Origin of the sequence: Oerskovia enterophila (assembly GCF_044748475.1) — a bacterium.
In the GTDB taxonomy this organism is placed as follows: Bacteria; Actinomycetota; Actinomycetes; order Actinomycetales; family Cellulomonadaceae; genus Oerskovia; species Oerskovia enterophila.
In genome coordinates this window covers 1-115,343 of record NZ_JBIVFZ010000005.1, presented here as the reverse complement: position 1 = coordinate 115,343, position 115,343 = coordinate 1, and the positions used below count along the sequence as shown (strand labels likewise).

The 115,343-nt window shown below is 70.2% G+C and carries 95 protein-coding genes, 3 tRNA genes and 1 riboswitch (1 of these 99 running past the window's edge); of the genes, 56 read left to right on the top strand and 42 right to left on the bottom strand.

The annotated features are described in order from the left end of the window. The 3 genes from ACIPWA_RS16605 to ACIPWA_RS16595 all read left to right on the top strand — a co-directional run. Positions 1–1,216 carry the 3' portion of a sensor histidine kinase gene (locus ACIPWA_RS16605; protein WP_400291686.1) on the top strand. The gene continues 224 nt to the left of window position 1, outside the view, so only the last 1,216 of its 1,440 coding nucleotides appear in the window; its start codon lies off the left edge, out of view; the stop codon is at positions 1,214–1,216. Continuing rightward, positions 1,213–1,890 (top strand): response regulator transcription factor, encoded by a 678-nt coding sequence (locus ACIPWA_RS16600; RefSeq protein WP_354510406.1) that lies wholly within the window; start codon positions 1,213–1,215, stop codon positions 1,888–1,890. The genes ACIPWA_RS16605 and ACIPWA_RS16600 overlap by 4 nt, the downstream gene beginning before the upstream one ends. A 696-nt stretch (positions 1,891–2,586) precedes the next feature. Continuing rightward, complete coding sequence (locus tag ACIPWA_RS16595) at positions 2,587–3,009, top strand: hypothetical protein (protein ID WP_354510404.1); 423 nt, start codon at positions 2,587–2,589, stop codon at positions 3,007–3,009. A 99-nt stretch (positions 3,010–3,108) separates the two neighbouring features. Here ACIPWA_RS16595 and dnaB read toward each other — a convergent pair whose 3' ends face one another. After that, entirely contained in the window at positions 3,109–4,485 is a 1,377-nt protein-coding gene (gene dnaB, locus ACIPWA_RS16590; protein WP_354510369.1) for a replicative DNA helicase, read from the bottom strand. 486 nt (positions 4,486–4,971) lie between these two features. Here dnaB and ACIPWA_RS16585 point away from each other — a divergent pair, with 486 nt between their 5' ends. Next, positions 4,972–6,324 carry an MATE family efflux transporter gene (locus ACIPWA_RS16585; RefSeq protein ID WP_068625528.1) on the top strand — a complete coding sequence of 451 codons (1,353 nt, stop codon included), beginning with the start codon at positions 4,972–4,974 and terminating at the stop codon, positions 6,322–6,324. A gap of 112 nt (positions 6,325–6,436) precedes the next feature. Here the strand turns inward: ACIPWA_RS16585 and rplI are convergent, their stop codons facing one another. From rplI to ACIPWA_RS16560, 5 genes are all read right to left on the bottom strand, one after another. After that, positions 6,437–6,886, bottom strand: coding sequence for a 50S ribosomal protein L9 (rplI, locus tag ACIPWA_RS16580; RefSeq protein WP_056654042.1), 450 nt, complete (start codon positions 6,884–6,886; stop codon positions 6,437–6,439). A 17-nt stretch (positions 6,887–6,903) separates the two neighbouring features. Beyond that, positions 6,904–7,140 carry a 30S ribosomal protein S18 gene (rpsR, locus tag ACIPWA_RS16575; RefSeq protein ID WP_030152654.1) on the bottom strand — a complete coding sequence of 79 codons (237 nt, stop codon included), beginning with the start codon at positions 7,138–7,140 and terminating at the stop codon, positions 6,904–6,906. Between the two features lie 97 nt (positions 7,141–7,237). Further along, positions 7,238–7,777 carry a single-stranded DNA-binding protein gene (locus ACIPWA_RS16570; protein ID WP_056765068.1) on the bottom strand — a complete coding sequence of 180 codons (540 nt, stop codon included), beginning with the start codon at positions 7,775–7,777 and terminating at the stop codon, positions 7,238–7,240. Positions 7,778–7,925: 148 nt separating this feature from the next. Beyond that, positions 7,926–8,216 carry a 30S ribosomal protein S6 gene (gene rpsF, locus ACIPWA_RS16565; protein ID WP_056654034.1) on the bottom strand — a complete coding sequence of 97 codons (291 nt, stop codon included), beginning with the start codon at positions 8,214–8,216 and terminating at the stop codon, positions 7,926–7,928. A gap of 171 nt (positions 8,217–8,387) precedes the next feature. Beyond that, complete coding sequence (locus ACIPWA_RS16560) at positions 8,388–10,826, bottom strand: transglycosylase domain-containing protein (RefSeq protein WP_400291685.1); 2,439 nt, start codon at positions 10,824–10,826, stop codon at positions 8,388–8,390. 332 nt (positions 10,827–11,158) lie between these two features. On the opposite strand from ACIPWA_RS16560, the gene ACIPWA_RS16555 reads away from it, so the two are divergent. From ACIPWA_RS16555 to ACIPWA_RS16540, 4 genes are all read left to right on the top strand, one after another. Next, positions 11,159–11,767, top strand: a complete 609-nt coding sequence (locus tag ACIPWA_RS16555; RefSeq protein WP_056654029.1) for a PadR family transcriptional regulator — start codon at positions 11,159–11,161, stop codon at positions 11,765–11,767. Positions 11,768–11,819: 52 nt separating this feature from the next. Further along, the gene (locus ACIPWA_RS16550; RefSeq protein ID WP_056654026.1) at positions 11,820–12,911 is read left to right on the top strand and encodes an inositol-3-phosphate synthase; all 1,092 of its coding nucleotides are present in this window, start codon (positions 11,820–11,822) and stop codon (positions 12,909–12,911) included. 448 nt (positions 12,912–13,359) lie between these two features. Continuing rightward, positions 13,360–14,682: an MFS transporter gene (locus ACIPWA_RS16545; RefSeq protein WP_056654024.1), complete on the top strand. Its 1,323-nt coding sequence runs from the start codon at positions 13,360–13,362 to the stop codon at positions 14,680–14,682. A gap of 277 nt (positions 14,683–14,959) precedes the next feature. Then, positions 14,960–16,495, top strand: a complete 1,536-nt coding sequence (locus ACIPWA_RS16540) for an MDR family MFS transporter (protein WP_400291684.1) — start codon at positions 14,960–14,962, stop codon at positions 16,493–16,495. 170 nt (positions 16,496–16,665) lie between these two features. On the opposite strand, the gene ACIPWA_RS16535 is transcribed toward ACIPWA_RS16540, so the two are convergent. Further along, positions 16,666–18,144: a CCA tRNA nucleotidyltransferase gene (locus ACIPWA_RS16535; protein ID WP_400291683.1), complete on the bottom strand. Its 1,479-nt coding sequence runs from the start codon at positions 18,142–18,144 to the stop codon at positions 16,666–16,668. A gap of 123 nt (positions 18,145–18,267) precedes the next feature. Here ACIPWA_RS16535 and ACIPWA_RS16530 point away from each other — a divergent pair, with 123 nt between their 5' ends. The 8 genes from ACIPWA_RS16530 to ACIPWA_RS16495 all read left to right on the top strand — a co-directional run bounded on the left by ACIPWA_RS16530 (position 18,268) and on the right by ACIPWA_RS16495 (position 29,283). After that, entirely contained in the window at positions 18,268–18,927 is a 660-nt protein-coding gene (locus ACIPWA_RS16530) for an NUDIX hydrolase (protein ID WP_400291682.1), read from the top strand. After that, on the top strand, positions 18,924–21,236 hold the full coding sequence (locus ACIPWA_RS16525) for a DUF6049 family protein (RefSeq protein ID WP_400291681.1): 2,313 nt from the start codon (positions 18,924–18,926) through the stop codon (positions 21,234–21,236). The genes ACIPWA_RS16530 and ACIPWA_RS16525 overlap by 4 nt, the downstream gene beginning before the upstream one ends. Further along, entirely contained in the window at positions 21,233–23,089 is a 1,857-nt protein-coding gene (gene murJ, locus ACIPWA_RS16520) for a murein biosynthesis integral membrane protein MurJ (protein WP_400291680.1), read from the top strand. Before ACIPWA_RS16525 ends, murJ begins: the two co-directional genes overlap by 4 nt. Before the next feature lie 59 nt (positions 23,090–23,148). Further along, positions 23,149–25,056: a protein kinase family protein gene (locus ACIPWA_RS16515; protein ID WP_400291679.1), complete on the top strand. Its 1,908-nt coding sequence runs from the start codon at positions 23,149–23,151 to the stop codon at positions 25,054–25,056. Between the two features lie 136 nt (positions 25,057–25,192). Continuing rightward, a complete protein-coding gene (gene trxB / locus ACIPWA_RS16510) occupies positions 25,193–26,239 on the top strand; it encodes a thioredoxin-disulfide reductase (protein ID WP_400291678.1) in 1,047 nt (348 codons plus the stop codon). Continuing rightward, the gene (gene trxA / locus ACIPWA_RS16505; protein ID WP_068625535.1) at positions 26,236–26,562 is read left to right on the top strand and encodes a thioredoxin; all 327 of its coding nucleotides are present in this window, start codon (positions 26,236–26,238) and stop codon (positions 26,560–26,562) included. The genes trxB and trxA overlap by 4 nt, the downstream gene beginning before the upstream one ends. A gap of 286 nt (positions 26,563–26,848) precedes the next feature. After that, positions 26,849–28,180 (top strand): aminotransferase-like domain-containing protein, encoded by a 1,332-nt coding sequence (locus ACIPWA_RS16500; protein WP_400291677.1) that lies wholly within the window; start codon positions 26,849–26,851, stop codon positions 28,178–28,180. Positions 28,181–28,332: 152 nt separating this feature from the next. Continuing rightward, positions 28,333–29,283: a D-alanine--D-alanine ligase family protein gene (locus ACIPWA_RS16495; RefSeq protein ID WP_400291795.1), complete on the top strand. Its 951-nt coding sequence runs from the start codon at positions 28,333–28,335 to the stop codon at positions 29,281–29,283. A gap of 101 nt (positions 29,284–29,384) precedes the next feature. On the opposite strand, the gene ACIPWA_RS16490 is transcribed toward ACIPWA_RS16495, so the two are convergent. The 8 genes from ACIPWA_RS16490 to rpmH all read right to left on the bottom strand — a co-directional run bounded on the left by ACIPWA_RS16490 (position 29,385) and on the right by rpmH (position 35,795). After that, positions 29,385–30,608, bottom strand: coding sequence for a ParB/RepB/Spo0J family partition protein (locus tag ACIPWA_RS16490; RefSeq protein WP_400291676.1), 1,224 nt, complete (start codon positions 30,606–30,608; stop codon positions 29,385–29,387). After that, on the bottom strand, positions 30,605–31,768 hold the full coding sequence (locus ACIPWA_RS16485) for a ParA family protein (RefSeq protein WP_400291675.1): 1,164 nt from the start codon (positions 31,766–31,768) through the stop codon (positions 30,605–30,607). Before ACIPWA_RS16485 ends, ACIPWA_RS16490 begins: the two co-directional genes overlap by 4 nt. 204 nt (positions 31,769–31,972) lie before the next feature. Beyond that, positions 31,973–32,647 (bottom strand): 16S rRNA (guanine(527)-N(7))-methyltransferase RsmG, encoded by a 675-nt coding sequence (gene rsmG / locus ACIPWA_RS16480; protein WP_400291674.1) that lies wholly within the window; start codon positions 32,645–32,647, stop codon positions 31,973–31,975. A 609-nt stretch (positions 32,648–33,256) separates the two neighbouring features. Next, a complete protein-coding gene (locus tag ACIPWA_RS16475; protein WP_400291673.1) occupies positions 33,257–33,778 on the bottom strand; it encodes a Jag family protein in 522 nt (173 codons plus the stop codon). A 70-nt stretch (positions 33,779–33,848) separates the two neighbouring features. Beyond that, positions 33,849–34,913: a membrane protein insertase YidC gene (yidC, locus tag ACIPWA_RS16470; RefSeq protein WP_400291672.1), complete on the bottom strand. Its 1,065-nt coding sequence runs from the start codon at positions 34,911–34,913 to the stop codon at positions 33,849–33,851. Positions 34,914–34,971: 58 nt separating this feature from the next. Next, complete coding sequence (yidD, locus tag ACIPWA_RS16465) at positions 34,972–35,289, bottom strand: membrane protein insertion efficiency factor YidD (protein WP_400291671.1); 318 nt, start codon at positions 35,287–35,289, stop codon at positions 34,972–34,974. Continuing rightward, positions 35,286–35,651, bottom strand: coding sequence for a ribonuclease P protein component (gene rnpA / locus ACIPWA_RS16460; RefSeq protein ID WP_082608662.1), 366 nt, complete (start codon positions 35,649–35,651; stop codon positions 35,286–35,288). The genes yidD and rnpA overlap by 4 nt, the downstream gene beginning before the upstream one ends. Positions 35,652–35,657: 6 nt before the next feature. Then, positions 35,658–35,795: a 50S ribosomal protein L34 gene (gene rpmH, locus ACIPWA_RS16455; RefSeq protein ID WP_010849920.1), complete on the bottom strand. Its 138-nt coding sequence runs from the start codon at positions 35,793–35,795 to the stop codon at positions 35,658–35,660. Between the two features lie 491 nt (positions 35,796–36,286). On the opposite strand from rpmH, the gene dnaA reads away from it, so the two are divergent. The 11 genes from dnaA to ACIPWA_RS16400 all read left to right on the top strand — a co-directional run bounded on the left by dnaA (position 36,287) and on the right by ACIPWA_RS16400 (position 49,843). Beyond that, positions 36,287–37,711, top strand: a complete 1,425-nt coding sequence (dnaA, locus tag ACIPWA_RS16450; protein ID WP_056648091.1) for a chromosomal replication initiator protein DnaA — start codon at positions 36,287–36,289, stop codon at positions 37,709–37,711. Between the two features lie 1,317 nt (positions 37,712–39,028). After that, positions 39,029–40,159, top strand: coding sequence for a DNA polymerase III subunit beta (dnaN, locus tag ACIPWA_RS16445; RefSeq protein ID WP_056648090.1), 1,131 nt, complete (start codon positions 39,029–39,031; stop codon positions 40,157–40,159). A 49-nt stretch (positions 40,160–40,208) separates the two neighbouring features. Next, positions 40,209–41,111 (top strand): phosphogluconate dehydrogenase (NAD(+)-dependent, decarboxylating), encoded by a 903-nt coding sequence (gnd, locus tag ACIPWA_RS16440; protein WP_400291670.1) that lies wholly within the window; start codon positions 40,209–40,211, stop codon positions 41,109–41,111. A gap of 179 nt (positions 41,112–41,290) precedes the next feature. Next, the gene (gene recF / locus ACIPWA_RS16435) at positions 41,291–42,505 is read left to right on the top strand and encodes a DNA replication/repair protein RecF (RefSeq protein ID WP_400291669.1); all 1,215 of its coding nucleotides are present in this window, start codon (positions 41,291–41,293) and stop codon (positions 42,503–42,505) included. After that, positions 42,498–43,091 carry a DciA family protein gene (locus ACIPWA_RS16430; protein WP_400291668.1) on the top strand — a complete coding sequence of 198 codons (594 nt, stop codon included), beginning with the start codon at positions 42,498–42,500 and terminating at the stop codon, positions 43,089–43,091. The genes recF and ACIPWA_RS16430 overlap by 8 nt, the downstream gene beginning before the upstream one ends. Positions 43,092–43,436: 345 nt before the next feature. Continuing rightward, entirely contained in the window at positions 43,437–45,476 is a 2,040-nt protein-coding gene (gene gyrB, locus ACIPWA_RS16425) for a DNA topoisomerase (ATP-hydrolyzing) subunit B (protein WP_225220065.1), read from the top strand. 196 nt (positions 45,477–45,672) lie between these two features. After that, on the top strand, positions 45,673–48,357 hold the full coding sequence (gene gyrA / locus ACIPWA_RS16420; protein WP_082608660.1) for a DNA gyrase subunit A: 2,685 nt from the start codon (positions 45,673–45,675) through the stop codon (positions 48,355–48,357). Beyond that, positions 48,354–49,388, top strand: a complete 1,035-nt coding sequence (locus ACIPWA_RS16415) for a DUF3566 domain-containing protein (protein WP_400291667.1) — start codon at positions 48,354–48,356, stop codon at positions 49,386–49,388. Before gyrA ends, ACIPWA_RS16415 begins: the two co-directional genes overlap by 4 nt. Positions 49,389–49,515: 127 nt before the next feature. After that, positions 49,516–49,589, top strand: a tRNA-Ile gene (locus tag ACIPWA_RS16410). Between the two features lie 30 nt (positions 49,590–49,619). Continuing rightward, on the top strand, positions 49,620–49,739 hold the full coding sequence (locus tag ACIPWA_RS16405) for a DLW-39 family protein (protein WP_210410998.1): 120 nt from the start codon (positions 49,620–49,622) through the stop codon (positions 49,737–49,739). A 31-nt stretch (positions 49,740–49,770) separates the two neighbouring features. Continuing rightward, a tRNA-Ala gene (locus tag ACIPWA_RS16400) sits at positions 49,771–49,843 on the top strand. Positions 49,844–49,989: 146 nt separating this feature from the next. Here ACIPWA_RS16400 and ACIPWA_RS16395 read toward each other — a convergent pair. Continuing rightward, a complete protein-coding gene (locus ACIPWA_RS16395; RefSeq protein WP_068625542.1) occupies positions 49,990–50,976 on the bottom strand; it encodes a hypothetical protein in 987 nt (328 codons plus the stop codon). Between the two features lie 150 nt (positions 50,977–51,126). On the opposite strand from ACIPWA_RS16395, the gene ACIPWA_RS16390 reads away from it, so the two are divergent. Further along, positions 51,127–51,666 (top strand): peptidylprolyl isomerase, encoded by a 540-nt coding sequence (locus ACIPWA_RS16390; protein WP_056648078.1) that lies wholly within the window; start codon positions 51,127–51,129, stop codon positions 51,664–51,666. Positions 51,667–51,830: 164 nt separating this feature from the next. Next, positions 51,831–52,547 carry a rhomboid family intramembrane serine protease gene (locus ACIPWA_RS16385; protein WP_400291666.1) on the top strand — a complete coding sequence of 239 codons (717 nt, stop codon included), beginning with the start codon at positions 51,831–51,833 and terminating at the stop codon, positions 52,545–52,547. Positions 52,548–52,761: 214 nt separating this feature from the next. Here ACIPWA_RS16385 and ACIPWA_RS16380 read toward each other — a convergent pair whose 3' ends face one another. Beyond that, the gene (locus tag ACIPWA_RS16380; RefSeq protein WP_400291665.1) at positions 52,762–53,016 is read right to left on the bottom strand and encodes a cell division protein CrgA; all 255 of its coding nucleotides are present in this window, start codon (positions 53,014–53,016) and stop codon (positions 52,762–52,764) included. A gap of 183 nt (positions 53,017–53,199) precedes the next feature. On the opposite strand from ACIPWA_RS16380, the gene ACIPWA_RS16375 reads away from it, so the two are divergent. Next, a complete protein-coding gene (locus ACIPWA_RS16375) occupies positions 53,200–54,036 on the top strand; it encodes a DUF881 domain-containing protein (protein WP_400291794.1) in 837 nt (278 codons plus the stop codon). A 215-nt stretch (positions 54,037–54,251) separates the two neighbouring features. Next, positions 54,252–54,899 carry an aminodeoxychorismate/anthranilate synthase component II gene (locus tag ACIPWA_RS16370; RefSeq protein ID WP_400291664.1) on the top strand — a complete coding sequence of 216 codons (648 nt, stop codon included), beginning with the start codon at positions 54,252–54,254 and terminating at the stop codon, positions 54,897–54,899. A gap of 86 nt (positions 54,900–54,985) precedes the next feature. Here ACIPWA_RS16370 and pknB read toward each other — a convergent pair whose 3' ends face one another. From pknB to ACIPWA_RS16335, 7 genes are read right to left on the bottom strand one after another with little or no spacing between them, the layout of a single operon-like run. Next, positions 54,986–57,061 (bottom strand): Stk1 family PASTA domain-containing Ser/Thr kinase, encoded by a 2,076-nt coding sequence (gene pknB / locus ACIPWA_RS16365; protein ID WP_400291663.1) that lies wholly within the window; start codon positions 57,059–57,061, stop codon positions 54,986–54,988. Continuing rightward, a complete protein-coding gene (locus tag ACIPWA_RS16360) occupies positions 57,062–58,780 on the bottom strand; it encodes a serine/threonine-protein kinase (RefSeq protein ID WP_400291662.1) in 1,719 nt (572 codons plus the stop codon). Continuing rightward, entirely contained in the window at positions 58,777–60,240 is a 1,464-nt protein-coding gene (locus tag ACIPWA_RS16355; protein ID WP_400291661.1) for a peptidoglycan D,D-transpeptidase FtsI family protein, read from the bottom strand. The genes ACIPWA_RS16360 and ACIPWA_RS16355 overlap by 4 nt, the downstream gene beginning before the upstream one ends. Further along, positions 60,237–61,844, bottom strand: a complete 1,608-nt coding sequence (locus tag ACIPWA_RS16350) for an FtsW/RodA/SpoVE family cell cycle protein (RefSeq protein WP_400291660.1) — start codon at positions 61,842–61,844, stop codon at positions 60,237–60,239. The genes ACIPWA_RS16355 and ACIPWA_RS16350 overlap by 4 nt, the downstream gene beginning before the upstream one ends. Then, complete coding sequence (locus ACIPWA_RS16345; protein ID WP_400291659.1) at positions 61,844–63,247, bottom strand: PP2C family protein-serine/threonine phosphatase; 1,404 nt, start codon at positions 63,245–63,247, stop codon at positions 61,844–61,846. The genes ACIPWA_RS16350 and ACIPWA_RS16345 overlap by 1 nt, the downstream gene beginning before the upstream one ends. Positions 63,248–63,253: 6 nt before the next feature. Then, positions 63,254–63,778, bottom strand: a complete 525-nt coding sequence (locus tag ACIPWA_RS16340; protein WP_056648060.1) for an FHA domain-containing protein FhaB/FipA — start codon at positions 63,776–63,778, stop codon at positions 63,254–63,256. Positions 63,779–63,788: 10 nt separating this feature from the next. Then, positions 63,789–64,493: an FhaA domain-containing protein gene (locus ACIPWA_RS16335; protein ID WP_056648059.1), complete on the bottom strand. Its 705-nt coding sequence runs from the start codon at positions 64,491–64,493 to the stop codon at positions 63,789–63,791. A 292-nt stretch (positions 64,494–64,785) separates the two neighbouring features. Here ACIPWA_RS16335 and ACIPWA_RS16330 point away from each other — a divergent pair. After that, a tRNA-Leu gene (locus tag ACIPWA_RS16330) sits at positions 64,786–64,868 on the top strand. Between the two features lie 248 nt (positions 64,869–65,116). Here the strand turns inward: ACIPWA_RS16330 and ACIPWA_RS16325 are convergent. From ACIPWA_RS16325 to ACIPWA_RS16295, 7 genes are all read right to left on the bottom strand, one after another. Further along, the gene (locus ACIPWA_RS16325) at positions 65,117–66,739 is read right to left on the bottom strand and encodes a hypothetical protein (protein ID WP_400291658.1); all 1,623 of its coding nucleotides are present in this window, start codon (positions 66,737–66,739) and stop codon (positions 65,117–65,119) included. After that, positions 66,736–67,509, bottom strand: coding sequence for a site-specific integrase (locus ACIPWA_RS16320; RefSeq protein ID WP_400291657.1), 774 nt, complete (start codon positions 67,507–67,509; stop codon positions 66,736–66,738). The genes ACIPWA_RS16325 and ACIPWA_RS16320 overlap by 4 nt, the downstream gene beginning before the upstream one ends. Positions 67,510–67,846: 337 nt before the next feature. After that, positions 67,847–67,990, bottom strand: a complete 144-nt coding sequence (locus tag ACIPWA_RS16315) for a hypothetical protein (protein WP_400291656.1) — start codon at positions 67,988–67,990, stop codon at positions 67,847–67,849. A gap of 380 nt (positions 67,991–68,370) precedes the next feature. Beyond that, positions 68,371–69,567, bottom strand: coding sequence for a hypothetical protein (locus tag ACIPWA_RS16310; protein WP_400291655.1), 1,197 nt, complete (start codon positions 69,565–69,567; stop codon positions 68,371–68,373). 928 nt (positions 69,568–70,495) lie between these two features. Then, a complete protein-coding gene (locus ACIPWA_RS16305) occupies positions 70,496–71,581 on the bottom strand; it encodes a UvrD-helicase domain-containing protein (protein ID WP_400291654.1) in 1,086 nt (361 codons plus the stop codon). Next, positions 71,578–73,188 carry an ATP-dependent nuclease gene (locus ACIPWA_RS16300; RefSeq protein WP_400291653.1) on the bottom strand — a complete coding sequence of 537 codons (1,611 nt, stop codon included), beginning with the start codon at positions 73,186–73,188 and terminating at the stop codon, positions 71,578–71,580. Before ACIPWA_RS16300 ends, ACIPWA_RS16305 begins: the two co-directional genes overlap by 4 nt. 289 nt (positions 73,189–73,477) lie before the next feature. Beyond that, complete coding sequence (locus ACIPWA_RS16295; protein ID WP_157257432.1) at positions 73,478–74,116, bottom strand: hypothetical protein; 639 nt, start codon at positions 74,114–74,116, stop codon at positions 73,478–73,480. 91 nt (positions 74,117–74,207) lie between these two features. Here ACIPWA_RS16295 and ACIPWA_RS16290 point away from each other — a divergent pair, with 91 nt between their 5' ends. From ACIPWA_RS16290 to idi, 4 genes are all read left to right on the top strand, one after another. Next, entirely contained in the window at positions 74,208–74,579 is a 372-nt protein-coding gene (locus tag ACIPWA_RS16290) for a PadR family transcriptional regulator (protein WP_400291652.1), read from the top strand. Further along, on the top strand, positions 74,579–75,931 hold the full coding sequence (locus tag ACIPWA_RS16285) for a permease prefix domain 1-containing protein (RefSeq protein WP_400291651.1): 1,353 nt from the start codon (positions 74,579–74,581) through the stop codon (positions 75,929–75,931). The genes ACIPWA_RS16290 and ACIPWA_RS16285 overlap by 1 nt, the downstream gene beginning before the upstream one ends. 109 nt (positions 75,932–76,040) lie before the next feature. Then, a complete protein-coding gene (locus ACIPWA_RS16280) occupies positions 76,041–77,015 on the top strand; it encodes a squalene cyclase (RefSeq protein WP_400291650.1) in 975 nt (324 codons plus the stop codon). 161 nt (positions 77,016–77,176) lie between these two features. Beyond that, entirely contained in the window at positions 77,177–77,776 is a 600-nt protein-coding gene (gene idi / locus ACIPWA_RS16275; protein ID WP_068626673.1) for an isopentenyl-diphosphate Delta-isomerase, read from the top strand. A gap of 69 nt (positions 77,777–77,845) precedes the next feature. Here the strand turns inward: idi and ACIPWA_RS16270 are convergent, their stop codons facing one another. After that, positions 77,846–78,601, bottom strand: coding sequence for a hypothetical protein (locus ACIPWA_RS16270; protein WP_400291649.1), 756 nt, complete (start codon positions 78,599–78,601; stop codon positions 77,846–77,848). Positions 78,602–78,740: 139 nt separating this feature from the next. Here ACIPWA_RS16270 and ACIPWA_RS16265 point away from each other — a divergent pair, with 139 nt between their 5' ends. Beyond that, positions 78,741–79,562 carry a methyltransferase domain-containing protein gene (locus tag ACIPWA_RS16265; protein ID WP_400291648.1) on the top strand — a complete coding sequence of 274 codons (822 nt, stop codon included), beginning with the start codon at positions 78,741–78,743 and terminating at the stop codon, positions 79,560–79,562. 392 nt (positions 79,563–79,954) lie between these two features. On the opposite strand, the gene ACIPWA_RS16260 is transcribed toward ACIPWA_RS16265, so the two are convergent. Together ACIPWA_RS16260 and ACIPWA_RS16255 are read right to left on the bottom strand one after the other, a co-directional pair. After that, the gene (locus ACIPWA_RS16260) at positions 79,955–81,694 is read right to left on the bottom strand and encodes a DHA2 family efflux MFS transporter permease subunit (protein ID WP_400291647.1); all 1,740 of its coding nucleotides are present in this window, start codon (positions 81,692–81,694) and stop codon (positions 79,955–79,957) included. Between the two features lie 48 nt (positions 81,695–81,742). Further along, on the bottom strand, positions 81,743–82,654 hold the full coding sequence (locus tag ACIPWA_RS16255) for an SDR family oxidoreductase (protein WP_068709467.1): 912 nt from the start codon (positions 82,652–82,654) through the stop codon (positions 81,743–81,745). Positions 82,655–82,823: 169 nt separating this feature from the next. On the opposite strand from ACIPWA_RS16255, the gene ACIPWA_RS16250 reads away from it, so the two are divergent. Further along, on the top strand, positions 82,824–83,327 hold the full coding sequence (locus ACIPWA_RS16250; protein WP_400291793.1) for a low molecular weight protein-tyrosine-phosphatase: 504 nt from the start codon (positions 82,824–82,826) through the stop codon (positions 83,325–83,327). Here ACIPWA_RS16250 and ACIPWA_RS16245 read toward each other — a convergent pair. After that, positions 83,318–84,493 carry an alpha/beta hydrolase gene (locus ACIPWA_RS16245; protein WP_068709465.1) on the bottom strand — a complete coding sequence of 392 codons (1,176 nt, stop codon included), beginning with the start codon at positions 84,491–84,493 and terminating at the stop codon, positions 83,318–83,320. The genes ACIPWA_RS16250 and ACIPWA_RS16245 overlap by 10 nt on opposite strands. Positions 84,494–84,543: 50 nt before the next feature. After that, positions 84,544–85,197 (bottom strand): DnaJ family domain-containing protein, encoded by a 654-nt coding sequence (locus ACIPWA_RS16240; protein ID WP_400291646.1) that lies wholly within the window; start codon positions 85,195–85,197, stop codon positions 84,544–84,546. Positions 85,198–85,452: 255 nt separating this feature from the next. Between ACIPWA_RS16240 and ACIPWA_RS16235 the strand changes: the two genes are divergently transcribed. Further along, on the top strand, positions 85,453–87,738 hold the full coding sequence (locus tag ACIPWA_RS16235) for a SpoIIE family protein phosphatase (protein WP_400291645.1): 2,286 nt from the start codon (positions 85,453–85,455) through the stop codon (positions 87,736–87,738). A gap of 60 nt (positions 87,739–87,798) precedes the next feature. Here ACIPWA_RS16235 and ACIPWA_RS16230 read toward each other — a convergent pair whose 3' ends face one another. Continuing rightward, positions 87,799–88,269: an ATP-binding protein gene (locus ACIPWA_RS16230; protein WP_400291644.1), complete on the bottom strand. Its 471-nt coding sequence runs from the start codon at positions 88,267–88,269 to the stop codon at positions 87,799–87,801. Positions 88,270–88,366: 97 nt separating this feature from the next. Beyond that, entirely contained in the window at positions 88,367–88,678 is a 312-nt protein-coding gene (locus ACIPWA_RS16225; protein ID WP_400291643.1) for an STAS domain-containing protein, read from the bottom strand. 173 nt (positions 88,679–88,851) lie between these two features. Here ACIPWA_RS16225 and ACIPWA_RS16220 point away from each other — a divergent pair, with 173 nt between their 5' ends. Continuing rightward, positions 88,852–90,045: an aminotransferase class I/II-fold pyridoxal phosphate-dependent enzyme gene (locus tag ACIPWA_RS16220; protein ID WP_400291642.1), complete on the top strand. Its 1,194-nt coding sequence runs from the start codon at positions 88,852–88,854 to the stop codon at positions 90,043–90,045. A gap of 210 nt (positions 90,046–90,255) precedes the next feature. On the opposite strand, the gene ACIPWA_RS16215 is transcribed toward ACIPWA_RS16220, so the two are convergent. Further along, the gene (locus tag ACIPWA_RS16215) at positions 90,256–90,597 is read right to left on the bottom strand and encodes a CBU_0592 family membrane protein (protein WP_400291641.1); all 342 of its coding nucleotides are present in this window, start codon (positions 90,595–90,597) and stop codon (positions 90,256–90,258) included. A 195-nt stretch (positions 90,598–90,792) separates the two neighbouring features. Between ACIPWA_RS16215 and ACIPWA_RS16210 the strand changes: the two genes are divergently transcribed. Further along, complete coding sequence (locus ACIPWA_RS16210) at positions 90,793–91,698, top strand: LysR family transcriptional regulator (RefSeq protein ID WP_056648030.1); 906 nt, start codon at positions 90,793–90,795, stop codon at positions 91,696–91,698. Between the two features lie 39 nt (positions 91,699–91,737). Here the strand turns inward: ACIPWA_RS16210 and ACIPWA_RS16205 are convergent, their stop codons facing one another. Beyond that, on the bottom strand, positions 91,738–91,941 hold the full coding sequence (locus tag ACIPWA_RS16205) for a hypothetical protein (RefSeq protein ID WP_068626690.1): 204 nt from the start codon (positions 91,939–91,941) through the stop codon (positions 91,738–91,740). A 202-nt stretch (positions 91,942–92,143) separates the two neighbouring features. On the opposite strand from ACIPWA_RS16205, the gene ACIPWA_RS16200 reads away from it, so the two are divergent. From ACIPWA_RS16200 to ACIPWA_RS16170, 7 genes are all read left to right on the top strand, one after another. After that, on the top strand, positions 92,144–94,165 hold the full coding sequence (locus ACIPWA_RS16200; protein WP_400291640.1) for a carboxypeptidase regulatory-like domain-containing protein: 2,022 nt from the start codon (positions 92,144–92,146) through the stop codon (positions 94,163–94,165). A 59-nt stretch (positions 94,166–94,224) separates the two neighbouring features. Then, positions 94,225–95,727, top strand: a complete 1,503-nt coding sequence (locus ACIPWA_RS16195) for a lactate/malate family dehydrogenase (protein ID WP_400291639.1) — start codon at positions 94,225–94,227, stop codon at positions 95,725–95,727. A gap of 37 nt (positions 95,728–95,764) precedes the next feature. Continuing rightward, positions 95,765–95,865: riboswitch (glycine riboswitch) on the top strand. A gap of 209 nt (positions 95,866–96,074) precedes the next feature. Continuing rightward, a complete protein-coding gene (gcvP, locus tag ACIPWA_RS16190) occupies positions 96,075–98,975 on the top strand; it encodes an aminomethyl-transferring glycine dehydrogenase (protein WP_400291638.1) in 2,901 nt (966 codons plus the stop codon). 134 nt (positions 98,976–99,109) lie between these two features. Continuing rightward, a complete protein-coding gene (gene gcvT, locus ACIPWA_RS16185; RefSeq protein WP_400291637.1) occupies positions 99,110–100,282 on the top strand; it encodes a glycine cleavage system aminomethyltransferase GcvT in 1,173 nt (390 codons plus the stop codon). Positions 100,283–100,368: 86 nt separating this feature from the next. Beyond that, positions 100,369–100,740 (top strand): glycine cleavage system protein GcvH, encoded by a 372-nt coding sequence (gene gcvH / locus ACIPWA_RS16180; RefSeq protein ID WP_068706866.1) that lies wholly within the window; start codon positions 100,369–100,371, stop codon positions 100,738–100,740. Positions 100,741–101,196: 456 nt separating this feature from the next. Continuing rightward, complete coding sequence (locus ACIPWA_RS16175; RefSeq protein ID WP_068626700.1) at positions 101,197–101,439, top strand: helix-turn-helix domain-containing protein; 243 nt, start codon at positions 101,197–101,199, stop codon at positions 101,437–101,439. 151 nt (positions 101,440–101,590) lie between these two features. Then, positions 101,591–102,019 carry a (deoxy)nucleoside triphosphate pyrophosphohydrolase gene (locus ACIPWA_RS16170; protein ID WP_056648005.1) on the top strand — a complete coding sequence of 143 codons (429 nt, stop codon included), beginning with the start codon at positions 101,591–101,593 and terminating at the stop codon, positions 102,017–102,019. Here ACIPWA_RS16170 and ACIPWA_RS16165 read toward each other — a convergent pair. Both ACIPWA_RS16165 and ACIPWA_RS16160 read right to left on the bottom strand, forming a co-directional pair. After that, positions 101,988–102,572, bottom strand: coding sequence for a P-loop NTPase family protein (locus tag ACIPWA_RS16165; RefSeq protein ID WP_400291636.1), 585 nt, complete (start codon positions 102,570–102,572; stop codon positions 101,988–101,990). The two genes, ACIPWA_RS16170 and ACIPWA_RS16165, sit on opposite strands and share 32 nt — an antisense overlap. A gap of 30 nt (positions 102,573–102,602) precedes the next feature. Continuing rightward, the gene (locus ACIPWA_RS16160) at positions 102,603–103,751 is read right to left on the bottom strand and encodes a PrsW family glutamic-type intramembrane protease (RefSeq protein WP_400291635.1); all 1,149 of its coding nucleotides are present in this window, start codon (positions 103,749–103,751) and stop codon (positions 102,603–102,605) included. A gap of 231 nt (positions 103,752–103,982) precedes the next feature. Between ACIPWA_RS16160 and ACIPWA_RS16155 the strand changes: the two genes are divergently transcribed. The 8 genes from ACIPWA_RS16155 to ACIPWA_RS16120 all read left to right on the top strand — a co-directional run. After that, entirely contained in the window at positions 103,983–105,302 is a 1,320-nt protein-coding gene (locus tag ACIPWA_RS16155) for a sensor histidine kinase (RefSeq protein ID WP_400291634.1), read from the top strand. Further along, positions 105,299–105,964 (top strand): response regulator transcription factor, encoded by a 666-nt coding sequence (locus tag ACIPWA_RS16150; RefSeq protein ID WP_056647997.1) that lies wholly within the window; start codon positions 105,299–105,301, stop codon positions 105,962–105,964. The genes ACIPWA_RS16155 and ACIPWA_RS16150 overlap by 4 nt, the downstream gene beginning before the upstream one ends. Before the next feature lie 458 nt (positions 105,965–106,422). Then, positions 106,423–109,827: a PQQ-dependent sugar dehydrogenase gene (locus ACIPWA_RS16145; RefSeq protein WP_400291633.1), complete on the top strand. Its 3,405-nt coding sequence runs from the start codon at positions 106,423–106,425 to the stop codon at positions 109,825–109,827. Positions 109,828–109,886: 59 nt separating this feature from the next. Then, positions 109,887–110,891 carry a TIM barrel protein gene (locus ACIPWA_RS16140; protein ID WP_068626708.1) on the top strand — a complete coding sequence of 335 codons (1,005 nt, stop codon included), beginning with the start codon at positions 109,887–109,889 and terminating at the stop codon, positions 110,889–110,891. Between the two features lie 26 nt (positions 110,892–110,917). Continuing rightward, positions 110,918–112,186: a hypothetical protein gene (locus ACIPWA_RS16135; protein ID WP_400291632.1), complete on the top strand. Its 1,269-nt coding sequence runs from the start codon at positions 110,918–110,920 to the stop codon at positions 112,184–112,186. Between the two features lie 184 nt (positions 112,187–112,370). Next, a complete protein-coding gene (locus ACIPWA_RS16130; RefSeq protein WP_400291631.1) occupies positions 112,371–113,660 on the top strand; it encodes a DUF916 domain-containing protein in 1,290 nt (429 codons plus the stop codon). Between the two features lie 470 nt (positions 113,661–114,130). Continuing rightward, positions 114,131–114,709, top strand: coding sequence for a hypothetical protein (locus ACIPWA_RS16125; RefSeq protein WP_400291630.1), 579 nt, complete (start codon positions 114,131–114,133; stop codon positions 114,707–114,709). A 14-nt stretch (positions 114,710–114,723) separates the two neighbouring features. After that, a partial coding sequence (locus tag ACIPWA_RS16120) for a glycosyltransferase family 2 protein (RefSeq protein ID WP_400291629.1) occupies positions 114,724–115,343 on the top strand: 620 nt, incomplete at its 3' end.

Below are 115,343 nucleotides of genomic sequence, written 5' to 3'. Positions count from 1 at the left end.
AGCCGCGACCCGCCTGGTCTCGGCCGTCTGGTGGGCAGGATCCGTCGTGGGGGCCGTGCTCCTGACGGCACGGCGGGGGTCGCCGCTGGTCGTCACAGGCGCGCTCACGGTCGTTGCCCTCGGCTCGCTCGCCACCGCGGGAGTGCTGGGCGTCCTCGGGGCGTGCCTCGGGTGCGCTCTCTTCACCGTTGCGGCCACGCGCACGCCACGCACGACCTGGGTCACGTGCACGACCGTCTTCCTCGTCGTTACGGTCGCGCTCTGGCACTGGCAGGACATCGGCCTCGCCGAGATCCTCCTGTGGAGCGATCGTCTGCCATCGCTCGACGAGCCCACCCGACAGCTCCCCGCGCCCCCGTTCTCCGCCGGGCGCCGGACGTTCTCGGTACTCCTCCTCCTCGGGCTCCTGCTGCTGGGCGTCGCAACCGGCACACTGGCGCGCGCCAGGCGCCAGCACGCACACGACCTCGTCGACCGCTACGCGGCGATAGCGCGCGAGCGCGACCAGAGCGCCGCCCTCGCGCGTGCCGCCGAACGGGCACGGATTGCCCGAGAGATGCACGACGTCGTCGCGCACAGCGTGTCGGTCATGGTCGCCCTGTCCGACGGAGCCGGGGCCGCCCTCGACCGAGCCCCCGACCGCTCGCGCGAGGCGCTGCGCGAGCTCTCCCGGACGGGGCGGGAAGCGCTGTCCGACATGCAGGGCGTCCTCGGCGCGCTCGACCCCGGCGAGAACGCCGACGCGGGGACGGGTGGATCCGCGGAGCCGGTCGGGGCCGACCTCGCGACGATCGTCGAACGCTTCCGGGCCGCCGGCATCCCGGTGCGTGCACACGGCCTCGACGTCGACCTCCCCCAGGACACCACACTGCGACTGGCCGTCGCCCGGGTCGTGACCGAAGCGCTGACCAACGTGCTCCGGCACGCTCCCGGCACCCCACGCGCCGAGGTCGCCGTGCGACGCGGCCCGTCGGGACTCGAGGTCGAGGTGCTCGACGACGGCGGTACCCGCCCAGGGACCGGTGGCGGATCCGGGCGGGGCATCCTCGGCATGCGCGAACGCGCCGCGCTCCTCGACGGTCACGTCGAGGCCGGCCCCCGACCCGGTGGAGGATGGCGCGTGCACGTCCTCCTGCCGGCCGAGGACCGACGCCCAACGCCGGACCAGGGCCCGAGGTCCGGCAGGACCGAAGGATCGAACGGAGCACAGGGATGACGACGGTACTGCTCGTGGACGACCAGGCGCTCCTGCGCCTCGGATTCCGCCTCGTGATCGAGTCCGAGCCCGACCTCGAGGTCGTCGGCGAAGCCTCCGACGGCCAGGTCGCGATCGCCCAGACCGCGGCCCTGGCCCCGGACGTCGTGGTGATGGACATCCGCATGCCGGGCATGGACGGCATCGAGGCCACTCGGCGCATCGTCGCGGAACACCCCGCGACACGGGTGCTCGTGCTGACCACGTTCGACGTCGACGAGTATGCGTTCGCGGCGCTGCGCTCGGGAGCCAGCGGCTTCCTGCTCAAGAACGCACTGCCCGAGGAGCTCGTCGGCGCGATCCGCACCGTGGCGGCGGGCAGTTCGATCGTCGCCCCGCGGATCGTGCGGCGCCTGCTCGACCTCTTCGCCCCCCACCTGCCCACGGGCGAGACCGTCCCCTCGCCCGCTGACGACCTGAACCCGTCGCTGAGCACGCTCACCCCCCGCGAGCTCGACGTCCTGCGGTACGTCGCGGAGGGATTGTCCAACGCCGAGATCGCCGAGCGACTGGTCCTCTCGGCGACCACGATCAAGACCCACGTCGGGAACATGCTCGCCAAGCTCGGCGTCCGCGACCGCGTGCAGGCCGTGATCGTCGCCTACGAGAGCGGCCTCGTCGGACAGGGGCGCTAGCCCGTCCCCCAGGTCCTGCGCTCGCACTACATCCCTGGGCCGTCGGCGCACACCTCCTCAGCCTCTTGGTGACCTCTACCGCCACCATCACGTTGGCAATGCCCCCAGCCCGCGCGTGCGCCAGCACTACACCTGGCGGCCCCGGCGACGGCTATACAAGATGGACGGAAGAACGTACAAACCAGGCTGCATCTCGACACAACCGTCGAGGGCAGGCGCTGAGTGTTCAAACACGCCTGGCTACTTCGTCTGGCGAGCGGCGCGGCTCGGAAGCCTCACAAACGAGTTCTCGGGGTTCCAAGTCTCGGTGCCGTCGACCTCGCCGTAGCTGGCCATGCAGTCCCGGGGACGGTCCCCAGACCTTCCACGATTCGACCAGGGAGATTTCCCCTGCCGTAGCTGCCTCGACGTGAGCGACCAAGTCTTCATCCTCGGCAGCGAAGAGCAGATGAAGCCGCAGCCGATCGTGCGTTGTCAGGTATACCCACGAGATCCCGGCTTCAAGCAGCCGATTGACCTCCACACACCGTCTTCCCGCATCTCCGGCTCCGAACGCCAACAGCCTGACTGCGCCGGGGTACCCGCGCCAGGGGTGCGCTCTCGGGCGGCTGTGCTGGTTGTGACGTGCGTGGGGCATCATCAGACGGTGACTATCGGAGCCTTCGGCCGTGTATGTCCGTCGCACATCGGGCGGACATGGTGATGCTGTCCTTGTTCGCTGTGGTCCTCGGCATGCTCGCCCTGGTGGCAGGACTGGTCATGGTGGTGGTCGTCGGCGGGCGGATCGCCCGCGCCGATCCCGTGGCGCGCGTCCCGGTCAGGGCGTCCCTGCTCGGCGCGCGAAAGACGAGCTTGTGGACGATGGAGTGGCACGTCGAATACCCCGCGCCGAACGGAGCACCTCTGCGGGCCGAGGTTCGGTCCCTCGTGTGGACGCCAGCGGACCTCGTGTTCTCCTTCCGGGTGTGGGTGAATCCCACGGTCCCCGCCGATGTCGCCGCTACCCCGCGTGGCTATCGGCGGCAGGTCGACGGCCTCGTGCTTGGCACCGGGATCGCGCTCGCCGTAGTCGGCGGGCTCGTCGCCGTGATCGCCATGCTGATCGCCGCAGTAGCGTGATCTCATCACTGCTTGCCAACCCGTTGCAGAGCTTGAGCCATGCAGCTGAGGTGGAGGATCGTGCAGTCTAGGCTGCACGTCGACAACAACAGCAGCGGGCTAGACCTGCATGTCCACGAATCGCGCGTAGTGCCCCTGGAACGCCACGGTGATCGTGTCGGTCGGGCCGTTACGGTGCTTGGCCACGATCAGGTCTGCCTCGCCGGCTCGCGGGGACTCCTTCTCGTACGCGTCCTCACGGTGCAGCAGGATGACCATGTCGGCGTCCTGCTCGATCGAGCCCGATTCGCGCAGATCCGACATCGCAGGCTTCTTGTCCGTACGCTGCTCAGCGCCACGGTTCAGCTGCGAGATCGCGATGACCGGCACCTCGAGCTCCTTCGCGAGGAGCTTGAGCGCACGGGAGAACTCCGAGACCTCCTGCTGGCGGGACTCGACGCGCTTGCCCGACGTCATGAGCTGGAGGTAGTCGATCACGACGAGCTTGAGGTCGTGCTTCTGCTTGAGCCGGCGGCACTTGGCGCGGATCTCCATGAGCGACATGTTGGGCGAGTCGTCGATGAACAGCGGCGCCTCGGAGATCTTGCCCATGGTGCCGGCGAGCTTCTGCCAGTCGTCCTCACCCATGGAGCCGTTGCGCATCTTCTGCAGGTGGATGCGTGCCTCCGCGGCCAACAGACGCATCGTGATCTCGTTGCGGCTCATCTCGAGCGAGAACACGACGGACGTCATGTTGTGCTTGATCGATGCCGACCTGACGATGTCGATTCCCAGCGTGCTCTTCCCGATCGCCGGACGTGCCGCGATCACGATCATCTGCCCGGGGTGCAGCCCGTTGGTCAGCCGGTCGAGGTCGGCGAAGCCCGTCGGCACCCCGACCATGCCCTCGCCGCGGTGCCCTGCGGCCTCGATCTCGTCGACCGTCCCGCCGATGACCTCGCCCAGCACGATGTAGTCCTCGGCCGTGCGGCGCTCGGTGACCGCGTAGACCTCGGCCTGCGCGTTGTTGACCACGTCGTCGACGTCGCCGCCGTCGGTCGCGTAGCCCAGCTGGACGATCCTGGTCCCGGCCTCGACGAGGCGTCGCAGCACGGCGCGCTCGCGCACGATGCGCGCGTAGTAGCCCGCGTTCGCGGCCGTGGGGACCATGGCCATGAGGTCGTGGATGTAAGGCGCGCCACCGATCCTGCCCAGCTCGCCGCGGCGCGTGAGCTCGGCGACGACCGTGATGGCGTCCGCGGGCTCACCGCGTCCGTAGAGGTCGATGACGACGTCGTAGATCGACTCGTGCGCAGGCTTGTAGAAGTCGGTGCCGCGGATCTGCTCGATCACGTCCGCGATGGCGTCCTTGGACAGCAGCATGCCTCCGAGCACGCTCTGCTCGGCGGCGATGTCCTGCGGCGGGGTGCGGTCGAACCCGGGACCGCCGCTGCCTGCGGGCGGTCCAAAGCTCGACTCGAGCTCGTCGATCGACATGCGGGCCCCTCACTCCCCCGGCACGGCCGGGTATCGTCCTGCGTCGCACGTCTGTTCTACTCCGGCCCACCGACACGCCTGCGCCCGCATCGTCGAGGGGTATCGCTGGTGGTGCACCGTCGACCGTTCGGAAGGCCCGAGCATGCGCGACTCAGCGACACTAGATCGCGCTCCCACAGCCCGCAAACGGCCCTGTTCACAGAGGTGTGGACAGCCTGTGGACAGAGGCCCCCATGCTGTTCACAGGCTTGTGGACAACCATGTGGACAAGTGACCAGTTTTCCCCTGTACAGCCCTGGGAGCAGCCAGTTCACTAGGCTCAGCCATGTGGACGAAGAAATTTCCGGCAACACGCCGCCGACACGCCAGCCCTCCCCCGGTCAGGGCGAGGACACCGGTCGTTCACCCCGTTCATCCGAGCACCGCCCCCAGGACACCCGGGAGGCATCGGCCGCCGCGCAGTCACCTGGTTCGTCCACAGGGCCTGTGGAGACACCCGCCGGGTCCCCGCCCCAGCCTCCCAGCCGTCGCCTCATCGACAAGCAGATCCTGGCCCTCGCGGTCCCGGCCCTGGGGGCGCTCGTCGCGGAGCCGATCTTCGTGCTCGTGGACAGCGCCGTCGTCGGGCACCTGGGGACCGCACAGCTCGCCGGGCTCTCCCTCGCGTCCACGGTCCTCCTGACCCTCGTCGGCCTGTGCGTGTTCCTCGCGTACGCGACCACCGCGGCCGTGGCCCGGCGCATCGGCGCGGGGCACCGGCGCGAGGCGCTCCAGTCCGGCATCGACGGCATGTGGCTCGCGCTCGGGCTGGGCCTCGTGCTCGCCGCCGCCCTGTGGTTCGGCGGCGGCTGGGCGATCGGCGCGATGGGCGGCACGGGCGAGGTCGCGCACCACGCCCTGGTGTACCTGCGGTGGTCGGGCCTGGGCCTGCCCGGCATGCTCGTCGTCCTGGCGTCCACGGGCGTGCTGCGCGGACTCCAGGACACCCGCACGCCCCTCTACGTCGCCGCCGGGGGCGCGACGTTCAACGCGATCCTCAACGTCGTGCTCGTGTACGGCGTGGGCCTCGGCATCGCCGGCTCGGGGATCGGGACCGCCGTCGCCCAGCTGACCATGGGCGCGGTGCTCGGCGTCGTCGTCGTGCGCGGTGCCCGACGCGAGGGCGCCTCGCTCCGCCCCGCCGCAGGAGGTATCTGGTCCAACGCGCGCGCGGGTGCGCCGCTGTTCGTCCGCACGCTCTCGCTGCGCCTCGCGATCCTCCTGACGGTCTTCGTCGCGACGGGCCTGGGCGAGGTCACGCTCGCCGGCTACCAGGTGGTCGCGTCGGTGTGGGGTCTCGCGGCGTTCGCGCTCGACGCCCTCGCGATCGCGGCGCAGGCCCTGGTGGGGCACGGCCTGGGCGCCGGGGACCGGTCGCACGTGCGCTCGGTCCTGCGCCGCACGCTCCAGTGGGGCGTCGCGGCAGGGGCGCTGCTCGGTCTGGTCATGGCCGTGGGCGGCTGGTGGTTCGCGCTGTTCTTCACGTCCGACCCCGACGTCCGCACCGCCGTCGCGCTCGGCATGGCCGTGTGCGGGTTGCTGCTGCCCATGGCGGGGTGGGTGTTCGTCCTCGACGGGGTGCTCATCGGGGCCGGGGACGGCCGCTACCTCGCGTGGGCCGGCATGGTCACGTTCGTCGTGTACGTGCCGTTCGCGCTGGCGGTCCGTGAGCTCGCGCCCGACGGCGCCGCGGGCCTCGCGTGGCTGTGGGCGGCCTTCGCAGGGGTCTTCATGGCGGCGCGCGCACTCACCACGGGCCTCAGGGCGCGCGGCGACCGGTGGATGGTCACGGGGGCCTGAGGAGGCCTGCCTCGGGAACGCCGACGGCCCGGCCCCCTCCGCAGAGGGGACCGGGCCGTCGGGTGAGATCTCCGATCCATCCATCCCTCACGGGACAGGGGCGATCAGTCGATCAGGCAGCCACCACGTTGACCGCGATGTTCGCCGAGACCTCGGCGTGCAGGCGGATGGTGACCGTGTACGAACCGGTCGACTTGATCGGCTGGCCGATCTCGATCTTGCGCTTGTCGACGGACGGGCCGCCGACGGCCTTGACGGCCTCGGCGATGTCACCGGTGGTGACAGCGCCGAACAGACGGCCGCCCTGGCCCGCCTTGGCCTTCACGACGACAGGCTTCGACTGCAGCGAGTCGCGCGTCGCCTTGGCCTCGTCGAGCGTCGCGATCTCGCGAGCCTTGCGTGCCTTGCGGATCGCAGAGATCTGCGACTCGGCACCCTTGGACCACCCGGTCGCCAGACCACGGGGCACGAGGAAGTTACGGGCGTACCCGTCCTTGACCTCGACCACGTCGCCGGGCTCGCCCAGGCCGGTGACCTCGTGGGTCAGAATGAGCTTTGCCATGTTCTATCCCCTCTCGATCAGCGTGCGGACGACGAGTACGGCAGGAGTGCCATCTCGCGGGCGTTCTTGACGGCACGTGCGATCTGGCGCTGCTCCTGGACGGAGACGCCGGTCACGCGACGGGCACGGATCTTCCCGCGGTCGGAGATGAACTTCCGCAGCAGGGTCGTGTCCTTGTAGTCGACCGACTCGATCTTCGCCGACTTCAGGGGGTTGGACTTCTTCTTGGGCTTGCGCACCACTGGCTTCGCCATGGTGTTGCTCCTTCACAAGGTGCTATCCCCGGCCGGGGCGAGTGCCGTCGTCGGGCACCTGCCCTGCCGGGAAGGGTTTGTCTGGGGTGAGCGGTGACTAGAAGGGGGGCTCGTCCGAGAACGAGGCACCACCCGACGACGCGGGGCCAGCCGTGGCCCACGGGTCGTCGTTGCTCTGCTGGCCACCGCCGGAAGCGCTGAATCCGCCGCCGCCGCTCGAAGCGCCGCCGCCGCCGAAACCGCCGCCACCACCGAAGTTGCCGCCACCCGAGCGCTGGGCCCGGGTGACCTTCGCGGAGGCGTACTTCAGGGAAGGACCGATCTCCTCCACCTGCAGCTCGACGACCGTGCGCTTCTCCCCCTCGCGGGTCTCGTACGAACGCTGGACCAGACGGCCCTGAACGATGACGCGCATGCCCTTGGTCAAGGACTCGGCGACGTTCTCCGCGGCCTCGCGCCAGATCGAGCAGCGCATGAACAGCGTGTCGCCGTCCTTCCACTCGTTGCTCTGGCGGTCGAAGGTGCGCGGCGTGGACGCCACGGTGAAGTTGGCGACGGCAGCCCCCGCAGGGGTGAAGCGAAGCTCCGGGTCCCCGGTCAGGTTCCCGACCACCGTGATGACGGTTTCACCAGCCATGCCAGCTCCTCATTGTTCGTTACGTATCGAAGACTCTTCGAAGGGGATGACCCCCGTCCGCGGACATCCCACCACGTGCCACTGACGCTGTCCTGGGGACGCGCAGCGCACCGGAGGTGCCACGAGGGAAGTCAGAAGTGCGGGGTGATCAGCGAGCGTCGGTGCGCAGGACCTTCGTGCGCAGGACGACCTCGTTGAGGCCGAGCTGACGGTCCAGCTCCTTGGCCGTGTCCGACGTCGCGGTGAAGTCGACGACGGCGTAGATGCCCTCGGACTTCTTGTTGATCTCGAAGGACAGGCGGCGACGGCCCCAGATGTCCACCTTGTCGACAGTGCCACCGTCGGTCTTGATGACCGTCAGGTACTTGTCGAGCGACGGAGCAACGGTGCGCTCCTCGATCTCGGGGTCGAGGATGATCATCAATTCGTACTGACGCATGCGGTTAACCCACCTCCTGCGGACTCAGCGGTCACGGTATCTCCGTGACAGGAGGGTTGTGCGTCGCTGTGAGGTCACCGTGCTGATGGCAGCACAGATCGAGACACAGCAAGTTCCCAAGGTACCCGGTCGGGACCGGGCTCGGGAAATCTGTGGGGGTGACGTCGGTCGCTACCCGCCGTTGTTGCCGTTGCCGTTGCCGTTCCCGTTGCCGCTGCCGCTGCCCGGGTTCCCGCCACCTTCCGGTGGCGTGGTCGGCGGCGGGGTGCTGGGTTCGGGTTCAGGGTCGGGCTTGGGCTTGGGGTCCGGTCCCTTGGACAGGACGACCGTGACGGTCTTGCCCGTCTCGACCTGCTGGCCGGATCCGCCGACCCTGAGCACCACGCCGGGGGCGACGTCGGCCGAGTACTCCTCGGTGAACGAGACCTTGAGCCCCAGGCCCTCGAGCACGGCCTTGGCATCCGCCTTGGACCTCCCGGTGAGGTCGGTCGGGACCGTCACGGTGGTCGGCGCGACCGGCTCCTCCGGCTCGACCGGCTCCTCGATCGCGGGCTCCGTGGGCTCCTCGGTCGGCGTCGGGGACGGCTTGACCTTCTTCATCGTGTACTCGGGGAAGTCCTGGACCTCGGCGTACTGAGGCAGCGCGAGGACGCCCTCCATGTAGGACGTCCAGGCGTCGACCGGCCAGGTTCCACCCGTGATCGACTTCCTGTACTCACCGAACGGAGAGATCTGCTCCTGGACCTTGGTCTCCTTGTTGTCCTGGTAGAGCCCGACGATGGTCGCCAGCTGCGGGACGTACCCCGCGAACCAGGCGGACTTGTTGTCGTTCGACGTACCGGTCTTGCCGGCGACAGGACGGTCCAACGCCCTGGCCTTCGCGCCCGAACCGTCCTTCGCCTCGACGACCTGCGTCATGGCGTAGGTCGCCGCCGCCATGACGTCCGCGTCGAAGACGCGCACGTTGCGACCCGGCACGTCGTAGGTCTCCGCGCCGGAGCCGAGCCGCTTGACCGACTGGACCACGTGCGGCGTGGACTCGAACCCTTGTGCTGCGAACGTCGCGTACGCGTGCGCGACGTCGATCGGGTGGACCGACGCGGTACCCAGCACGTTCGACGGGACGGCCTTGAGGTCCATGGTGTCCGCGGGGATCCCGGCCTTGACTGCCGCGTCGACAGTCGCCTGCGGGCCGACCTCCATGTTGAGCGCCGCGTACACCGAGTTGACGGAGTGTGCCGTCGCCGTTGCCAGGTCGACCTTGCCGTAGTCGTAGTAGCCGAAGTTCTTGACGCCCTGCCCCTCCTCGTAGAAGCCCGGCACCTCGACGTCGTTGTTCCCGTCGAACGTCTCCGAGAGATCGATGCCCTGCTCGAGGGCGGCGACGAGCGTGAACGGCTTGAACGTCGAGCCGGCCTGCGCGACGCCGCGGGTCGCGGAGTTGAACGGCTGCTCGACGAAGTCCTTGCCGCCGTAGATGGCCTTGACCGCGCCGTCGGCGGGATCGATCGAGACGATGGACGGCTCGAGCCACTGGGAGGCACCACGGTCGCCCTCCCGCGGGATGCTCTCGGCGGTCGCGACGGCGAGGTCCTGCATCGACTTGTCGATCGTGGTGACGATCGTGAAGCCCTTGGTGTCGAGCACGCCGTCGCCGTAGTCCCCGGCCTCGAGCTCACGCCTCACCAGGTCCAGGAGGTAGCCGGCCTGCCCACCCTTGGAGTTGGTCGCGACCTTCTCCTTGATGTCGGCCGGGAAGACCGCCTCGGCCTTCTCCGCCGCCGTGATGTGCCCGTCCTTGGCCATCCGGTTGATCACACGCTGCCACTTCTCCTGCGTGATGTCGGGGTTGTTGGCCGGGTCGTAGACCGTCGGGTTGGGGATGATCGCGGTGATCATCGCCGCCTGCGAGATCGTGAGGTCCTTGGCCGAGACACCGAAGTACGCCTGCGCGGCGGCCTCGATCCCGTGCGCCCCGCGGCCGAAGTAGATCGTGTTGAGGTAGTTCCCGAGGATCTCCTCCTTGGGCTGCTCCTGCGTGAGCCGCAGCGCGAGCATCGCCTCCCGGAACTTCCCCACGTAGTCGGAGACCGTCGCGCCGGCGTAGTAGCGCTCCGCGTACTGCTGGGTGATGGTCGAGGCGCCCTGGGTGCTCCCGCCCTTGAGGTTGTTCACCATCGCGCGAGCGATGCCCTTGAGGTCGATCCCCGAGTTCGTCCAGAACGAGCTGTCCTCGGACGCGACCACGGAGTTGCCGACGTAGTCCGGGAGCGTGGCGTAGTCGACGATGACACGGTTCTCCTCCTGGAAGGTCCCGATCTCCGTGACGCCGTCGGCGTAGTACACCGTGGTCTTCTGGTTCTGCACCGCATAGGCGGGGTCCTTGGGGACCGAGGTCGTCGCGTAGGCGGCGATGACGATGCCGGCAACGAGCGCGGTCCCTGTGAGGAAGGTCCCGAGCAGCACGCGCCAGGACGGCAGCCAGCGACGGAAGCTCTTGACGTGGGAACGGGGGTAGTTGAAGAAGCGGCGCTTGCGCGCCGAGGTGCCCGTGCGCGCCGTGCTGCCCGCACGCGCCGTGCCCTTCGTCTGCCTCGCGGAGCTCGCCACGGTTCACCTTCCTCTGGGGGTCTGTACCGGTCAGGACCTGTTCCGCGCCGCCGCCCGGGAGAGGGCGCGCCAGGCGCAGAGCATGCATCAGACCACCCTGAACAATAGGGCGTCCTCCCGTGAGGACAAGGCCCTCCGGGGCCTGGTCCGCCATTGTTTCGCCACAGCCACGCCGCAGGTCCCCCAGTCCTTCACATCTGCTCGAGGGCGTGACATATTGCGCGGTACCGCGAATACACCTAACCTGTCGATGTATCGACTCGATACATCGAGTAGTCGAACCACGCCAGATCCGCCCTCCGCGGTGACAGCCGGACCGAGGAGGAGGTGTCATGGCACGCAGCCGTTCCGACGTGCTGGAGACCGCGATCCTCGGCCTCCTGAACGAGTCCCCGCTCCACGGGTACGAGCTCCGCAAGCGGCTCAACCTGCTGCTCGGGTCGTTCCGGGCGTTCTCCTACGGTTCGCTCTATCCGGCGCTCAAGGCGATGGTCACGCACGGCTACATCGTCGGCACCGAGTCCCCCACCACCCCTCCCCACGCGTTGTCGGGCAAGCGGGCACGCATCGTGTACCAGCTGACCGCCGAGGGCAAGGAACGTCTTCAGACGGTCCTCGCGACCTCGGGACCGGCGGCCTGGGAGGACGAGAGCTTCGACGTCCGGTTCGCGTTCTTCGCGCAGACCGACGCCGAGACCCGGCTCCGCATCCTCGAGGGTCGGCGCAGCCGGCTCACCGAGAGGTTGGAGTCGGTCAAGGAGTCCGCCGCGCGCACACGTGAGCGGCTGGACGAATACACCCTCGAGCTGCAGCGTCACGGCCTGGAACAGGTCGAGCGTGAGGTTCGGTGGCTCGACGGACTGATCACGACCGAGCGCGACCGTCGTCGCACCCGGCCGTCGAGCGGCCCTGAGAACCGTCACGGGCAAGACAACCACTAACTACGAAGCCGTCGGCGCGCAGCGCCCCCGGCACTGACAGCAAGGAGCGAGGATGTCCTCCATCCGCGTCGCCATCGTTGGCGTCGGAAACTGCGCATCTTCCCTGGTCCAGGGCGTGCACTACTACCGCGATGCTGACCCGAGCAGCACCGTGCCCGGACTGATGCACGTGCAGTTCGGTGACTACCACGTGTCCGACCTGGAGTTCGTCGCCGCTTTCGACGTCGACGCCAAGAAGGTCGGCTTCGACCTCTCGGAGGCCATCCACGCCTCGGAGAACAACACCATCAAGATCGCCGACGTCCCGCCGCTGGGCGTGCCCGTCCAGCGCGGTGTCACGAACGACGGTCTCGGCAAGTACTACCGCGAGACCATCGAGGAGTCGGACGCCGAGCCGGTCGACATCGTCGCCGCGCTCAAGGAGTCGGGCGCCGACGTGCTCGTCTGCTACCTGCCCGTCGGTTCGGAGATCGCCGCGAAGTACTACGCGCAGTGCGCGATCGACGCGGGTGTCGCGTTCGTCAACGCCCTGCCGGTCTTCATCGCGTCGGACCCCGAGTGGGCTGCGAAGTTCGAGGCCGCGGGCGTCCCGATCGTGGGCGACGACATCAAGTCGCAGGTCGGCGCGACCATCACGCACCGCGTGCTCGCGAAGCTCTTCGAGGACCGCGGCGTGGTCCTGGACCGCACGTACCAGCTGAACGTCGGTGGAAACATGGACTTCAAGAACATGCTGGAGCGCACGCGCCTCGAGTCCAAGAAGATCTCGAAGACGCAGGCCGTGACGTCGAACCTCGAGGGTCCCCTCGGTGGCAAGACCGAGGACCGCAACGTCCACATCGGCCCGTCGGACTACGTCGCGTGGCTCGACGACCGCAAGTGGGCGTACGTCCGCCTCGAGGGTCGCGCGTTCGGCGAGGTGCCCCTGAACCTGGAGTACAAGCTCGAGGTCTGGGACTCCCCCAACTCGGCCGGCATCATCATCGACGCCGTCCGCGCTGCGAAGATCGCCAAGGACCGTGGCGTCGGTGGCCCGATCCTCTCGGCGTCGACGTACTTCATGAAGTCCCCGCCGGTCCAGATGGAGGACACGAAGGGCCGTGCGGCTCTGGAGGCCTTCATCTCCGGCGAGAACGAGCGCTGATCCGTAGCGAGCTTGCGAGTGCAGGACCAGCGCGACCAGAAGTACCTGCGCTGATCCGTAGCGAGCCCGCGAGCGCAGGACCAGCGCGACCAGAAGTACCTGCGCTGATCCGTAGCGAGCCCGCGAGCGCAGGACCAGCGCGACCAGGAGTACCTGCGCTGATCCGTAGCACCCGCCGAGTTGTCAGAACCAGCCCGGGCGATACCCCGTCCTGCTTCTGACGACCGAGCGAAGAGGGTCCGGAACCTGAGGGTTCCGGACCCTCTTCGCATGCCCGACGGCGGAGCGCACCACCCCGTTCGGCCCCGGCAACCCGCCGGCTGAGTTGTCAGAACCAGCCCGGGCTATACCCCGCCCTGCTTCTGACACCCCCCGAGCCTCGGGGGGAGGCCCGCCGTCGGGCCGTCCCGGGGCGAGGTCCGCTCCCACCACCGCATACCCTGAACCGGTGGGTGTGATCTCGGAACTCGGCGTCCTGCTTCGGCTGCGCGACTTCAGGAAGCTCTTCGCCGTCCGGCTGGTCAGCCAGGCGGGCGACGGCATGTTCCAGGTCGGGTTGGCGTCGCTCCTCTTCTTCTCCCCGGAGTCCCAGGGCACGGCGGCGTCGATCGCCGCGGCGTTCGCGGTGATGCTGGCCCCGTTCACGATCGTGGGGCCGTTCGCGGGGGTCTTCCTGGACCGGTGGAGCCGGCGCCAGGTGCTGGTGTGGGGCAACGCGGTGCGCGTGGTCCTGACGGCGGCCACGGCGGTCCTCATGCTGACGTCGGGCGTGACGCCGTGGATCTACGTCCTCGCGCTCGCGACGCTCTCGGTCAACCGGTTCCTGCTCGCGGGCCTGTCGGCGGGCCTGCCGCGGGTGGTCGACGGCCCGCTGTTGCTCACGGCGAACTCCCTGACCCCGTCCCTCGGTGCCGCGGCGGCCTTCGTCGGCGGGGGCATCGGTTTCCTGCTGAGCCTGTTGTTCGAGCCGGGTCGTGTGAAGGACTCGGTCGCGCTGATGTGCGCGGCGCTCGTGTTCGGGGCGGCGTCGGCGCTCGCGCTGCGCATGTCGCGCGGGCTGCTGGGGCCGGACGAGCCGGCGGAGGCCGCGATCACGACCGAGATCGCGAAGGTCGCGCGCGGCCTCGCGGACGGCGCGCGCTATCTCGCAGCGCGGCGCACGCCGGGTCAGGCCCTCATGGTCATGGCGACGCACCGCTTCCTGTACGGGGTCACGTTCATCGCGTCGATCCTCATCTCGCGCAACCTGCTGTCGGACCCGGGCAACGCGAACGCGGGGCTCGCGACGTTCGCGACGGTCGTCGGGCTCACGGGGGTGGGTGGCGCGCTCGCCGTCGTGCTGACCCCGACCCTGTCCCGCTACACGGGGCCGCACCTGTGGATCGCGCTCATGCTGGGCCTGGCCTCGGCGAGCCAGCTCCTGCTCGTCACGACGCCGTCGCGCACGGTCGTGTACGCGGGGGCGCTGCTGCTGGGGCTCGCTGCGCAGGCGACCAAGATCGCGGTGGACACGATCGTCCAGCGTGACACCGCGGACGCCTTCCGGGGCCGGGCCTTCGCGTTCTACGACGTCCTGTACAACGCGGCGTTCGTGGGGGCGGCAGCCCTGGCCGCGTTCACGCTCCCGGACACGGGCTACTCGCGTCCGGTCTTCGTGGTCCTCGCGCTCGCGTACGCGGCAGCGGCGGTGGTCTTCGGCCGGTTCGGAGCACGCCGCCCGGCGGAGCCCGACGGCGCCGCGCACCTCCCGCGCGCGGCCGTCGGCGAGTAGCGCGTGGGGTGAGGTCGCTCACCCCGGATCCCTGCCCGCGCGGACGCGTGCCGTGAGACCGGCGCGTTGCCGGGCCTCGCGACCCGGTCGGCGTCGTCGTCGGAGGACGACCGATGAGTCCTGCCCGGAAAAGGAGTCGTCAGGGTCGCGGGGAATAACTCAGGATGGTTGAGCGTCGTTTCTCGTAGGGCGTACGACTTCTCGACCCGACGCTCCCCACCTCCCTCGCTGGGCTCCCCCGGGCCGCGCGGGCGCGCACCGACCCCACAGGAGAGCCATGCAGGTACCTCAGAGCACCGCCCCGTCCTTACCCACCTCCGACAAGCTCTCGCGCGAGAACTTCCTCGTGATCGCGCTGCTGCTCGTCTCGGCGTCGGTCGTCATCCTCAACGAGACGACCATGGGCGTCGCCTTGCCGCACCTCATGGCGGAGATGCACATCTCCGCGACCACGGGCCAGTGGCTCACGACGGCCTTCATGCTCACCATGGCGATCGTCATCCCCGCGACCGGCTTCCTGCTGCAGCGCCTGGGGACCCGCGGCGCGTTCCTGCTCGCCATGTCGCTGTTCAGCACGGGCACGGCCCTCGCGGCGTTCGCACCCGGCTTCGGCTGGCTGCTCGGCGCGCGCGTGGTGCAGGCCTCGGGCACCGCGATCATGATGCCGCTGCTCATGACGACCATCATGACGCTCGTCCCCCCGACGGCCCGTGGCCGGATCATGGGCAACGTCGCGATCGTCATGGCGGCCGCTCCCGCCCTGGGCCCCACGCTGTCCGGGCTGATCCTCGACACCCTGAGCTGGCGCTGGATCTTCGGTCTGGTCCTGCCGGTCGCCCTCGTGGCGCTCGTCGTCGGCGCGAAGTACGTCAAGGACTCGGCCGACCGGACGCACACGCGCCTCGACCCGCTCTCGCTCGTCCTCGCGGCCCTCGCGTTCGGCGGTCTGGTCTACGGCCTGTCCAACCTGGGTGAGGCCGCGCGCGCCACACCGGTCGTCCCCGTGTGGATCCCGCTCGTCGTCGGGCCCGTGTTCCTGGTCCTGTTCGTCGCGCGTCAGCTCGTCCTCCAGCGCCGCGACGCGGCGCTGCTCGACCTGCGCGTCTTCTCCTCGCGCGGCTTCACGGTGTCGCTCGGGATCATGGCGGTCAGCATGATCGCGCTGTTCGGCTCGATCATCCTGCTGCCGCTGTACCTGCAGAACTCGCTGGGCATGGACCCCTTGTACACGGGGCTGCTCGTGCTGCCGGGTGGTCTGCTCATGGGTCTGCTGGGTCCGACGGTCGGGCGCCTGTACGACCGCGTCGGCCCGCGTCCCCTGGTCCTGCCGGGCCTGGTCGCGGTCACGGTGTCCCTCGCCGCGCTGGCGACCGTGGGCGCGAGCACGTCGCCCTGGTTCGTCCTGGGCGCGCACGTCGTGCTCAGCCTGGGCCTGGCGTTCGTGTTCACTCCGCTGTTCACGGGGGCGCTCTCGGCGCTCAAGCCGTCGCTGTACTCGCACGGCAGCGCGATGATCGGCACGGTCCAGCAGCTCGCGGGCGCGGCCGGCACGGCGCTGTTCGTCGCGGTCATGACGTCGCGCTCGGTCGCGCTGGCCGCTGAGGGCGCGAGCGAGCAGGTCGCCCTCGCGGAGGGCGTGAGCTCGGCGTTCGTCTGGGGCGCGGCGGTCACGCTGGTCGCGGTCGCGCTGACGTTCCTGCTGCGCAGGCCGGCTGCGGTCGAGACGTCCCCCGTCCTGCCCGACGCCGTCGCGCCCGCCACGCTCGACGCTCCCGTCCTCGAGAGCGTCGGGGAGGCGCCCGAGCGCCGCTGACGCGGCCGACCGGGGCGGAGCCGCGCACGAGCAGAAGGACGCACGAAGGGCGGGCACCGAGGTGCCCGCCCTTCGTCGTGCCCGGCCTTCGAGGTGGCCCGCGGTCGACCGGCCGACCGCGGGAGCCGACCAGCACCTCGACCCGCGTCAGCCCGCGGCCCGGCTCGCGCTCACTCCTCGCGCGCCGCCCACCAGGCCAGCAGCTCCTCGCGTGCGACGTCCTCGCCGAGCGGACCGCGGTCGAGCCGCAGCTCGAGCAGGAACTTGTAGGCCTGGCCCACCTCGGGGCCGGGAGCGATCCCCAGGGCCGACATGATCTGCTGCCCGTCGAGGTCGGGACGGATAGAGGCCAGCTCCTCCTCGCCCCGCAGCCGCTCGATGCGCTGTTCCAGGTCGGTGTACGCGTCCGAGAGGCGCTGCGCCTTGCGCTTGTTGCGCGTTGTCGAGTCGGCCCGGGTCAGGCGGTGGAGCCGCTCGAGCAGAGGGCCGGCGTCCGTGACGTACCGACGCACCGCGGAGTCGGTCCACTCGCCCTCGCCGTACCCGTGGAAGCGCAGGTGCAGCTCGACGAGCCGCGAGACGTCCTTGACCGTGTCCTTGTCGAAGCGCAGGGCCTTGAGCCGCTTGGCGGTGAGCTTGGCCCCCACGACCTCGTGGTGGTGGAAGCTGACCCCGCCCCCGGACTCGAAGCGCCGCGTGGCGGGCTTGCCGATGTCGTGCAGGAGCGACGCGAGCCGCAGGACGAGGTCCGGGGCCGGCACCGCGCCGTCGGGCCCCGTCTCCTGCGCGATCGCCTGCTCGAGCACCGTCAACGAGTGCTGGTAGACGTCCTTGTGCCGGTGGTGCTCGTCGATCTCGAGGCGCAGCGCCGGGAGCTCGGGCAGGACATGGTCCGCGAGCCCGGTCTCGACGAGCACCTCGAGCCCCTTGCGCGGCGCGTCCGACAGCAGCAGCTTTGTCAGCTCGTCGCGCACGCGCTCCGCGGAGACGATCTCGATGCGCGAGGCCATGTCGACGATCGCTGCGCTGGTCGCGGGCTCGACCTCGAACCCGAGCTGGGCGGCGAAGCGCGCTGCCCGCATCATGCGCAGCGGGTCGTCGTCGAACGAGCGCTCGGGGGCGATCGGGGTGCGCAGGACGCCCAGCGCCAGGTCCGCGAGGCCGTCGTGCGGATCGACGAACAGCATCTCCGGTACCCGCACGGCCATCGCGTTGACCGTGAAGTCCCGCCGGGACAGGTCGCCGACGAGCGTGTCCCCGAACGCGACGAGCGGCTTGCGCGACGCCGGGTCGTACTCGTCGGTGCGGTAGGTCGTCACCTCGACCACCAGGTCGCCGGTCCCCCGCGGGCTGCCCTTGGGCCCGAACCGCTTGGCGCCGATCGTGCCGAACTCCTTGCCGATGTCCCAGTGCGCGTCGCCCCAGGCCGCGAGGAGCGCCTGGGTCTGGTCCGGGTCCGCCGAGGTCGCGAAGTCGAGGTCGTTGCTCGCGCGGCCGAGGAACGCGTCACGGACCGGACCGCCCACGAGGGCGAGCTCGTGGCCCGCGGCGTGGAACAGCTCCCCGAGCTCGATCGCCGCGGGCGCCATCTCGGTCAGCACCGCCAGGGCGCGCCGGAGGAGCTCGAGCTGTTCGGGCGTGGTCGGCACCCCGCGAGAACCCTCCGCGGGCTGCGCGGAAGGTTCGGGGACGGGGGAGATCTGGGAAGGAGTCGGCACGACATCCAAGCGTGCCAGATCAGGCGCCGACTCCACACTCGGTAAAGTTGGGTCATGTCCACCCCAGCGCACTCTCCGGACCACCGCGGTGTCCCAGCACCGCCCGGTGGGCATGCGTTGCGGATCGACCCGGAGGCCGCGCGCGCCGCGACCCCGGCGCCCGCCCCGACCACCCCGCTCCCCGTCGTCGAGGAGATCTCCGCAGGTGGACTCGTCGTCGACACGTTCGACGGCCTGTACCGAGCCGCGGTCATCGCCCGCCGCAACCGTGGCGGACGGCTCGAGTGGTGCCTGCCCAAGGGGCACCTCGAGGGCGACGAGACGCCCGAGGAGGCCGCCGTCCGGGAGATCGCCGAGGAGACGGGGATCACGGGAGCGGTCCAGCTGCCGCTCGGGATCATCGACTACTGGTTCACGGGCGAGGACCGGCGCGTGCACAAGGTCGTCCACCACTTCCTGCTCAAGGCCACGGGTGGGTACCTCACCGTCGAGGGCGACCCCGACGGCGAGGCCGAGGACGTCGCCTGGATCCCGTTCGAGGACCTCCCCGAGCGGCTGTCCTACCCGAACGAGCGGCGCCTCGCGGCCGTCGCGCACGACGTCCTCCGAGGTCGGCGCACGACGGCCCGCTTCCGGGGTACCGTGACTCGCACCGTCGTCCGTACCAGCCGGCCGGCACCCGACGACCCCCGGAACCCGACCGACCACTCATGACCTTCCTCTCCCCCGTCGGCTCAGCCCGTGCATCGAGCCGTCGTCCCGCAGACTCCACCGCGCCCTCGGCCGTCGTGCAGGCTCCAGCGCGCCTCCGGCAGTCCTCGGGCGACCCGCGCACCGGTGCCAGGGCTGCCGGTCCTCGAACGCTGACCAGGAACCTCGTCGGCGGGCTCCTGACCGCGGCGCTCGCCCTCGTGCTCGTCGTCGTGCCCTCCAGCCCCGGCGGTGCACGTGAGGCGACGGCGTCGGCCGCGGTCGGGGTGAACGGGGTCGTCGCGGCCAACCCTGCGGTCGTCGACGAGCCGGGCGCCGTCTCGACCACGCTCGTCTCGATGACGCCCACCACGGTCGGCCCCGGGAGCACCGTCACGGTGGTCGCGCGGATCCACAACGGCACCGACGAGGCGCTCACGGCCCCACGGGCCACGCTCGGCGTGAACTGGCGCCCCCTCGGCACCCGGTCCGCCCTGGCCGCCTGGGCCGACGAACCCACCTCGAAGCGGTCCGCCGAGGCCATGGCGACCGAGACCCTCGATCCGATCGCACCGGGCCAGGACACGACCGTGACGTTCGACCTGGACACCGACGACTTCAACCTCGAACCGGGATCGGGGTGGGGACCCCGTCCCCTCTCGATCACCGTCATGGACGGCTCGCAACGGCTCGACGTGCTGCGCACCTTCCTCCTGTGGGAGGACTCCGAGGCGCCGTCACCCGTCGGGCTGAGCCTCCTCGCCCCCGTGACCGGCCCTGCGCTGGGTCTCACCACGGCCCCGGACGCCCAGGGGCAGGAACGGACGAGCGTCGACGTCGCGGCCGTGGACGGTGCGTTCGGTGCCGACCAGCGCCTGGGACACCTCCTCGCCGCGAGCGCAGGTCGCCCCGCGGTCGCCTGGGCCGTCGACCCGGCACTGGTCGCCGCGGCCCGCACCTCGACCGAGAGCTCGACCGCGGCGTGGGTGTCCGCGTTCGACGAGGCGTCCGTGGACAGGTCGATCTTCGCGCTCCGCCCCTACGACCCGGACCCCGCGGCCTACGCACAGGTCGGGGCCGCGCTCCCCGCGCCGACGATCCCCCTGCCAGGAGGCTCGACGACGGATCCCTCCTGGCGCACCGACCTCACCCTGCCTGGTGACGAGGTCCCGGGCCGGGCGACCGTGCGCACGAGCGTGCAAGCCGGATCGCCCCTCGTCGTGGTCAGGGGCGACGGCCTGACCCCCGTGGACTCCGTGAGCTACACCCCGACCGGCCTGGCCACGGTCGAGACCGACGCAGGCCCCGCGACCGCTCTGGTGTCCGACGCCGCGCTCACCGAGGCCTTCTCGGCGGGCACCCGGGCTTCGGGGGCAGGGTCGACGGCGGACGCCACGCAGCGCCTCCTCGCGGAGACCGCGGTGATCGCCTCGGAGCGCCCCGCGGACCCGCGCCACCTCCTGATCGCCCTCTCCCGAGGGTTCGACCCGGACCCTGCCGCCTTCGGCACCGTGCTCGACGCGCTCGACGCCGCTTCCTGGGTCACGCTCACCCCCGTCGACGACCTGCTGTCCGCACCCGTGCCGGACGTCGAGCGGAGCACGCTCCCCGAGATCGACGGAGGCGAGGGAGTCCTGCCGGCACCCGAGATGTCGTCGCTCCAGCGGACCCGGACCGAGGTCTCGACGTTCTCCACGATCGCCGCCGACCCGGCCGCGATCGTCCAGGAGGCCGAGCCCGCGCTCGTGGTGCCCACCGCAGTGGCGTACCGCAGCGCACCGGACGAACGGACGGCCGCGGTGCAGGCGGCGATCGCCGACGCGGACCGCCTCCGCTCGTCGGTCGCCGTGGTCCGCCGCGGGTCCGGGGTCCTGCTCATCAACACGTCGGGCAACATCCCGGTGCGGGTGCAGAACACGCTCGACCAGGAGGTCACGGTCCAGGTCGCGCTCCGACCCGACAACGCGCGCCTCAAGGTCGTCTCGTTCCCGGTCGGCCCCATCCCGCCGGGGACCGAGGTGGACTTCAAGGTCCCGGTCCGGGCGTACGGCAGCGGCAACGTCCGCGTCGAGGTCGAGCTCCTCGCCGTCCCGTCCGGGACGGTCGTCGCCCCGTCGTCCGACTTCTCGGTCAGGGTGCGCGCCGACTGGGAGACCGTCGGCACCGCGGTGTTCGCCGGGCTGGTCGCCCTGCTCATGATCGGCGGCCTGTGGCGGACGATCCGGCGCGGGCGGTCCCCGCGCCGTGTCGCGGAGCTGACCCCCGCGTCCGGTGTGCCGGCTGCTCAGGCCTCGGCGCCGTCGTCGGGCACCTCGGGAGGGAGCGAGGAGTGAAGCACGCCCGCCCGAGCGGCACCCCCCGCAGGCCACGCCCCGTGCCCGACGACGCGGCGCGCACCGCCGCCGGAGCGACGCCGTCCGCGCCCGACGGCACCCAGGACACCGAGGCAGGGACGACGACCGTGACCGGCACCAAGGGCGGCCTCGGCCGCAGCTCGATGCTCATGGCGTCCGGGACCGCGGTCTCGCGCATCCTGGGACTCGTCCGCAACGTCCTGCTCATCACCGCGATCGGGACCACGGGCCTGGCAGCCGACGCGTTCGACGTCGCGAACAAGATCCCCAACGTGCTCTTCGCGATCCTGGCGGGCGGTGTCCTCAATGCGGTCCTCGTCCCCCAGATCATCCGCGCGTTCCGCTCCAAGAACCCGCAGGAACGTCTCGACAAGCTGCTGACGCTGTCCGGGGTCCTGCTCCTGGGCCTGAGCCTGCTCCTGACGTCGGCGTCCACGATCATCGTGTCGCTGTACACCGACGGGTGGGGGTCCGCTCAGTTCTCGCTCGCGGTGGCGTTCGCGTTCTGGTGCATCCCCCAGCTGTTCTTCTACGGGCTGTACACGCTGCTCGGGCAGGTGCTCAACGCACGCGGACAGTTCGGGCCGTTCATGTGGGCCCCCGTGGTCAACAACGTCGTGTCGATCGTCGGCTTCGTCGCGTTCATCCTGATCTACGGCCCGTACGCGACCGGTGCGGTCGAGGACCTCGGCACGTGGGACGGGGCCAAGATCGCGCTCCTCGCCGGGACGGCGACGCTGGGGGTCGCGTCCCAGGCCCTCATCCTGATCCTGCCCCTGTGGCGCTCCGGCTTCCGCTGGCACTTCCGCCTGGGCCTGCACGGGATCGGCCTGCGCTCGGCGGGCCAGGTCGCGATCTGGACGTTCGGTGCCGTGATCCTCGAGCAGATCGGCGTCCTGTTCACGACGCAGTTCGCCTCGAGCGCCCCTGCCGCCGCGCTGCGGCAGACGTTCGGCGACTACGCCTCCGAACCGGCCGCGCTCGGGATGGTCACGGGCGTCGTGACGGGCGCGCCCGAGGCCTTCTCCGTCGCGGGCAACGCCGCCTACACCCAGGCGCTCATGATCTACCTGCTGCCCCACTCGCTCGTCACGGTGTCGATCGCCACCGCGCTGTTCACCGGCATGAGCGCCGCCGCGGGGGCCGGCGACTTCGCACGGGTGCGCCACGACCTGTCCCGCGGCGTGCGGACCGTGGGGGTGTTCACGGTCTTCGCGACCGCGGTCTTCGCGATCCTCGCACTGCCCCTCACCAAGCTCCTGCTCATCAACGTCTCCCCGAGCGGAGCCGTCGCCGTCAGCCAGATCCTGGTCGCCATGGCGTTCGGCCTGGTGCCGCTCGGCGGCATGGTCCTCATGAAGTGGGTGTACTTCGCCTACGAGGACGGCAAGACCGTCTTCATGATCCAGGTCCCCGCGACCGTCGCGCTCGTGGGGATCGCGTGGCTCGCGACGCGCACGCTCGACCCCGTGTGGTGGGTCGTCGGTGTCGGTGCCGCGATGTCGCTGTCCAACATGATCGTCGTGCTCCTGCGGACCGCCGGCCTGCGGCGCAAGCTGCACGGGCTGGACGCTTTCCGGATCGTCCGGATGCATGTCAAGACCATCCTCGCCGCGGGAGCCAGCGCTGCGGTCGGATGGGGTGTACTTCAGCTGTTCGGCGACCTGTACGGACTGTCGTGGCTCCGCGCCGCGGTCGTCACGACAGTTGTCGGGATCGTCATGACCGCCGTGTACATCGGCGGCCTCAAGGCCATGCGGGTCCGTGAGCTCGACCAGCTCGCCGACCCCCTGCTCCGCAAGCTCGGGCGACGACGTCCGGCCGCGAGATAGAAGGCGCCCGTACCATGTGGGGGGAAGATGTCAACGGCAAGGAAGTTCGAGGTGGGCAGGTGACCGCAGCAGGACCCGGCACGACGCTGGTAGGGCGATACCTGCTGGACGAACGACTGGCGAGCGACCTGGTCGACGTCACCGCCTGGTCCGCGCACGACTCGGTGCTCAACCGCACCGTGCGTGTCTCGCTCGTCACCGGGGAGCACGTCACCGAGGCGATCGACTCGGCCCGACGCGCCGCCCTCGTCGCCGACCCTCGCCTGACCCGTGTGCTCGACGTGGGGACCGACGACGGCATCGCCTACGTCATCACCGAGCCCTTCGCAGGCATCACGCTGTCAGAGGTCGTCGCGGGCGGGATCGTCGACGCCCAGCAGGCCCGAGTCATCGTCGGCGAGGCCGCTGCTGCCCTCGAGGTGGCACGTCGCCGCGGTGTCCACCACCTCGCGCTGCGCCCCGAGGCCGTCCGCGTCGACGGCAACAAGGTCCTCGTCACGGGCCTCGGTCTCGACGCCGGGATCAGCGGGCAGGACCAGCAGGACGCCGACGCCACCTCGCACCTCGACGCCGTCGGGCTCGTCGCGCTCCTCTACTACGCCATGACCGCGCGCTGGGCCGGGCCCAGCCTCGACGTGCCGTGGATCACCCCCGACTCCGTCCACCCGCTGCCGGCGCAGCGCGACGCCTCGGGCATCCTCCCTCTCTCGGCCGTGGTCCCCGGGGCGCCCGACGACCTGTCCGAGCTCTGCGCACAGGTCTTCGCCGACGCCGCGGCACGTTCAACCTCGCCGGGTGACGACCCCGCCTCCGACGACGACGGCTCGGCTCCCGCATCGCCCGCCCAGATCGTCTCGGCCCTCGAGCCCTGGGGCACACTGTCCGTGGTCGCCGCGCTCCCGACCTTCGTCCAACGCCCCGCCGCGCAGCCCACCAACGGAGTGAGCCGGCAGTCGATCCGCAGCGCGTTCGACGTCCCGCTCTCGACCCCGCCGGGTACCCCGCCGCCCGCGGTACCCTTCCATCGTCCGGCGACCGGACGGATCCACCGGGTCCCCCTGAGCGGCGCGTCGACGTTGCCCGACGGCGCGAGCTACCCGGCCCCCACCTATGCCGACTCTCCGGCTCCTGCGGCCTACGCCGCGGTCCCGGCCGGACCTCCCTCCGGTGGGTACCCGACGCAGCCGGCCCCTGCCGTACCGCACCCGGTCTCGGCGGCGCAGCCCACGGTCAGCGTGCCCCCGCCTCCGCCGCCTGCCGCACAGACTTCCGCCGCACAGACGGCGGCGGGTCCGCCGTCGGGCCCCTTCGCCACCACCCCTGCCAAGAAGACCGGGTCGAAGAGCACCTGGATCATCATGCCGATCGTGCTGCTCCTCGTGATCGTCGCGGTCGTGTGGGGCGTCAAGTTCGGCCTCAGCGGGTTCAGCGACACCTCGTCGCCCCAGGATGACAACGAGATCGAGCAGCCGAGCGGGTCCGACCCCTCGGAAGGCGGCACCGACGAGGAGCTGCCGGTCAACACCGATCCCCTCACGATCGCTAGCGGCGGGCTGCTCGACCCCGACGTCGCCGACCCCGGCGACGTCGGGGAGAAGCCCGAGGCCGTGCCCTTCGCGATCGACGGAGACCTGTCGACCTTCTGGTTCACGTACTCCTACAAGGACGGTGGCTTCGGCGGGCTCAAGTCCCGCACCGGCTACACCTTCTCGTTCAGGGAGCCGGAGACCGTCCAGCGGATCGTCCTGAGCACGAACAACACGGGTGGCCACGTCGAGGTCCGCGCCGTGACTCCCGCCGAACCCAACGGTGGAGAGATCCTGGCCTCAGGGACGTTCTCGGAGACCGTCGAGCTCGAGCTCGACCCCGCCACCCAGGGCACGACGTTCGTCCTGATGATCACCGAGCTGCCCCAAGCTCCTGACGGCGCGTTCCGCGTCGAGCTCAACGAGATCACGGCCTACTGAACGGCATCGACTGCCCTGCTGAGCTCCCTGCGTCGGCGTGAGGGAGCACAGCAGACCACCAACACCGGTGCCCTCGGAACAGAAGGACGACCCTTGGCGTTGGACCCGGTGCACCACCCACCACTGAGGAGTACACGTGACGGAGAACAGCCCCACGACCGCGCCGCGGAACGTCATCATCGTGGGTTCGGGCCCCGCCGGGTACACGGCTGCCGTGTACGCCGCGCGTGCGGGCCTCGAACCCCTGGTCCTGGCCGGTTCCATCACGGCCGGTGGCGCCCTGATGAACACGACCGAGGTCGAGAACTTCCCCGGGTTCCCCGACGGGATCATGGGTCCTGAGCTCATGGAGAACCTGCAGAAGCAGGCCGAGAAGTTCGGCGCGCAGGTCGAGTGGGACGACGCGATCGAGCTGCGGCTCGAGGGCCCGGTCAAGACCGTGGTCACGGGCAACGGCGAGACCTACACCGCTCGCGCCGTGATCCTCGCGACGGGCTCGGCGTACCGTGAGCTGGGCCTGGACGACGAGAAGCGGCTGTCCGGCCGTGGCGTGTCCTGGTGCGCGACGTGCGACGGCTTCTTCTTCCGCGACCAGCACATCGTGGTCGTCGGCGGCGGAGACTCCGCGGTCGAGGAAGCCACGTTCCTGACGCGCTTCGCGTCCAAGGTCACCATGGTCCACCGCCGCGACGAGCTCCGTGCGTCCAAGATCATGGCCGACCGCGCCAAGGCCGACCCCAAGATCGAGTTCGCCTGGAACAGCGAGATCGTCGCCATCCACGGCGAGAACAAGGTCGAGTCCCTGACGCTGCGCGACACGGTCACCGGCCAGGAGCGCTCGCTCGACGCGACCGGCCTGTTCGTCGCGATCGGGCACGACCCGCGCACCGAGCTCGTCAAGGACCAGATCGACCTGGACGACGAGGGCTACATCCAGGTCCAGGGCCGCACGACCCTGACCAACCTCGAGGGCGTGTTCGCGTGCGGCGACGCGGTCGACCACACCTACCGCCAGGCCATCACCGCGGCCGGCTCCGGCTGCTCCGCGGCACTCGACGCCCAGCGCTACCTCACCGAGCTCGCCGACGCCTTCGAGGACGCCGCAGGCCTCCCCGAGATCGCGGGCACCCCCGACGTCCCCAACCCCGACGAGCTGCCGCAGGCGCTGGAGGAGATCCGATGAGCAACACGGTCAAGGTCACCGACGACACGTTCAAGGCCGAGGTCCTCGAGTCGGACGTTCCCGTCATCGTGGACTTCTGGGCGACCTGGTGCGGTCCGTGCCTGCAGATCGCCCCGATCCTCGAGGAGCTCGCGGGCGAGTACGCGGGCAAGGTCAAGATCGCCAAGCTCGACTCGGACGAGAACCCCGCGATCACGGCAGCGTACGGCGTGGTCTCGATCCCGACGCTCAACTTCTACTCGGGCGGTGAGCTCGTGAAGTCGATCGTGGGCGGGCGCCCCAAGCGCATCCTCGTCGAGGAGATCGACGCGCTGCTCTCCTGACGTGACGTGCTCCGCGCCTGCGCGGAGCTCACCTCGAAGGGGTGGCCGGTCCTCGCGACCGACCACCCCTTCGTCGTCCCGCTGCTCCCTCGACATCGATGCTCCGCCCTGGCCGACGCGCTGACGCCGCGTCGTGCGGTCGTCGGCTGCCGACCGGGCCGACAGGCGACGGGCGACGACCGCCGGCCCGGTCGACCCGACGCGCAGGCACGACAGGACCCCTGACGGCGTCCGGGGAGCGGCCCCTTCACTGTTCCCCCCGATTCGTCGTGCGAGACTGGGGATCGTGAGCACGACACCGACGCACCCCGCTCAGCCCGCTCCCTCCGGGGGCACCCGCCTCGACCCGTGGTTCGGCGCCTACGCCGAGCGAGCCCACGGCATGCGAGCGTCGGAGATTCGCGCCCTGTTCGCGGTCGCGAATCGCCCCGAGGTCGTCTCGCTCGCCGGTGGGATGCCCTACCTCGAAGGCCTCCCCCTCGACACCATCGCCGACGCCATGCAGCGGCTCGTCGCGACGCGCGGCACCACCGCGCTCCAGTACGGCTCGGGGCAGGGTGCCGAGGAGCTCCGTGAGCGCATCATCGACATCGTCCGGCTCGAGGGCATCGACTGCCACCCCGACGACGTCGTGGTGACCACTGGTTCACAGCAGGCTCTCGACCTGGTGACGCGCATCTTCATCGACCCGGGCGACGTCGTCGTGGCCGAGGCCCCCAGCTATGTCGGCGCACTCGGCGTCTTCCGGTCCTACCAGGCGGACATCGTCCACGTCCCTCTCGACGAGCACGGGCTGATCCCCGAGGCGCTCGAGGAGACCTTGACCCGCCTCGCCGCCGAGGGGCGCCGCGTCAAGCTGCTCTACACGGTCCCCAACTTCCACAATCCGGCCGGCGTCACCATGTCGCTCGAGCGCCGTCCCCGCATCCTCGAGATCGCGCAGCGATTCGGCGTCCTCGTGATCGAGGACAACCCGTACGGGCTGCTGGGCTTCGACGGTGATCCCCTGCCGGCGCTGCGCTCGCTCGACGACGAGGGCGTGCTCTACCTCGGGTCGTTCTCCAAGACCTTCGCGCCGGGCTACCGGGTCGGCTGGGTCGTGGCCCCGCACGCGGTCCGCGAGAAGCTGGTCCTGGCGAGCGAGTCGGCCATCCTCTGCCCCTCGAACGCCTCGCAGCTCGCTATCGCGACCTACCTCGAGTCCTGTGACTGGCAGGGACAGATCAAGCAGTTCCGCGAGCTCTACCGCGAGCGTCGCGACGCCATGATCGGCGCCCTCTCCGAGCACCTGCCGTCGGCGACGTGGACCGTTCCCGACGGAGGCTTCTACACCTGGGTCAAGCTTCCCGACGGGCTCGATGCCCGTTCGATGCTGCCGCGGGCGGTCACGGCCCGGGTCGCCTACGTCCCCGGGACAGCGTTCTACGCCGACGGCTCCGGCGCGGACCACGTGCGGCTCTCCTACTGCTTCCCGACGCCGGAGCGCATCCGCGAGGGCGTCCGCCGGTTTGCCGGCGTCGTGTCCGCAGAGAGGGACCTCGTCGAGATCTTCGGAATGTCAGGCGCTCCGGACTCGGACCTGACCGACGTCGAGAACCCTGGCCCCAACCTCGCGTGAGCACCACCCCCGCGCACGAGAGCACCTTGCAGAACGTCGAGAGGACCAAGACCGTGGGTACTGCTGCGGAGAATGCCATTCTTGCGGAGGACGTCGTCGAGCCCGACGCTGCCTCGACGACGGGGAGCGTTGCCGCCTCATCCCGTCCCGAGGTGCAGCGCGTCGTCATCCTCGCCGGAGGGCTCTCGCACGAGCGCGACGTGTCGCTCCGGTCGGGTCGACGCGTCGCGGAGTCCCTGCGTGGAGCAGGGATGGACGTGACCGTGCTCGATGTCGACGCCTCGCTGCTCTCGGCGTTGGCTGCCGACCGGCCTGAGGTCGTGTGGCCGCTCCTGCACGGCGCGAGCGGCGAGGACGGGTCCGTCCGCGACGTGCTCGAGCTCCTAGGACTGGACTACGTCGGCACCGGCCCCAGGGCCTCTCGTGCGGCATGGAACAAGGCGATCGCCAAGAACGTCGTACTGGGAGCGGGGATCGATACTCCCGACTACGTGACCCTCCCCCAGAGCCTCTTCCGAGAGCTCGGCGCTCAGCCGGTCCTCGACGCGGTCGTCAGCCGGCTGGGACTGCCGCTCGTGGTCAAGCCGAACCAAGGAGGCTCGGCCCTGGGCGTCACCCTCGTGTCGCGTGCTGAGGATCTTCCGCGAGCCATGGTCGACTGCTTCTCCTATGGCGAGCTCGCACTCATCGAGAAGGCGGTCCAGGGTGTCGAGGTGGCCGTCAGCGTGGTGGACGGCCCCGATGGCCCGCATGCCCTTCCCGCTGTCGAGATCGTCACCGACGGCCCGTACGACTACGACGCCCGATACAACCCTGGGCGAACCAACTACTTCACGCCCGCCCGTCTCTCCGCACCTGTGGCCGCCCGCGTGGCCCAAGTGGCCGTCGACGCTCATATCGCTCTGGGGCTCCGCGGCCTCTCCCGGTCGGACCTGATCGTCGACCCCGACGGCGTGCCCCACTTCCTCGAGGTCAACGTCGCCCCGGGTATGACCGAGACCTCGCTCTTCCCGCAGGCTGCCCACGCTGCGGGGCTCGACCTTGGCGACCTCTATCGTCAGATCGTCGCACAGAGCGTCGGGGCACGAGTCACGGCGATCTGACATACATCCTCCAGACCGCACGAAGCCCCAGTGAACATCAGTTCACCGGGGCTTCGCGTTTCACGTGAAACATCGGGCAGCGACCATGTTGGCGGCTGGACCTACTGACGCAGCAGACCTGGGTCCTCCGGGGCCATGAGGTCGAGAATCCTGTTGAGATCCTCGACCGACGCGAACTCGACCGTCAGACGGCCCTTGTTCTTGCCGAGGTCCACCTTGACCCGTGTCTCGAACCGGTCAGAGAGCCGGACCGCAAGGTCGTCGATCGCTGCGATGCGCTGCCCTGGTCGCGGTGCGCGTTCCACAGGCTTCTTCGCGTCGAGACCACCAAGAGCGACGATCTCCTCAGTGGCTCTGACCGACAGTCCTTCCGAGACGATCCTCTGAGCGAGGCGTTCGATCTCAGCGCCGTCAGTCAGACCCAGCAGAGCACGAGCATGCCCGGCTGAGAGCACGCCCGCTGCCACCCGGCGCTGTACGAGTGGCGGCAGGCGCAGCAGGCGCAGCATGTTCGAGATCTGCGACCGACTGCGAGAGATCCGGGTGCCGAGCTCTTCGTGCGTGCACCCGAAGTCGTCGAGCAGCTGACGGTAGGCGGCAGCCTCTTCGAGAGGATTGAGCGCGCTGCGATGGAGGTTCTCCAGCAGTGCGTCTCGCAGAAGATCCGCGTCCTCCGTCTCACGAATGATCGCCGGGATGACGGTCAGTCCTGCGGCCTGCGTCGCACGCCAGCGCCGCTCCCCCATGATGAGCTCGTACGCGCCCTCGTTCTCCGGGTCGCGTCGTACGACGATGGGCTGGAGAACACCGATCTCCTTGATCGACCCGACCAGCTCGTCGAGCTCGCCCTCGTCGAACACGGTGCGAGGCTGGCGAGAGTTCGCGCGGATGAGCCCTACGGGAAGCTCGGCGAACGTCGCGCCGGGGACAGGGACCAGGCCGTCGTCCGCAGGTGTTGTGGTGTTCGTCCTCTCGGACGTCGCGGATGTTTCACGTGAAACAACGCCGGCGTGTGCGCCTTCCGCCGCAGTCGAAGGTTCTGTGGGGATCAACGGTCGAGATGTCGAGTCAAGGTCAGTGGTCGGATCGTCCAGGCCGATCAGACCAGCCGGTGAGTCGGAGCTCTCACGCTCGATGGTCAGGACGGTCGATGCGCCGAGACCCGAAGACCCCACTCCCCCGCCCTCCGGGTTGGTGTTCTGGTCGACCGGCGCTGCAGCCTGCGGCGCCGACGGGAAGAACACGTCCACGGGGCGTTCACGCTCTGGGCTCGTCGGAATCAGGGCCCCAAGACCACGCCCAAGCCCACGGCGCTTCTCACTCATCGTGCATCCTCCTGGTAGCTAGGCAGCACTGCCCATCGTTCGGCGAGGTAGTTCTGCCGGGAGACGTCGCGAGATGCTCCGTCAACGGGTTGAACGGGTATGGGACGTCCACGGTCAGCGACCTCCCGAGCGGCTTCGAGATACGCGAGCGCACCCGTGGAGCTCGGGTCGTACGTGATGACAGTCTGCCCGTGGCTCGGCGCTTCGGAGATGCGTACCGAGCGGGGAACAGTTGTCCTGAGGGTCTGCTCGGGGAAGTGCTCGCGCACCTCGGATGCGACCTGCTGGGCGAGGTTGGTGCGGCCGTCATACATGGTCAAGAGAATGCTCGAGACGTGCAGCTGGGGATTCAGGTGCGCTTTGATGAGCTCGATCGTCTTGAGGAGCTGGCTCAAGCCTTCAAGGGCGTAGTACTCGCACTGGATCGGAATGAGTACCTCCCGGCCGACCACGAAGGCATTGACAGTCAGCAGGCCGAGGCTGGGAGGGCAATCGACCAAGACGTAGTCGATGCGCTCAAGCCCTTGCGCGATGCGTTCCTCCAGGTAGACATCCACCGCACGACGCAGCCGTGTTTCACGTGAAACCAAGGAGACGAGCTCGATCTCTGCACCCGAGAGGTCGATGGTCGCAGGGACACACCAGAGGCTCGGGATATCGGGGCACTGCTGGACCGCAGAGGCGAGCGGGGCACCGTCGACCAGAACCTCGTAGACAGAGGGTGTCCCAGCGCGGTGTTCGACACCGAGTGCCGTCGACGCATTGCCTTGCGGGTCATTGTCGATGACAAGGACGTTCAATCCGGCCTGGGCAAGTCCAGCGGCGAGATTGACTGTCGTCGTCGTCTTCCCGACGCCACCCTTCTGGTTGGCGATCGTGATGATGCGGGTCGTCGCGGGACGGGGAAACTGTCGTCCGTGAAGATCGATTCGACGCCGCGCATCGATGGTGAGCTGGGCCGCGAGAGGCGTGTCGTCGTCCATCTCGGGCAGGCTGGCCATGAGGGCAGCGCGGCGATCGTCTTCGCTGGTCATCGACGATGCGCCCTGGTTCCCAGAGTCGGTCGGGGATGTTTCACGTGAAACCTCCGCGAACGGCACCGCTTCTCGATGATCGAACGGCATGCTCTGGTACCGGTCGGAACTCTCAGTCACGCCCATCTCCCTCAATTGACCCACCTCACAGCATGCGCTCAAGACCTGGCATTGACCGAGGTCTTGAGCGCGTGTCGCCCCGAAACTCGGCCGACAAGACAATCGGGGCTGCATCTCTGCCGCCTCATGCCCGCGAGTCCCGTGTTCTCGACGCTACCTCACGGATCCGTCCTCAGACCGTTCTCCACGGCAGTCCCTGGGCTAACCGGCTCAGGCAGGAGTGCGGCGTACCCGAAGCACCGTCGTCGGTTCGACGCCCTCGACGCTGAGGGCCTCCAGGATCTGAGGCTCCTCGGTCTTGTATTTCCGCAGGACCTTACGAGCCGGCTCGATCTCCTGCTGGACGTTCTTACCCTTGAGGACCACCATCTCTCCCCCGCGCTCCACGAGAGGTAGGGACATCCTGGCGAGCTTCTCGAGCGCGGCCACGGCACGAGAAGTGACCGCCTCACACTGGAAGGCACCGTGGTACTCCTCGGCCCGGCCTCGCTTGACCTCCACGTTGGTGAGTTCGAGCTCTTCCACCACCTCGTTCAACCAGGTACAACGACGCTCCATAGGCTCGATCAGCAAGACCTGCGCGTCCGGGAGCATCGCCGCAATGACGATGCCGGGAAGTCCTGCTCCGGATCCGATGTCTGCAATCGTTCCACCGGTCGGGAGGTACTGCACCACCGCAGCGGAGTTCAGGATGTGGCGCTCCCAGATGCGAGAGACCTCACGCGGACCGATCAAGCCACGCAACTCTCCCTGGTCGTGCAGCATCTCTGCAAACCGCGAAACGAGAGAGAAAGAGTCTCCGAAGTACTCCTGGACTTCGGGCGAATCCGCGAGCGCTTCGCGTGAAACGTCGCTCGGGATGCCGTCGCTCATCTCGTTCGTCATGTACTCCTCTTTCGGTGCAGATCACCTGTGCGGCGAGATCCACGTAGTGCCGGACAACCTGGGTCCATGGTGTCACGTCCCGGCCCGGACCGGTCCGAACGTTCGGCTGTCCGCACTCGCGATCCACGGGAAGGCGCAGATCGCACCATCGACTTCCTGGGCAGATCGCGGGACCCAGCCTTCTCGACTGCCACAGCTCGGGCTCCCGGCCCTGGCCGCCCCTCCACGGCCCGCTGATCCCCGCTGTCGTGCGAGGCGCTACGCAGAAGGTTCGTCCGCATCCGTGCGACGTGGAGCGGCGGGTGCTCCGGAAGCGGACGCCACCCACCCGATCAGGCTGTCCCAAGAACTCGTCGGGCGCAGCCAGCCCTTGCTGCACCGTGGCAGCGAGCAGGCCGATCGCGGTGCGTGGGCGGCGTTCGTCGATACCTCGCGGGTCATCCACCCACGCAGGACGAAATCGGCAGCTCAGGGCAGCATCTCAGACGCCCGTCATCTACTGCCCGTTCAGCAACCGTCCGCTGGCTCGCTCTCTCCGGACACGACAGAGCCGCCCGATGTTTCACGTGAAACATCGGGCGGCTCAGCGGCCTTGAACGACCGAGCAGATCAGGACGCTTCTGCGGGTCGAATCACGACATAGCGTTCCGGGTCGGTACCCCGAGAGTCGCTCGTGAGCCCAGCAGCCGCCACGACATCGTGGACAACCTTGCGCTCGAATGCGTTGAGCGGCTCCATGGAGAGCTCCTCGCCCGACTCACGAACCTTGGCGATCGCCACGGTGGCCAGTTCCGTGAGTTCGACCTTGCGCTGAGCCCGGAAGCCTGCGATGTCGAGCATGAGTCGACTACGCTCCCCCGTCCGGGCCTGGACGGCGAGACGGGTGAGCTCCTGCAGCGCGTCCAGCACCTCCCCCTCCTTGCCCACCAGGTGACGGAGCGACGCCGCGTCGTCGGCAACGATCTCGAGGGCCGCACGGCCGTGATCGATGTCGATGTCGATGTCGCCGTCGAGGTCCGCGATATCGAGGAACTCCTCGAGGTAGTCCGCCGCGACCTCGCCCTCTTCTTCGAGGCGCGTCATCTCGTCGGGAGCGTGGTCTTCTGCAGCGGGTGCGTCGGTCGACGACATGCTGACTCCTTGGGGGTCAGGAGAACCCCGGGTCGCAAGGATCCTCGGTGCTCTCGGAACAGGACTGGGGCTACTTCTTCGGCTTCTTCGGGGACGGAGAACCCTTACCGGTTCCCTGTGCCGTGCCGCCGGTCTCGTCGTCGACAGGTGCATCCTCGACCTTGTCGGACGGAGCCGTGGTTCCGGTGATGACACGAGGCGTACCGGGCTTCTGACGGTCCTTGCGCTTGGGCTGCTGACGCTGTCCTCGCGGCTGCTCGATGACCGGAGCAGCTTCCTCGACGATCCCCTTGGCGGCAGCCTTGCGCTTCTTACGTTCGAGCATCAGCCGCTCGGCCTCGGACCCCGGTGCCGGCATGCGCTTGATCGTGTAGAACTGCTGCCCCATGGACCAGAGGTTCGTCGTCGTCCAGTAGACGAGGACACCGACGGGGAAGTTCACACCAGAGACGGCGAAGATGAACGGGAAGACGTAGAGCATCATCTTCTGCGTCGAGGCCATGGGGCCCTCGAGCGCCGACTTCGGCATGTTCTTCATAGTCAGCTGACGCTGCGTGAAGAAGGTCGTGGCGCACATCGCGACGATGAGCGCACCGATGACGATCTTGGCCTGGAGGTTATCCGTCGTGAGGAAGACGTCAGAAAGGTGGGCTCCGAAGAGCGAGGAGCTCTCGATGTCCTTCGCGACCTCGGCATTGATGGGACCGATGGGGTCGGCCTTGCCCGTCGAGATCGGCACCAGGCCGTTGAGCACACGGAACAGAGCGAAGAAGATGGGCGACTGCAGAAGGATCGGCAGGCACGAGGCGAACGGGTTGGTCCCGTGCTTCTTGTAGAGCTCCATGGTCTCGCGGCTCATGGCTTCACGGGACGCCGGGTCCGACTTGCCCTTGTACTTCTTCTGGATCGCCTGCATCTCGGGCTGCAGCATCTGCATGCCGCGTGAGGCCTTGATCTGCTTGAAGAACAGCGGGATCAGGAGGATACGGATGATGATCACGAGCCCGACGATCGAGAACACCCAACCAAGCCCGGGGCCGTCGCCCATGCCCAGGAACACGAGCCCCTGGTGGCACAGGTACATGATCCACGCGACGACCCATTCGATCGGCTCGAGGAACTTGAAGAAGTCCATCCGTACTACTCCCTAACCTTCAACAAACTGGGTCCCGCCGACGTCGCCGGCAGGAGGACTAGTGCGAGTGCTTCCTCAGCGCCTCGGGAACGTCGTCGACGCCCCCCTTGCTCCAGGGGTTGCACCTCAGCAGCCGCCAGACGGCGAGCCGTACGCCTCGCAGCACACCGTGCCGTCGTATCGCGACGAGCGCGTACTGCGAGCACGAGGGGTAGTACTTGCAGGTCGGGCCAGTCATCGGGGAGATGACGCTCTGATATCCCCGGATCAGTCCGACGAGCACGAGCAGGGGAATCCTGCGGACGAAGCGCCACGACCGTGACGCCCACCCAGAGGTGCTGACACCCGTTGGTTCCACAGGGACTGCCGCACTCATGCGTCCGCCGTCCGTTGGCCCCACCGGGTCACTGCACGCTTGAGACAGGACGCAAGGTCCTGATCGAGCTGAGCGAAGTCGCTGGACGCCGATGCGGGAAGAGCTCGGACCACCACGCGGGTCTGCGGCGGGAGCGCATCCAGGTACGACTGCGAGGCGGCGCGCAGACGCCGCTTCACCTTGTTCCGGTGCACGGCGTTGCCCACAGCCTTGGATACGACAAAACCGACCTGTGGTGGCCCGTCTCCCCCAGAATCCTGGGTGAGATGAACCACCACGGTCGATCGTCCCGCGCGCACGCCGCTGCGCACCGCCCGTTCAAAATCTACGGAACGGCGCATGCGGTGCGCCGCGGGCAGCACCTGCTGTCAGGCAGAGAGCTCGGCGCGGCCCTTGCGACGACGGGCAGCCAGGATGGCGCGGCCGGCGCGGGTGCGCATACGCAGCCGGAAACCGTGGGTCTTCGCACGGCGCCGGTTGTTCGGCTGGAAAGTCCGCTTGCTCACGAGGTACTCCAAGAACGTCGGGGAGGTACACCGTCTATGTCCTCGACGATGCAGTGCTACAGCTGGAAGAGATGCAGTTCTGCATCCCAGCCGTCCGTGTACCCGCCACGATGTGTCCGTGGATTCGCCCCCGTGAGGGCGCGCGAAAGTACCTGGAACGGCTGTATGACGTTACGCCGCGGGACCCCCTCGGGTCAAACCCGGGCTGGAACGCGTCGAGCCTGTCATGATATGTCGTGCGGTAGCCGATACGTCTAGGCTGGCTGCGCGACTGCGGTTCCTCCAGCGCGCACCGTTCCGACCGCCGCCCGGCGTGACGCAGGTTCCGACGATCCGCTGGTCGCACGTCGTCAGCGCCTCGACCGACACCGGAAGAGCGCTCTGCTAGCAGCCCACAGGTTGTGGAAAACTATGTGGATAACCGGTCTGCGTGACACACTCCAGAGCGGTCCTGCTCCTCATGCTCCACCCGACGACGAAGGAATCACCTGGTGCCCCACCCTGACGAGAACATCACAGATGTCTGGGCACAGACCATCGCCGTCCTCGAGGCCAGCCCCGACATGACGCCGCGGCAGATCGCATTCATCAAGCTCGCGAAGCCGTTGGCGATCCTCGACGACACCGTCTTCATCGCCGTCCCCCACGAACAGACCCGTACCTACCTCGAGACGCGCGTGCGCGACGAGCTCGTCTCCGCGATGTCCGGCGCACTCGGCCGTGACGTCCGGTTCGGCATCACGGTCGATCCCGAGCTCAGCTCCGAGCCGCCGTCCCCCGCCGCTCTCACGGCGAGCTCGCCCGAACCGATGCCCCTGCGGGCCGAGATCGAGCACGAGCGCCCCTTGCCTGCTCCCTCGCCGCAGCGTCCTCCCGCTGAACCGACGAGGCTGAACCCGAAGTACATCTTCGAGACGTTCGTCATCGGATCTTCGAACCGGTTCGCGCACGCTGCCGCTGTCGCGGTCGCCGAGGCGCCTGCCAAGGCCTACAACCCCCTCTTCATCTACGGGCAGTCCGGCCTCGGCAAGACGCACCTCCTCCACGCGATCGGCCACTACGCGCACAACCTGTACCCGAACGTCCGCGTGCGCTACGTGAACTCCGAGGAGTTCACGAACGACTTCATCAACTCGATCAGCGAGGGCAAGGCCGGGACGTTCCAGCGGCGCTACCGCGACGTCGACGTGCTCCTGATCGACGACATCCAGTTCCTGCAGGGCAAGGAACAGACGATGGAGGAGTTCTTCCACACCTTCAACGCGCTGCACAACGCCAACAAGCAGCTCGTCATCACCTCGGACCTCCCGCCCAAGCAGCTCAACGGCTTCGAGGACCGCCTGCGCAGCCGCTTCGAGTGGGGTCTCATCACCGACGTCCAGCCCCCGGACCTCGAGACCCGCATCGCCATCCTGCGCAAGAAGGCTGCGAGCGAGCGGCTCGCGGCGCCGGCGGACGTGCTGTCCTACATCGGTTCCAAGATCTCCACGAACATCCGCGAGCTCGAGGGTGCGCTCATCCGCGTGACGGCCTTCGCGAACCTCAACCGCCAGCAGGTGGACCTCGCCCTCGCCGAGATCGTCCTCAAGGACCTCATCACCGACGACGACGCGTCCGAGATCACCCCGGCGAGCGTGATCGCTCAGACGGCTGCGTACTTCGGACTGACGATCGAGGACCTCTGCGGAAGCTCGCGCTCCCGGGTCCTCGTCACGGCTCGTCAGATCGCCATGTACCTGTGCCGTGAGCTCACCGACCTGTCCCTGCCGAAGATCGGCCAGCAGTTCGGCGGCCGCGACCACACCACGGTCATGCACGCGAACAGGAAGATCACCGAGCAGATGGCCGAGCGCCGGTCGACGTACAACCAGGTGACCGAGTTGACGAGCAGAATCAAGCAGCAGCACCGGGGCTGACGCTGCTCGACGACTCCGTCGGTCCCTACCGCCCTGCTCTCGATCCCGCCGAGGGGGCACTCTCCGTGCCTCTCGCGGCCTTCGAACGAGCCCTGCCACAGCCCCGCGCAGCCCCACGCTCTCACCGTCCACCGGCAACCACGTGGACCCTGGGCCGTCCCACGCACGTCGCCACACCCGACGATCGTCCCCCGCGCTGCGCGCCCGACGGCGGGTCCCGTCGATCGTCAACGATCACCAGCTGCCGTTCATACCGATGTCTGTGGCCCAGATGCCCCCTCGGACCACCTCGGCCCGACTGGTCGCCGGACCCCGCCCCCAGCACGACGGAGGACGACCACGGGCCCTCAGGACGCGGCGTGGACGCTCGACTCCCGGTCGGTACCACGGCCACCCCTACCCGGCGAGCCACCGCATCGACCGTTCACCAGCCCGGAATGCGGCTTATGCGGCCTCTTGAGGGACGGTCGAGCCGGAGCCCCGGACCTTGTGCACAGGGACGCGCCGGGACCCACGACGGCAGGTGGCCGCACCTCCGGCGGCCTCGACCGACGCACACTGCCCGCGAGCTCTTGTGTACAAGCCGCACGGAGGGGGCCGCTATCCCCAGAGTTGTCCACAGGGCCTGGGGGTATGTCCACCAGCGACCCATCGCTGTCCCCAGAAGTGGACCGCTGCGTCCCCAATCCCCTGTGTACAAGCCACTCTGTCCTGTGTACGGCTCATCCTGCCGAGCCCTCAACTCACAAGCTTGTGCACGTGCCTGTGGATAACTGTGGACGAAGGGGCACATCATGTGGACAGAGGAGACCTCACCGGTGGACGGCGAACTGTGGACAACTCGTCGTCAACAGTGCCTCCGATTTACCCACAGGCCCGTCCCCGGTTCATCCACATGGAAAAAGGGCATCTGACCTGGGAAGAGAGCGCTTTTCCACACTTTGCACAGCACCGATGACTACGACGAATGATCTCTAACCAGGAAAAATCCACACGCCTTCATCTGGTCCCGAGAGCTCAACGCTGCCCCATCTCGTACGTGTGACCGCCGTCACAGAGAAGCCGAGAAGCGCGCACTGCACAAGCGCTCGAGATCGCTCGCCCACGAGCGTGCCAGAGGTACCGCACCCCGCGCAGACTCGCGTAGGGTTCATGCGGGCACGACCCGAGCAAGGTCTCGTCCTCCCCGACGACGAGGAGGCCGGCAGGGCTCCGTGACGTGCGTGCAGAGTTCTGCACAGACACTCTCCGGACCTGTGCACCGCGCGGTGGAGTGCCTGACATGTGAAGATCGATCCATGGACGAGAGGGTGTGGGATGAAGTTCCGGGTTGAGCGTGATGTCCTGGCCGACGCTGTGACGTGGACGGCCCGTACGTTGCCGACCCGACCTCCTGCTCCCGTCCTCGCGGGCGTGCGCATCGAGGCGGACGCCGTCGGGACGATCGGTCTGTCGAGCTTCGACTACGAGGTCTCCGCACGTTCGGAGATCCCCGCGGAGGTCACCGAGCCGGGCACGGTCCTGGTCTCCGGCCGACTCCTGGCGGAGATCTCCCGCGCCCTGCCCGCCAAGCCCGTCGACTTCGCGGTCGAGGGCAACAAGGTCATCGTGACCTGTGGAGCGAGCCGCTTCACGCTCCTCACCATGCCCGTCGAGGACTACCCGGCCCTGCCCGCGATGCCGGAGCTCTCGGGCACGGTCTCTGGCGACGAGCTGACGCACGCCGTCGCGCAGGTGACGGTCGCCGCGAGCCGTGACGACACGCTCCCGCTCCTGACGGGCGTCCGCATGGAGATCGAGGGCGAGCGCATCACGCTGCTCGCGACCGACCGTTACCGCCTCGCGCTGCGTGAGCTCACGTGGACCCCCGGCACCCCCGACTTCAGCGCGGTCGCGCTGGTCCGTGCCCGCACGCTCAACGACGTCGCCAAGTCGCTCGGCAGCTCGGGCCTGGTCAACGTGGGTCTCACGGCCGGTACGGGCGTCGACCTCATCGGCTTCGAGGCCGGCGGACGCCACACGACCTCGCAGCTCGTGGACGGCGACTACCCCGCGGTCCGCCGTCTGTTCCCCGACGAGACCCCGATCCACGCGGTCATGGCGACCGCTCCGTTGATCGACGCGGCCAAGCGCGTGTCCCTCGTGGCCGAGCGCAACACGCCGATCCGGCTGTCCTTCACGGACGGCCAGGTCGTCCTGGACGCCGGCCAGGGCGACGACGCGCAGGCGTCCGAGGCCCTGGAGGCGGTGCTCGTGGGCGAGGAGATCTCGGTCGCGTTCAACCCGCAGTTCCTGCTGGACGGGCTCGGGGCCCTGGGGACGGACTTCGTCCGCCTCAGCTTCACGCACCCGAACAAGCCGGTGGAGTTCACCGGTCAGGAGTCGCTGGACGGCGAGGACTCCTCGCACTACCGCTACCTGCTGGTCCCCATCCGCTTCGCGAGCTAGCAGGGGCCGGCCCGCGCAGTACACGAGCTCAACGGCACGGAGGCACGCGATGGTCACGCACATCGGTCTGGTCGGACTCGGCAAGATGGGCGCGAACATGCGTTCGCGCCTGCGTGCCGGCGGCATCGAGGTCACGGGCTTCGACCGCAACCCGGACGTCTCGGACGTCTCGACGCTGGCAGAGCTGGTCGAGGCCCTTCCGGCCGGGCAGCGGGTCGTGTGGGTCATGGTTCCCTCGGGGCCCATCACCCGCGGGGTGGTCACCGAGCTGGGCGAGCTGCTGACGAGCGGTGACGTGGTCGTCGAGGGCGGGAACTCCCACTTCTCGGACGACGCCGAGCACGCCGCACAGCTCGCGCCGCGGGGCATCGGCTACCTCGATGTCGGCGTCTCGGGCGGTGTCTGGGGCCTCGAGAACGGGTACGGGCTCATGGTGGGCGGCGACGCCGTTCTCGTCGAGGCCGTGATGCCGGTCTTCGACGCGCTGCGCCCGGACGGGCCGCGCGACGAGGGGTTCGTCCATGCCGGAGCCGTCGGCGCAGGGCACTACGCCAAGATGGTCCACAACGGCATCGAGTACGGACTCATGCAGGCCTACGCCGAGGGCTACGAGCTCCTCGAGGCCAAGGACATCGTGACGGACGTCCCGGGCACCCTCAAGGCCTGGACGCGGGGCACGGTGGTCAGGTCCTGGCTGCTCGACCTCCTGGTCAAGGCGCTCGAGGAGGACCCCGAGCTGGGCGCGATCAGCGACTGGGTCGAGGACTCGGGCGAGGGCCGCTGGACCGTGGACGAGGCGATCGACAGCGCAGTGCCTCTCCCTGTGATCTCGGCCGCGCTCTTCGCGCGCTTCGCGTCGCGGCAGGGCGCGTCGCCCGCGATGAAGGCGGTCGCGGCGCTGCGTCAGCAGTTCGGCGGGCACGCGGTCAAGCCCGCGGGCCCGGCCTCCTGACGGGTCCCGTCTCTCCTGCCCGACGCCGCCTCGCACCTCCCGCGCACAACCTCTGGTCGAGGCGTCACACTGGTGGGAGCACCTTCCTGACCGTCGTGTCCACAGTCGCTCCCTGCCCTGTGGACGAAGATCGCCTCGTCGACCTCGTCGACCTCGTCGACCGCAAGCCGTAGGACCAGATGTACATCTCCCACCTCTCCCTCGCGGACTTCCGTTCGTACACCTCCGTCGACGTCGAGCTCGAGCCCGGCGTGAACGCCTTCGTCGGGCCCAACGGCCAGGGCAAGACGAACCTCGTCGAGGCGATCGGTTACGTCGCGACGCTCGGCAGCCACCGCGTCCCGTCGGATGCGGCCCTGGTCCGCGCCGGTGCGCCGCGGGCCGTGATCCGTACGAGGATCGTCCGCGGGGACCGGGCGAGCACGGTCGAGATCGAGATCACCCCGGGCAAGGCGAACAGGGCGAGGATCAACCGGGCACCGGCGAGCCGGCCCCGGGACGTGCTGGGCATCGCTCGCACGGTGCTGTTCGCCCCCGAGGACCTGGCGCTCGTCAAGGGCGACCCGGACGGTCGACGCAAGTTCCTCGACCAGCTCGCGGTGCTCCTGGTCCCGCGGTTCGCGGGCGTCCTGAGCGACTACGACCGCGTCCTGCGGCAGCGCAGCGCGCTCCTCAAGTCGGCCGGGGGCGCCATGCGTGCCTCGCGGTCGCAGTCGCCCGACCTGCGCACGCTCGACGTCTGGGACGCCAAGCTCGCGTCGACCGGTGCAGAGATCATCGCGTTGCGCCTCCAGCTCGTCGAGGCGCTGCAGCCGTACGTGGCGGCAGCCTACGAGCAGGTGAGCTCGGGTCAGGGAGAGGCGCACGTCGCGTACCGCTCCTCGCTCGCGGCCGCGCTCGAGGAGGCGAGCGACGTCGTCGGGCAGCAAGGGCAGCCCCTGGGCGTCGCCGATCTCGAGGCCCAGCTCCTGACCGCCATGACCTCCTTGCGCAGCAAGGAGATCGACCGCGGGGTGTGCCTCGTCGGGCCGCACCGCGACGACCTCGTCCTGACGCTCGGCGGCCTGCCGGCCAAGGGGTACGCGAGCCACGGCGAGTCGTGGTCGTTCGCGCTCGCGCTGCGCCTCGCGTCGTACCGGCTGCTCACGGACGGGGCGCCCCAGGCGTCGGGCTCGCTCCTGTGGTCGCCGGACTGGGGGCCCGACGGCGAGCCCGTCCTGCTGCTCGACGACGTGTTCGCCGAGCTGGACGTGCGCCGCCGCGACAGGCTCGCGGACCTCGTCGCCGGGGCGAACCAGGTCATCATCACGGCTGCGGTGCCCGACGACGTCCCGGCCCAGCTCCAGGGGCTGCGGCTCGACGTGCTCGACGGACAGGTGACCCGCCGTGCGTGACCAGCCGGGCGGCGACCCGGAGGGCGAGCTCGGCCACGAGGACGACGAGCCCGCGCGTCCCGCAGGCCTGCCCGTGGGCGAGGTCGTCGACCTGACCCCTCCGGCCCAGGTAGCGCGCGAGGCGCTCAACCGGGCTCGGGCCGCTGCCCGGGCCAAGGGCATCCGTCCCGGGCAGCCCTCCCGGCGGATCCTGGCCGACCCTCCCCCGTCGTCGGGGGCCAGGCCCGGTGGGCGCGACCCCCAGACGTTCGGTGCGGTCGTCCAGCGGCTGCTCCACGAGCGGGGGTGGGTGCAGGACGTGTCGGTCGGCGGGGTGATCGGGCGCTGGCGCGAGGTGGTCGGCGACCAGGTGGCCGATCACTGCATGCCCGAGACCTTCGAGGACAAGGTCCTCGTGGTGCGCGCGGACTCGACCGCATGGGCGACCCAGGTCAAGCTGCTGACCCCTCGACTGCTCGAGCGGCTGGCGCAGGAGGTCGGTGAGGGAGTGGTCGAGACCGTGACCGTCCTGGGCCCGGCCGGGCCCAGCTTCCGGCGCGGTCCCAAGACCGTCCGGGGCCGTGGCCCGCGCGACACCTACGGCTGATCGCGAGGGCGATTCGTCCCGATATGACGGTCGCGCGCCGTGCGCGGGCAAGGCTGTCGGCGAACAGATCCACCGACCTGTGGAGAACCTTGTGGAGAACTCGCTCCGAAGGGCTCATAATCCGCTGTTTTGGCTGCCTCCCAGGTAGAATGGTGAGGTCATTCCGGGTCACTCCGCGCGCGCCGACTGGCACGCGCGCGAGCCGGAACCGATGAGCCGTGCAGCGATCCTCCCCAGCGGGTGAACCTGTCGCGTGCAAGATGACGAGGAGCGCTTCCGCCCGTGGCAGAGCACACAGACAACGTCCCTTCGAGCCTGCCCCCGGAGAGCGGTGGAGGTCCCGGCCTGGACCAGGACCCTTCGGGCGGCACGTACGACGCGAGCAACATCACCGTCCTCGAAGGGCTCGAGGCCGTCCGCAAGCGACCCGGTATGTACATCGGCTCGACCGGTGAGCGAGGGCTCCACCACCTGGTGTACGAGGTTGTGGACAACTCTGTGGACGAAGCCCTCGCGGGGTACGCCGACACGATCGACGTGACACTTCTGGCCGACGGAGGTGTACGCGTCACCGACAACGGTCGCGGTATCCCCGTCGCCATCCACCCGACCGAGGGCAAGCCCACGGTCGAGGTCGTCATGACGATCCTCCACGCCGGCGGGAAGTTCGGCGGGGGCGGCTACGCGGTCTCCGGTGGACTGCACGGCGTGGGCATCTCGGTCGTCAACGCGTTGTCGCGCAAGGTCCAGACGGTGATCAAGCGCGACGGTCACGTCTGGAGCCAGAACTTCAAGGACGGCGGCAAGACCGACGGGCCTCTCGTCGAGGGCGAGGCCACCACGGAGACCGGCACGACGCAGACGTTCTGGCCGGACCCGGAGATCTTCGAGACGACCGAGTTCGACTTCGAGACCCTCCGCTCGCGCTTCCAGCAGTACGCGTTCCTCAACAAGGGGCTGCGCATCACGCTCACGGACGAGCGCCGTCAGTTCCTGGACACCGACGACGAGGTCACGGGCCAGGTCTCGGACCCCGCCGAGGACCTCGTCGCGGCCCCCGAGGGGGAGGACGAGTTCAAGCCCCGCGTGGTGTCGTACAAGTACGACGAGGGGCTGGTGGACTACGTCAAGCACCTCAACGCGGCCAAGAAGGTCGAGCTGATCCACGACGAGATCATCGACTTCGAGTCCGAGGACAAGGAGCGGCGCATCTCGGTCGAGATCGCGCTCCAGTGGACCAGCGCCTACTCCGAGTCCGTGCACACGTTCGCCAACACGATCTCGACGACCGAGGGCGGCACGCACGAGGAGGGCTTCCGTGCGGCCATGACCTCGCTCGTCAACGAGTACGCGCGGGCCAAGGCCATCATCAAGGAGAAGGACGACAACCTCACGGGTGACGACATCCGCGAGGGCCTCACGGCCGTCCTGTCGATCAAGCTCGGCGAGCCCCAGTTCGAGGGCCAGACGAAGACCAAGCTCGGCAACACCGAGGCCAAGTCGTTCGTGCAGCGCGTCGTCCGCTCGCAGCTCACGGACTGGTTCGACTCGCACCCGACCGAGGCGCGCGACATCATCCGCAAGGCCATCCAGGCCTCGCAGGCGCGGCTCGCCGCCCGCAAGGCGCGCGAGGCGACGCGACGCAAGGGGCTCCTCGAGTCCGGCGGCATGCCGGGCAAGCTCAAGGACTGCCAGTCCAACCGGCCAGAGGAGTGCGAGGTCTTCATCGTCGAGGGTGACTCGGCAGGCGGCTCGGCCGTCCGTGGACGCAACCCGCACAACCAGGCGATCCTCCCGCTGCGAGGCAAGATCCTCAACGTCGAGCGCGCGCGCCTCGACCGTGCGCTGGGCAACAACGAGGTCCAGGCGCTCATCACGGCGTTCGGCACGGGCATCGGCGAGGACTTCGACATCGCCAAGCTGAGGTACCACAAGATCGTCCTCATGGCGGACGCCGACGTCGACGGCCAGCACATCTGCACGCTGCTGCTGACGCTGCTCTTCCGGTACATGCGCCCGCTGATCGAGCACGGCCACGTGTACCTCGCGCAGCCGCCGCTCTACCGCCTCAAGTGGTCCAACGCGCCGCACGACTACGTCTACTCCGACCGGGAGCGCGACGCGTTCCTGCTCGCGGGTCAGGCTGCGGGCAAGCGCATCCCCAAGGAGAACGGGATCCAGCGCTACAAGGGTCTCGGCGAGATGGACTACTCGGAGCTGTGGGACACGACCATGGACCCCGAGCACCGCACGCTCAACCAGGTCACGCTCGACGACGCGGCCGCCGCGGACGAGATCTTCTCGATCCTCATGGGCGAGGACGTCGAGTCGCGCCGGAACTTCATCCAGCGCAACGCCAAGGACGTGAGGTTCCTGGACATCTAGCGGGTAGGACATGGTCGGTGGCGAAGGACGGCCGGGTGGAAGACCCGGCCGTCCGCGCGCCGACCACGACCTACCGCGCGACGACACGGCGGACGGCCCACCAGGAGACCTTCACGGTCGACCGGGCGTGCTTCCTCCGAGCCGCGACGACAGCTTCACCACACAGCAGGACCACGACAGGACGAGGTAGACGACGGTGACGGACGAGACTCCCGAGCAGGACGAGAACCAGGGGACCCTTCCCGGGGACGGGACCGAGGCGACGCTGGGGGCCGACGGTGCGGTCGCGGTGCAGCACGGCCGGATCGCACAGGTGGACCTGCAGCTCGAGATGCAGCGCTCGTACCTCGACTACGCCATGAGCGTCATCGTCGGACGAGCGCTCCCCGACGTGCGTGACGGGCTCAAGCCCGTCCACCGGCGCGTGCTGTACGCGATGCACGACGGTGGCTACCGCCCCGACCGCGCGTTCTCCAAGTGCAGCCGTGTCGTCGGTGACGTCATGGGAAAGTTCCACCCGCACGGTGACACGTCGATCTACGACGCCCTGGTCCGCCTGGTCCAGGACTGGTCGCTGCGCTACCCGCTCGCTGCGGGCCAGGGGAACTTCGGGTCCCCCGGCAACGACCCGGCGGCGGCCCCCCGATACACCGAGTGTCGCATGGCACCGCTGGCCACGGAGATGGTCCGGGACATCGACAAGGAGACGGTCGACTTCCAGGACAACTACGACGGCCGTACCCAGGAGCCCGTCGTCCTGCCCTCGCGGTTCCCGAACCTGCTGGTCAACGGCTCGGCCGGCATCGCGGTCGGCATGGCCACGAACATCCCCCCGCACAACCTCCGTGAGGTCGCGGACGGCGTGAAGTGGCACCTCGAGCACCCGGAGGCCTCCAAGGAGGAGCTTCTCGAGGTGCTGCTGACCAAGATCAAGGGCCCGGACTTCCCGACCGGTGCGACGATCCTCGGCCACAAGGGCATCGAGGAGGCGTACCGCACGGGTCGTGGCTCGATCACGATGCGCGCGGTCGTCAACGTCGAGGAGATCCAGAACCGGATCTGCCTCGTCATCACCGAGCTCCCCTACCAGGTCAACCCCGACAACCTGGCGCTGCGCATCGCGGACCTCGTCAAGGACGGCAAGGTCCAGGGCATCGCAGACATCCGCGACGAGACGTCCGGTCGTACGGGGCAGCGCCTCGTGATCGTGCTCAAGCGCGACGCGGTCGCGAAGGTCGTCCTGAACAACCTGTACAAGCACACGTCGCTCCAGGAGAACTTCGGCGCGAACATGCTCGCGCTGGTCGACGGCGTGCCGCGCACGCTGAGCATCGACGCGTTCGTCCGGCACTGGACGACGCACCAGATGGACGTGGTCATGCGCCGCGCCCGGTTCGACCTGCGCGCCAAGGAGGAGCGGGCGCACATCGTGCGCGGCTACCTCAAGGCGCTCGACGCGCTCGACGCGGTCATCGCGCTCATCCGTGGTTCGGCCACGGTCGAGGACGCCCGAGAAGGCCTCATGGCGCTGCTCGAGGTCGACGAGATCCAGGCCCGCGCCATCCTGACCCTCCAGCTGCGTGCCCTCGCGGCCATGGAGCGACAGAAGCTCATCGACGAGTACGCCGAGCTCGAGGCCGCGATCAAGGACCTCAACGACATCCTGGCCCGTCCCGAGCGCCAGCGTCAGATCGTGGGCGACGAGCTCGAGGAGATCGTGGCCCGGTACGGCGACGAGCGTCGCACGACGATCCTGCCCTACGACGGAGAGGTGTCGATCGAGGACCTCATCGCCGAGGAGGAGGTCGTCGTCACGATCACGCGCGGTGGCTACGCCAAGCGCACCCGTAGCGACAACTACCGCCAGCAGAAGCGCGGTGGCAAGGGCGTGCGCGGCGCGCAGCTGCGCGAGGACGACATCGTCGACCACTTCTTCGTCACGACGACGCACCACTGGCTCCTGTTCTTCACGAACCTCGGTCGGGTGTACCGGGCCAAGGCGTACGAGCTGCCCGAGGGCGGCCGCGACGCCAAGGGCCAGCACGTCGCGAACCTCCTGGCGTTCCAGCCCGGAGAGAAGATCGCCCAGGTCCTCGACCTGCGCGACTACGACGCCGCGGAGTACCTGGTGCTCGCGACCCGTCGCGGTCTGGTCAAGAAGACGCGCCTCTCGGAGTACAACTCGCCGCGCTCGGGCGGTCTCATCGCGATCAACCTGCGCGAGGACGAGGACGGCAACACCGACGAGCTGGTCTCGGCCCGGCTGGTCGACGCGACGGACGACCTGATCCTGGTCTCGCGCAAGGGGCAGTCGATCCGCTTCACGGCCGACGACGACGCCATGCGTCCGCTCGGCCGGTCCACCTCGGGCGTGACGGGCATGAAGTTCCGTGAGGAGGACGACCTCCTGGCCATGGACGTGGTCCGGGACGACGCGTTCCTGTTCACGGTCACCGAGGGCGGTATCGCCAAGCGGACCCAGCTCACGGAGGACAACTACCGCGTCCAGGGCCGCAACGGGTTCGGCATCAAGGTGGCCAACCTGCCCGAGCGCAACGGGGACCTGGTCGGTGCGCTCGTGGTCGATGCCGACGACGAGGTGCTCGTCATCATGGAACGGGGGAAGATCGTCAGGTCGTCCGTCGACGAGGTCAAGCCGACGGGTCGCACGTCGCAGGGCGTGATCTTCGCCAAGCCGGACAAGAACGACAAGATCATCGCCGTTGCCCGTAATGTCGAACGTCGACTGGGGGAGGATCGGGATACCGTGGACGAGGAAGCATCCGAGCAGGGGCAGCCTGACGTCGCCTCTCCCGCCAGCACCACCGGGCAGGAGGCTTCGTCGGAAGCGGCCCCCGGAGCCACCGAGGATGGTAGATGAGCAGCGAGAAGAAGTCCCCGCCGACGATCGCGCCGAAGGTGGTGCCGCCGCGTCCTGACGACGTGACGGGCACCGCGAGCCGCCCTGCGGCGACCAACGGCACGGCGCGGCCCGCAGGGGGCGGGACGACCAGCGGTGCGCCGACCGGGGCCAACGCCCCGGTGCCGCCGCCGCCCGCGGCGAGCGGTCCGTCGGGCGGGAGCGATGCCCCCGTCCCGCCGCCTCCCGCGTCGAACGGTGGCACGGCGCGCTCCGGCGCGCTCAAGGCAGCCGCGGCCGCCATGGCCACGGCCAAGGCAGCCGCGAAGAAGCTGTCCGACCCTGCTCCGACGACCGCCAGGCCGGCGGCCGACAGCTCGGCTCCCGCCAAGCCCGCGGCGAGCCCGGCGCCCCCAGCGGCTGCCCCGGCGACGCCCGTCGCACAGTCCACGACCGAGATCGACGACCGAACGGTGCCGCGCGTGACGAAGAGCTCGACGAGCACCACCGCTCCTGGCGGTACGCAGGAGGTCCCGGCGATGCACTACACGGCCGCCGGCTTCAGCGGGACGGCCCGCCCGGTGACGGGGACGACTCCTGCGGCGGCTGCCGCTGCCGCGCCTGCGGCCGCGACCGCCGCAGCGGCGCCCTCGACGGACGCGAAGCCCGCTGCGCGGCCCGCGTCCGACGGGCCTCGCAGGGTCCGCCTGACGGTGTCGCGGGTCGACCCGTGGTCGGTCATGAAGCTGTCGTTCCTGCTGGCCGTGGCCATCGGGATCATGACGGTCGTCGCGACCGCGGTCTTCTGGACCGTGCTGGACGGTATGGGCGTCTTCACCGAGGTGAACTCCCTGGTGGAGAGCATCGTCGGCAAAGAGAGCCCCGTCGACGTGCTCCAGTTCGTGGAGTTCAACCGGGTCGTCGCACTCTCCACCCTGATCGCGATCGTGAATATGGTGCTCATCACAGCGCTGTCCACGATCATGGCGTTCATCTACAACCTGGTTGCCGCGATGGTGGGCGGAATCCACCTCACGATGACGGACGACTAGGGCAAAACGTCCCCCGACCGGGGCGTCGTCGCAGGCCGTGAGCGGTCTCGGACGGCTCCCGACGATGTCCCGGTTTGGGTACACCCCGAGAAGTGCGATAGTCTCAAGCGCTGCCGCAGCACAGCAAGGGCCTATAGCTCAGACGGTTAGAGCGCTTCCCTGATAAGGAAGAGGTCAGAGGTTCAAGTCCTCTTAGGCCCACTGCCGGAAACCCACCCGAGGGGGAACGTCATGAAGAAGTTCTTCGTACTGCTGCTCGTTGCTGGCGCTGGATTCTTGATCTGGCGCAAGGTGTCCGAGGACAACAACGAGCGCGATCTCTGGGCAGAGGTCACCGACACTTTCGAGTGACGGCTCTCTGCACGTCGGTTCCGAGCGTTCTGGGGCCATGGCGCAATTGGTAGCGCACCTGCTTTGCAAGCAGGGGGTTGGGGGTTCGAGTCCCCCTGGCTCCACACAGTGAGAAGGCCGCCGGCCGGGTCCATGACCTGACCGGCGGCCTTCTGCGTGTTCCGGCCCTCGTGGCGGTCGGGTTCGAGCCCTACATGCCAGAGGGGCCCGCCCGGCATCGCCGGACGGGCCCCTCACGCGTTCGTACGGTTCAGGCGGTCGGCTTCTTGTCCTCGCCCTCGGTGCTTCCCTCGCTGCCCGACGACGCCGCGTCCTTGGCACGTCCTGTCGCCTTGCGCGTCGCCTCCTTGGCATCGGTCACGGCGTCCTGGACCTTGCCGGAGATCTTGTCACCGGCGTCGGCTACGGCTCCCTGGACCTTCTCCCCCGTCTCACGGCCCTTGGCGACGGCGGCGCCGGCGGCCTCCCCGACGGCCTCGGCGGCATTGCCCACGGCGGCTCGTGCGTCGTCGAAGGTCGAGGCGGGAACCTGGTCCCAGGGCTCGGCCCACGGGTCCGTGGTCGGCTGTGCACGGCGCCACAGGACGTAGGCGCCGCCGGCAGCGGTCACACCGCCCACGACCCACCACAGGGCCTTGCTCTTCTTCTGCGGGTCCGCGGCCTCAGCGGCTGCGGTGAGCTTGGCCGGTGCGGCCTTGGCAGCCTTCTTGGCCGACGCCGCCGAGGCGTCGATGCCCTTCTTCGCGGCCTTGGCGGCCTTCTTCGTGGCCCTCTTGGACAGGGTCTCGGTGGCCGCCGCGGACTCGGCCGTGGCGGCGGCCGCGGCGTCGGCGGCGCGGGACGCTGCTTCGGCCGCTGCTGCGGCCGCCGCGTTGAAGCTCGCCACGATCTTGGGCAGGACCTCGTCGACGAGCTTGTCGTGCGCGGTGTCGATCGCAGGCGCTGCCTTCCCGGCGGCCTTCTCGACGCGTGGTGCAGCGGCCTGGAGGCTGTCCTGCCATGCCTTCTCGACACGAGGCGTGAGCCACTCGACGAAGGCCTCGACCTTGGGGCTGCCCCACTCCTTCGCCTGACCGGCGGCACCCTTGGCCTGGTCGGCGAGCTGGACCGCGGTCGTCTGTGCCTTGGCGCCGGCCTCCCCGACGAGCGCAGCGACCTCAGCGGCCTGATCCTTGAGCTTCTCGGTATCGATCGTGTCGGTCACGGCGCGTGCGGAACGGCGGGTTCGGTCGGACATGGAGACTCCAGGTGTTCGTGATGCGGGCTGTAGGCGCTGGAACTCCACTCTGCCACCGTGCCCGGAGGCTCGCGAGGCAAGCGCGCCGTGGCGCGGGACATGAACCGAGCGACAGGGCGGGGGCACAGGCGATCGTGTGAGAATGGGGGCATGTTCGCAACCCTCCACACCACTGCTGGTGACATCCGTATCGAGCTCCTGCCGAACCACGCGCCCAAGACGGTGGCGAACTTCACCGGTCTGGCGAAGGGCACCACGACCTGGACGGATCCGCGCACGGGCGCGGAGCGCAACGACCCGTTCTACGACGGTCTGATCTTCCACCGCGTGATCCAGGACTTCATGCTGCAGGGCGGCTGCCCGCTCGGCACCGGCACCGGTGGGCCCGGCTACACGTTCAACGACGAGATCCACCCCGAGCTGCAGTTCGACCGCCCCTACCTGCTGGCCATGGCCAACGCGGGCTCGCGCCGCAACCCGGTCTCGGGTGAGGTCGAGGGCACCAACGGGTCGCAGTTCTTCATCTCGACGGTCCCCACGCCGTGGCTCAACGGCAAGCACACCATCTTCGGCGAGGTCGTCGACGACGAGTCCCGTGCGGTCGTGGACGCGATCAACGCGACGCGGACCCGCCCGGGCGACCGCCCGGTCGAGGACATCGTCATCACCTCGGTCACCATCGAGGACTGACCATCTCCGTCCCCGCCTTCGGGACACCGGGGCCGGCGCAGCCGGCCCCGGTGTGTCCCCGACACCCAGACCGCGTCTCGTACGTCCGCTGCCAACGCTGTGGACGTCCGGCCTGCCCCGAGTGCCAACGTCCGGCGGCCGTCGGTATCCAGTGCGTCGACTGCGTGCGCGAGCAGGCCCGGTCCGCACCCCAGACCAAGACGGCTCTCGGCGGGACCGTCCGGACGGGGCGCCCGGTCGTCACGCTGACGATCATCGCGCTGTGCGTCGTGAGCTGGCTGCTCCAGCTGGCCACCGGGGGCGAGTGGACCCAGCGGCTGGCGTTCGCACCGTTCATCGGTGATGTGCAGCCCTACCGCTTCCTCACCGCGGCCTTCCTGCACTCGACGAGCGTCTTCCACATCCTGTTCAACATGTACGCGCTGTGGATCACCGGGCCCTTCCTCGAGCAGATGCTCGGGCGGGCACGGTTCATCGCGCTGTACGTGCTCGCGGCTGTCGGCGGATCCGTCGGCGTCGTCCTGCTCGCTCAGCCGACGCCGGACGGTGGTTGGTTCACGCCGGTCGTCGGTGCGTCCGGGGCCGTGTTCGGGCTCTTCGGAGCGATCCTCGTGGTGCTGCGGCGCCTGGGACGGAACGCCGCCCAGATCCTCGTCCTGATCGGGATCAACTTCGCGATCGGCTTCATGGTCAGCAACATCGCCTGGCAGGCTCACCTGGGTGGGCTCGTCGTGGGGCTCGTGCTCGGGGCGGGCTACGCCTACGCGCCCAAGGAACGGCGCAGGCTGTGGAGCATCGGCATCACGGTCGCGGTCGCGGTGGTGCTCGTCCTGCTCACGGTCCTGAAGTACGCCTCCGCCCCGCAGTTCGTGCTGTCCTGAGCAGACTGCTCGATCTCGGATAGTTATCCACAGAGTTACTCACAGGTGTGGAACTACACTGATGTAGTTATCCACAGGGCGAAGAATCTGTGGACATCCGTCCGTCCCGCGCACGCTGGTGACAGGCACGAGGGTGGGGTCCGCAGCTCTGCGTGCCCCACCCTCTCCTGTACCGAGCCCGGCCGACGCGGGCGGAACGCACGTCGTCCAGCGACTACTTCCAGCGCGTGGTCAGCGCGAACCCGGCGATGATCAGGACGAACCCGATCACCAGGTTCCAGTTGTGGAGCGCCGGGATCGGCAGGCCGAGGCCACTGCTGGTGAGGTAGAAGATGACGATCCATGCCAGGCCCAGGAGCATCAGGGTCAGCATGGTCGGCACCAGCCAGCGGGGGTTGCCGGTCTCAGGCTTCTTCACCTGCGGGGCCTTGACCTTGGCGGGCTTCTTACGGGACTTCGACTCGGGCACGAGAGCTGGCTCCTGTCCTCGGGATGCGTGTTCCTGGCACCAGTCGTGTGCAGGAGCTGTGTCGGGTGGGACGAAGCGCCGTTGCGCGACGTCGTGAACGGCGACGCCATTCGTCATCTAGCGTAGTGGGCGGACAGAATAGCGTGTGCACGGGCAGATGGACGAGAGCCGGGAGTGAGCCAGATGGATCGCCGTCACGCAGCGCCGCACGACACGGAGCAGGGCGCGGTCGAGGATGCCCCGCGCACCGCCGCCGACGAGCCCGTGGTCGCTGTGTCAGCGCACCCCCCCACGCGAGCGCGCCGGGTCCGGTCGAGCGTCACGGTACTGCTCGTGCTCGCGCTCTCGGGGCTCATGTTCTCCGCCAGCGCGCGGCTCGCACAGGGCCAGGAGGGTCGTCATCCCGAGAACCTGGCGGAGCTCGTGCAGAGCGAGGAGCGTCGGGTCCAGGACATGACCGACAAGGTCGTCGGCCTCGAGGCCGAGGTGTCGACCCTCGCGGCAGGCACGGGCCAGGTGGAGATCGAGTCGCCCGAGCTCGTCGAGCGCACCGGGATCGTCTCGGGCGCCGTCGCCGTGAAGGGTCCTGGAATCAGCGTGACGCTCGACGACGCCCCCATGACCCAGGACCACCCCAAGGCACGCGTGGACGACCTGGTCGTCCACCAGCAGGACCTCCAGGAGGTCATCAACGCACTCTGGGCAGGAGGCGCGGAAGCGATGACTCTCCAGGGGCAGCGCGTCACGCCGACGACCGCCTTCCGCTGCGTCGGGAACGTGCTCAACCTGCACGGGCGCGTGTTCTCGCCGCCCTACACGGTGTCCGCGGTGGGGGACCCGGCACAGCTCCAGAAGGCGCTCGACCGGTCCGAGGCGATCGACATCTACAAGCAGTACGTGGACGAGTACGGCCTGGGGTGGAAGGTCGACAAGTCCGACTCGCTGCTCATGCCCGTGTTCGAGGGAGCGCCCGACCTGAAGTACGCGCGCGTGACCGGCTCGGAGGACGAGGGCGCGTGACGGAGACGGGTCTCGTGACACTCCGCCACCCCGTGCCCCCACGGCCTGCCGAGACCGAGACCGAGCCCGAGCACGGACAAGGCCACCGGCCTCACGCAGCAGGGACAATGATGAGCAGGCCGGGCTCGGTCCGGCTCCTGCGGACGGCCCGCGCACCCCGCGCGGCGTCCGGACGCCTCAAGGCAACGACTTCCGAAGGAACAGGTGGGTAAGGGATGGTCCGCATCCTCGTCGTGGACAACTACGACTCGTTCGTCTACACGATCGTCGGCTATCTGAACCAGCTCGGGGCCCGGACCGTGGTCGTCCGCAACGACGCGGTCCCGGCCGTGGGTGCGGACGGACGGTTCCGGGACGGTGACGGCGTGTTCGACGGCGTCCTCGTGTCCCCCGGCCCCGGCACCCCCGAGGAGGCGGGGCAGAGCGAGGACGTGATCCGCGCGTGCGCGGCGTCCGGGACGCCCATGCTGGGTGTCTGCCTGGGGCACCAGGCCCTCGCCGAGGTCTACGGCGCGACCGTCACGCACGCCCCCGAGCTCATGCACGGCAAGACGAGCCCGGTCGTCCACGAGGACCTCGGCGTTCTCGCCGGCCTCCCCTCACCCTTCACCGCGACCCGCTACCACTCGCTCGCCGTGGTGCCCCGGACGGTCCCGGCCGAGCTCGTGGTCACGGCGACCACCGAGAACGGTGTGGTGATGGGCCTGCAGCATCGCGACCTGCCGCTGCACGGCGTGCAGTTCCACCCCGAGTCCGTGCTCACCGAGGGGGGCCACCTGCTGCTCGCGAACTGGCTGACCGTGTGCGGGTCGGTCGACGCGATCGAGCGCGCCCAAGGGCTCGCGCCCCTCGTACGCCTCTGAGATCTTTCGCGAGGCCCGACGGACCGTTCCCGAACACCAGGAGGGCCCGGCACCAGATGGTGCCGGGCCCTCCTCGCGTCAAGGCGTCACGGTGTGGGTGTACCGCCGTCGTCGTCCTCGCCGCCCCCACCGCCGCCGGCTGGCGGGCCGCTCGAGATGACCAGGTCCACCTTGGTCCCCTCGTCGACCTCCTGGTTCGCGCCAGGGCTGGTCGAGATGACCCGACCCTTCGGCACGTCCGCGGACTCCTCCTCGGTGATCCGTCCAGGATTCAGCCCGTTGGCGTAGAGGGCTTCGACGGCCCTGTCCTTGGACATGCCGACCAGGTCGCTGGGCACCGTGGTCTTCTCGGGGCCCGTGGGCACGATCGCCTTGGCCACGACCAGCGTGACCTTCTGCCCCTGCCTGGTGGGCCCTGCCTTGGGCGACTGGTCGATCACGGTGCCCGCGGTCTCGACGCTCTCCTTGGTCGTGATGACGGCCGTCAGCCCCAGGTTGCCGAGCTCGGTGACGGCCTCGTCCTCGGTCTTGCCGATCAGGTCCGGCACGCTCACGTTGCCGCTCGAGATGAAGATCTTGACCGTGCCCCCTGCAGCGACGCTCTCGCCGTTGGCGGGGTCCGTCCGGGTCACGAGGCCCTTCTTGATGGTCCCGTTGTCCTCGGCCTCGACCGTCGGGTCGACCACGAGGTTCGCGGCGGTGATCTTGGAGCGCGCCTCTTCCTGGGTCAGGCCCGTGACGTCGGGGACCAGCACGGTGTCCGGCCCTGCGGAGAAGAAGACCTCGACCTCGGTGCCCGTGGCGACCGACGTCCCGCTCGCGGGGTCCGACTTGGTGAAGGTGCCCTCGGGCTCGGTCGACTCGGTGTCGCGCGCGTACAGGTACACCAGGTCGACCGCCTCGAGCGCCTGCTTGGCCGACTCCTGGGTCGTGGAGGCGTCGAACTGAGGCACTTGCACCTTGGTGGGCGCGTCCGGACGGGAGTTGATCACGATCATGGTGATGATCGCGGCGAGGGCCAGGACACCCACGGCGATGAGGGCCCACATCAGGCCGCGCCGCTTGGCGGGCTCCTCCTCGGGTTCCTCGGCGGACAGCCCGTTGCCGGGCTGGCCCGGAGGGACCGCTGCCGGGGCGACGCCCGTGGTCTCCCACGGGTTGGGGGGCGTCGCAGGGGCCGGGCTCATGACCTGCGTCGCGTTCTCGAGCGGCTGCTGGACCTGGGTCGCGGCGACCGCGGCTCCTGCCACGGCGCCCGCGGCCGCCGCGGCGGCCGCCCCGATGGCCGGGGCCGTGATGTGCCCGCCACGGACGGCGTTCTCGAGGTCGTTGCGGAACTCGGCGGCACTGCTGTAGCGCGCGGTCCGCTCCTTGGCGAGCGCCTTGAGCGTGATGCGGTCGAGGACCTCCGGCACGTCGGGTGCGAGGTCGCTCGGCCTGGCCGGGGCCTCCCGCACGTGCTGGTAGGCCACGGCGACGGGCGAGTCGCCGATGAACGGCGGGCGCCCGGTGAGCAGCTCGAAGAGCAGGCAGCCGGTCGAGTAGATGTCGCTGCGTGCGTCGACCGTCTCCCCGCGGGCCTGCTCGGGCGAGAGGTACTGGGCCGTGCCGATCACGGCGTGGGTCTGGGTCATGGTCGCCGCGGAGTCCGCGACGGCGCGCGCGATGCCGAAGTCCATGACCTTGACCGCGCCCGTGGGCGTGATCATGACGTTGGCCGGCTTGATGTCGCGGTGCACGATGCCCGCGTGGTGGGAGTACTCGAGGCCCGACAGCACGCCGGCCGTGATCTCGATGGCCTCGTCGATGGGGACGGCCTGTCCGTCACCGAGGATGTCGCGGACCGTGTGGCCCTCGACGTACTCCATGACGATGAACGGCACGTGCGCCGTCCCGCCGCCCGGCTCGGTGTGGGTGTCCTCGCCTGTGTCGTACACGGCGACGATGGCCGGGTGGTTCAGAGCGGCGGCAGCCTGTGCCTCACGACGGAAGCGTGCGAGGAACGACGGATCGCGTGCGAGGTCGGAGCGCAGGATCTTGATCGCCACGGTCCGTCCGAGGCGCGTGTCGTGGCCGATGTGCACCTCGGCCATGCCGCCTCGGCCGATGAGCTCACCGACCTCGTACCGGCCGGCGAGTACCCGGGGAGCGTTGTCCACCACTTAGGAATCCTTCGAGGTTGTCGGAGCCGAGGACGCAGAGGCCTCCGGCACAGTACTGAGCATCATCCCATCGCTGGACGTCGAGTCCTGGGACGAGTACAACGATCTGGTCACGGTCGCAGCAGCCGAGTCGTCCGTGCCGTCCCCGCCACCTCTGACGAGGGTCGCGACGAGGACCACGAGCAGCAGGATCAGCAGGGCCACGAGCGGCCACGACAGGCCCTTGGCGAACCCGCCGATCCGTTGGCCCGTCGTCGTCGAGGTGCGGCCGCCCGCGGGTTCCTGGGAGGCACGCCGTCGTTCGGCGCGCGTCACCCCGCCCGGCTGGGCCCCCGCGAGCGCGGGAGCCGACGCCGCGCCGGTGCGTGACGTCGTCGGGCCGGCGTCGGGGCGCCGCGGACGAGAAGCCGCCGCGCCGTGCATCTCCCGGCGGGGCGGGTACGAGCGCGGGGCTGCAGCGGGCTCCGCCCCGCCCGGCGCGTCCGAGCGCTCCCAGGGGAGCGCCTGGCCGGGGCGCGCAGCCTCCGGCGACGGCGCGACGGCCGGTGGAGGCGGCGGCGGTGGAGGGACGGCCTGGCCGTCGTACAGGACGTCGTCGCGGGCGACCGACGCGGCGGACGCCGGAGAGGGAGCCGAGAGCGCCGAGTAGCCCGACGGTGCCGAGAGCGCCGAGTGCCCGGAGTGCGCCGGCCAGCCGGAGGTGGCCGGACCTGCGGTGTCGGCCGCCGGCGCCGGGCTGACCGTGGGCAGCGGGCGTGAGCGCAGCTCGGCGGGGATCTCGAGGGGCGTGGGCGAGCTGGGTGCAGCCGGTGCGCCGTGCCGTGCGGGCAGGGGGCGGCGCGAACGCCTGCTCCCGGAGGCGGCCCCGGACCGGGCCGTGGCCCCCCACGGGTCGCGCGCGATGGTCTCGGCCAGGTCGTCGAGCGTCTGGGCGAGCGCGGAGGCCGGCATGGGTCGCGCCTTGGGGTCCTTCGCGAGCATCGCGTAGATGAGCGAGGCCAACGACGGGTGCACGTGCGCGGGCAGCGGCGGCACCTTCTCGTTGACGTGCGCGACCGCGATGTCGACCGGGGTCGTCCCCGTGAACGGCCGGTTCCCCACGACGGACTCGTAGGCCACGATCCCCAGCGCGTACACGTCCGACGCCCCGGTCGCGGCCTGGCCGATCGCCTGCTCGGGAGACAGGTACTGGGCCGTTCCCATGACCATGCCGGTCGCCGTCATGGGGATCTGGTTCGCCGCGAGCGACACCCCGAAGTCGGTGATCTTCACGACCCCCCGCGGCTCGAGCAGGATGTTGCCCGGCTTCACGTCGCGGTGGACGACTCCCGCGACGTGCGCGGCGTGCAGGGCGCGCGCCGTCTGCGCGAGGATCGGCAGCAGCTTGGCCGGCATGAGGACGGGCTCGCGCTCGAGCAGGTCCGCCATGGGCTCGCCCATGACGAGCTCCATGACGAGGAAGCCCGAGGCGTTCTGCTCGCCGTAGTCGTACATCTGGGCGATGTTCGGGTGCGACAGGGCCGCGCTGTTGCGCGCCTCGGTGCGCAGGCGCTCGAGGAAGTCCTCGTTGCCCGCGTACTCCTCGCGCAGCACCTTGACGGCGATCTCGCGGCCGAGCGCCTTGTCGTGAGCGACCCACACCTCACCCATGCCGCCGATCGCGATGCGGCGGACCAGGCGGTAGCGGTCGCCGAGCCAGAGCCCCTCGACCGGCCTCACTTGTTCAACACCGCCTCCATGACGGCCTTGGCGATGGGGGCGGCCACGGCGCCGCCCGTGGCCTCGTTGCCGCTGTCCCCACCGTTCTCCACGATGACGGCGACCGCGACCTGAGGGTTGTCGGCCGGGGCGAAGCCCGTGAACCAGGCGTGCGGGGCGGCGCCGCTCTGGTGCTCGGCAGTGCCCGTCTTGCCCGCGACCTGGACGCCGTCGATCTTCGCGGCCTTGCCCGAGCCGCCCTCGACCACGCTGATCATCATCGAGGTGAGCTGCGACGCGACGGTCGGCGAGACGGACGTGCGCAGGAGCGAGGGCTCGTTCTGCTGGACCACGTCGAGGTCCGCGCCGCGCACGGTCGCGACGGTGTAGGGCGTCATCTGCTTGCCGCCGTTGGCGATGGCCGCGGAGACCATGGCCATCTGGAGCGGGGTCACGCGGACGTCGCCCTGGCCGATCGAGGCACGCGCGAGCTGTCCCGCGTCGTCGGTGACCTCCGCGTCGGGGAAGTGGCTGGGCGTGACGGTCATGGGGATGCTGAGCTTCGAGTCGAAACCGAAGTCCTCCGCCTGGTCGCGCATCGCGTCGCCCCCGAGCGTCACGCCCAGGTCCGCGAACGCGGTGTTGCACGAGATGCGCATCGCGTCGGCGAGGGTCTGCTCGCCCGTCGGGGAGCAGCGCGCCCCGCCGAAGTTCTTCATGGTCTGGGTCGAGTTCGCGTACGGGTACTCGTCCGGTGCGGGGATCACGGTCTCGGGCGTGTACTGACCGCTCTCGAGCGCGGCGGCCGCGGTCACGAGCTTGAACGTGGATCCCGGCGGGTAGGTGTTGCCGGAGATCGCGCGGTTCACGAGCGGGTCGTCGTCCGCGTTGATGAGCGAGGTGTAGGCCTCGCGCGCGGCCTTGGTGTCGTGGGTCGCGAGCAGGTTGGGGTCGTACGACGGCTTGGAGACGAGCGCGAGGATCTTGCCCGTCGACGGCTCGATCGCGACGACCGCACCGCGCTGGTCGCCCATCGCGTCGTACGCGGCCTGCTGGGCTGCGGGGTCGATCGTCAGCTCGACCGACGCGCCCTGGGGCTTCTTGCCCGTGATGAGGCCCTGGAGACGGTCGATCCACAGCGTGCTGGCCTGGCCGTTGAGGAACTCGTTCTCGGTGCGCTCGATCTCCTTGGTCCCGTTGACGATCGAGAAGAACCCGGTGACGTGGCCGTACAGGGGCCCGTTCGTGTACGAGCGCTGGTAGCCGTACGGGTCGTCGATGGGGGTCGAGAGGGCCACCGACTCCCCCGCGACGACGATCGGGCCGCGGAAGTTGCCGTACTCCTGGTAGATCTGGCGGACGTTGCGGGGGTCGTTGTTGAGCGAGTCCGCCTGGACGAACTGGATGTAGGTGGTCGAGACCATGAGTGCCAGGAACATGACCAGCACAACGGTCGCCACTCGGCGCAGAGGGACGTTCACGGGGTCTTCCACTCGGTGTCTTCGATGATCTCGGTGGCTCCGGTGTCCGGGCCACCACCGACCTCGGGCAGGGCGGTGCGGACGACCTGCGTGGGCTGGTCGTCCGGGAGCGCGCCGTGCGCCCCGGGTTCACGCTGCCCGACGGCGGAGCGCCCGTCCGCGGGGTCGGCGGCACCGTGGGCGCCGGCCTGGACCGCGACGGGCTGGGGGCCCGTGTCCGGACGCTCGGTCGCGCGCGACGGGGCGACCTGGCCGCGCACGGGCAGGGAGGACGGCCGGCGCGCGTTGTCGGAGATGCGCAGCAGGAGCCCGACCACGAGCCAGTTCGCGAGCAGCGACGACCCGCCCTGCGCGACGAACGGCATGGTCAGACCCGTGAGGGGGATGATCCGGGTGATCCCGCCGATGACGACGAAGAGCTGCCACGCCATGACGAACGCGAGGCCACCTGCGAGGAGCTTGCCGAACCCGTCGCGGACGCCGATCGCGGTGCGCAGACCGCGCTCGACCAGGATGAGGTACATGACCAGGATCGCGAGCAGCCCCGTGAGCCCGAGCTCCTCGCCGAGCGAGGTGTAGATGAAGTCGGAGAACGAGTACGGCACGAGGCGGGGGTAGCCCTCGCCCCAGCCCGTGCCCGTGAGCCCGCCGTTGGCGAGACCGAACATGCCGCCCACGAGCTGGCCAGAGCCGCCCGGGTCGCGACCGTAGATCTCCGGGTCGAGGGGGTGGAGCCAGACGTCGACGCGCGCCTGGACGTGCGGGAACGCCGAGGCCGCGACGACCGCGCCCACGGCGAACATGCTCAGACCGATCGCGACCCAGCTGAACCGCTCGGTCGCGATGTACAGCATGGCCACGAAGAGGCCGAAGAACAGGAGGGAGGTCCCCAGGTCGCGCTCGAAGATGAGCACGGCGAGCGACGCGGCCCAGACGATGACGAGCGGCCCGAGGTCGCGCAGGCGCGGGAGCTGGAGCCCGAGGACCTTGGGACCGGCTAGTGCGAGCGTGTCCCGGTTGGTCACGAGGTAGCCCGCGAAGAAGATCGCGAAGGCGATCTTGGCGAACTCCGCGGGCTGGAGCGACATGCCGGCGATGTTGACCCAGATGCGGGCGCCGTTGATGTTGCGCCCGATCACGGGGAGCAGAGGCAGCACGACGAGCACCAGGCCGACGATCATGGCCGTGTACGAGTACTTCCGCAGGGTCCGGTGGTCCTTGAGGAGCCACACGACCACGCACGCCGCGACGACGCCCAGAGCCGTCCACATGAGCTGCTTGGAGGCGAGGTCCTGGTCGCGGCCGACGATCTTGCCGCCGATGTCGATGCGGTTGATCATCCCGAGGCCGATCCCGTTGAGGGCGATCGTGACCGGCAGGATGACCGGGTCGGCGTAGGGCGCCTTGAGGCGCAGGACCACGTGCCCGACGACGGCGAGCGCGACGAGTCCCGCGCTGTAGACGTAGAAGTTGGTGGGCAGCTCACCGAGCATCGACAGGCCGACGGACGCGTAGGCCCCGATGCCGAGGGCGAGGGCGAGCACGAGCAGGCCTGCTTCGGCCCGCCGCGAGGGACGTACCTCGTGGGGCTCGACGGTCGCCATCACGGGGCCGCCGGCGGGTCGGTCGTGGTCTCGGTCGTGGTGCCGTCGGCGGGGGCGGCAGGGGCCGTCGCCGGGTCGACCGGGGGCGTGGTCGCGCCGGTGCCCGCGGGCTCCTGCGTGCTCGCGTCGGCGTCGGCCCGGGCGTCGGCGACGAGGCGCGCCGCGCGGTCCCGGGCGTCGTCGATCGATGTGGCGCTGATGGTCTCGGTGAGCCGGTCGACGACGTAGGGCGGCAGGTCGTCGACCTTGTCCCCCGTGAGCTGGATCGGGGTCGAGAGCGTGAGGGGGCCCGCGCTGGTCGGGATGCCCCGGAAGACCGCGACCTGGCCGTCGGACACGCCCACGTAGTACTGCTGCTGCGTCCACCGGTAGCCGTAGAGGCCACCGGCGCCGACCACCGCGAGGATCGCGATCGTCACGACGGGGGCGATCCAGCGGCGCGAGCGCTTGCCGGGGCGGACGTCGGAGTCGTCGCCCGCAACATCCGTGCCGTCCTGGGGGGTCTCTGCGGTGTCGGCCGAGGCCTCCGGGGTCTCCTCGGCCGACGCCGTGGCGACGAGCGTGGCCGCGCGGGCGGCGGGGCCGTCCTGCGCCGAGGTCGGGCGGTCGCGGTCGACCGCGGCCGAGCCGACGACGACCGGCACGGTGGAAGGGCCCGCGCCGTCGGCCAGGGTGTCCAGGTCGACGACGTCGGCCACGACGACCGTCACGTTGTCGGTGCTGCCGGCCCGGAGCGCGAGCTGGAGGAGGTGGTCGGCGCACTCGTCGGTGTCCGCGACGGTGCTCAGGGTGTGCTCGAGCGTCTCGATGCTCACGAACCCCGACAACCCGTCGGAGCAGAGCATCCAGCGGTCGCCGGGGCGCGCCTCGCGTACCGACATGTCCGGTGTGAGGTCGACGTCGAAGTCGCCGAGGACCCGCATCACGACGTTGCGCTGCGGGTGGTACTCGGCCTCCTCCGGGGTGATGCGGCCGGTGTCGACGAGGTGCTGGACGAACGTGTGGTCGGTCGTGACCTGGTTCAGGACGCCGTCGCGCAGCAGGTACGCGCGGGAGTCGCCGAGGTGCGCCATCGCGAGGGCGTTGCCGCTGCGCAGGATCGCGGTGACCGTGGTGCCCATGCCGGCGAGCTCGGGGGTCAGCTCGCTGCGCTCGACCAGGTCCTGACGCGCGCTGTCGATCGACGCCTCGAGGTGGGACAGGGCGTCGTCGGGCCCGTGCGACTCCCCGTCGAGAGGCGCGAGCGCCGCGATGGCGAGCGAGGACGCGACGTCGCCGCCCGCGTGCCCGCCCATGCCGTCCGCGACGACGAGGAGGTGCGGACCCGCGTACCCGGAGTCCTGGTTGTTCGACCGGACGAGGCCGACGTCGGAGACCGCGGCGTACCTGAGTGCGATGTTCATGGCGCGCTACCGCTGCAGCTCGACGATGCTCTGCCCCACCCGCACGCTCACTCCTGGGGCGAGGGGCTGGATCCCGGTGATGCGCTGCTCGTTGATGTAGGTGCCGTTCGTCGAGCCGAGGTCCTCCACGTACCAGGTGCCACCCTGGGGGAAGATCCGGGCGTGCCGGGACGACGAGTAGTCGTCGTCGAGGACAAGGGTGCAGCTCGGGGCGCGGCCCAGCAGGATCGAGGACGCGGAGAGCGGGACCGTGGTCCCGCGCAGCGGGCCCGCGGTCACGACGAGCCGGGAGGGCCCGGTCGGGGCCGGGGACGCGGGAGCAGCAGGGGACGGGGCCGAGGGGGCCGACGCCGCCGCACCGCGCCCGGCGGTGGGCGCGGGACGGTGCCCGTCCTCGCGCGTCTTGCCCTTGCGTGCCGTGATCTTGGTGCCGTACAGGTCGCGTCGCAGCACGCCGATCGCGGCGAACACGAACACCCACAGCAGGACCAGGTAGCCCAGCCGCAGCAGGGTGAACGTCAGCTCGGTCATGCGGGGTGGATCACCATTCCTCGTTCTCGGGCGCACCCGTCCAGAACATGATGCGGGTCCGCCCGATGGTCAGGCTGTTCCCGTCGAGCAGGGTAGCGGCCGGGACCTGGTGGCCCTCGACGAAGAGTCCGTTCGTGGAACCGAGGTCCGTCGCGATGACCCCGTCCTGCGTCACCCGGATCTCGAGGTGACGGCGCGAGACCCCGGGGTCGTCGACGACGATGTCCGCCTCGGAACCGCGGCCGATCACGGTCACGGGACCGGTCAGCAGGTAGCGCTGGCCGTCGATGTCCACCAGGGGGTGGCGTGCGCTCGGGGCCGACGCCGTCGCCGGCGCGACGTTCCCGCGCACGCTCGCGGAGCGCAGCTGGAAGCGGCCTGTGTCGAGCGAGTCGTTCTGCTCGAAGGACACGCTGACCGGGCCGACGAACGCGTAGTGCTGCGACGCCGCGTGCTCGGTGACGTTGGCCGCGAGCTCGTCGGCGAGCGACTCGGCCCCCCAGCCGTCGACCTGCGCGTAGTCGTCCGGTGACAGCTCGATGGTGAACTGGTTGGGCACCACGGTCCGGTCGCGGTCCACGACCGCGGCCCGGTCGTCGACCTCACGACGCAGAGCGCTCGCGAGCTCGACAGGCTTGACCTCGCTGCGTCCGACCTTGAAGGCGTTGTTGACGACGCGTTCGACGCCCTTCTCGAAACGATCCAGGACTCCCATGCCACCTCCTCCCTCATCGACGTTCCCACGACCGGGGTACACGGTCCCCGGGCAGACTACCTAGATCGTAACGACCCGGGGCCTCGACGGGCCGGGAATCTCCCGGAATCGAGGGGGAGATCGCGGGGAGATCGGGTGACTCGGGCGTGAGGCGCTCCGTGGAGCGGCTACTGTTCTCTCTGGTGCACCACCGAGCTCTGGCCCGGTCGGGGCGCAGGTGGAAGAGCGCACGAGGACGGCCGTCCGACCGATGCACGGTTGGGTCCGCTCTCGTGATAATCTTCTGCGGCACGCGCGAGTGGCGGAATGGCAGACGCGCTAGCTTCAGGTGCTAGTGTCCGAAAGGGCGTGGGGGTTCAAGTCCCCCCTCGCGCACGTGAGGGTTGTTTCCTTGGAACAGCCCATGTTGTAACGAATCTCCTGTCCGGAGTCATCCGGGCGGGAGATTCGTCGTTTCCGGGGTTCCTCGATGGGTGTGGCCGGGTGGTTCGAGCGTGGTGTTGCCGCTCGGAGGGTGCTGTTGCCCCGGTTCTGCTGGCATGCGGGTGTTTCGGGGCGCGTTGGTGCGTTCGAGGTCCTGCTGGTGGTGAGTGACGTGGTCGCTGTCTAGAGGCTTGGCGGGGTCAGGGGCCGCGGGTGCGGTAGATCCAGTCGGGTTCGTGACGGTGGGGTTTCTCGTCGAGCTCGATCTGCCAAGGGTCTGGGAGCCCGCGTTCGATGTACCAGTGGTGCAGGTGGCGCATGTTGTAGCCGGCGAACGCCAGGGTGAGCAGGAACGTGGTTGCGGTGTGGCCGAAGACGCGCAGGTAGCCGCGGTTCATGCTGGTGGTGTTGTAGCGGATGTTGCCGAAGAGGCCTTCGATCAGGCTGCGTCGTGCGAAGGACAGGGCCCAGGTGGTCGATCGCCAGGGTAGGTGCTGTCGGTCGCGCGCCCGCAGGGTGTCGGGGACGGTCAGCGTGACTCCGCAGCCGCACGGCACGCCCTGGGTGCAGTTGGTGGTCGGTACGGCTGGGCCCAGGCGCATGGTGGCGGGGGTGTTCGAGCAGCGTACGTGCCCGGCGAGAGCGGGTCCCTTGAGGCGTTGGGTTCCCCGGGTGTCGTCGTGGCGGCTGTGCGGGACGAGGCGGAAGGGCTCGCGGGCGTCGAACTGTTCGTGGATGCGTGACTTGTCGGCGGCTGTGTCGGTTGGCTTGGGCGGCTCGAGGTCGCGGAGCGCCTGTGGGAGCGCGCTGGAGTAGAGGTGGCCGTCCTGCCAGATCGTTCCTGCTCTCGGTCCAGGGCGGGTGCCTCGCTGGGAGATGTGGAGGTCCATGACGAGGCGGATGCCTCGGTTACGCAGCGGGTGGGCGAGGTTCTCCGCGCTGGCAGTCGTGTAGCCGCGGTCCAGAAGGACCTCGTCGGCTCGGTGCCGCGTGGCGTGGAATGCGTCCAGGAGGCTCAGCGCTGCGGGGGCAGAGCCGCGGGACCCGGGGCGCACGGCGATCCCGAGGGCCAGCTGGGGTATCGGTTCTCCCCCTACCGATGGGCAGCCGGTTATCGCGTGGGTCGAGTACCCATGGAACCGGGACGTGGGGCGCCGGTCGGTCGAGGTGCGATATCCCCATGCGGCGTCGTGGTCCGCGGACCAGTAGGTGTCGTCGTTCTCGTCGATAGAACGGTGTCCTGGGCGTGCATGGCTCTCGAAGTCAGTGCTGTCTATGGCGACCGTCGTGGGAATCGGGACGGTGGCGGGGATGCTGGTCAAGATCATCCGCACAGCGAACTCGTCCAGGTTCGCCGCGATGTAGTAGCAGGTGGGCGGACAGGGCCAGGCGTCGCCTGTGCGCGGGTCGGCTTCTAGCTCGTGGTTGTGCACGGAGCAGGTGCCGGACTCGATCTCTCGGAGGAGGGCTCGGTATCCGCTGTAGAGGCGGGCGTACCGGATGGAGCGGTCGATCGGGAAGCCCAGTTTGAGTCGCTGTGACTTTGTCAGGATCTTCAATTCGGCGGCGACGTCGGTGAGGAGAAGCCGTTCGGGTGCTGTCAGGCCGTGGAAGACGATTGCCGCGAGGACTGCTTCGACGGGGTAGAGACGTCTGCGGCCCTTGGTCCGGTGAGTCGCTGCGACCAGTCGGAGTGCTTCGGGTGAGTGCGCGTAGGCGGAGGCGCGACGAAGTCGCTGATTGACGGTGAGCGGGATCTGGTGCGCACGGACGGTGCTGGCCTCCGGTGAAGGACGCTGGGCTGTCGCTAGTGCGAGACTCATCGGCGGGTCAATTCCTCGAACAGGCTCGCTTCGTCGATCGGTGGCAGGTAGGCCATGAGGTGACCGAACGTCTTCCAGGACGTGACACCCGCCATCTGGGCGAGACCGTTGAGGTGGACCCGGTTCTTCAGATGCTGCAGCAGCCAGGTAGCGCGCAGCCGATGCGCCTTGAGGTCAGGGCAGTCCGGCGGAAGGTCGATGTCCTCGAGCAGATGCCCGAGGGGTGCGCGGTCCCATCCCTTGGCCACGAACCCGAGGATCGACGAACCGGGACCCTCCACGCGGATCCGATCGAGGGTGACATTGTGGGGCGGACTCACAGGGACGAGGCGAGTTCGATCACCAGGGATCCTCAGGCATAGGCGCCCATGTCGTTCAACGAGGTCATCGGTCGTGGCCGACCGTGCCTCGCGCGGGTAGGCGCCGGTCCCGAGTCCGATCGCAAGGAGAGCGCTCAAGCGGCGTCGCTGCAGCGCCGTGCGTTGATGTGCGGCGACCTCAAGCAGACGAGCGACCTCCGCCGGCGTGTAGGGGACGATCGCATAGTCCCCGCGCAGGCGCTGGGCTCGCGGGGGCCACGGCGCCTTACGCGTCACGGCCGCGGAGAAGCGACGCAGATCGGAGCGCCGGGTGGCCCGTGATGACTCGGCAAGGTGTCCGCACGCGACCGCGATGTAGCGCTCGACCATGTCCGGGGTGAAGATCGCCTCCCGGTCCAGCGGCATCCCCTGGCAATGCGCCCAGACGACGAACTGCGACAGGGTCCTCATGGTCTCGGTCGCCCGACGCCGGTCGACGGGTTCCAGGTCGAGCCCGACCTGGCAGGTGAACTGGGCGACCGGGCCCAGTGCTCGGGGCGGATCGCGTTCGGTCGGTAGCCGCGCACGACGTTGGTGGCGTGGGCGAGTTCTTCGGCGTGGCGGTTGACGGACTCAGTTCCAGAAGAGCACTCTGAAGGTGCTGAAGACATGGAAGTACCCCCAATTGGACTTGCGGGTGTTTCTGACAGCGGCGGTAAGAGTCCGCTGTAGTGGCGTGGCGATCGGGTTCAGGAGTTGCCTCTCCTGGGCCCGTTTTCGCGCGTTCGGCGCCCTGCGCCGAGCCCGATCAGTCCATAGAGGCGCCGTTGCCGTTGTCGAGGGCGCGGGAGAGGACGTTGGCGAGCACCACGGTCACGGGAAGCCCGGACTCATGGGCTGTGTCGTACAGGCGCTGGGCAACGGTGGCGGGGATGCGGGCGTCGAAACGCACCAACTCATCCGGCCTGTAGGCGCGCTCGTGGGACGCAGGTCTACCAGTACGTGCGGATCGGATAACGATCCGGCCCTCATGACGCTCGTCCACCTGCTCCACCTCCCGATCGAGACCCCACACATCCGACGACACTCGGGTCCGCAGACCCGAACAGTCGGATGGTCAGTCCGATTCACGAGGGTTGGTGGTCCTCTTTAAGCGCTCCGAGGCAGATTGTCTAGACGATGCGGCATGCTCCTGCATTAGGTCAGGGCGACTGTCTCCAAGGTAGCGAAGACCCTCAAGCCTCGGGTGCTAGACACGCGGAGTCCTGTTTGAAGCTGAAAACTGGTGGGCCCGGCGATCTCGTGTTGGGGATGCGGGGGCTGCCGGAGGAGTCAGGGGCTGCGGGTCGGGACCTTGTCTACAAGCGACTTGATCAGTTCGATATAGTCCCCGCCCGCCACCTCGTTGCTGGGCTCTTCGGGGCGGAGCACGAAGATGGCTTGAGCGGCCGCGGCTCTGATGTCCTTCTGCTCCGTGTCAGGTAGGTTCGCGATGAATGGCTCGAGGGCCGTAAGGGCGAGCTGGACCTGCTTCGCCCGCCGTTCCTCCCGGCGATGCTGTGAGGACTCTCGTGCCGCGTAGGCGCCGACGCCGGCAACGGCCGCGGTGACTCCTAGGCGGGCGAGCGCAGCTTCCCAGCCCGTTGCTCCCTCCCCGTACCAAGGGAACGAGCTCGCGATGAACCAGACGCCCGCGACGCCGAAGACGGCTGCAGCTATGGACCGCCAAGTGGTCGCGGCTTTGTTCTGTTCGTTGGCGTACGTCCCGAAGTCCGTGGCGGTCGAGTTCGCCCCGACCGCTTGGAGCACCTTCACGGACTTCGCTTCGTGCTCCTCCATGCGCTGTGTGTGGGCTTCTGCTTCATCCTGCTGCGAGTTGAGCTGCTTGGCCCAGGCTTCCTTCCGCGCATCCTCGCCCGCGGTGAACTTCGTCTGAAACCCGGCGATGGCTTCGTCGATCCGGCCCTTCTGAGTTTCAGCGGTCGTGCTGAGAGCCTCGACGCCGCGGGCAACCTCGATGACCTGGTCCTGCACTCTGGCGACTAGTTGCTCGGCGGCTGCTCGTTGCTGCGCTTCGTAGTCCACGATCGCGGTATCGGTCGTCGCGAACTTCTCGTCCAGGGTGGCGAGGTTCTCTCGTGCTGCCGTGAGCCCTGATTGAACAGTAGCGATCTGTGAAGTTAGGTTCTTGATCTTCGCCGGCCACGGCTGAGGCCAAGCGCCGACTATCTGCGCATTTGAGTCAAACGAGTATCCGGAGTAGTTTCCGGTGAATGCGCTTGTTGTGTTGGGAAGGGAGCCGTGGATGAACTCTACGTATTGGGTGACCTGACTAAGCGAGGTCTGGGAGATGGTGATGTCGGGGTTATCTCGCATCCCGTCCAACCTAGCCAATAGCGCCTCGAGCATCTCGGTATGATCTGGATCGCCAACAAGCTCACCAGCATCCTGTAGCTCGCCAAGTCGGCCCTTGGTCCGGTCGACAGCGTCCCAGATCGCGTGAGACCGATAGTTCTCCATCCAACCCATGCGGAGAGTGTGCCCCATGTGAGAGGCGATGTCCCGAACATGCGCTCGCGCCGGACACGCGGGACCCCGGGCGCCTATGCGCCTGGGCCTTGGCGTGGCCAGTGCGTCTGTGGACGCAAGGTCCCGGTCAGGTTCTCCTGGCCGGGACTCTATTCGTCCGGGGCGGGTTGCGGGTGGTGGTCGTGCGGTGCGGCGCGCGCCTGGCGGAGCTCGATGGCGTCAGCGAGCAGATCCGGGGGGCCGAGGAAGCACGCGAGCGGCAGGATGGTGCCGTGGCGACTAGGGAACTGGGCAGCGCGGCCTGGACGAGCTGGGCCGCCATCTCGTCCGGCGTCACGCACAAGACCGCGCATCCCGGTGAGCACGGGTCCGCTTCCTCCGGTGTCGGCGTTGATACGGACGTCATAGCCATGGTCCCTGCGGGCACCATCAGGAGTTGCTGTGACTAGCTGGTGAAACGCATCCCAGAGTCGCTCTCACAAGCGGGTCGCGCTCTACGGGATCCGTCACCCAGATCTCCTGCAGGCCGACGCGGCGCTGGCCGTGTGAAGTCAACGACACAGCCCCTTGCGAGGGACCCAAGGACCGGCATACCAGGGTGAACCCGCCGGATATCTGCCAAGACGCGGCTGTGGGGTGGGGGATCAGCACGATCCGGGGGCGCACCCTGAGGCGAAGTTGCCTGGGTCCTCCTGGTCGAGAGACTGTTGTGCGCGACAACGTTGAACGCTCCGTTGACGTGGTCGACGGCTCGCGGGCCGGATCTGGTTGACCCGTCCCGGGCGTTCACGTCGTATAGGCGGCCTGCTACTGACCTGCAGGAGTCGATGCCTCGGGACTTTATGCGTCGAAGCGGAAGCCGAACAGGCCGCCATCGTCGGTGTCGTCTGTGAGTACGGGCGCCCGCGCAAAGTGACGTTCTCTCCTTCTATGAACTGGGCCGACGCCAGTGCCGGAGATTCGTTGCGGTCGGGTCGGGTACGACGAACGCGACGGAGTGGATGGCACGGGTGACTGCGACGTAGAGACCGCAGGCGGACTGATCAGCGAGAGGATTCCCACCAGTCAAGAACTGCGTGATCGGCTGCGTCGGGTAGATCAAGGTCCGTTCGAACGTGAGGCCCTTGACGGCGCCGAAGTTCTGGAACGGCAGGTCGACGCCCCTGGCTACTGTGATCTTGGGGCGAAGCGGCTGAGGGTTGTAGGCGGCGAGGTACTCCTCGACGTCGCTCTCATCTACTGCGAAGACACCGTCATGCTCGGTTTTGAGTTTCTGTTTGGAGACAGTGTTTGGGAAGGAGAATTTGGGCGGAAAGATCGTGTCGGAGAACGTAGCGATCTCTTGGTTGGACCGCCATGTGTCGGCGTTGTACTGGATTTCCAGGAGCCCTGACTCCTCCTGTGCGTTGAACCAGTCGAGCATCTTGACGCCCCGGTACTTCTTGAGGTTTGGGTCCTGGGGGTTGGTGTCGAACACCGACTGGCGGACATCGCCGACCATGTGGATGTCGATCCCGTCAGCGTTCATCAGCATCCCGAGGATATGCAGGTCACATCCGGTGAGGTCTTGGACCTCGTCGAGGTAGATCTCGTCGTAGATGTTGGTCAGGCGGTCGATGACAGCGCCCTTGCTTGCGAGCACGACGTCGTGTGCGAGCTTGGAGAGATGCAGTTTGTAGGCTCGGCCGTCGGCGTCGAGGAAGCGTGGGGCACCGGTCGCGTAGCGACCTCCGGCTGGTTTGCCATCGAAGTTCAGGCCGCGGAGATGGCGTCCCGAGTATTTGAGGGGCAGGTACGGGCGGATACAGTGTCGCATCAGGAACGCATACCAGCCCAGGACTTCGGGCACTGCGCCGGGAGGGCATGTGGAGCGCAGTCGTCGTTCGAGTTCGGCTTGACCGGTCGTCGTGTAGGTGACGGCCAGGCGACGGACGCTCTTCGGACCGTTCGCGCAGGCATTGACGATCGACTGCGTCTTGCGTGAGCCCGCGACGGCGAGCATCGCCCGGTTCATGCGACGAACTCGATCGCCTGGATCAGGTACTCGGGGTAGGCGATCGATTGGTCAGAGTCCGCTAGCCGCAACGCCGCGTCCGTCTTGTGATCATGCATCCACTTCTGCAAGTCGACCGATTTGTCGGTAATGCCGAGAGCGTTACGTAGCGCGGACTCGTCAGCGGTGTTCGCGTTGATGACCTGGGGCTCGAGGGTGCGGCCGAGGCCGGGGTCACCGATGAAGAGTTCACGCTTGCCACCCGAAAGGTACTGAGCGACGCGGCTCCTCCAGTGCTCGGGTTCCTGACCGTCGTTGTCACGGATCGCGGCGACCGCGTGATGGTCGAGCGCTGCGGCGAGCTCTAGCGCTCGGGCGAGTGACACACCTTGCATCGAGACGATGTCAATTCCTACGTCGATGGGCTTCTTATCGTGCTTGTCGAGGAAGGCGCGCTCGAAGAGCATCTCGTCGGATGGCCCTTCGACCAGGACAAGTTTGTCGGCTAGGACAAGGCGCAGGGTGTCGAAGCCGGACAACTTCCGAAAGTAGGTGGCAGTTTCCGGGCTGATATCGGAGAACCTTGACGCCTTGCCCGCGTGCAGGAGGCGGAGCCGGTCGACTCCGAGTCGGTTCAGGACGTAGGAGCTGTGCGTCGTGATGAAGACCTGCCGCCCGCCGGCCAGCTTCTCGATCCGGTCGATCAACCTGGTCAAGGCGGTGTGTGAGAGGTGGTTCTCGGGCTCCTCGATGAGCACGTATGCGGTACTCGACGCCGAACGGTTCATGGCGAGGGCCACCTTGATTGCAGCCTGCTGACCCTGACCTGCAAGGGCGAACGGCACGTCCTCGACATGTGGCACGACACTGGTCTCCCATGCCGCGGCAGCCGACTGGTCCATCTGAAGACCAAGAGTCCGATCGTACAAGGTGACACCTTCCGCGGCGATGCGCTTGTTGACGTCGACGAGTGCGTCACGCGCGACGGAGTGTCGGGCACCTCGGTGCGCCACGGAGATGGCGGCGCGTTCCTTGGCGTCCATAAAGTTCGTCAGCATCTCGCGGGTGTTGTGGTCTACTCCGTGCGTCGAGCGGATCGTGCGCGAGTCGATGAATGCGACGCCGAGACCGTTCGGGCGTCTGTGTAGTCGGGCGTCAGAGAAGTCGCGCCACTCAACCTCGTAATACTCGACCGGGAGGATGTTGGGCCTGTTTGCATCCGCGAGGTATTCGGCGAGTTCGACTGCGTAGTCGTTCGAGGGTCGGATGTGAAGTCTCACCCCGGGTGCGTCGATCTTGAGGGAGTTGTGTACGCCACGGAGAAGTTGGACGTCCGGGCCGGAGGGCGAGAGGTAGAGCTCGATCAGGATCTCCGGCGGGTCCACTGGTGTGGCCGCGGACAGTGACGAGAAGTAGTTGGCGACTTGCTGCTGGTTGAACCAGTAGGGATTGAGAACATCCTCGACCCAACGGCCGTTGACCCGCCCGGTCAAAGCGAGGCTGATCGCCTCCAGCAGTGTCGACTTCCCGGCCTCGTTGCCTCCTACGACGATGTTGAGCCCAGCGGACGGCTTCATCTCGAACCTCTGGTAAAGCCGGTATCCCTGAACGACGATGCGCTCGATCATGCTCCGAACCACTCTCCTCGTGAACCCTCAAACCGGACACATCGCCTCGAATTGAAGCACCAGGCGCTGACACTCGGCGTGGCAAATGCGGTCCCACACCGGGTGAAATCCTCAAGCCGCGGCCGTAGATGGGGTGCCTAGGTGTTCCTCGCCCGCGTGGCGCACGTCGAGCGCCGAAGGTGTGCCTGGAGGTATGGCTCGGGTGTGCCTGGGCGTCGCTGGGGTCGCATGTCTGTGCAGGTCAGCCACTTTCCGAAACCCCCCACGTGATGTACGAAGGCCCCGGATCTCAGATCCGGGGCCTTTCGTCGTTCCCGGGGTCGGCTCGAGGTGTCGCCCGACGGGTCCACCGTGCGCGCTTCCCGCGCAGACGCTGGACGAGCCCCGCGCTGCGCAGGTGCTCCACGACCTGGGGCGGCAGGTCTGCGAGCACGGTCGGTCGCGGCGAGCCCGCCGTGCGCGGCAGCAGGCTCACGGTGCCCGCGTCGCCCGTGACGACGAACGTGGCGCTCGCGGGTCCGGGCCGGTAGACGACGCTCCGGAGGGTGGCGAGCGGCTGCTCGTGCACGAACGATCCGCCGTCGGTGATCGAGAGGTGCTGTGCGGTGATGCTGATCCGGTAGGGGCGAGACCGTGACCCCACGCCCAGCGCCACGGTCACCGACACGATCGCGAGCGGGGCGAGCAGCCACCAGGGCGCGCCGCGCCCGTTGATCGAGGCCATGACGTCGTCCAGGTCGATCCCCAGGCCGGCCAGCACGGCGAAGGTCGCCCCGGTCACGACGACGCCGAGTGCGAGGAGAAGAGTGACGAGGGTCGCGTGGCGCATCCGGAGCGCGGTCGTCTCGAGGGTCGCGATGCCGTGGACGACGTGCCAGGCGTTCACCTCGAGGTCCTGCCGCTCGGTACGGGCTCGGCCTGGTCTCATCCGGGGAGTCTGCCAAAGCGAGGCTCCGCTCGGCGACCATACCTAGACCTGCTAGGTTAGAACACCTAGCAGCACTAGGCATAGGAGTGTCATGCACATCGACAAGGACCTGGTCGCGGCCTCGGCCACACCGCTCGTCCTCGGCATCCTCGCCGACGGCGAGTCGTACGGCTACGCGATCGTCAAGCGCGTCAACGAGATCTCGGACGGCCGCATGCAGTGGACCGACGGGATGCTCTACCCCCTGCTCCACCGGCTCGAGCGTCTCGGGCACGTCGAGGCGTCGTGGGGAGTGTCCGAAGTCGGGCGCAGGAGGAAGCACTACGCGATCACCCCCGCCGGGCGCGAGGCCCTCGCCGAGCGGCAGGCGCAGTGGAGCGTCGTCGCCGACGCGCTCCAGAAGGTGTGGAGCGACGCACGCGACACACAGGCCCCGCGGACCGTCGCCGAGGGGTGGGCCTGATGAGCACGCACCCCGAGCTCGAGGCGCAGATCGACCAGTGGCGCGGCTACGTCCAGCGCCGCCAGGCGATCTCCACGGCCGACGTCGACGAGATGGAGGACCACCTGCGCGAGCAGGTCGCCGACCTGACCGCGACCGGCCTCGACGACGACGAGGCGTTCCTCGTCGCGGTCAAGCGCATGGGCAACCTCGACGAGGTCTCGCGCGAGTTCGCCCGCGAGCACTCCGACCGCCTGTGGAAGCAGCTCGTCCTGGTCCCCGACGCGGCCGTGGCCGGTGGCGGCTCACCGCGGTGGCGCGAGCTCGCGGTCGTGCTCGCGCTCGCCGTCGGCGCGGGGCTCGCGGTCAAGGTCGCTGCGGAGACCATCAGCGACGAGACGGTCCTGCTGCGCAACGTCAGCCTGCTCGTCTTCCCCTTCCTCGCCGGGTACTTCGCGTGGAAGCGCCGCCTCACCTGGGGTGTGGGCGCCATGCTCGCGATCCCGTTCGCGGTGCTCGCGGTCGTCCTCAACGTCTACCCCTTCGCGCCCGAGGGCTCGACCCTGCTGCTCGCGGCCCTGCACGCCCCGGTCGTCCTGTGGGCCCTCGTCGGGGTCGCGTACGTCGGCGGGCGCTGGCGCTCGGACAGCGGTCGCATGGACTTCGCCCGGTTCACGGGCGAGCTCGCGATCTACTTCACGCTCCTCGCCCTGGGCGGCGGCGTGCTGCTGAGCCTCACGTTCGGGACGCTGAACCTCGTGGGGATCGACCCCGAGCCGTTCTTCGAGGGCTGGGTCCTGCCGTTCGCCGTCCCGGGCGCGCTCGTCGTCGCTGCCTGGCTCGTCGAGGCCAAGCAGAACGTCGTCGAGAACATCGCCCCCGTCCTCACGCGCGTCTTCACCCCGCTGACCGTCGTCATGCTGCTCGTGCTCTTCGTCGTGCTCGCGACCGCCGGCTCCCTGCTCGACACCGACCGCGGCCTCCTCATCCTCATGGACGCGATCCTGGTCCTCGTCCTGTGCCTGCTGCTCTACTCGGTCTCGGCCCGCGACCCCCTCGGCCCGCCGCACCTGTTCGACGGGCTGCTGCTCGTCCTGGTCGTCGCGGCGCTCGCGGTCGACGCCGTCGCGCTCACCGCGATGCTGACCCGCATCGCCGAGTTCGGGTTCAGCCCCAACAAGGTCGTGGCCCTGGGCCTCAACGTGCTGCTGCTCGTGCACCTCGTGGGCTCGGCCCTCCTGCTGACCGGGTTCCTGCGGGGGCGGCGCCCGTTCGCGGCCCTCGGCCGGTGGCAGACGCAGTTCCTGCCGGTCTACGCGGTCTGGGCAGCGGTCGTCGTCGTGGTCTTCCCGCCCGTGTTCGGGTTCGTCTGACCCGTCGCCGTCGCCGTCGCCGTCGTCGTCGCCGTCGCCGTCGCCTCGGCAGCGGCCCGGCGGCGGCCCCGCTTCGGCCCCCTCCGGCCCGCCGTCGTAGTCTCGGAGGATGACCGACGACGCTCTGGTCGACTGGCTCCTCGACGCGGACCCCGCACTGCGGTGGCGGGTCGAGCGCGACCTCGTCCGAGCCCCCGACGAGGTCTGGCAGCAGACACGGTCCCGCGTCGCGACCGAGGGCTTCGGTGCTCGTCTGCTCTCGCTGCAGGACCCGGACGGGCAGTGGGCGGGTGGTGCGTTCTTCCCCGCCGACTTCGACATGGACGGCCCCGAAGCCCGGTCCGGCACCGGTCAGCCCTGGACCGCGACGACCTGGTCGTTGAACGCGCTGCGGGAGTGGGGGCTCGACCCGGCGGTCCTGCGCGAGCGCCGGACCGCCGAGCTCCTGGCGCAGAACAGCCGCTGGGAGTACGACGACCTGCCCTACTGGGGCGGGGAGGTCGACTGCTGCATCAACGCGTGGACCCTGGCGAACGGCGCGTGGCTCGGTGCCGACGTCGCGCCCCTCCTCGACGCGATGCTCGCGGTGCGCATGGCCGACGGCGGCTGGAACTGCGAGTGGGTCGAGGGCTCGGTCCGGTCCTCGTTCCACTCGACCCTCAACGTCATCAAGGGACTCCTGGCGCACCAGGCCGCGACGGGCGGTACCGACGAGACGCGCGAGGCACGGCGCTCGGCCGAGGAGTACCTCCTGCGTCGAGGCCTGTTCCGCCGCGAGTCGACGGGAGAGCCCGTCGCGTCCTGGGTGCGGTACTTCACCTACCCGTACCGCGCGTTCTACAGCGTGCTCAACGCGGCCGTCCACTTCCGCGAGGCGTCGCTGCTCGACGGTACGCCCCCGGACCCTCGCATGGCCGAGGCGATCGGGATGATCCGGGCAGCTCGGCAGCCGGACGGGACCTGGCTCCAGTCGCCGCGGCACCCGGGCACGGTGTGGTTCGAGGTCGACGCGCCGGCAGGTGAGGCCTCGAGGTGGCTGACCCTCGACGCGACGCTCGTGCTCGCCTGGTGGGACGGACGCTAGCGCCGCGCTCCGCCGTCGGGCTCGCCGTGCCCGCCGGGCAGCCGAGACGCCCGGCCGCTTGTCCCACGGACGGACTTCCTTCCTCTCCCCCGGTGTGTGACAGTGGGCCGGATGCTCCGGTGCACACCCCCCGATCGCACCGCAGGACCCCTGGAGGAACCATGACCGACGTGCACGTGCCCGTCGCCGCCGACCATGTCGTGACCGTCGACGACGAGGGGACCCGCACCGGGACCTTCGCGCGCAGCGCCGTCCACACCACCGAGACGCCGCTGCACCTCGCGTTCTCCTGCTACGTGGTCGACGACGCCGGTCGCCTCCTGGTGTCCCGCCGGGCGCTGTCCAAGCGCACGTGGCCCGGGGTGTGGACCAACTCGTTCTGCGGGCACCCGCGCTGGACGGAGACGACCGAGCAGTCGATCGTGCGCCACGCCGCGCACGAGCTGGGCCTCGAGATCACGGGGCTCGAGGTCGCCGTGCCCGGCTTCCGCTACCGGGCCGTGGACGCGTCGGGCGTCGTCGAGAACGAGATCTGCCCCGTGTACGTCGCGCGCGCCGCGAGCGACCTCACGGCCAACCCGGACGAGGTCGCCGAGCTCGCGTGGGCCGAGCCCGGCACGCTGGGGCGCGCGGTCGACGCCACGCCGTGGGCGTTCAGCCCATGGATGGTCCTGCAGGTCGCGGCGCTGCGCGACGCGGCGAGCGGGCCCGACGGCGCCGTCTCCCCCCTGCTGGCAGAGGTCGCCTCGGCCCTGGGCTGAGCCGGCTGAACGGCCGGGCGGGTCGGGCGCCCGGCCCGCCCGGCAGTCCGCCGCGCCGTGCGAGGGAGCTCAGCGCGCCCCGGCCCGGACCTGCAGGCTCGTGGAGCGCAGGCGCTCGGGCAGGTGCAGGTGGTCGGCGTCCGCGACGCTCACGCGCAACCGCCGGGCGGGCAGCGCGTGCGGCAGGACGAGGTCGGCTCCCGGCTGGCCCGAGAGCCGCAGCGCGGCGGCGAGCTCGTGCACCAGGACCTCCTGACGGTGGGCGTCGCGCACCGAGAACACCCACAGGTCCTGCCGGCCGGGCTGCGGCTGCCAGGTCCCGGTCCGCCTGAAGGCGCGCGAGACCTCGGCCGTGGGCCCGACGAACGTGACCGAGCGCAGCGACCACAGCGCCGTGCGGTTGGTCGCGGACGCCCCCTGGTCGGCCTTGAGCAACGACACGGGTCGCTGCGTCCCGACGATCGCGGCCACGCTCGGCGCCACGACGTCCGCGTAGGGCACGGCGTACGGGCTCAGGAACGGACCGAACGAGCCGACCACGAGCCCTCGCTCGAGCACGAGGAGCTTCTCGCTCGCGACGAACCGCAGGATCACGGCCAGGACGAGCCCCATGCCCACCGCGAAGATCGCGACCTGCAGGACGCTCCCGTTGAACGCCATGACGGCGACGACGAGGGCGAAGACCCCGGCCACGATCCCGATCGCGCGAGCCGACAGGGTGCACGACTCGACGTGGCGCAGCTCGCCGAGGGTGGCACGGTGCCGTTCGGCGACGTCGCGGACCTTGCGGGTCGCGCGGTGGCTCGACGGCGAGAGGTGGGGCATCGGCGGGGCTCTCCGAGGGCTCGTGCGGGGCGGGGTCGTGCTGCGGTCCCGCAGCCGCGCCGATGCTATCCGAGAGGGAGGATTCCCTACCGGGCGTGCCGTTTCGACTGTGCCCGCGCCAGCGGGTGACAATCGACGCATGTCAGCAGCCGGATCCCTTCCCGTCCCCGACCCCGCAGCGTCGTTCGAGGCGCACGTCGAGTGGGCGCGGGCGACGCCGGTCGAGGGGTTCGACCTGACGCCGATCGACGACCGCTGCGTCGAGGACCCGTTGCCCTGGAACTACCTGGTGCTCGCGCGCGAGCTCGTCGGGAGCGGCCGGGGTCCGGTCCTGGATCTGGGCACGGGAGGCGGGGAGGCGTTCTCGTCGCTCGCGCCCCTGCCCGAGGGGTCGGCCGCCACGGAGGGCTGGCCCCCGAACGTCCCCGTGGCCCGACGGCGCCTCGAACCCCTGGGCGTGGACGTCCGGCAGGTGGGGAGCAGCAAGGGCGAGGGCCTCATGCTCCCGTTCCTCGACGGCCGGTTCGCGGTCGTCCTGGACCGGCACGAGGAGTTCGAGGCCACGGAGGTGCTGCGCGTCCTCGAACCCGGGGGCGTGTTCATCACGCAGCAGGTCGACAGCCGCGACGGGATCCGGGTCAACACCGCGCTCGGTGCGGACCTGCCGTGGGACCCGGACGACGTGACGATCGAGGGCGTGACGGCCGAGCTGGTCGAGGCCGGGTTCGTGATCGACGTGGCGCGCGAGCACGTGGGGACGCGGCACTTCCACGACCTGAGCTCGCTGCTCTGGTACCTCAAGGTCATCGCGTGGCAGGTCCCGGAGATCGCGAGCCTGTCCCCCGAGGCGGTCGCGAGGTTCGAGGCGCCGCTGAGGGCGCTGCACATGCACTTCGCGGCGGGCAACGAGTTCGTCGACGAGGCTCCCCGCTTCCTCGTGGTGGCGCGCAAGCCGTTCTGAGCCGGGGGCGACGGCGCGCCGCGCCGGCCGTGACGGGGACGAGGACGGTGCGCGGCGCCCGCGGCGACGGACGCGCTCGACCCGGGCTCCGCCGTCGGGCTCGTTGGGCATGAAGAGGCCCGCGGGCTGGTGGATCTCTCCACCCGTCGCGCTGGACGAGGGCGCGACACCCGCGGGCTCCGGTGGTTGCTCGGTTCTCGCTGGTCGTGGGTGACCTGACGGTCACCGGTCGGCCGCGGGTTCCTCGCAAGGTCCGTCGCTCGATGGCACGACTAGCGTGCAACCACCTCATGTGTCCGAAGATTCTTCACTTCGTGGACCACCTCCTTTCCCATGTGCCGACGACGCTACGCCTGGCCCACGACGGCTGCCAAGGGTATTTCTCCCAGGGCTCAGCGGGCCGTCGCGTCGGGCTCGGGGGCCGGCGCCGCGGACGTGCCCCGCGGCGGCCCACCCTGGTCGACGCCCTCGCGCCGGGAGGCCGCGACGACCCGCAACGAGCACAGCAGACCCAGGAGCAGGAAGCCCCCCGCGACGTACAGCGAGATGCGGGTGCCGTCGCTGAAACCGTCGGACAGTGCGTCGACGACCTCGGGCGTCTTCTCGCCGAACTGGCTCGTGGTGCCCTCGGCGCGCAGCTGCGGGATGGTCCCGCCCGCGGACTGCTGGGTCGCGTCCGCGACCTGCGTCGCGACCGCGGGCGGGACGCCGTCGACCTTCTCGAGCGCGGGCGGGACCGCGGTCGAGAGGCCGATCGCGAGCGCGGCACCGATGAACGCCGTGCCCAGCGCCGAGCCGAGCTGGCGTGCCGTGGACTGCGTCGCGGACGCCTGGCCGGACTCCTCCTCGGGGACGTCGACGAGCGTCGTGCCCGTGAGCTGCGCGGACGCGAGCCCCAGGCCGAGGCCGTAGATCACGAGCAGGGCCGCGATGAGCCACGACGACACGGTCGGCGTCACGACGAGCGCGACCGCGAGCACCCCGACGACCTCGAGCACGAGGCCCAGGACGATCGTGCGCGGCGACCCGATCGCGGCCGCGAGGTGCCGCGCCATGGCCCCCGAGACGAACGCCCCGGCAGCCATGGTCGCGAGGACCACGCCCGCGCCCAGGCTCGTCAGTCCCAGGATGTTCACGAGGTAGAGCGGCAGCACGAAGATCAGGCCGAACTCGCCGATCGCGACGAGCATCGCGGTGAGGTTGCCCCAGCGGAACGTCGCGACGCGGAAGAGCGTGAGGTCGAGCAGGGCCGAGCGCGCGATCCGCGCGCGGTGCCGCTCCCAGAACGCGAACAGGACGAGGAAGAGCACGCCGATCGCCCCGATCACGGGCACGGGCGAGACGGGGGCGTCGGTCCCCCAGACCGCCCCGAAGAGCTTGAGCTCCGCCTTGGGCGTCCACCAGCCGAGGGACTGCCCCTCGATGAGCGCGAACACGACCGCACCGAACCCGAGCGCGCTCGTCAGCAGGCCGACGACGTCGAGCCCCGGCACCGTGATGTGCGCACGTGTCTCGGGAACCACGAGGATCGCCCCGATGATGACCGCGATCCCGATCGGGATGTTGACGAGGAAGATCCACGGCCACGTGAACGACGTCGTGAGCCAACCACCGAGGAGCGGCCCGACCGCGGCCATGCCCGAGATCACCGCACCCCAGATGCCGAACGCGACCGCCCGGTCCTTGCCGCGGAACGTCGCGTTGACGGTCGACAGGGTCGCGGGGAGGACGAACGCGCCGCCGACCCCCTGGATCAGGCGCGCGACGATGAGGGTCCCGGCGTCGTCGGCCTGGGAGGCCAGGATGCTGCCGCCGAGGAAGACCACGACGCCCACGAGGAGCAGGTTGCGTCGCCCGAGCCGGTCGCCCAGGCGGCCCGCGGTCAGCAGAAGCGCCGCGAACACGACCGAGTAGGACGCGTTGACCCACTGCGCGTCGTTGAGGTCGAGGTGCAGGTCCTCGATGATCGTCGGGAGCGCGACGCCCACGATGGTCCCGTCGAGCACGATCATCGACAGCGCGGTCGCCAGGACGAACAGCCCCGCCCAGCGGTGGTCGCTCTTCCCCGCCGTGGCCGGCGGCCCTCCCGGTCCGGCGGGTGCCGTGCCCGACTCGTCCGACTGCGCGCTCATGGACGCTCCTTCGAGTAGGGGGCGATGCGGTGCCCCTGGGGGGTGGGGTCAGGCCGGGAGGAGGTGGTCCCACTCCTCGGGGTAGTCGTCGAGCCACGACGCGAGGGACTGGGCGGGCCGCCCGGCGAAGCGCTCGACGACGTCGCTCACCACCGCCAGGTCGCCCGCGGCGATCGCGGTGTAGGACGAGACCCAGCCGTCGACCGCGAACGGCGGCGCGGCGTAGACGGCCCGGGACGCGTACGCCTCCTCGACGGTCTCCGGGTGGTACGTGATGCTCCGGCCCGTGACCTGGGACAGCAGCGCGGCGACCTCGGTGAGCGTCAGCGCCTCGGGACCTGTGAGGTCGTAGGCCTTGCCGTCGTGCTGCGCGGGGCGCTCGTCGAGGAGGATCGCGGTCGCGACGTCGGCGATGTCGTCGTGCGAGACCGAGGACAGGCGCCCGTCGCCCCCGGGGCCGCGGATCACACCGTCGTCCCCGACCATGTGGACCAGACCCTGGTGGTAGAGGTTGTCGCGCAGGAACGTGTGCTTGAGGCCCGTGCCCTTGATGTACTCCTCGGTGTGCCAGTGGTCGCGCGCGAACGTGAACGTGGCCTCCGGCGCCGCGCCGAGGAACGACACGTAGACGATGCGCTCGACCCCGGCGGCCACGGCCGCGTCGACGGCGGCCCGGTGCTCCTCGACCCGGTTCGGGGCCTCGCGGGCCGAGACCAGGAAGACCGAGCTCGCGCCCTGGAAGGCACGGACCATGTTCGGGGTGTCGGTGTAGCCGGCCGCGACGGCGACCTCGGACTCGGGCAGCGGCTCGCCGTCGAGCAGGCGGGGTGCGCGCGTCGTGTCGCGCACGACGAGGCGCTGCCGCGCGCCCTCGGCGGCCAGCCGCAGCGCGAGCTTGGAGCCCAGCCGTCCGCTCGCCCCGGTCACGGCGACGAGCCCCGAGTCGGTCCTGATGGTCATGCGTCCACGGTAGGCCGGGCGGAGGGGAACCGCCTGGGGGGGTCCGCGTCCGCCCCGTCGCGGCCTGCGGGAACGGCTGCTCCGGCACACTGGAGGCGTGACGACACCGACCCCCGACGACGCCCCTCGTACCGCGACGCCCGACCCCTCCCGCCGGCCCTACCGCGTGATGACGGTCTGCACGGGCAACATCTGTCGTTCCCCCATGGCCGAGATCGTGCTGCGCGACCGCTTCGAGGCTGCGGGACTCGGCGGGCGGGTCGTGGTGGACTCGACGGGCATCAGCTCGGAGGAGCACGGCAACCCCGTGGACCGTCGCGCCCGGCGCGTCCTGGCCGAGCACGGGTACGGCACGGGCGAGGGCCACCACGCCCGGCAGGTCCGCCCGAGCGACGTGGTCTCGCGCGACCTCGTGCTCCCCATGACCTCGCAGCACGCCCGCGCGCTGCGGCGCCTGCACGGCGACGGGAACGTGCGCATGTACCGGTCGTTCGACCCGGCGGCGCCCGTCGTCGCACCCGAGCGGGTCGAGCGCGACGAGCACCTGCTCGACATCGACGACCCCTGGTACGGGGGCATGCAGGACTTCGAGGACTGCCTGGCGCAGGTCGAGGCCGCGGCCGACGGGATCGTCGAGCACGTGCGTCAGGAGCTGGCCAGGCGTCAGGCCTGAGCGCGCGCGCCCGACCTGCCGAACCACCCGCGCACGGCGTCGCGCACCGCCCCGGCGGTGCGCCCGACCCACCCGGGCGCCCGGCCGTCCGGCGTCGGGTCCTCCTCGGGCGCGGGGGGACGCTCGGGCACGTAGCCCCGCACCCACGTCGCGATGTCGTCGTACGCCACGGCCCGCACCGGCGGGGCCGAGAGGACGACGTCGTGCAGCGCCCCGTCGATCCGCACGAGCGTGACCTGGCTGCCCAGGTCGGTCGAGCGGCGCGCGATCCCGACGACGTCGAGCGCGGTGTCGCTGCGCATCATCTCGGGCGACCACGTGGGCAGCAGGGTGCTGCGCGCCGAGAGCAGCACGAGCACGGGGACCGTGATCCCGAGGCCGCGCTCGACCGTCCCCTGCCCGCGCAGGATCGCGGTCAGCCAGGCCGGGTGCGTCGGGAACCCGCGCACGGGGCGCCACGCGAGGTCGTAGTCCCACTCGCCGTCGAGCGTGCGGGACACCGAGCGCGTGTAGAAGCCGAGGTCGACCTGGGGCAGCGGCGCTCGCGGGTCGAGGCGCGCCTGGAGCTCGAGCGCGGGCGCGAGGACCTTGCGCCCGATCCCCCGGGCCTGGAACTCGAGCCACGGGCTGTTGAGCACGAGCGCGGCGACGCGGTCCTGGTGGCGCGCGGTCCACAGGCTCATGGTCAGGCCTCCCGTCGAGTGCGCCATGAGGACCAGGCTGCGTTCGTGCTTGGGGCGGTCCGCGGTCAGGATGCCGTGGCCCATGGTGGTGAGCGCGGCTTCGATGTCCTCGTCGTACGTCGCGAGGTCGGTCACGAAGCCGGGGGTCTGCCCCGGGCGGAGGCTGCGCCCGTACTTGCGCAGGTCGAGCGCGAAGAAGCGCGCGCCGCGCGCCTCCCAGAAGTCCGCGAGCTCGGTCTGGAAGAAGTAGTCGGACCACCCGTGCACGTACAGGACGTCGATCCCGCGGTCGGCGACCAGCGGGTCGCGGGACTCCCGGGCGTCGGCCGCGGAGCCGCCGCCCGCCCGACGGCGTCGCACGAGCGTCGCGACCACCTCGCCCTCGTCGTCGGGCGTGAGGGGCAGGGTCAGCTGCTCGAACCCGTCGAGCACGTCCGGCTGCCACCTCGGGGTCTCGGCGGGCCGGGCAGTGGGTTCGGGCATGTCCCGAGGGTAGGAGCCGGGGTGCGGGGGCGCGCGGTGGGAGGGGTGAGTCAGGTCCCGTCGTCGTCCCGCCGTGCCCGACGGCGCCACCACCGTCGGGTCCCCGTCGCGCCCTGGGCGCGGCTCGCGCGGGGCGAGCGGTCCGCAGCGGTGCGTGACGCCGTCGGGCCGGGTGCGCCGCCGGGCGCGCGACGCTCGCGCCACAGCGCCACCTCCTCCTCGACGTCGCGCAGCGGAGTGACCACCGGAGGCCCGCCCAGGAGCTGGCGCCGTGCGTCGACGACGCGGGCGTTGAACTCCTCGACGACCTCGCGCACCGAGTCCTCGGAGAACTGGCGGTCGAGCTGGTCGCGCAGCCGGGCGTCGTCGGCCCGGAGCTGGGCCGGGGGCAGGACGCCCGTGATCTGCTCGCGCTCGACGAGGTTCTTGAGCCACCAGTCGGGGTCGTGGTGCGAGCCCAGCCCGGGGATGGGCTTGCCCGCGAGCGGCAGGTCGTCGAACTCGCCGCGGGCCATGGCCTGGCGCACGAGCTCGTCGACCCACTGGCCGCGGTTCTCGAGCGGCAGCCGGGGTCCCGCGGTCCGCGGGGGCTCCGTCGCCTCGTCCTCGGAACCGTCCTCCTGGGTGACCTCCGCCGCCTCGCGCGCCGCCTCGCGGTCGACGCGGTACTGCGCTGCCCGGCGCACCGGGTCGTCCTCGCTCATGGGTTCCTCCCTGCGGCCGTCTCGCGAGCGTGCTGGTCCCATCCTTCCTGGTCCTCCCGCTCGCGGAGAAGAGGCTCGACCCCGGAGAGTGGCACCCGACGAGACCGGCACGGGGGCGCTCCACGCGATCGAGGTTGTACGCTGGGCCGCCGCGCTCGGACAGGCGGCGTGCTCGTGCCCGGTGATGAAGCCGCCGGGACAGGCCCGGCAGCGTGCTGCCGTGAACGGCCCGCATCTGCGGGAGGTGGAGCTGCAATGACACAGAGCACTGACGAAGGACTGCTCGGACCGGCCGAGGCGATCGACCTCGAGAACTGCGCCCGGGAACCCATCCACATCCCGGGCCGGATCCAACCGCGCGGGGTCCTGCTGGTGGTCCGCGAGAGCGACGGCCGGGTGGTGCAGTGCTCCACGAACGTGAGCGACGTCGTCGGGCTCGCGCCGCTGGACGTGATCGGTGCCGGGCTGGGCGAGGTCCTCGGCCCCCAGGACGGCACCAGGCTGCTCGACCATGCCGCGCGGCACCAGGACCTGGCCCCCCACAACCCGGTCGAGATCCGCACGGGGCACGGGCGCACGGTCGAGACCGACGCGATCCTGCACCGCCCGCCGCTCCCGGACGGCGCCGAGCCCGTCGTCGTGATCGAGCTCGAGCAGGCCGTCGTGCGGCCGCTGAGCTTCCCCAACACCTACCAGGCCGTGCGCACGGCGCTCGCGGACCTCGACCGGGCGTCGACGCTCGACGCGCTGTTCACGACGGCGGCCGAGCACGTGCGCCGCCTGACGGGCTTCGACCGCGTGATGATCTACCGGTTCGACGCCGACCACAACGGCGAGGTCGTCGCCGAGGCCAAGCGCGAGGACCTCAACTCGTTCTACGGGCTGCACTACCCCGCGACGGACATCCCCCGCCAGGCCCGGGCGCTGTACGAGAAGAACTGGATCCGGCTGATCGACGACGTGGACTACGTCCCGAGCGACGTCGTCCCCACGGACCTCCCGACGACGGGCGAGCCGCTCGACCTCACGTACTCGACCCTGCGCAGCGTCTCCCCCATCCATCTCGAGTACCTGCGGAACATGGGCGTGGGAGCCTCGATGTCGATCTCGCTGCTGCGCGACGGGAGGCTGTGGGGCCTCATCGCGTGCCACCACTACTCCGGCCCGCACCATCCGTCCTACGCCGTGCGGGCCGCGGCGGAGTTCCTGGGGTCGGCGCTCTCGGTGCTGCTCGTGGCACAGAGCGAGGAGGACCGGCTCGTCGCGTCGCGGGCCTCGTCGAGGCTGCTCGCCGGGCTCGTCGCCGACAGCCGCGACGAGGACACCTCGCTCGTCGAGGCCATGACGGCCGACGGGCGTCTCCTCGACCTCGTGGACGCCGACGGCGTCGTCGTGCTCGCCGAGGGGCGTTCGGCGTCGCTCGGACGGGTACCCGACGAGGAGGGCGTCGCGCTGCTCGTCGGGTGGCTCACGGGTCGGCTCGCCGAGACCGCCGACGAGGTGGTGCCGGTCGACTCGCTGCGCGTCGCGGCCCCCGAGATCGCCGACCTGCTGCCCGACGTCGCGGGCGTCCTGGGCGTGCTCCTGAGCGACGGGCAGGCCGTGGTCTGGCTCCGGGACGAGGTGCTGCGCAGCGTCGACTGGGGCGGCGACCCCCACAACAAGGCCATCGCGCTGAGCGAGGGCGACACGGTCCGGCTCAGCCCCCGCAGGTCGTTCGACCGGTGGCGCGAGGTCGTCAGCGGTCACAGCGAACCGTGGGCCGAGGACGCGGTCGAGAGCGCGGGCGCCCTGCGCAGCCACCTGGTCGAGGCGCTCTACCTCCGTGGACGACGGGACGTGCGGGCCGCGGAGGCGCTCCAGCGCAGCCTGCTCCCCGCGACGCTGCCCGACGTGCCGGGCTGGGACGTGACCGCGCGCTACGAGCCGGCCGGCGGCGGGTTCGTCGGCGGGGACTGGTACGACGCGTTGCTGCTGCCCTCGGGGGCGCTCGCGCTCGTCGTCGGCGACGTCACGGGCCACGGGCTCCAGGCCGCCGCCTCGATGGGGCAGATCCGCAACACGCTGCGCGCAGCGCTCGTGCGCGCAGGGACCGCGCAAGGGGCCGTCGAGCAGCTCGCCGAGACGGTGCAGTGGACCATGCCCGGGCAGATCGCGACGCTCGTGGTCGCGGTCGTCGACCTCGAGACCGGCACGGTCGAGTACGTCACGGCCGGGCACCCGCCGCCCTTCTTCCTGGTCCCGGGCGAGGGCGTCGTCTGGGGGCGGCTGCTGGGCAGCCCGCCGCTCGGGCTGCCGAGCCAGGGCGTCGTCGCCGGGACCACCACGATCGGACCCGGAGGTGCGCTCGTGCTCTACAGCGACGGGCTCTTCGAACGTCGCGACGAGTCCCTCAAGGCCGGGCTGCGGCGGCTCGCGGGGACGTTCGCCGAGCACGTGGGCGACGTCGACGCGGTGCTGCGCTCGACCCGGGACCCCGAGTCCGAGGACGACGCGACCCTGCTGGTGCTCCGCCGTCGGGCCCGGGACGCGCGCGGCTGACGCACGCCTCGCGCGCCGGCTGCGCCGACCGTGCCCTCGAGGGCACGCACGCTCCACCGGTCAGGGCGCCGCCCCTGCCGGCACGGCCGGCGTCGCGGCGTCCCGTGCTGCGCCGAGGCGCGCCCAGACGTGCTTGCCCTCGGCGACGAACCAGCCCACGTCGAGCGCGAGCCGCTGCGCCAGGACGAGCCCGAACCCGCCGTCGCCCGGGAGCCGCGGGGCGGCCACCACGGGGGCTCGGCTCGTGTCCTGGTCGATCACGTCGACGATGTACTCCTCGCCGTCGGTGAGGAGCTGGACGGTCGTCGGCGGACGTCCGTGCCGCAGCGCGTTCGTGGCGAGCTCGCTCGCGACCAGGACGATCTTCTCCGAGACCTCGGCCATCGCACCGTCGGGGGCCAGCGGACGCCCTGTCAGCTCCTGGTGCAGCGACGTGCGCAGGATCGAGAGCTCGTCGAGCGAGTCGAGCTGCCAGACGCGGACCACGTGGAAGGTCTCGGGCGGACGGGACGAGGGGATCGTGATGTCCATGGGCGTTCCTCCGTGGGTTCACAGCGTGCGTGCGTTCGTGCGTGGTGTGCGGGTGCGACGCCGTGGCCGGGGGTGGTGGCCCGTGACGTCGGGACGGTCAGTCGACGAGAGTGAACTGCGAGATGACGCCGCTGATCTCCAGCAGGTCCCGGATGCGATCCGGCACGCCGACCAGGACGGGCGGCTCGCCACCTCCGAGCACCGAGAGGTACAGCAGGCGCAGGCCCCCCGAGTCCATGAAGGTCACCTCGCTCAGGTCGATCGTGACGGGACCCTCCGCGCGCTGGACCGAGCGGGCGAGGTCGCCCTCGGAGCGGTCCTGGACCGCGGCGTCGACCTCTCCCCACATGGTCCACGTAGGACCGGAGTCGTCGATACGGACTCCGCCTTGCATCGTCTGGTCGGGCACTGATCGCCTCTCGCTCGTCTCGTGCGGGCCGCGTCACCCGCCGCGCGACGGACGGGGACCCGTGCCAGGTTACGGAACTCCGGGCCGAGGTTCCTCCCGGGGCGTGTCTCGTCACGGGACCTGCACACCGCGGGAGGCGTCGTCAGGCGCGTGATCCCGGGCATGATGGCCTCATGAAGGTCTCGCGCAGGTCGCACGTCCCACCGTTCGCCGTCATGGAGGTGCTCGCCGCGGCCAACGCGCGCCGCGACGCGGGCGAGTCCGTCCTCAACCTGTGCGCCGGGGAGCCCGCGACGGGGGCCTCGGACGTGGTGCGACGCCGCGCGATCGACCTCCTCGAGTCGGGAGACCTGGGCTACACCGAGGCCATGGGCGTGCCCTCGCTGCGCCAGGCCATCGCCGACCACTACGAGCGGACGTACGGCGTGGTCGTCGACCCGGCGCGGGTCGCGGTGACGACCGGGTCGTCAGGCGGGTTCATGCTCGCGTTCCTCGCGGCGTTCGACGCCGGGGACCGCGTCGCGCTCGCCCGGCCGGGGTACCCCGCCTACCGGAACATCCTCGCGGCCCTCGGGTGCGAGGTCGTCGAGCTCGACTGCGGCCCCGAGACCCGCTACCAGCCCACGGTCTCCCAGCTCCTGGAGGCCTACTACGAGGGCGGCCTCGACGGGCTCGTGATCGCGAGCCCGGCGAACCCGACGGGGACCATGATCCCGCCGGCCGAGCTGGCGGCGCTCTCGGCGTGGTGCACCGACCACGACGTCCGTCTCGTCAGCGACGAGATCTACCACGGCATCGTCTACGCCGACCCGGCCTCGCCGGCCGGGGAGACCGCGACCGCGGCGCAGTACCTCGACGACGGTGCGGTCGTCGTCAACTCCTTCTCGAAGTACTGGGCCATGACCGGCTGGCGGCTCGGGTGGCTGCTGCTGCCCGAGGACCTCGTGGGCGCGGTCGACGCGCTCGCGGGCAACATCGCGCTGAGCCCGCCCGCGCTCGCCCAGCACGCGGGCGTCGCGGCGTTCTCGCCCGAGGGGTACGCGGCCGCGGCGGAGAACGTCGCCCGGTACGCGGACTCGCGTGCGCTCGTGCTGGACCGGCTCGACGACCTGGGCTGGGACCCGGTCGCCCCGGCCGACGGTGCGTTCTACGTGTACGCGAACGTCGCGGCGTCGGGGCTCGACTCGGTCACGTGGTGCGAGCGCCTGCTCGCCGACACGGGGGTCGCGCTCACGCCCGGCACGGACTTCGACGGCGTGCGCGGGGGCGAGTGGGTGCGGCTGTCGTTCGCGGCCGCGCCCGAGGTCGTGGCCGAGGCGGTCGACCGGATCGTGGCGTGGCGCGCGGCGGGGTACCGGCGGGTGTGACTCCCGTGCGCCACAGAGCGGTCTGAGCCGTCACCGATGAGTTGTCAGAGGTGGCCCGGGGTATGGACCGGCCACCTCTGACAACCAGGCTGTGGTGGGGACCGGCGATCCAGGGGGCCGCCGAGCTGTCAGAGGTGGCCCGGGGTATGGACCGGCCACGTTCTGACAACCAGGCCGTGGCTGGAACTCGTGGCAGGGACCGAGCGACCCTCAGGCCGCCAGGTCGACCGCGCGCACCTGGGTCGCGGGCACCTCGAGAGGCACGACGACGGCCTGGGCCGCGCGACGCCGTCGGGCCTTGACGAGCACCACGATGGCCTGGCCGCCGATCACGATCCACACCACGTTCGCGACCGCCGACGGCCACACGCCGTTGACCGCGGCGACCAGGCACATGAGCCCGGCACCGACGAAGTTCGTGAGCTGGAACCTCAGCGAGTCCCCCGACCAGCGGCCACGCGTGACCATCGCGTACGCGGTGACCGCGGCGATCGCACCGATCCACCCGAGCGGGGTCACGACCATGTCGACGAGGGAGGGGGAAGCGGACATGGCGGTCTCCGGGCAGGGGTCACGAAGGGATCGGGGAGGGGGGACCTGGTGGGAGCTGCGACGCTGCAGCGACCAGGGGGATCGTGGGCGCCAGCCCCTTTTGAGGAGGACCGGCCGGCGCCACGTCACAAGTGTGACCCCCAAAATCATTCAGCACAATTGAAGAACTCTGACGTGGCCGTTTAGTATCTCTACATGGCCACGGACCCACGAAGACTTGGTTTCCTGCTTGCCGTGCACCGGGCCGGAGGCGTCCTGGCAGCGGCCGACCTGCTCCACGTGACGCCCTCTGCCGTGTCTCAGCAAATAGCGCGTCTGGAGGCCGAGGAAGGCATCCAGGTCCTCGACCGCGGGCCCCGCGGCGTGACGCTCACGCCCGCGGGTCGCATCCTCGCGGACGCGGCCGAGCGCATCGAGGCAGAGATGGTCGAGGCCCGCAAGGCCATCGTCGCGATGAGCGAGGAGATGACGGGCACGGTGACGGTCGGCTCGTTCCAGACGGCCATCCGGGCGGTCGTCGGCCCGACCTTCGCGTCGCTCGAGTCGCGCTACCCGGGCGTCGAGCTCGACGTCCAGGAGGTCGAGCCCGCCGACGCGCTCCGGCTGCTGCGCACGGGCGACCTGGACGTGGTTCTGCTCGAACGTGACGAGGACGCCGACTCCCCCGCGCCGCGCGGCATGCGCGAGGTCCCGCTGCTCGACGAGCCGTGGCGCGTCGTGGTGCCCGCGACGTTCCCCACGCCCGCGCGCCTCGACGACGTGCGCGACGCCGTCTGGCTGGGCCCTGAGCCCACGACGGCCGCGGCCCGCGCCCTGCGGCGCCTGTCGCGCACGCTCGGCACCACGCTGCGCACGCGCCACTCGTACTACGATTTCGACGTGGCTCTCGCGCTCGTCGCGGCCGGGCAGGGCGTCGCGATGCTCCCGGCGCTCGCGGTGCAGGGAGAGATGCCCGACGGCGTCACGGTCGTCCCGCTGCCGGGGCTGGGTTCGCGGCGGCTCGTCGCGCGCCACCGGGCGACACGGCACGAGCCGCGGCCCGTCGTGAACGCGGTCATCGACGAGATGGTCGCGTGCGCCTCGGCGATCGAGCTGGGCTGAGGCACGGCGCTACCGCACCGCACATCGCCACACCGCACCTCACCGCACTGCGACGGCGAGCTCTCCGTCGTCGAGGACCGTCAGCTCGTCGAGCAGGCGCGTGAGGGTGCTGACCGACCGGTCCCACCTGCTCGACCGCGGGTCGACGGGGGTGTCCGCCCCGGCCGGGACGGCGTCGGGCTCGGCGAGGTGCCGCGGGACGTAGGTGCTGGTCGACTGCTGGGCCTGCGTACTGCTGTCCATACCGGGTGATTCCCCCTCGGGGCGCTCGCGACGATCCCCGCCGCACGCGCACGACGAGGTGAGCACCTCATCCTTCCTGGCGGACCTGTGCGGCCGAGGAGGCGCGCCCCGCGACCGTGCGCGGGTCAGTGGGGAGAGTCGTGGAGATCGTGTGGGAAACGGTCGGCGCGCGCGGCCGGGCTTCGTCTCCTACCGTTTTGCTGTGCGCCTCTCGCGAAGCACGACCGTCCTTCTCGCTGCGGCCCTGGCCGTGCTGCTCGGCCTGCCCTTCGTCCTGCTCGCCGCTGCCCCGGCGGGAGCGGCGACCACGGCCGGCTGGGCCGCCTGGGACCCGCTCACGGGCAGCGGGGGGAGCTTCGCGACCACGATGCGACTGCCCGCCGGAGGGTTCCCCGCGGCAGCCGTCTCGAGCGACTCGCGGGCCGGCCAGGTGGGCATCCAGTCGGGCGCGAGCTCGTGGCTCAGCGCGACGACGCCCGTGGGGGCGAGGTACGGGTCGAGCCAGGGGCAGCCGTACCTGAACCTCCGGCCGCGTGCCGACTCGCCGACGGCGCCGTCGACCACGACCTACACGTTCGAGCGCCCGACGCCTGCGAGCGGGTGGACGTTCGTGCTGGGCGACATCGACGCCGACCAGGTCACCATCACGGCCCGTGGTGCCGGGGGCCAGGTCCTCACGGGCGCCGAGCTGGGCTATCGGAGCAGCTTCAACTACTGCGCCGTGACGCCGAGCCCGTCGTGCACGGGGACCGACGTGCCCACCTGGGACCCCGCCACGGGGGTGCTTGTCGGGAACGCGACGGCCACCGACACGTCCGGCGCGTCGGCCTGGTTCGAGCCGACCGTGCCCGTCACGTCGCTGACGTTCGTCTTCCAGCAGCGGTCCGGCTTCCCGGTCTACCAGACCTGGTTCGCGTCGCTGGCTCGCGACGTGTCGGGGACGGTCACCCTGGAGGGCATCGGCCCGCTCGCCGGTGCCACGCTCACGCTCCTCTCCCCCGACGGCGCCCGGCTCGCGACGACGACCTCGGGCGTCGACGGGACCTACTCGTTCCTCGGGTTCACCGCGGCCGACGGCTACACGGTCGAGGTGGCCCCGCCGGCGGACCCGGACGGGCCGGGGCTGATCGTCGAGGGGCCCTTCCGGCTCCCCGCGGACCTCGCGGACGCGGACGCGACGGACGTGGACTTCCTCGTGCGAGAGATCGTCCCTGTCCCCGTGAGCGGCACGGTCCGGACCGACACGGGCGAGCCGGTACCCGGCGCGACCGTCACGATCGACGTCCCCGGCGGTCCGCCGCTCACGACCACGACGGACTCCCAGGGGGCCTACCTGATCGACCGGGTGCCCGCCGGGCCGCACACGATCACGCTCACGCCGCCCCCGGGGTTCCCGGAGACTCCTCCACCCCTCACGATCGACGTCCCCACGGGCTCGGAGGTGCCGATCACGGACCAGGACTTCGTCGTTCCCACCTTCCCGTCCCTCACCGGGAACGTGACAGCGGGCAGCACCGGGGTGCCGGGGACGGTCGTGACCTTCACGGGTCCGGGCGGCGCGACGGGCAGCGCCGTCACGGGCGCGGACGGCACCTACCGGTTCGAGCAGCTCCCTGTGGGCGCGTACACGGTCACGGTCGCTCCGCCGGCGGGGTTCACGGTCGACGGGACGGGTTCTCGTGCCGTGACCGTCGGGTCCGACGACGTGACCGGTGTCGACTTCGCGCTCGCGCGCCCCGGTGCGATCGGCGGCACGGTCACCGACGACCAGGGGGCGCCCGTCCCCGGTGCCGAGGTGCTCGTGAGCGGCCCCGCCGGGGACGTCCCGCTGACGACCGACGACGCCGGGACCTACTTCGTCGACGGCCTGCCGCCGGGGGACTACACGATCGCGCTGACCGTGCCCGAGGGCTACACGGCCGGCGGGCCGGTCGAGAGCGCCGTGACGCTCACGAGCGCGGGCGAGTCCCGGCTCGACCAGGACTTCGCGGTGACCCCGGTCGACGAGCCCGTCGACCCGCCCGTCACACCTCCCGTCGAACCGGGCGGTCCGCCCGGCGGGGGCACCGTGCCCGACGACGGACCCTCCACCCCGCGTCCGGCGCCCCGGCACCTCGCGGCCACGGGCCTCGACGCGGGCGCCCTGCTCGCGGTCGGGCTCGCCCTGACGGCCACGGGGGTCCTGGTGGCGGCGGGCGGACGGAAGCTGCGCCGTCGGGCGTGAGGGCCGCGCCCTCCCGGAGCCGCCCTGCGGACAAAACGCCTGCGACGTAGCCTGCTCGGATGGACGTTGCAGTGCTCGGCGCGACCGGGGACGTCGGGCGGCAGGTGTGCACGCAGCTCGTCGAGCGGCGCATCCTGCCCGCGACCTCCCGCCTCCAGCTCGTCGGACGCCCCGACGGGGCGTCCGGGCGCGCGGTCCACGGCCTGCGGGCGGACCTCGTGGACGCCTACGACGAGCACGCGCCCCTGATCGACGTGGCCCACTCCCCCGACGACGTCGTGGCCGACGTGGTCGTCGTCGCGGCGGGAGCCACGTCCCCCGCACGGGCGGGAGCCTCGCTCGACCGGACCCGCCTCGCGCTCGGCAACCGCGAGGTCTTCGCCGGGTACGCCGACGCGATCGCCCGGCACGGCTCGGGGCACGAGGTCGTGATCGTCGTGTCGAACCCCGTCGAGGTGGGCGTCGCGGTCATGGCCCGGACCCTCGGCGCGCACCGCGTGGTCGGGATGGGGGCGTGGCTCGACACGCTGCGCTTCCGGCGCGAGATCGCCGCCGAGCTGGGCGTGCGGCGGCACCGCGTGGGCGGGTTCGTCGCAGGGCAGCACGGCGAGGACGCCGTCCCGCTGTGGTCGACCGTCCGCATCAGCGGGCAGGACCCGGCCGAGCGCGAACGCACCCTGCGCCACCTGCGTCGGGGCCGGACGCTCGACGGCTTCCCGCGCGAGGTCGCCGCGGCCCAGGCCGAGCTCGTCGAGGTCGCGGCCGTGGACGTCGGGGCGGCCTACCGGCTCGTCGACACCTGGCCCGCGGACCTGCGGCTGGTCGCCCGCCCGTGGATGACGCACCAGAGCGGTGCCAAGACCGCGACCGCGACGGCTGCCGCGACGGCGGACCTGGTCGAGGTCGTGCTCGACGGGCGCGAGACCGTCGTCGCGGGCCAGGTCGCCCTCGACGGCGAGGTGTCGCTCGCGGGCGAACCCGTGCGGGGCGTCCTGGGGGTACCGCTCGTGCTGGGCCCCGAGGGCTGGACGCGCGTCCTCCTGGACCCCCTGCCCGACGACGAGTCGCGCCGCCTGCAGGGAGCGGCGGCAGCCGTGGGGGCGTCCTTGCGGTCGGCGGGGGTCGAGGACGCGTCACGGGGCGGGGAGTCCGGGGAGGCCGGGCGCGCTGGTCGCGCGGGCGGCGCCGCGGACCCTGAGGGTGCCGGGAACACGGAGGACGCTGCGGGTGTCGGAGGCGACCGGGACGACACCGGCACCCTGGACGGCTCCCCCGCGACCGAGCCCTCGTGGGCCGCCCAGGTCCGAGGACTGCACCGGCCAGGGACGCTCACGGCTCTCGCCGGCGTGTTCTCGACGCGTGGCGTGAGCTTCGACTCGCTCACGACGGGAGCCGTCGACGGCGACGGTGACGCCGGGACCATCCAGGTGACCTTCCGGGCGACCCCGCGGCGGGCGAGGGCGCTCGAGCGCGCGGTGACCCGGCTCGCGACGGTGCGCTCCGTCGTCGTGCAGGAGACCACCGACCGACCGGCCTCGCCGCACGCCCACGCCGACCGCTAGGCTGGGACCCGTACGACCACAACCACATACTGCTGCTCGAACCACTGCGGGAGAGCCCGGCCACCTCAGGGTGAGGTCGGCGCCGAAGGAGCAACTCCTCCCCGAGAAACTCTCAGGCCGACGTACCGCGGTGGCGAGGCAACTCTGGAAAGCGGTGACTCCACCTCCCCTCTCGGGTGGGAGAGTCCCCTACCGACGGTGCAAGCCGGCGCGCCCCGGGTCCGCGAGGACCATGGCGGACCGGCAAAACTCTCAGGTCGACGCTGCGCGTCCGATGACAGAGCGGGGAGGAACGGGTGGGCTCCCTAGCCCGCCGCCGTCTTCCTCGCCGACCCCCGGAGACCTCCGTGACCCAGCAGTCCAGCGACGCGTTCGACCGCGCGCACTTCCCGTTCCGCCACATCGGCCCCCGACCGGTCGCTGCTGACTCGGCCGAGGTCCCCACGGGCGAGGTCGCGGTGATGCTCGCAGAGCTGGGCTACGACTCGCTCGACGCGCTGGTCGACGCGGCGGTCCCGGACTCGATCCGCACCGACCGCCCGCTCGACCTGCCGGCCGCGCGCACCGAGTCCGAGGTCCTCGCGGACCTGCGGGCCATCGCGGCGAAGAACGTCGTCAAGACGCAGATGATCGGCCTCGGCTACTACGGGACCATCACTCCCCCGGTGATCCGCCGCAACGTGCTCGAGTCCCCCGCCTGGTACACGGCCTACACGCCGTACCAGCCCGAGATCTCGCAGGGTCGCCTCGAAGCGCTCCTCAACTTCCAGACCGTGGTCCTGGACCTCACGGGCCTCGAGGTCGCGAACGCGTCCTTGCTCGACGAGGCCACCGCCGTCGCCGAGGCCGTCGCGCTCATGTGGCGCGCGGCCAAGGGCGGGGCCGGCGTCGTGGCGCTCGACGCCGAGCTGTTCCCCCAGACCGTCGCGGTGACGCGCGCTCGGGCCGAGTCGGTCGGCCTGCCCGTGGTCGTCGTGGACCTGTCCCAGGGGCTCGCGGCAGGCCTCGCGGAGGCAGGTGCCGGGGACGAGAAGCTCATCGGCGTGGTGCTCCAGCAGAGCGGGGCCTCGGGCGTGGTCCGGGACCTGCGGCCGCTCGTCGCCGAGACCAAGGCCCGGGGCGGTCTGGTGACGATCGCCGCCGACCTGCTCGCCCTCACGCTGCTCGTCTCGCCCGGCGAGCTCGGCGCCGACGTCGCGGTGGGCTCGGCCCAGCGCTTCGGCGTCCCGCTCTTCTACGGCGGCCCGCACGCGGCGTTCATGGCGGTCCGCAAGGGCCTCGAGCGCTCGCTCCCGGGCCGCCTGGTCGGCGTCTCGGTCGATGCCGACGGCGACCAGGCCTACCGGCTCGCGCTCCAGACCCGCGAGCAGCACATCCGCCGCGAGAAGGCCACGAGCAACATCTGCACCGCGCAGGCTCTGCTCGCGATCGTCGCGTCGATGTACGCCGTGTACCACGGGCCCGCGGGGCTCCGGGAGATCGCGGAGCGCGTCCACTCGCGCGCCGTGGCGCTCGCCAACGGCCTGCGCGCCGCGGACGTCGAGGTCCGGCACGACGTCTTCTTCGACACGGTCTCGGCCGTGGTCCCGGGCCGCGCGGCGGCTCTCGTCGCCGCCGCCGCCGACGCCGGCATCAACGTGTACAACCCGGACGCAGATCATGTACAGATCGCGTGCGACGAGACGACGACGCCCGACGACGTCCTCGCGCTGGTCGAGGTGTTCGCCACGGGCCAGGATCTCGAGTTCGAGGGCGGCGGCAGCGTGCTGCCGGCCGACGTGCTCCGCACGGCCGACTACCTGACGCACCCGGTCTTCCACCGGCATCGCTCCGAGACCGCGATGCTGCGCTACCTGCGCTCGCTCTCGGACAAAGACCTCGCGCTCGACCGGACCATGATCCCGCTCGGCTCGTGCACCATGAAGCTCAACGCGACCGCCGAGATGGAGGCCATCTCGTGGCCCGAGTTCGCGGACATGCACCCGTTCGTCCCGGCCGAGCAGGCTCTCGGGTACGCCGAGCTGATCGACGGGCTCCAGGCGCAGCTCGCGGAGATCACGGGCTACGCCGGCGTCTCGGTCCAGCCCAACGCCGGGTCGCAGGGCGAGTTCGCCGGCCTGCTCGCGATCCGCGACTACCACCGCTCGCGCGGCGAGGACGGGCGCGACGTGTGCCTCATCCCCGCGTCGGCGCACGGCACGAACGCGGCCTCGGCGGCCCTCGCGGGCATGCGGGTCGTGGTCGTGGCGACGTCCGAGAAGGGCGAGGTCCAGCTCGACGACCTGCGCGCGAAGCTCGAGCAGTACGGCCCCCAGGTCGCGGCGATCATGATCACCTACCCCTCGACGCACGGCGTCTACGAGGAGCACGTGCGCGAGGTCTGCGACCTCGTACATTCTGCCGGTGGACAGGTGTACATCGACGGGGCGAACCTCAACGCGCTCGTCGGGCTCGCCCGCCCGGGCGAGTTCGGCGGCGACGTCTCGCACCTGAACCTGCACAAGACCTTCTGCATCCCGCACGGTGGAGGCGGCCCCGGCGTCGGGCCCGTCGCGGTGGCCGAGCACCTGGTGCCGTTCCTGCCGGGGGACCCGCTCACGGGCGAGGGGGCCTCGCCCGTCTCGGCCGCTCCGTTCGGCTCGGCGGGCATCCTGCCGATCTCCTACGCGTACGTCGCCCTCATGGGACCCGACGGTCTCGAGGCCGCGACCAAGACGGCCGTGCTCGCCGCGAACTACCTGGCCAGCCGCCTGACGGAGCACTTCCCCGTGCTCTACACGGGCGAGACGGGCCTGGTCGCGCACGAGTGCATCCTCGACCTGCGCGGCATCACGGCGCAGACCGGAGTCACGGCCGAGGACGTGGCCAAGCGCCTCATGGACTACGGCTTCCACGCCCCGACGCTGTCGTTCCCCGTCGCGGGCACTCTCATGGTCGAGCCGACCGAGAGCGAGGACCTCGCCGAGCTCGACCGGTTCGTCGACGCGATGGTCGCGATCAAGGCCGAGATCGACCAGGTCGCCGCGGGCGCCTGGGGCATCGAGGAGTCCCCGCTGCGCGGGGCGCCCCACACGGCCGCCGCGGTCGTCTCGGACGCGTGGGACAAGCCGTACTCGCGCGAGGTCGCCGCCTACCCGCTGGCCTCGCTGCGCACCGGCAAGTACTGGCCCCCCGTGCGCCGCATCGACGGCGCCCGGGGTGACCGCAACCTCGTGTGCTCCTGCCCCCCGATCGAGTCGTACTCCTGAGGTCGTCCGGACCGGCGCGACCCCAGGGTCGCGGCGGTCCGGACGACCCCGGGCCCACCCCGCCCTGCCCCGCCCTGTCGGAGCGAGCGTGACGCAGAGGTCACGCAGGCTCCGGCTCCCCCGAGAGGATCACCATGACGGAGTCCGAGCAGCACACCCCGGTCGCTGACCGCCTCAGCCCGCTCCACGACGAGCACGTCGCCCTGGGCGCCTCGCTCACGAGCTTCGGCGGCTGGCAGATGCCGCTGCGCTACACGAGCGACCTGGCCGAGCACCGCGCGGTGCGCGAGGCCGCCGGGCTGTTCGACCTGTCCCACATGGGGGAGATCGAGGTCAGCGGGCCGCAGGCCGCTGCAGCCCTGGACCGGGCGCTCGTCGGCAACCTCTCGGCCGTGGCCGTGGGCCGTGCGCGCTACACCATGATCTGCGCCGAGGACGGCTCGGTCCTGGACGACCTGGTCGTCTACCGCCTGGCCGAGGAGACGTTCCTCGTCGTGGCCAACGCCGGGAACGCCCCGTTGGTGACCCAGGAGCTGGTCCGTCGCTGCGTGGGCTTGGACGCGACCGTCACCGACCAGGCCGCCGAGACCGCGCTCATCGCGGTACAGGGCCCGCGCGCCGAGGAGATCATGACCTTGCTCGTGGCGGCCGAGGACGTACAGGTGGTCAAGGGCCTGAAGTACTACGCATCGCTCACCGCCCAGGTCGCCGGGATCGACGCGCTCGTGGCACGTACCGGCTACACGGGGGAGGACGGCTTCGAGCTGTTCGTCCCGGCCGAGCGCGCGCGTGAGCTGTGGCGGGCCGTGCTCGCGGCGGGGGAGCCCCTGGGGCTGGTCCCGGCAGGCCTCTCGGCCCGCGACTCGCTGCGCCTCGAGGCAGGCATGCCCCTCTACGGCCACGAGCTCGACACCACGACCACGCCGTACGAGGCGGGGCTCGGGCGCGTCGTCAAGCTCGACAAGGTCGACGCCGAGGGCAACCCGCTCGAGTTCGTCGGCCGCGCCGCGCTCGCGTCGCGCAAGGGCGCGCAGCCCGCGCGCGTGCTCGTGGGCCTGCGCGGGCTCGGCAAGCGCCCCGCCCGCGCGGGGTACGCCGTCGTGATCCCGGGCAAGGACCCCGACGTGCAGATCGGGTTCGTGACCTCCGGAGCCCCCTCGCCCACGCTCGGGTACCCGATCGCGATGGCCTACGTGACCCCCGAGTTCAGTGCCGAGGGCACCGAGCTCGCGGTCGACGTCCGTGGGCGCGAGGAGCCGGTGGTGATCGTGCCCACGCCGTTCTACCGTCGTCCCCAGGCGTCCTGACCGGATCCCGCGCAGCGCACCGACCTCGTTCGACGGGCCCCCGGGCCCGCATCTTCCGCACCCGCACCAGCACACCAGGAGCTCCCATGGCCGACTTCCCCGGCAACCTGCAGTACACCGCCGAGCACGAGTGGCTCGACGCCTCGACCCCGGCCGTCATCGGCATCACGAGCACCGCGGCCGAGGCCCTCGGCGACATCGTCTACCTCGAGCTCCCCGAGGTCGGGGCGGCCGTCACGGCCGGCTCCGTGATCGGCGAGGTCGAGTCGACCAAGTCGGTCTCCGAGCTCTACTCCCCGGTCACCGGCACCGTGGCCGAGGTCAACCAGGCGGCGATCGACGACCCGTCGCTCGTCAACGCGGAGCCTTTCGCCGGGGGCTGGCTCATCAAGGTCGACGTGACCGAGACGGGCCCCGTGCTCACGGCCGAGGAGTACAGCGCGCTCGTCGGCGGCTGACTCACCGCCGTCGGACGACGCGGTGACCTGCGGGCGACTCCCCGCCCGACGTGTCGCCGTGCCGCGTGCCCGCATCCTCGGACGCGCCCCGGAGGGCCGGTCTGCGACCTCGTCGCGGGACCGGCCCTTCGTGCTGTCCAGGGTCCGCTCGGCTTGTGGCGTGGCCCTGGTCGGCACACACTGTGAGACGGGTCACATTTCTTGTCGCAACGCAGGAAGGGTGATCTAGGGCACATCGGAGATATCACCTGCTACGGGCAGTCCCGGAAAGAAATCGCGCTGACCTGCGGGAATGCACCTTAGCGAGAGCGAGAAGAGGTCGCTCAGCGAGGCGTCCGAGATTGAGGGTGAAAAACCGCGTCATGAATCACCGGCTGGGCCATCTCTCCCAGTAGCAGCAAGGCACCGGATCGATCCATGACGCGATGGAGAGACCGGTCAGCATCTGGAGGAAGCATGAGCATCATCGAACTGGCCCGGACCGAGTCGCCGGCAACCCAGCTCCCCGCCACGCTCACCCGTCGTGAGCACGTGGTGCTGTCGAACCTCTCCGAGGACATCACCCTGGAGCAGATCGCCACCAAGCTGTTCGTCACGCGCAACACCGTCAAGTCGCAGGTGCGCAGCCTCTACCGCAAGCTCGGCGTCTCGACCCGTGCAGAAGCGGTCGAGTGGGCCAAGGCTGCCGGGATCCGCTGAGCCTCGACGGGGATCAGCATCGAAGCCCGCCGACACGTGTCGGCGGGGCAGCGGGGTCCAGCAGGGTCGTGAGGCCCGTCGTCGCGCCGTGTGACCAGCCGGACACGTGCCGGGTCACGTGCCGTCACACCGGGCGTGAAACACTCCGCGTATGACTCTCCGCCGACTCGTGGTCGCTGCGGCCGTCGTCGACGACCTTGCCACGCCCCGCCTCCTGCTCGCCGCACGCCGTTCGCGGCCTGTGGAGCTGGCCGGGCGCTGGGAGTTCCCCGGCGGCAAGGTGGACCCGGGGGAGACCCCCGTCGACGGGCTGCACCGTGAGCTCCGTGAGGAGCTGGGCGTGCAGGTCGAGCTCGGTGCAGAGCTCCTCGGTCCCGACGACGGCGGCTGGAACATCACGGACCGCCACGTCATGCGCCTGTGGCTCGCGCGCATCGTCGACGGAGAGCCCGAGCCCCTGGTCGAGCACGACGCCCTGCGCTGGCTTCCCGCGGGCGAGTGGGGGAGCGTCGACTGGCTGGACGGGGACGTCCGGATCGTCGAGGCCCTCAGCGACTGGGTGGAGCAGGAAGCCGTCTGACCCAGGTCTCGACCTGTTGCCGGCTCCGCAGCCGCACGAGCGCGACGGGCGGGTCCTGCTGGGCCACGACCGTCGGGAGGTCGCGCAACGACCGGCGCGTCGACCATGCCCACCGGACGATGTGGTCACGGTCCGTGAAGATCGTCCAGAGCGGCGGTTCGACGTTCCCGTTCCACAGCACCTCCCGGTGCACGGCCCGGCGTACCGTGCGTGCCACGACCTGACGCAGGGTGGTCGCGGTGGGCAGGTCGAGCCACACGACGAGCTCGGCCTCGTCCAGCAGGAGCGGGCGCACGGCGCGGTACTGCCACTCCGTGACGAACGCCTCCTGCCCGACGACGGCACGCACGTCCTCGACGAACGTCGGCCGGGGTGTCCAGGCGGGGCCGTGGAAGAGCGCGTCGATCTCGGTGCACGGCAGGTCGAGGCGCGCGGCGAGCCGTCGTGCGAGCGTCGTCTTGCCCGAGCCGGACACGCCGGCCACGAGGATGCGGCGAGGGACGTGCCCGAGGTGCGCGACGACGTCGTCCAGGGGTCCGAGGGTCGTGTGCACCCCGGGACACTACCGGACGTCGCGTGCGGCTCAGCCGTCGGCGGGCTCCCGGGCAGGGGAGTCCTCGGCCGGCGCCTCGTCGGCCGGGACGCTCTGCTCGCCCAGGTGCTTGGGGGTCCATCCCGTGCTGACGGCCCCGATCATCTGCGGGGGAGTGTGCTTGCGGGCCCAGGCCTTGAACACGAGGTACATGACGATCACCAGGACGTAGCGCAGCATGGCGAGCAGCGACTGGACCGTGGGCTCGCCGCACCCGAGCGTGGCCGAGGTGTCGTTGAGCGAGTGGACCACCATGACCAGCAGGATCCCGCCGAGCGCGGCGGGCGTCCCCTTGCGGCCGTACAGGTGCCAGGCCCGCCAAGCGATGGCGACCGCGATGCCCGTGAAGAGCCAGTGGAACGGCGAGACCCCGAAGATCCGAGCGACCTGCGCCGCGATGACCGACGCGGTGGTCGCCGCAGGAGTCTCTCCTCCGCAGAAGGCCGGCCCGGACGCCGCAGCCGTCTGGTAGGCGTAGAGCGTGGTCTCGGCGATCGCGAACCCGAACCCGGAGGCGAGGCCGATCGCGACGCCCGCCCGCGGGTTGCGGTAGGTACCGAGCAGGAACAGGGCGATCGGGACGAGGAGCTTGGAGGTCTCCTCGGTCAGGCCGACCAGGGCCGTCGCGAGCGAGATCCCACCGATCGAGCCGGTCAGGTCGTTGAGGTTCAGGCCGACGAGGAACGTCGCCCCGGCCGAGGCGACCGCGACCGCCACGATCTGCCCGAGCCCGATCACCTCGGGCAGCGCGAGCTGTCGGGCCACGAACCCGTAGAAGGCCCAGCAGACCAGGGCCATGGCCAGGAAGCTCGTGACGGCGATGACGTGCACGTTCTCGGTGGACCGGTAGAGCGTGGTTCCCGCGAGGAGCACGACGCCCGCGCCGACGAGCGGCCAGACCCACTGTCCCCAGAAGCGGCCGCGGAAGTGGTGGCCGCGGTTCGCCGCCTCGGTGCCCGCGGTGACGCGGGCCGTCCAGGCCTGGCCGTCCCAGAAGCGACGGCGCGCGGCCTTCGAGGCCGGGTCGGGGTGCCACCGGGCCGGGGGAGCGTCGGGGCGCCGCGGAGCCAGCCGCCAGGCGGCGTAGAAGCCTGCGGCGAGCAGGACCGCGCCGAGAACGTTGAGAAGAAGCACCATCATGGCTTCAGCCAATCACTGGGAATCGTCGAGAAGAGCTGGTGGGGCGCGACACGCCGTCGACCGGTGGCCGAGACGGTTCGCGCGTCCCCATGCACCGAGTCTCTCCCGGACGAGCGCGTCGGCCGTCGGTCGCACTGACGATCCCTGGGGAGGCACGTACTGCGTCCGCAGCAGCTGCCCCGACCTGCGTCGATGCGCCGTGCGGATCAGGTCCGCAGGTATCGTCGGACGGTGGAACCAGACCGCGCGCGACCGACCGGCACGCGCCGTGCGCGGCTCGCCCGCCCGGCCGCGCGCTGGGGCGGCCAACCCGTGACGGCGCGCGACGCCGTCGGGGCACTGGTCCTGCTCCTGGTGCTCGCGGTGCCCCAGGTCGTCGCCCCCGAGAGGTACGCGAGCACCGTGGCCTCGGTCGTCGCGCTCGTGGTCGCGTGCGTGGGGCTCGTGTGGCGTCGGGCGCACCCGTCGGTCGCGTTCGGCGTGGCCCTGGCCGCGATGGTCGGATCGGCGGCGATCGACGCCGACTCGTCGCTCGCGTTCGCCCCCGGGCTCGTCGCGACCTACTCGGTCGCCGCGTACGCAGGGCGGCGCGAGGCGGCCTGCGCGACGCTGGCCATGATCGTGGCCTACCCGGCCGTGCTCGTCCTCGTGGGCGGCAAGGAACCGTTCGGGTCCTACGTCGTGCTCGTCGTGGTCCTGATCGTCCTCGCGGCGGCGCTGGGCGCGGCGGTCGGCGCGCAGCGCGCCGTCGTCGCGGCGGCGCGCGACCGTGCCGTGCGCGCCGAGGAGTCCCGGGAGGCCGAGGCCGCTCGGCGGGTCACCCAGGAACGGCTGCGCATCGCCCGCGAGCTGCACGACGTCGTCGCGCACCACGCGGCCGTCATCAGCGTGCAGGCGGGTGCGGCCGAGGCGCTCTTCGACAAGCGTCCCGACCTGGCCCGGGAGGCGATCGGGCACGCGCGCGACGCGGGGGAGCGGGTCCTGTCCGAGATGTCGTCGCTCCTGCACCTCCTGCGCGACGCCGACGAACCAGGTGCCTCCGCCCCTGCGCCGGGGCTGGCCGACCTTCCGCGCCTCCTCGACGAGGCGCGGTCCACGGGCCTCGAGGTCGTTGAGCGGACCGTCGGTGTCCCGCGCAGCCTGTCACCGGTGCTGGACCTCACGGTCTTCCGGGTGGTCCAGGAGGCGTTGACCAACGCGCACCGGTACGGCACCGGGCGGGCGGAGCTGAGCGTGGTGCACGGTGCGGACTCGGTCGTCGTCGAGGTGGTCAACCCCCTGCCGTCGCGGACGGCGGTCGGCTCCGACGGCGCGGCCGGCCAGAAGCGTGCGGCTGGCGCGTCCGGCCCTGTCGCCGCGCACGGGAGCGGGTTGGGGCTCGTGGGGCTCCGCGAGCGGGTCGCCGCGGTCGGCGGCACGGTCGAGACGGGCTCGCGCGAGGGTTCCTGGATCGTCCGGGTCTCGCTGCCCGTGCCTGCGGCGACCGCAGACCGACCCGCCCGGGCAGGCGCCACCGATGCCGTGCGACCCGCCCCCCAGGAGGCCCCGTGACCGTCCGTGTACTCGTCGTCGATGACCAGGAGCTCATCCGGGCGGGCTTCGCCGCGCTGCTCGGGGTGAGCGAGGGTATCGAGGTCGTGGGGGAGGCGGCCGACGGGGCCCGGGCGGTCGAGCTGGCGCGAGACCTGCGACCGGACGTCGTCGTGATGGACCTCCGGATGCCGGGGACGGACGGGATCTCCGCGACCGCGCAGATCGTCGGCGACCCCGCGCTCGCCGACGTGCACGTGCTCGTCCTGACGACGTTCGAGGACGACGAGCACGTGATCGGTGCGCTGCGTGCCGGGGCTGCCGGGTTCCTGGGCAAGGGCGTGCGCCCGCAGGTCCTCGTGGACGCGGTGCGCACCGTCGCGGCGGGTGACTCGCTCCTGTCCCCGCAGGCCACCCGGAGCCTGATCGCGCGGGCGGTCACGACCGAGCCGCGTCCCAGCGTCGACGGTGAGGCGTTCCGGTCGCTCACCGGCCGTGAGCGCGAGGTCGTCCTGCTGGTCGCGGAGGGGATGAGCAACGACGACATCTCGGTGAGGCTGCACGTCACGCCGCTCACGGCCAAGACGCACGTGAACCGTGCGATGTCGAAGCTCGGGGCCCGTGACCGGGCCCAGCTCGTGGTCCTTGCGTACCGGTCGGGGCTCGTCACGGGCGAGGCCTGAGCGCGAACGGGCCTTCTCGGCGTGCAGGCCGGGGGGAACTGTGCACTACTACTGAGCGGTAGGTTTCAACTTTTGATTGACAGGCGATAGAAGTCGGCCTAGATTCCTACCAGGTGGTCGAGGAAGACCGCCGTAGTAGCAGGTAGATACATCGCATTCCAGGATCTTCCGGATCGCTCGAGCAGTGTGAGCGCTCATCCTGCCGGGCGACCGGTGACCAGTCGGTGCCACCTGTCAGCGATGACGGAGAACACCACCACTCGACGGCGAGGGGAGGACGACGACGGTGGCGAGGGCGGGAGTGCCCGGGGAGCCACCGCCACGAGACACAAAAAGACCGGACCACCCGTGATCCCGCTGTCTCAGCAGCGAGCGGTGGCCCGGTCCGGCGATGAACCCCCATGAGGAGCTGCATCACTGTGAAGTCTATTCCTGCACGAAGGACCGCGAGATCAAGGGTGGTCGCCGCGTCTCTCGCGGGCGTCCTGGCCCTGACGGGGCTCGCGGCCGCAACCGGCCCGGCGACGGCCCACGACGGCGTCGACCACGGCGCAGAGCCCGGCGCGGAGGCCGCGCTCGACTGGTCCAACTACGAGAAGATCCTGCTGACCAAGGACGTCGGCGAGCCCATCGACCTGGCGATCCTGCCCGACGGCAAGATCCTGCACACCGCCCGCAACGGCGACGTCCGGCTCACCGACCCCGAGACCGGCATCACGTCCATCACCAACAAGATCCCCGTGTACGCGAACTCGGAGGACGGTCTCCAGGGCATCGGGATCGACCCGAACTTCGCGGAGAACGGCTGGGTCTACCTCTCCTACGCACCGCTCAGCGGGACCCCGACCGGCTCGGCCCCCAACACCCTCCCGGCAGGCGCCGACGAGAGCTACTGGGACCAGTGGAAGGGCGTCAACCGCCTCTCCCGGTTCAAGTGGACGGGCACGGGTCTCGACCTGGCCTCCGAGCAGAAGATCATCGACATCGAGGTCCAGCGCGGTCAGTGCTGCCACGTCGGCGCGGACATGGACTGGGACGCCGACGGCAACCTCTACCTGTCGAGCGGTGACAACACCCCCGCGAGCGCGCCCGGGGCCAACGGCTTCGCGCCCAACAACGACGCCCCCGGGATGAACCCCGGCCTGGACTCGCGTCGCGGTGCGGGCAACACCAACGACCTGCGCGGCAAGATCCTCCGGATCAAGGTCCAGGACGACGGCACGTACACGATCCCCGAGGGCAACCTCTTCCCGGTCGGTACCGAGAAGACCCGCCCCGAGATCTTCGTGATGGGCGTCCGCAACCCCTTCCGCATCGACGTGGACCCCGAGACGAACAGCCTCTCGTGGGGCGACTACGGCCCCGACGCGGCCAACGCGGACCCGAACCGTGGCCCCATGGGCTACGTCGAGTGGAACACCGTGAGCCTCGACGACCCGCACAACGCGGGCTGGCCCTACGTGCACGGCCCCAACGCGCCCTACAACGAGTGGAACTTCGCGACGAGCACCCCCGGGGCGTTCTTCGACCCGGCCGCGCTCAAGAACAACTCGCGCTGGAACACGGGCCTCGTCGACCTGCCCCCGGCCCGCGCCGCGACGCTCTACTACGGTGACCGCCCCGGCGACCAGCCGTGGGACGAGCTCGTGAACTTCGGCACCGGCAGCGGCCAGGCCCCCATGGGAGCCCCCGTCTACCACTACGACGCCGAGAACCCCTCGACGTCCAAGCTCCCCGAGCACTGGGACAACAAGGCGTTCTTCGGCGAGTTCTCGCAGGACTACCTCGCGGCCTTCACGGTCGACTGGGAGACCTACGAGGTCACGCACATCGAGGACTTCACGCCGAACGCCGAGCTCGCCAAGAACGCGCAGCCGCTCAACGACAACATGATCGACATGGAGTTCGGGCCCGACGGCTCGCTCTACGTGCTCGACTACGGCGACGGCTTCTTCCGCGCCAACCCGGACGCCGGCCTCTACAAGGTGTCCTACGCCGAGGGCAACAAGGCGCCCCAGGCTCGCTTCACCGCGACCCCCACCTCGTCGTCCGAGGCCCCGCTCACCGTGGCGTTCGACGCGAGCAGCTCGAGCGACCCCGACGGCGACGCCCTCACCTACCAGTGGGACTTCGACGGCAACGGCACGTTCGACGCCACGGGGATCACCGCGAGCCACACCTACACGACCCTCGGTCAGTACAACGCCCGTCTGCGCGTCACCGACGCCAAGGGCAAGTTCACGCTGACCTCCAAGGTCATCTCGGTCGGCAACCAGGCCCCCGTGGTCACGGTCGACTACCCCGGTGACGGCTCGTTCTTCAGCTGGGGTCAGGCAGTTCCCTTCAAGGTCTCCACGCAGGACGCCGAGGACGGCACCGCGACGGCCTGCAACCGCGTCGCATGGACCTACGGTCTGGGCCACGACGAGCACGCCCACCCCGAGGTCTCGGGCACGGGCTGCACGGGCGCCTGGAAGACGTCGCCCGACTCGCCGCAGCACGGTGAGGGCGCGCACATCTACGGCGCGGTCGTCGTCTCCTACACCGACAACGGCCACAACGGCCTGCCCGCCGCTCCCGGCGAGGCGACCGTCCAGCTGAACCCGTTCGTCCAGCAGGCCGAGCACGCCAAGAGCAAGGGCGTCGTGGCGTACGAGGACGAGACGGCGGGTGCCGGTCAGGCGATCCGCGGCCTCGGCAACGGTGACCACCTGTCCTACAGCCCGGTGAACTTCGCCGGGATCACGGGCGTCAAGGTCGTCGCCAACGGTGGCGGACAGCTCCAGCTCCGCTGGGGTGCGGCCGACGCCGCGCCGTTCGCCACGGCCCAGATCCCCGCCGGCGCAGGCTGGAAGGAGGTCACGGTGCCGTTCACGAACGCCCCGCAGGGTTCGGGCACGCTGTTCGTGACCTCGGCCAACGAGCTGGCCGTCGACTCGTTCGACTTCCAGGGTGTGGGCGTCGGTGACGTCAAGGCGCCGACGATCAAGCACACGCTCGACCCGGCAGCGCCCACGGGCGTCGGCGGCGTCTACAACAAGGCCGTGCGCATGAACCTCGACGTCAAGGACGACGGCGCTCTCGCGAGCGTCCAGTACTCGACCAACAACGGCCAGTCCTGGACGAACGTGGCCGCGGCCAGCGGCGCGTACAGCGTCAACTTCACGACCAACGGCGTGCGGAACCTGCAGTACCGCGCGACCGACACGGGCGGCAACGTCTCCACGGTCGGGTCGGTCTCCTTCACGATCGACCTCGCGGCGCCGAACGAGCCCACGGTCTCGTCGGTCACCAAGGTCGCCGTGCCGGCAGCCCGCGTCTCGTACGGGGCACCGGGCGAGGCCACGGTCACCGTCACGGGCGAGGGTGGCACGCCGACCGGCGACGTCGTCCTCACCTCGGGCGACACCGAGGTCGGTCGCGGGACCCTCGTCGACGGCGTGGCCACGGTCGCGCTCGACCCGTCGCTCGCCGTCGGGACGCACACCCTCAAGGCGAGCTACCAGGCCGACCAGGTCTTCAAGAAGTCCTCGTCGACCGTGCGCCTCACGGTCGCCGCGGCGTCCTCGACGGTCTCGGGCTCGGTCTCGCCCAACCCGGTCAAGCCGTCGATCGCCGCCAAGGCGACCATCTCGGTCGAGAGCTCGACCGGTGTCGTCGCCACGGGCGACGTCACGGTCACGGTCAAGCGCAACAACGCCACGGTCGCGACCCGCACCGGGACGCTCGACGCCGAGGGCAACGTCGTCGTGACGCTCCCGAAGCTCCCCGAGGTCGGCACCTACAAGGTCGAGATCGCCTACCAGGGCTCGACCGGCGTCACCAAGAGCGCGACGTCGCTCAACCTCACCGTCCGCAACTAGGCACGTGGTGGCCCGGGGCTCGCGCCCCGGGCCACCGAACCTCACCTCGAAGGAGAGACATGAGTTCACACGAGCACCACCACGAGTCCATCCCGGCTCGCCCGATGAGCCGGCGGAACCTGCTCAAGGCCCTCGCGGCCTCGACGGTCGCCGTCGGTGTGGGCGCGGCGATCGGCCCGACCGCGGCATCCGCCCTGGGCGGCGTCGCCGCAGCACCGAGCAGCGGCCGCAACCGCCTCGTCCCCGTCAACCGCATCGGCATCCAGCTCTACACGGTGCGCGACAAGGTCAGTTCGCTCGGCTTCCGGGCCGTGTTCGAGGAGCTCGCCGACATCGGCTACTCCGAGGTCGAGTTCGCCGGGTACACGCAGGGCAACGTCGGCCCGATCACCATCCCGGAGATCCGCCAGCTGCTCGACGACAACGGCCTGCGGGCCGTCGGGACGCACGCGACCCTCAACCCGGGCAACATCGACGCCGAGATCGAGAAGGCGCTCATCCTCGGGATGCCGCACATCGGTCAGGGTGGCCCCATCAACAACACCCCGACCGTGGCTGCGTGGACCGCCGCGGCGAACACGTGGAACCAGATGGGCGTCAAGACCAAGGCCGCAGGCCTCAAGCTCTACGCGCACAACCACGACGGCGAGTTCCGCTTCACCACGGACGACCCGACGCGCCGCGTGTACGACCTGCTGTGGGACGAGTTCGACCCCGAGCTCGTCTTCTTCGAGATGGATGTCTTCTGGGCGCACGTCGGCAAGCACAAGTACCCCGGGTTCGAGCCCATCGACTACATCAAGCGCGACCCGCGCCGCTTCCCGATGCTCCACCTCAAGGACGGCAAGACCAACACGGGCAGCGCCAACGGCTACGACATCATCGAGTTCGGCGAGGGCAACATCGACTACCAGGCCTTCCTGTCGCAGCTGCGCACGCGCGGCCAGCACTTCGGCCTGTTCGAGCAGGACAACGCCAGCTCGGTCGCCGCACCGCCGAACCCCCTGAACTCCCTGGGCAACGCACGGCGCAGCTACACCTCCATCTACGGCCTTCGCGGCTGAACCACCGAGAAAACAGGAGATTCGCCATGAAGTGGAAGGTTTCAGCAGCCGCTGCCGCAGCGTTCGCGCTGATCGCGGTCGGTGCACCAGCAGCGCACGCCGCCGTCACGAGCTGCACGACCGAGCTCGACGACACGGTCATCGCGGGTGACCTGGTCGTCCCCGCGGGAGCGACCTGCGTCCTCGGCGGGACCACGGTCCAGGGCTCGATCACGGTCGGCGACGACGCGTGGCTCGACGCGACCGAGGCAGTCATCGAGGGTGACGTCGTCGCGACCGACGCGTACGGCGTCCTGATCGACGGGGCGAGCGTGGGGGGCGACATCAGCTCGTACACCGCCGGTTCGCGCGTCGGGTTCCTCTACCTGTACGACCTGCGCGTGGCCGGCAGCGTCGCGGCGGGCGGGGTCGACGTCGAGATCTCGGACTCGAAGATCTCGGGCAACCTCTCGACGCAGGCCGCGACGTACGTCGACCTGCTGCGCACGAGCGTGGGCGGCGACGTGACGCTCGGCGACAGCGACTTCGGCGTGAGCGTCGGCGGCGCGGTCGTCGGCGGCAGCCTGTCCGTGACGGGCACGTCGCGCGACGCGCTGATCGGCGCGACGAGCGACGGGTCGGCTGACCAGTGGGGCAACACGGTGGGTGGGGACCTCGTCCTGACCGGCAACACCGCGAACCTCCAGGTCGCGGGCACCACGGTCCACGGGGCCGTGCGCCTCGCGGACAACGCACCGGCCGCGAACTTCGGTCCGGGCAACACCGCGGGCTCGGTCGAGGGCGACCTCACCGGCACGGCCCCCGGTGCGCTCGCGGCGGGCGACCAGTCGGTCGCCGTCGTGATCCCCGAGCCCCGTCCGGGCGAGCTCACGTGGAGCCTCGAGGGTTCCTCGGGCCTCGTCGACCTGGGCGTGGCCGAGGAGCAGGGCGACCACTTCGCGGCCTCGGGCGACCTCGTCCCGGTCCGCGTCACGGACACCCGCATCAACGCCCCGGCGTGGTCGGTGTCCGCACAGGTCGGCGACTTCGTCGCGGGCGGCGAGACGGTGTCCGGCAAGTACCTCGGCTGGACGCCCGCGCTCCAGGAGAACGACGGCGGAGCGGTCGCGGGTGCGGCCGTCGCCTCGGGCTTCGTCGAGGGTGACGGCCTGTCCGTCGCCCGCACCCTGGGCAGCGCGGAGGCCGGGCACGCCCGCGGCTCCGCGGTCATCGGGGCGGAGCTCGACCTGAAGCTCCCGCTCACGGTGAACGAGGGGACGTACAACGCGACGCTGACGCTCACGGCGCTCAGCTAGTCGCGAGTGATCGTGGTGCCGGCCGGCCCGTTTCTCCGCGGGCCGGCCGGCGCCACCGTTCGACAGCTCTCCTGACCGGCCGCCCTCCTGACGGGCAGCTCTCCTGAGGGGCCACGGACGGCCGTCCCGACGCGACGGACCGCCCGGCCACTCTCGGTCGGAACCCACGAAAGCAGGCACGACCATGGCGACCCAGCACCTCTCCCTCCCGGCCGCGCGCGACGGCGCGAGCCCGGCCGCGCAGGCGACGCAGGACCCGCGCTCGGCGCAGCGCAACGTGCGTGCGCATCAGCGGGAGAACGGCCACAGCCACGCGCTGTGGCTCCTCGCCGTGCTGGCCGTGACCCTGGTCGTGGGCCTGCTGGTCTCGCTGGTCGCCCCGACCGCCTCGGCCGTCGCCTCGTCCGCCCCCGCGCGGACCGCCGCGCTCCCGCACGCGGTGAGCGCCGCCGTCGGGCAGGTGGATCCCGCCGCGCCCGCGCCGGACGCCTCCGCCGAGCCCGACGCCCCCGCGGTGACCACCCCGGTCACCTGGGGCGTGCGCCCCGCCGACACCGTGCACGGCACCGACCGCCCCAACTACGCCTACGGCCTCGACCCCGGGACGAGCCTCGACGACGCGATCATCGTCTCCAACTACACCGAGGGGCCGCTGACGTTCCGCGTCTACGCGGCCGACGGGTACATGACCGAGGCCGGCGAGCTCGACCTGCTGCCCGCGGGCGAGGAGTCGCAGGCGCTCGGCTCGTGGGTCACGTTCGAGGCCGAGGACGTCACGATCGAGGGCGGTGGCACCGCGGTCGTGCCCTTCACCGTGACCGTCCCCGCCGAGGCGACGCCGGGCGACTACGCGGCGGGCGTCGTGTCCTCGCTGCTCGTCGAGAACGCCGAGGGCGTGAGCGTCGACCGCCGCCTCGGCTCGCGCATGCACCTGCGCGTCGCGGGCGACCTGGTCCCGGCCGTCGTGGTCGACGACGTGTCGGTCACCTACGACGGCACCCTCAACCCCTTCGCCGCGGGCAGCGCGGTCGTCACGTTCACGGTCACGAACGACGGCAACACGCGTCTGGCCCCGGGCCAGTCCGTGCGCGTCGCCGGGCCGTGGGGTGCGGGCGCGCAGAGCGCACCGCGCGTCGACCTCCCCGAGATGCTCCCCGGCACGTCGCTGACGCGGACCGTGACGGTCGACGGCGTCTGGCCCCTGGGCCGGGTCAAGGGCTCGGTCACGGTCTCCGCGGAGGTCGTGACAGCGATCGGTGCGGCCGACGCCGCGCCCCTGCCGGTCGCGCCCGCCACGGGTTCCGCGTCCACCTTCGCCGTGCCGTGGTCCGCGCTCGCGCTGCTCGTCCTGGTGGTCGGGGGCGTCGTCCTGCAGCGGCGGGGTGCCCGACGGCGGCGCGCGAGCGACGAGCGCAAGGTCGCCGAGGCCGTGGCCCAGGCGCTCAAGGAACGCGACGAGCAGCCCGTCGTCTGAGACGAACGGTAGCGGTCAGGACGACGACGGGCCGGCCCGTCGACCCCCTCGGGGAGCCGACCGGTCGGCCCTCTCGTGTCGACCGACGTCGCCTGGCACCGAGCGTGCGGGGTCCCCGCGCGTGCCGGACCGGGGCGTCCGACGACAGATCATGCGCCCCGAGCGACAGGTTGTGCACAGGGCCGTGAGCGCCTGGTGATCCGGTGCTTGACTGCCGACGACGCCCTGTCCCCGCGGACGGGTGTCGCCGCAGTCCCCACGACGAGGGGTCGACCGCAGCAGTCGCGGCCCTCGTGTCCGGATCAGGCGCACGGACGAGTCGTCCTCGGCGTCCTGTCAGCAAGGAGCACAACGCAGTGAGCACTCCCCCCACGGCACCATCGCCGACGACGAGCCCTCGGTCCCCGTTCGGTCGGTTGCGGGTGGGGTGGTCGTCGTTCGCGGAGCGTCGGCCGGGGTTGGCTCAGTTCGTGGTGTTCTTCGTGTTGAGCAATGGTGTGACGGTGTTGCAGTTGGCGTTGATGCCGGCGTTCAAGGCTGTGTTCGGGATGACGTCGTTGGTGGACACGAGCTTTCAGGTGTTGGCGGTGGGGTCGAATCCGGATGGGTCGCCGTTCTACCTGTTCGACTATGCCGCGGGTGGGTTGCCTGAGGGTGGGGGTGGGTTGGCGTACTTCTTGGCGGTGCAGGTGACGTTGTTGATCGCGCAGGTGATCAACTTCTTCGCTCAGCGCAACGTGACGTTCAAGTCGAACACGAACATCTGGCGGGCGGCGTTCTGGTACACGGTGGCGTACGTGGTGATCACGTTCGCGGCGGCGGCGTTGCAGGGGTGGTACAAGGCGCCGGTGTACGAGCTGTTGATCGACACGTGGGGGATGGGTAAGACGGGGGAGACGGTGGCCGACATGGTCACGATGATGATCAACGCCGTTCTATCCTTCTGGGTGTTCTTCCCGATCTTCAAGGTCATCTTCAAGCGTGAGCCCGAGCCCGCTGAGCCTGCTGGGGTGGATGTGTCGTCGGTCCGTGCGGGCCAGGAAGTCTGAAGAGTGTTGTCCTGATGAGCAAGCTGTTGACGATCGTGGTGCCGTGCTACAACTCTGCGGCGTACATGGAGCGGTGCATCGAGTCGTTGTTGCCTGGTGGTGACCTGGTCGAGATCTTGATCGTGAACGATGGGTCCTTCGATGCCACGGGGGCGGTCGCGGACCGGTACGCGGACGCGTATCCGGGGGTGGTGACCGCGATCCATCAGGTCAACGGTGGGCACGGGGCGGCGATCAACACCGGGCTCGGGCACGCGCGGGGGGCGTTCATCAAGATCGTGGATTCTGACGACTGGCTCGACCCGGACGCCTACCGCCGGGTCCTGGAGACGTTGGGCGGGTTCGCCGCGGCCGGGACCGGGGTGGACGTGCTGGTCTCGAACTTCGTCTACGAGAAGGTCGACAAGCGTAAGAAGACCGCGGTGCGTTACACCAACGCGCTGCCCAGGAACCGGGTCATGGGCTGGGACCAGGTCGGCCGTTTCCGTAAGTCGCAGTACATCTTGATGCACTCGTTGATCTACCGCACCGACCTGCTGCGCGAGGTGGGTCTGGTCCTGCCCGAGCACTCGTTCTACGTCGACAACCTCTACGCCTACGCGCCGCTGCCCGCGGTGCGGACCTTGTACTACCT

What these genes read in the sequence shown, in the direction of transcription:
- ACIPWA_RS16600 (WP_354510406.1), top strand. Translation starts at nt 1,213, where the DNA reads ATGACGACGGTACTGCTCGTGGACGACCAGGCGCTCCTGCGCCTCGGA.
- ACIPWA_RS16140 (WP_068626708.1), top strand. Translation starts at nt 109,887, where the DNA reads ATGAGTTCACACGAGCACCACCACGAGTCCATCCCGGCTCGCCCGATG.
- ACIPWA_RS16595 (WP_354510404.1), top strand. Translation starts at nt 2,587, where the DNA reads ATGGTGATGCTGTCCTTGTTCGCTGTGGTCCTCGGCATGCTCGCCCTG.
- ACIPWA_RS16320 (WP_400291657.1), bottom strand. Translation starts at nt 67,509, where the DNA reads ATGAGGACCCTGTCGCAGTTCGTCGTCTGGGCGCATTGCCAGGGGATG.
- ACIPWA_RS16135 (WP_400291632.1), top strand. Translation starts at nt 110,918, where the DNA reads ATGAAGTGGAAGGTTTCAGCAGCCGCTGCCGCAGCGTTCGCGCTGATC.
- ACIPWA_RS16335 (WP_056648059.1), bottom strand. Translation starts at nt 64,493, where the DNA reads ATGGGAGTCCTGGATCGTTTCGAGAAGGGCGTCGAACGCGTCGTCAAC.
- ACIPWA_RS16415 (WP_400291667.1), top strand. Translation starts at nt 48,354, where the DNA reads ATGAGCAGCGAGAAGAAGTCCCCGCCGACGATCGCGCCGAAGGTGGTG.
- ACIPWA_RS16390 (WP_056648078.1), top strand. Translation starts at nt 51,127, where the DNA reads ATGTTCGCAACCCTCCACACCACTGCTGGTGACATCCGTATCGAGCTC.
- ACIPWA_RS16245 (WP_068709465.1), bottom strand. Translation starts at nt 84,493, where the DNA reads ATGCCCGAACCCACTGCCCGGCCCGCCGAGACCCCGAGGTGGCAGCCG.
- ACIPWA_RS16175 (WP_068626700.1), top strand. Translation starts at nt 101,197, where the DNA reads ATGAGCATCATCGAACTGGCCCGGACCGAGTCGCCGGCAACCCAGCTC.
- ACIPWA_RS16265 (WP_400291648.1), top strand. Translation starts at nt 78,741, where the DNA reads ATGTCAGCAGCCGGATCCCTTCCCGTCCCCGACCCCGCAGCGTCGTTC.
- rpsR (WP_030152654.1), bottom strand. Translation starts at nt 7,140, where the DNA reads ATGGCGAAGCCAGTGGTGCGCAAGCCCAAGAAGAAGTCCAACCCCCTG.
- ACIPWA_RS16370 (WP_400291664.1), top strand. Translation starts at nt 54,252, where the DNA reads ATGGTCCGCATCCTCGTCGTGGACAACTACGACTCGTTCGTCTACACG.
- rsmG (WP_400291674.1), bottom strand. Translation starts at nt 32,647, where the DNA reads ATGACGAACGAGATGAGCGACGGCATCCCGAGCGACGTTTCACGCGAA.
- ACIPWA_RS16405 (WP_210410998.1), top strand. Translation starts at nt 49,620, where the DNA reads ATGAAGAAGTTCTTCGTACTGCTGCTCGTTGCTGGCGCTGGATTCTTG.
- ACIPWA_RS16375 (WP_400291794.1), top strand. Translation starts at nt 53,200, where the DNA reads ATGGATCGCCGTCACGCAGCGCCGCACGACACGGAGCAGGGCGCGGTC.
- ACIPWA_RS16290 (WP_400291652.1), top strand. Translation starts at nt 74,208, where the DNA reads ATGCACATCGACAAGGACCTGGTCGCGGCCTCGGCCACACCGCTCGTC.
- ACIPWA_RS16220 (WP_400291642.1), top strand. Translation starts at nt 88,852, where the DNA reads ATGAAGGTCTCGCGCAGGTCGCACGTCCCACCGTTCGCCGTCATGGAG.
- recF (WP_400291669.1), top strand. Translation starts at nt 41,291, where the DNA reads ATGTACATCTCCCACCTCTCCCTCGCGGACTTCCGTTCGTACACCTCC.
- ACIPWA_RS16170 (WP_056648005.1), top strand. Translation starts at nt 101,591, where the DNA reads ATGACTCTCCGCCGACTCGTGGTCGCTGCGGCCGTCGTCGACGACCTT.
- ACIPWA_RS16215 (WP_400291641.1), bottom strand. Translation starts at nt 90,597, where the DNA reads ATGTCCGCTTCCCCCTCCCTCGTCGACATGGTCGTGACCCCGCTCGGG.
- gcvH (WP_068706866.1), top strand. Translation starts at nt 100,369, where the DNA reads ATGGCCGACTTCCCCGGCAACCTGCAGTACACCGCCGAGCACGAGTGG.
- ACIPWA_RS16310 (WP_400291655.1), bottom strand. Translation starts at nt 69,567, where the DNA reads ATGGGTTGGATGGAGAACTATCGGTCTCACGCGATCTGGGACGCTGTC.
- ACIPWA_RS16555 (WP_056654029.1), top strand. Translation starts at nt 11,159, where the DNA reads ATGGCACGCAGCCGTTCCGACGTGCTGGAGACCGCGATCCTCGGCCTC.
- ACIPWA_RS16235 (WP_400291645.1), top strand. Translation starts at nt 85,453, where the DNA reads ATGACACAGAGCACTGACGAAGGACTGCTCGGACCGGCCGAGGCGATC.
- ACIPWA_RS16550 (WP_056654026.1), top strand. Translation starts at nt 11,820, where the DNA reads ATGTCCTCCATCCGCGTCGCCATCGTTGGCGTCGGAAACTGCGCATCT.
- ACIPWA_RS16280 (WP_400291650.1), top strand. Translation starts at nt 76,041, where the DNA reads ATGACCGACGACGCTCTGGTCGACTGGCTCCTCGACGCGGACCCCGCA.
- ACIPWA_RS16270 (WP_400291649.1), bottom strand. Translation starts at nt 78,601, where the DNA reads ATGCCCCACCTCTCGCCGTCGAGCCACCGCGCGACCCGCAAGGTCCGC.
- ACIPWA_RS16350 (WP_400291660.1), bottom strand. Translation starts at nt 61,844, where the DNA reads ATGGCGACCGTCGAGCCCCACGAGGTACGTCCCTCGCGGCGGGCCGAA.
- ACIPWA_RS16395 (WP_068625542.1), bottom strand. Translation starts at nt 50,976, where the DNA reads ATGTCCGACCGAACCCGCCGTTCCGCACGCGCCGTGACCGACACGATC.
- trxA (WP_068625535.1), top strand. Translation starts at nt 26,236, where the DNA reads ATGAGCAACACGGTCAAGGTCACCGACGACACGTTCAAGGCCGAGGTC.
- gcvT (WP_400291637.1), top strand. Translation starts at nt 99,110, where the DNA reads ATGACGGAGTCCGAGCAGCACACCCCGGTCGCTGACCGCCTCAGCCCG.
- ACIPWA_RS16205 (WP_068626690.1), bottom strand. Translation starts at nt 91,941, where the DNA reads ATGGACAGCAGTACGCAGGCCCAGCAGTCGACCAGCACCTACGTCCCG.
- ACIPWA_RS16325 (WP_400291658.1), bottom strand. Translation starts at nt 66,739, where the DNA reads ATGAGTCTCGCACTAGCGACAGCCCAGCGTCCTTCACCGGAGGCCAGC.
- ACIPWA_RS16295 (WP_157257432.1), bottom strand. Translation starts at nt 74,116, where the DNA reads ATGAGACCAGGCCGAGCCCGTACCGAGCGGCAGGACCTCGAGGTGAAC.
- rplI (WP_056654042.1), bottom strand. Translation starts at nt 6,886, where the DNA reads ATGGCAAAGCTCATTCTGACCCACGAGGTCACCGGCCTGGGCGAGCCC.
- ACIPWA_RS16540 (WP_400291684.1), top strand. Translation starts at nt 14,960, where the DNA reads ATGCAGGTACCTCAGAGCACCGCCCCGTCCTTACCCACCTCCGACAAG.
- dnaN (WP_056648090.1), top strand. Translation starts at nt 39,029, where the DNA reads ATGAAGTTCCGGGTTGAGCGTGATGTCCTGGCCGACGCTGTGACGTGG.
- ACIPWA_RS16130 (WP_400291631.1), top strand. Translation starts at nt 112,371, where the DNA reads ATGGCGACCCAGCACCTCTCCCTCCCGGCCGCGCGCGACGGCGCGAGC.
- ACIPWA_RS16305 (WP_400291654.1), bottom strand. Translation starts at nt 71,581, where the DNA reads ATGAACCGGGCGATGCTCGCCGTCGCGGGCTCACGCAAGACGCAGTCG.
- ACIPWA_RS16160 (WP_400291635.1), bottom strand. Translation starts at nt 103,751, where the DNA reads ATGATGGTGCTTCTTCTCAACGTTCTCGGCGCGGTCCTGCTCGCCGCA.
- ACIPWA_RS16340 (WP_056648060.1), bottom strand. Translation starts at nt 63,778, where the DNA reads ATGACCGAGCTGACGTTCACCCTGCTGCGGCTGGGCTACCTGGTCCTG.
- ACIPWA_RS16300 (WP_400291653.1), bottom strand. Translation starts at nt 73,188, where the DNA reads ATGATCGAGCGCATCGTCGTTCAGGGATACCGGCTTTACCAGAGGTTC.
- ACIPWA_RS16285 (WP_400291651.1), top strand. Translation starts at nt 74,579, where the DNA reads ATGAGCACGCACCCCGAGCTCGAGGCGCAGATCGACCAGTGGCGCGGC.
- ACIPWA_RS16490 (WP_400291676.1), bottom strand. Translation starts at nt 30,608, where the DNA reads ATGAGTGAGAAGCGCCGTGGGCTTGGGCGTGGTCTTGGGGCCCTGATT.
- ACIPWA_RS16260 (WP_400291647.1), bottom strand. Translation starts at nt 81,694, where the DNA reads ATGAGCGCGCAGTCGGACGAGTCGGGCACGGCACCCGCCGGACCGGGA.
- ACIPWA_RS16255 (WP_068709467.1), bottom strand. Translation starts at nt 82,654, where the DNA reads ATGACCATCAGGACCGACTCGGGGCTCGTCGCCGTGACCGGGGCGAGC.
- ACIPWA_RS16345 (WP_400291659.1), bottom strand. Translation starts at nt 63,247, where the DNA reads ATGAACATCGCACTCAGGTACGCCGCGGTCTCCGACGTCGGCCTCGTC.
- rpsF (WP_056654034.1), bottom strand. Translation starts at nt 8,216, where the DNA reads ATGCGTCAGTACGAATTGATGATCATCCTCGACCCCGAGATCGAGGAG.
- ACIPWA_RS16570 (WP_056765068.1), bottom strand. Translation starts at nt 7,777, where the DNA reads ATGGCTGGTGAAACCGTCATCACGGTGGTCGGGAACCTGACCGGGGAC.
- ACIPWA_RS16230 (WP_400291644.1), bottom strand. Translation starts at nt 88,269, where the DNA reads ATGGACATCACGATCCCCTCGTCCCGTCCGCCCGAGACCTTCCACGTG.
- dnaB (WP_354510369.1), bottom strand. Translation starts at nt 4,485, where the DNA reads ATGTCGATCGACGAGCTCGAGTCGAGCTTTGGACCGCCCGCAGGCAGC.
- ACIPWA_RS16240 (WP_400291646.1), bottom strand. Translation starts at nt 85,197, where the DNA reads ATGAGCGAGGACGACCCGGTGCGCCGGGCAGCGCAGTACCGCGTCGAC.
- ACIPWA_RS16210 (WP_056648030.1), top strand. Translation starts at nt 90,793, where the DNA reads ATGGCCACGGACCCACGAAGACTTGGTTTCCTGCTTGCCGTGCACCGG.
- yidC (WP_400291672.1), bottom strand. Translation starts at nt 34,913, where the DNA reads ATGGACTTCTTCAAGTTCCTCGAGCCGATCGAATGGGTCGTCGCGTGG.
- ACIPWA_RS16475 (WP_400291673.1), bottom strand. Translation starts at nt 33,778, where the DNA reads ATGTCGTCGACCGACGCACCCGCTGCAGAAGACCACGCTCCCGACGAG.
- idi (WP_068626673.1), top strand. Translation starts at nt 77,177, where the DNA reads ATGACCGACGTGCACGTGCCCGTCGCCGCCGACCATGTCGTGACCGTC.
- ACIPWA_RS16485 (WP_400291675.1), bottom strand. Translation starts at nt 31,768, where the DNA reads ATGGGCGTGACTGAGAGTTCCGACCGGTACCAGAGCATGCCGTTCGAT.
- gnd (WP_400291670.1), top strand. Translation starts at nt 40,209, where the DNA reads ATGGTCACGCACATCGGTCTGGTCGGACTCGGCAAGATGGGCGCGAAC.
- ACIPWA_RS16525 (WP_400291681.1), top strand. Translation starts at nt 18,924, where the DNA reads ATGACCTTCCTCTCCCCCGTCGGCTCAGCCCGTGCATCGAGCCGTCGT.
- ACIPWA_RS16195 (WP_400291639.1), top strand. Translation starts at nt 94,225, where the DNA reads ATGGACGTTGCAGTGCTCGGCGCGACCGGGGACGTCGGGCGGCAGGTG.
- ACIPWA_RS16250 (WP_400291793.1), top strand. Translation starts at nt 82,824, where the DNA reads ATGACGGTCTGCACGGGCAACATCTGTCGTTCCCCCATGGCCGAGATC.
- yidD (WP_400291671.1), bottom strand. Translation starts at nt 35,289, where the DNA reads ATGAGTGCGGCAGTCCCTGTGGAACCAACGGGTGTCAGCACCTCTGGG.
- ACIPWA_RS16530 (WP_400291682.1), top strand. Translation starts at nt 18,268, where the DNA reads ATGTCCACCCCAGCGCACTCTCCGGACCACCGCGGTGTCCCAGCACCG.